Below are 114,136 nucleotides of genomic sequence, written 5' to 3' on the forward strand. Positions count from 1 at the left end.
CGCGGCGGGACTCCACTGGTACGAGGTGTCGAACTGGGCCACCGAGCCCAAGGCGTGGTGCCGCCACAACCTGGGCTACTGGCACGGCGCCGACTGGTGGGGCGCGGGCCCCGGCGCCCACAGCCACGTCGGCGGCGTCCGCTGGTGGAACGTCAAACACCCGGCCCGCTACGCGGCCGAACTGGCGAAGGGCAACTCGCCTGCGGCAGCACGCGAAACCCTCACCCGGGAGGACCGCCACCTGGAACGGGTGATGCTGGAACTCCGCCTGGTGGACGGCCTCCCCATCGACGCGCTGTCCGAGGAGGCCCAGAAAGAAGCCCGGCTGGCAGCGGAGGAAGGCCTGCTGGACAAGGCCGCCATGGCGGGCGTGAACGGCCGCTTCGGCCGCTGCGTGCTCACCTTCACCGGCCGCCTGCTCGCGGACGCGGTGGTCCGCCGCCTGACCTGACCCCCGCCCATCTCGCCGTTCCGGGCGAACGACCGCCCGTCGCGCCCGGCACTTGTCCACAGCCCGCCGCCCGACCCCCTCTTTCCGTCGGTGCCCTGCCGTAGCGTTGGACCCGGGGGCCGGAGGCCACCCCTCCTACCGTGTCAACCCAGCCGGTTCGCGCGTTCCCGCAGGTAGCGCTGCTCCGGCACGCTGGTCGTCAACCGCGCGGCCGCGTCGAACTCCCGTCCGCGCCGCCGCCTTCTCACCGGCCATCTCGAGCAGGTGCGCCCGCACGGCGCGCAGCCGGTGATGCCCGGCCATCCGCTCGTCCCCGTCCAACTCCCGCAACACCGCCAACCCGGCCTCGCCCCCTCCGCCATCCCGACCGCCACCGCCTCGTTCAGCGTCACCACCGGGTTCGGGGCCAGCCGCGAGAGCACCTGGTACAGCGCCACCACCTGCGCCCAGTCCGTCTCCGCAGCGGTCGCGGCCTCGGCGTGCACCGCCGCGATCGCCGCCTCCACCTGGTAGGGCCCGACCCGCGCGTGCGTCAGCGTGTGCCGCACCACCCCGAGACCCTCGTCGATCAGCCCGCGGTCCCACCGCGTCCGGTCCTGTTCCGCGAGCGGCACCAGGCCGCCGTCGGCACGAGTCCGCGCCGCTCGCCGCGCGTCGGTGAGCAGCATCAACGCCAGCAGACCGGCCACCTCGCCGTCCTCGGGCAACAGCCGTCGCAGCAGCCGTGTCAGCCGGATCGCCGCGCGCACCAGCTCCGCCCGTTGCAGCGACGGCCCCGACGACGCCGTGTACCCCTCGTTGAAGATCAGGTACAGCACGGCCCGCAGGTCCGGCGGGGGCGTGAACCGCGCCTCACTCGCCCTGATCTTCTGCTTGGCGCGTGCGATCCGCTGCGCCATCGTCGCCTCCGGCACGAGGAACGCCCGCGCGATCTCCGCCGTCGTCAGCCCGCCGACCGCACGCAGCGTCAACGCGGTCTGAGACGCGGGTGTCAGGCTCGGGTGACAACACAACGCGAGCAGCGTCAGCGTGTCGTCACCCGGCACGGGCACGTCCGCGCCCGGCGCGGGCGGCTCGCCCGGCACCGCTTCCTCACGTCGCCTGCGGGCCTGGTCGCTGCGCAGCTGATCGGTCAGCTTCCGCGACGCGACCGTGATCAGCCACGCGTCCGGTCGTGTGGGCACGCCGTCGGCGGGCCAGTGCGTCGCCGCCGCGAGCAGTGCCTCCTGCACCGCGTCCTCGGCCGCCGCGAAGTCCTGGTGGCGCCGCGTGAGCGCGGCGAGGACCCGCGGCGCGAGGTCGCGCAGCAGGTCCTCGAACTCGTTCACATCTCCTCACCCGAGAACTCCATGACCGGCCGCACCTCGACGCCCGCGAACCGCGCGTCGGGAATCCGGGCCGCGATCTCCGCCGCGCGCTCCCGGCTCTCGCAGTCGAGCACGAAGTACCCCGCGAGCTGCTCCTTCGCCTCGAGGTACGGACCGTCGGTGGCCACCGGCTTCCCGTTGACGCCACGCAGGTTCCTGGTGAGGCCCGGATCCGGGAGCGCCACCCCCTCGACGAACTCGCCGGACGCGCGGGGTGAACCCCGCTCCGCCGCAGACCCCGCCGTTGATCCCGTCGCCGCCCGCGACGAACCCGTACTCGCCCGGCCGCGACACCTCGTCCGTGCTCGCGTCACCGACGTCGTACGGAGCCGGCGGCTCACCCTCGACACGTCATTTCCGCACGGTCAGCCCAGCCAGCATCCGCCCGATCACGAGGCGGTACTCGTCCTTGACCCGCGCCTTGTCCGCCTCCGCCGCCCGCGACAGCGCCTGACCCGCCGCGCCGAGCATGGAGAACGCCAGTCGCGACATCGTCTCCACCGGCAGCCGTTCGACGAGCCCGCTCTCGACCAGCGCCCGCACGTGTTCCTCGATCACGCCGAACGCGAACTTGTTCTCGAGCTCCTCCCACCGCACCCACCCCATCGCGATGGGCGCCTCCTGCCACACGACCCGGCCGTACACGGGGTCCGCGCACGTCGTCAGGAACGCGTCGAGTGCGAACAGCGCTCGCTGCCACGGGTCCTCACCGCGGTCCCCAGCCTCGGCCGACTGCCGCACCGCTTCGGTCTCCAGCTCCTCGAAGACCGCCTCGAACAAGGCCTTCTTGCTGGGGAAGTGGTGGTAGACGGCACCGCGCGTGGCCTGGATGTCGGCCGCGACGTCCTCCAGCGACGTGCCGCCGAACCCCAGCGTCGCGAAGCGGCGCGTGGCCGCTTCCAGCAGTGCGGCCCGCGTCGCTTCCGAGAACTGGTCGCGCCTGCTCTTGCCCGTTGACATGCGCGGAGTATAAGACATACGCTGCGTATGTTACCGACGCTGAGTAGGTGAAACGCCATGTCGATGGCCTGGGAGAGGACCCGACGGCGGTACGAACTGACACACGCGGTGCTCGCGGAAGTGACGCGCACCGGACGGCCGGACATCCCGGCCGGTCTGCTGGGGGAGATCGACACGCTGTACGGCGACCTGGACACGTTCCTGTCCGACCTGCGTCGCCGCTGGTACCTGATGTTCGACGCGCGGCTCGACGCGCTGCTGGAGCACTCGCCACCGGACATGGCGCGCGCCGTCGCAGGCCTGCGTCGCGACCTCGACCGCGAGCAACCCGCGTTCCGCCTCCTGTTCGATGCGCACCCGGCCCGCACCGCCGTCGACGACCACCACCGCACGACGCTGCGCGCCGCGACCGGCGTGGACCAGCCCGTCGCCCACGCTCGGACGAGGAGGGTGTCGTGACCGACACCGAGTTGCTGTTCAACCCGTTCCTGCCCGATTTCGACGCCGACCCGTACCCGCACTACCAGCGGATGCGCGACCAGGACCCCGTGCACGAGCACCCGCTCGGCTTCTGGCTCGTCACCCGCTACGACGACGTGACGGCGCTGCTGCGCGCGAAGCTCTCGGTCGAGAGCGGCAACCTCGCGGGCGGACCGATCGCCGACCAGTTCCAGCAGCTCGAGGACAGCACGCGGGCACTGTCCATGCTGGACCGCGACCCGCCCGACCACACCCGGCTGCGCGCGCTCGTCACGAAGGTGTTCACCGTCAAGGCGATCGCGGCGCTGGAGCCGATGGTGACCGACCTCGTCGACCGGTCACTCGACCGCGTCGCCGACGGCGGCCGGGTCGACCTGATCGACGAACTGGCGTTCCCGCTGCCGTTCGCGGTGATCTCGGAGATGCTCGGCACCCCGCCCGCCGACCACGAGCGGCTCCGCGAGCTGTCCGGCACGCTCGTGCGCTCGCTCGAGGTGCAGACCGATCCCGCCGTCATCCAGGCGATCAACGACGCCGAGTTCGAGTTGACCGAGATGATGCGCGACATCATCGAGTGGAAGCGCGCCAACCCGGCCGACGACCTGCTGACCGCGCTGATCGCGGCCGAACACGACGGCGACCGGCTCACCGAGGACGAACTGGTGGCGCAGGTGCTGCTCCTGTACGTCGCCGGCCACGAGACTACGGTCAACCTGATCGGCAACGGCGCCATCGCGCTCCTGCGCAACCCGGACCAGCTCGCGCTGCTGCGTGCCACCCCGGGCCTCGCGGCGAACGCGGTGGAGGAGCTGCTGCGCTACGACAGCCCGGTGCAGCAGTCCCGCCGCATCACCGTCGCCCCGCACACGATCGGTGGCCGCGAGATCCCCGCGGGCGCGTTCGTGATCGCGGGCCTGGCCTCCGCCAACCGCGACGACCGCCACTTCGGCCCGGACGCGAACGACCTGCGCATCGACCGCGCGGACGCGAGGACCCACGTGTCCTTCGGCGCGGGCCCGCACCACTGCCTCGGCGCGGCGCTGGCCCGGCTCGAAGGCAGGCTGGCACTCGGCAAGCTGGTCACCCGCTTCCCGAACCTGTCCCTCGACGGCGACGTGGCGTGGAACGGCAGGCTGAACCTGCGCGGTGCCGCGAAGCTCCCGGTCACGGTCTGACCCGCTTCACAGCGGCAGCGGCTGCCGTTGGTCACATGCTGTTCCTCCGTGGCTGGAAGGCGCCGACGAGGCCCGCGAGGAACACGTCCAGCCCGAACTCGAACCGCTCCTCCGGCGTCGCCTCCGACAGGATGTGCCCGAGGCCGAGCATGTTGGGGAACTGGGTGGGACGCGCCGCCATGTACGCGCCGATCTCCTTGCCACGCGCGGCGATCTCGTCGGGACCGGTCTCCCCGGTCTTCGCCGCGCCGAGCTCGAACGCGAACGCCGCGCACCACAGCGACAGCGTGTCGAACGCGAGCACGGCGACCCGGTCGGGGAGCCCGCCGGCCCGCAGCACGGCGAGAACCGCCTCACCGTAGGCGAGGGCGTTCGGTCCGGCCGGCACGATCGTCTCCAGCCCCACCCGGGCGATACCGGGGTAGGACGTCAGCATCTTCAGCTGCGCCCTCGCCATCTCGACGATCTGCTCGGTCCAGCTGCCCGGGTCCGGCTCCGGCCGGGGAAGCCTGCCGAGGAGCCGGTCGAGCATCAGCTCGTGCAGCTCCTCCTTGTTGCTCACGTGCGCGTACAGCGACGCGGGTCCGGTGCCGAGCTCGTGGGCCACCCGCCGCATGCTCACGGTGTCCAGGCTGCCCTTGCCGAGCAGTTCGAGCGCCGTGTCGACGATCAGGTCCTGGCTCAGCACCCTGCGCTGAGCGACCGGTCGCGACCTGGGCCATCCGGCCTCCACACCCACCACCTCCATACTCGCGCAGCCTACTTGACACGAACACCGTTCGCGCGTAGAACGGTGTTCGGCATAACGAACACCGTTCGCGAAGGAGAGAATGATGACGGACGAGCGACACCCGGTACTGGTCGTCGGCGCGGGTCTGGCCGGCCTGTCGGCGGCGATGTTCCTCGCACTGCACGGAGTGCGGGCACTGGTCGTCGAACGCCACTCGACGACGTCCATCTATCCGAAGGCACGAGGTCAGTTCCCGCACACGATGGAGGCGCTCGCCGTCGCCGGGGTGGCGGAACGGATATCGGAGGCGAGTCCACCGGATCCCGGCTTTCACATCGTGGTGGCGGAGAGCGTGACAGGTCGCGTCCACAACGACGTGCTGATCGACCGGAACCCGGACTTCGGTGCGCTGAGCCCGGCGGGGTGGGCCAACACGAGCCAGGAGCGTGCCGAGCCGGTTCTGCTTGCCCGCGCGCGAGAACTGGGCGCGGACGTCCGCTTCGCGACCGAGCTGGTGTCGTTCACGCAGGACGAAGCCGGTGTGCGCGCGGTGATCCGGGACGACGAGGGTGAACGCACGGTGCTGGCCGACTACCTGGTCGCGGCGGACGGTCACCGCAGCCCGATCCGCGAGGCGCTGGGTATCGGCACCCACGGCCGCGGCGACCTGAGCCGGTCGATCGGCATCGTCTTCGAAGCCGACCTCGGCAGGCAGGGTTTCGGGCTGTACTACCTGCAGAACCCGGAGCTGCCGGGAGGTGGCGGCGTGGTGGTGGGCACGGACGAACCGAACCGCTACGCACTGGCGGTGGGCCATCGCGAGCACGTCCTGGAAGCGGAATGGCTCGAACTGATCCGCATCGCCACCGGAGTCCCGGACCTGAACTCGACACTGATCACGAACGGTGTGACCAACGGCCACACCGCGGTGCGCGTGGCCGACACCTTCTCGGCAGGCCGGGTCCACCTGATCGGCGACGCGGTCCGCGTCATGCCCCCGACGGGCGGTTTCGGTGGCAACACGGCGATCCTGGACGGCTACTACCTGGCGTGGAAGCTGGCCATGGTGGTGAAAGGCGAGGCGGGCCAGGCGCTGCTGGACAGTCATGACGCGGAACGCCGCCCGTACGCGGACATCCTGGTCGAACAGCAGTACGCGGCCTTCGCGCAACGCATGCGCCCGGACCTGGCGGACGACACCGTGGCGACACCGGTCGACCCGGTCTCGACCCTGTTCTTCGGCTACCGCCACCTGTCGAACGCCGTGGCCGCGGAGTCCGAGGACGACGGCGCCCCACTGGAGAACCCGGAGCAGCCGACGGCGAGGCCAGGTTCCCGAGCGCCGCACGTCCCGCTGCGCAGGAACGGCGCTGACCTGTCCACAAGGGACCTCTTCGGTCGCACCTTCGTCCTGCTGGCAACCCCGGCAGCGGAGAAGTGGCTGATGGAAGCCGCCAGGCTGAACCTGAGCCTGACCGTGTACCGAATCGGCACGGACGTGGAAGACCCGGAAGGCCGCTTCACCAAGACCTACGGCATCACGGAACGAGGCGCGACCCTGATCCGCCCGGACGGCTTCGTGGCCTGGCGAGCCGAAGCAGACGAAGGCGACCTGGCAGCGGCGGTGGACAAAATCCTGGCCCGCGTATGACAGCCCGTCGTCCAACCCAAAGCTGGACCGCCACCGGCGTGATCGAAGCTCCACCGGACCGCGTGCGCGACGTGTTCCTCGTCGTGCGGCCCGGCCCTGTCGGCAACGGCAACGCTTCGTTGCTGCGGGTGCTCCCGGGCGCGGGCCGGTTCATGGGCGCGGCGAACCTGCACGGCGGTCCGCACGAGTTCACCGTCCACTACGGAACCCACCCCGGCGGCACGGTCGAGGTGGACCCGGACGACGGCCGGTTCGCCTTCCAGGGCGGGTACAAGTTCCGCGCCGAGTACCACTTCACCCCGCACCCGAAAGGAACGCTTCTGACCTACACGGCAATCAACGTGGCCCCACCCGAACACCAGAACCGCACGACCGTACGACTCCAGTTCCGACTCGGCGCCGCACTGAAAGCCGGCTTACGGGGCAGCCTGAAGCGCATCGGCAGGGAACTCGGCTGCCGGTCCTACCCGAGCACCTGACCGAAGGAAGCCGTCCGCCACCTCGCCCGCGACAGGCGGACACGCCACACGGCGCCGACCTAGCTCTAACTGACTGAGGTTGTTGACAGGCTTGTCTTGGGCTCCTGATCTAGGGAGGCCTGTGGCTGAGCATGTGGAGTGAGAAGGACCTGGTCAGGCGTACGCGCTCGATCGGGTGATGCCGTGGGCGGTGAAACCAGTCCGCCGCGCGGTGCCGGGCCGCAGTGCAGCCGCTCACGCGCGACCACGACCCCGCTGCTCGACCTCCGCCTCGGGCAGACCGGTCGTGAATCGATACAGTTCGTGGCTGGAGTGGTCCGGACTCCGGGCGGCTGAGTCCATCTGGCTCAACCTCCGGCAGTGATTTGGTACCGGTTCGACCAGTACTCGCTCGCACCTCCGTAAACTCGTGGTGAAGACGGGAGGTGACCTCATGGCGAGCACGGATGAACGGCGGTTCGCGGTACTGCGCGCGATCGTGGCGGACTACGTCTCCAGTCAGGAGCCGGTCGCCTCCAAGGCGATCGTCGAGCGGCACAACCTGGGGGTGTCGAGCGCCACAGTGCGCAACGACATGGCGTCCCTCGAGGAGGACGGGTACATCGCGCAGCCGCACACCAGTGCGGGCCGCATCCCGACCGACAAGGGGTACCGGCTGTTCGTCGACCGGCTCACCGACGTCAAGCCGCTGTCGGCGGCCGAGCGGCGGGCCATTCACCTGTTCCTGGAAGGGGCGATCGACCTCGACGACGTGATGCGGCGCAGCGTGCGGCTCCTTGCGCAGCTGACGCGGCAGGTCGCCGTGATCCAGTACCCGACGCTGTCGCACTCGACGGTCCGGCACATCGAGCTCGTCCAGCTGACGCCTGCCCGGGTGATGCTCGTCCTGATCACCGACAACGGGCGGGTGGAGCAGCGGACCGTCGACCTCGGGGACGTGATCACCGAGGACACGGTCTCGCGGCTGCGGAACATGTTGAACACCACACTCGTTGACCATCCGTTGACCGAGGCCGCGGCCAAGGTCAGTGAGCTGCTCGAGGACGCGCCATCCGACCTGCGGGACGCGATGACGCGACTGGCGACGGTGCTGGTCGAATCGCTGGTGGAGCACCCCGAGGAACGTCTGGTCCTGGGTGGCACCGCCAACCTGACCCGCAACGCTGCCGACTTCCCCGGGTCGCTGCGCCAGGTCCTCGAAGCCCTCGAGGAGCAGGTGGTGGTGCTGAAGCTGTTCGCCGCCGCCAGCACACCTGGCACCATTACGGTGCGGATCGGGGAGGAGAACGAGGCGGCCGAGATGCGCAGCACCTCGGTGGTCTCCATCGGCTACGGCGCGCACCACACGCTCCTCGGCGGCATGGGCGTGGTCGGGCCGACGCGGATGGACTACCCGGGCACCATCGCGGCCGTGCGAGCGGTCGCCAACTACGTGGGAGACATCCTGTCCGGACGATGACGCCCGCGACAGGACCGAACAGGGAGTGAGACCCCGGAGCGCCCCTCCGGGGCAGGAGGACGGGAACACGGTGGCGAGGGACTACTACGGCACTCTCGGGGTGCGCCAGGACGCGACGTCCGAGGAGATCAAGCGTGCCTACCGCAAGCTCGCGCGCGAGCTCCACCCGGACGTCAACCCCGACGATTCGGCCCAGGAGCGGTTCCGCGAGGTCACGGCGGCCTACGAGGTCCTCTCCGACCCGCAGAAGCGCAAGATCGTCGACATGGGCGGCGACCCGCTCGGCAACGGCGGCGGGGGCGGTGCGCGTGACCCGTTCGCAGGGTTCGGCCTCGGCGACATCATGGACGCCTTCTTCGGGGGCGGCGCCGGCGGCGGCCGGGGGCCGCGCAGCCGCGTGCAGCCCGGCTCCGACGCGCTCATCCGCATCGAGCTGACCCTCGAGGAGTGCAACACCGGGGTCACCCGCGAGCTGACCGTCGACACCGCCGTCCTGTGCGACCTGTGCCGTGGGTCCGGCACCACGGAAGGCTCGTCGGTCCAGGTCTGTGACACCTGCGCCGGGCGCGGTGAGATCCAGTCCGTCCAGCGCTCCTTCCTCGGGCAGGTCGTCACGGCCCGCCCGTGCCCGGTCTGCCGCGGCGTCGGCGAGGTCATCCCCGACCCGTGCCGCCAGTGCGGTGGCGACGGCCGCGTCCGCGCCCGCCGCACCATCACCGCCAAGGTCCCGCCGGGCGTCGCCGACGGCATGCGGGTCCGGCTGTCCGGCCAGGGCGAGGTCGGCCCCGGCGGTGGTCCCGCGGGCGACCTGTACGTCGAGGTCGTCGAGCAGCCGCACCCCACCTTCGAACGCAACGGTGCCGACCTGCACTGCACCGTGCGCATCCCCATGACCACGGCCGCACTCGGCGCCGTCCTTCCGCTCGAGACCCTCGACGACACCGTTGAGCTCGAACTCGACCCCGGTACCCAGCCCGGCACCGAACTGCTCCTCACCGGGCACGGCCTGCCGCGGCTGCGTTCCTCCGGTCGCGTCGACGGTCGCGGCGACCTGCACGTGCACGTCGAGGTCGAGATCCCGAACAAGCTCGACGCCCGCCAGACCGAGCTGCTCCGCGAACTCGCCAGCATCCGCGGTGAAGAGGAGCAGATCGTCGCCGCCACCAACGGCCGTGCCGGTGGGCTGTTCTCCCGGCTCCGCGCACGACACCGCTGAGCGAAGCTTGCGGAGCGAACCATGTGTCTGAGTGAAGCTTGCGGAGCGAACCATGTGTCTGAGTGAAGCTTGCGGAGCGAACCATGTGTCTGAGCGAAGCTTGCGGAGCGAACCAAGTGTCTGAGCGAAGCTTGCGGAGCGAACCAACGTCGTGAGCGACACCGCACCCGTCTTCCTGGTCGACGCGGTCCCGTCGGGCACCACCGCGGTGCTCGACGGACCGGAAGGCCGGCACGCCGCGGCCGTCCGCAGGCTGCGGCCCGGTGAAGAGCTCGTCATCGCCGACGGCAGGGGAGAAGCGGCCGCCTGCGTTGTTGAAACGGTTCAAGGTAAAGAAAGTCTGGCTCTTCGCCTAGTGCGGCGCTGGACGGAACCTCAACCGCAGCCGCGCATCGTGCTCGCACAGGCGCTCATCAAAGGCGACCGGGGCGAACTCGCGGTGGAACTGGCCACCGAGACCGGCGTGGACGTGATCGTGCCGTGGCGGGCCAGTCGCAGCATCGTCAAGTGGGAGGACGGGCCCCGCGGCGACAAGGCTCTCGCCCGCTGGCGCGGCACGGCACGTGAAGCAGCCAAGCAGTCCCGCCGCACCTGGATCCCCGAGGTAACGGAACCCGCCACTACTCGGCAACTCGCCGAACTGGCAAGGAAAAGCGCGGCAACAGTGGTCCTGGACGCCGCCGCCGAGGCAGGCATAGGTGATCTTGACCTGCCCGCTGACGGCGACCTCGTGCTGGTCGTGGGGCCCGAGGGAGGTATTTCCGAAAGTGAGTCCGAGACCCTGCGTGCCGCAGGTGCGCAGGTAGCGAGGCTCGGGCCCACCGTTCTGCGGGCCTCGACGGCCGCTGCCGCCGCTATAGCAACGCTTGGAGTCCTCACGCCACGCTGGCGCTGAGAGTGCACAACGGTCTACTCTTTGCACAGCACCACACCTGAAAACTACGTGGAGCGCAAGAGCTACCGCCGGACACCTCCCCCCTCGGTCCGGCGGCGTCGCGTCGCGGTGGAGCGACCCCCAGGCTTCACCGCGACGCGACATCCCCTTCCTTGTTCGGCGGTTTCCGCCTTCTCCTCCTCCTTGTGTCTGCCGGGGGCCGAGCCCCCGAACCCCCACGGTGCGGTTGGTTCCGGCTCAGCTCTGTCGTCTTTCATTGCCTGGTGCCGTGCTTTGCTTGGGCGCCTTCCCTCTTGGGTGGCTCCTTGCTTGAACGCCCTCCCACATGAGGTGGTTCTTGCTCGGTTCTTTGGTCGTGCTCTTGTGATCCTGCGTGGTGCATGTCGCTCGCGGCGCTTTGTTTGGCTTGCTGTGGCGGTTTCCGGGGGCTCTTGTCGTGTGGTGCGTGGTGTCTCTTGTTGTGCTGTTTGCTGGGCGGCTTTCCGGGTTCGGGTGCCGCGGTGCTCTTTCTTCCGTTTCGCAGTACGTTGCCGTTGTGGCTGGTTCTGGTGCTCCTGCCGTGGAGCTTGAGGTCGGCGATCGGGTCGTGCGGGTCAGCAACCCGCAGCGGGTCTACTTCTCCGCTCGTGGGGAGACCAAGCTGGACCTCGCTCGGTACTACCTCGCCGTGGGGGACGGGATCGTCAACGCCCTTCGCGAGCGGCCCTGCATGATGCACCGGTTCCCGGACGGCGTGGACGGGGAGAAAGTCCACCAGAAGCGGCTGCCCCGTGGGGCGCCGCCCTGGGTGGAGACCGTGCGGGTGCACTTCCCCCGTTACGGGCGGCACGCTGACGAGCTGTGCGTCACCGAGGTGGCCAGCGTGATCTGGGCCGTGCAGATGTCCTGCGTCGAGTTCCACCCCTGGAACTCCCGGCGCGCCGACACCGAGAAACCTGACGAATGGCGGATCGACCTCGACCCCATGCCGGGGGCCACCTTCGAGTCCGTGCGCGAGGTCGCGTTCGTCGTTCAGGAGGTTCTCGACGAGCTTGGCGCCGTCGGCTATCCCAAGACCTCCGGAGGCAAGGGACTGCACATCTACGTGCGGATCGCGCCGAGGTGGGGGTTCCAGGACGTGCGGCGGGCCGCGCACGCGTTCGCCAGGGAGGTGGAGCGGCGGGCCGATGGACTGGTCGACCTGAGCTGGTGGCGGAAGGAGCGGGATCCCGCTTCCGTGTTCGTCGACTACAACCAGAACGCGCGGGATCACACGATCCGGTCGGCTTACTCCGTGATCGGGGTACCTGAGGGGCGGGTGTCCACCCCGATCAGGTGGGACGAGTTACCGGATGTGGACCCCGGTGAGTTCACCATCGCCACCGTTCCCGCTCGGTTCGCGAAGCTCGGGGATCTGCACGCGGACATCGACTCGCACGTGTTCGACCTCACCGCGCTGCTGGAGTGGGCGGACCGGGACGGGCAGGAGATCCCCGACCTCGACGAGACCGACTAACCTCAGCGCATGCCAGAAAGCGACTGCCTGTTCTGCAAGATCATCGCTGGGGAGATCCCGTCGACCACGGTGCTCGAGACTGATACCACCTACGCCTTCCGGGACATCAACCCCCAGGCAGACGTGCATGTGCTGGTGGTGCCACGTACGCATTACGAGGACGCGGAAGCACTCGCCGAGGCACCCCGGGAACTGGCGGACGTGATCAGGGCGGGCGCGGCGGTCGCCAAGCAGGAGGGCATCGACGAGTCCGGCTACCGCCTGGTGCTGAACACCGGTGAGCACGCCGGACGGACCGTCTTCCACGCGCACCTCCACGTCCTCGGCGGCGAACAGCTGGGCATGTTCGGGCGGCCCGGCCACTGAGCACGACTAACGTCGATGCGAACTGTCGGTGTGGGCGACTAACATCGAACCCGACAGGCAGACCAAGTTGGCGCAACCAGGCGCAGAAGGCAGGACCGAAAGCACGTGACCGGTACCGCACGGGGCAACGCGAGCCCCTCTTCTGCGCCCACTCCAGCCGACCCGGCCCAGTCCCGGTTCAACGTCCCCGACCAGGCGGTACTCGCCCTGCTCGGCTCCCGTGACGAGAACCTGAAGGTCGCCGAGGAAGTCCTCGCCGCGGACATCCACGTCCGCGGCAACGAGGTCACCCTCTCCGGGGCACCCAGCGACGTCGCGTTCGCCGAGCGGGTGTTCGCCGAGCTGGTCACCCTCGCGAGCCGAGGGCAGCAGCTCGGACCCGACGCGGTGCGCCGCACGGTGGCGATGCTCTCCGCCGGTGCGACCGAGTCGCCCGCGGAGGTGCTGAGCCTCGACATCATCTCGCGGCGCGGGCGCACGATCCGGCCCAAGACGCTGAACCAGAAGCGCTACGTCGACGCCATCGACCAGCACACGGTCGTGTTCTGCATCGGCCCAGCTGGCACGGGCAAGACCTACCTGGCGATGGCGAAGGCCGTGCAGGCGCTGCAGGCCAAGCAGGTCAACCGCATCATCCTCACCCGGCCCGCGGTCGAGGCCGGGGAGCGGCTCGGCTTCCTGCCCGGCACCCTGTACGAGAAGATCGACCCGTACCTGCGGCCGCTGTACGACGCGCTGCACGACATGGTCGACCCCGACTCGATCCCGCGCCTCATGCAGGCGGGCACGATCGAGGTCGCGCCACTGGCCTACATGCGCGGCCGCACACTGAACGACGCGTTCATCATCCTCGACGAGGCGCAGAACACCTCGCCGGAGCAGATGAAGATGTTCCTGACCCGCCTCGGGTTCGGCTCGAAGATCGTCGTCACCGGCGACGTCACCCAGGTCGACCTGCCGGGCGGCACGCAGAGCGGTCTGCGCGTGGTCCAGAACATCCTCGGCGACGTCGACGACGTGCACTTCTCGACGTTGTCCACCTCGGACGTGGTGCGGCACAAGCTGGTCGGCGACATCGTGGACGCCTACGACCGCTGGTCGGCCGTCCAGGACAACGACCAGGACGCGCGCCGCTCCGGCCCGCGCGGACAGGCGCGGCGAGGCCGGTAGACGTGAGTATCGAAATCGCCAACGAGTCGGGCGTGGCGGTTGACGAACCGTCCATTGTGGCCGCCGCGCGGTTCGCGCTCGACCGCATGAAGGTCAGCCGTCTCGCCGAGCTGTCGGTGCTGCTCGTCGGCCTCGACGAGATGGCCGACCTGCACGAGCGCTACATGGACCTGCCTGGCCCGACGGACGTCATGGCGTTCCCGATGGACGAGCTCGAGTCCGCACGCAGGCCCGACGCGCCAGACCCAGGGCCGACGCTGCTGGGTGACCTCGTGCTGTGCCCGCGGTTCGCACGCGACCAGGCCCGCAAGGCAGGTCACTCGCTGATGGACGAGCTGCACCTGCTGACCGTCCACGGTGTACTCCACCTGCTCGGCTACGACCACGCCGAGCCCGCGGAGGAACGCGAGATGTTCACGCTGCAGAAGCGGCTCCTCGGCGACTTCAGGAGCGAGCGGGCCGTTGCGCAGCGTCGTGCCGCGCAACGCCGCGAGGACGACAAACTGCTGGGCGCCGCCGGTTTCGTCGAGACCGAACGCAAACCAGACACCGACGACGCGGCGGAATAACCCTCGGGGGTCGAACACAAGTGGGCAGCTCCGCGGGACTACTGGTTATCGCGGTACTCCTCGTCGTCGCGGCCGGGTTCTTCGCCTGCGCCGACGCCGCCATCTCGGCGGTGTCCCGCGCGCGGGTCGACGGCCTGGTCCGTGCGGGACGCACCGGCGCGCGACAACTGGACGCCGTCGTCGCGGAGCGGCCACGGCACATCAACCTGCTGCTCCTGCTGCGGCTGGGCTGCGAGCTGGCCGCGACCGTGCTGGTCACCGTCGCGTTCATGCGGATCATCGACTCGAACTGGATCGCCGGGCTCGTCGCGGCGCTGTCCATGATCGTCGTGTCGTACGTGCTGGTCGGCGTCGGCCCGCGCACGCTGGGCAGGCAGCACCCCTACTCGGTCGGTCTCATCGCCGCCGGACCGGTGCGCGCACTGGGCACGGTGCTCGGCCCGCTGTCGCGGTTGCTGATCGTCGTCGGTAACGCCATCACCCCGGGCCGCGGTTTCCGCGAGGGCCCGTTCTCCTCCGAGGTCGAGCTGCGCGAGCTGGTCGACATGGCGCAGGAGAGCGGCGTCGTCGACGCCGGTGAGCGCGAGATGATCCACTCGGTGTTCGAGCTGCGCGGCACGATCGCGCGCGAGGTCATGGTGCCGCGCACCGAGATGGTGTGGATCGAGCAGACCAAGACCGTGCGGCAGGCGCTCGCGTTGTCGCTGCGCACCGGCTACACGCGACTCCCGGTGATCGGTGAGAGCGTCGACGAGGTCGTTGGCGTGGTGAACCTGAAGGACCTCGTCAAGGCCACAGTGGACCCGCGGCGGAACGGCCGGGGTGAGAGCCGGGTGGTCAGCGAGCTGATGGGCGAGGCCACGTTCGTGCCCGACTCCAAACGTCTCGACGACCTGCTGCGCGAGATGCAGTTGTCCCGCAACCACCTGGCGATCGCCGTCGACGAGTACGGCGGCACCGCGGGCCTGCTGACCATCGAGGACATCCTGGAGGAGATCGTCGGCGAGATCACCGACGAGTCCGACACCGACGACCGCCCGCCGGTCGAGCACCTCGACGACGGCGCCGTGCGGGTCAGCTCCCGGCTGCCGGTCGAGGACCTCGGCGAGCTGTTCGGCATCGAGCTGGACGACACCGACGTCGAGACCGTCGGCGGCCTCCTCGCGCAACAGCTGGGTCGCGTGCCGCTGCCCGGCACGGAGGCCGAGATCGAGGGCATGAGCATGGTCGCCGAGGGCGGCAAGGACGGCCGGGGCCGGATGCGGATCACCTCCGTCGTCGTGCGGAGTGTTCCGGTGGCGGAGAAGGAAGGAAGCGACAATGGCTGACCTCGACCCGGAGGACGCGAAGCTGATCACCCTGGCGAGGTCGGCACGCGCCCGCAGCGGTGCGCAGGAAGGCGCGGCGGTCCGCGACGACACGGGCCGCACCTACGTCGCCACCACCGTCGACCTGCCGTCGTTGCAGCTCACGGCGCTGCAGAGCGCGGTGGCGGCCGCGGTGTCCAGCGGGGTGGCCACCCTGGAGGCGGCCGCCGTGGTCACCGACCTGCTCGACGTCGACCGCGCGGTGGTCGACGACCTCACGCCGTCCGCGCCGGTGCTGGTCGCGGACCCGAAGGGCGAGCTGCGCTGACCCCGGACGACAATGGCTGAATGACCGCACCGCACCGCTCCGGCTTCGCCTGCTTCGTCGGCAGGCCCAACACGGGCAAGTCGACGCTGACGAACGCGCTGGTCGGCAGCAAGGTGGCCATCACCTCCAGCAAGCCGCAGACCACCCGCCACGCGATCCGCGGCATCGTCCAGCGGCCCGACGCGCAGCTGATCATCGTCGACACCCCCGGCCTGCACCGCCCGCGCACACTGCTGGGGCAGCGGCTCAACGACGTCGTGCGCGCCACCTGGTCCGAAGTGGACGTGGTCGGGTTCTGCGTGCCGGCCAACGAGAAGATCGGTCCCGGCGACCGGTTCATCGCGGCCGAGCTGGCGAAGCTGTCCCGGCACACACCGATCGTCGGCGTCGTCACGAAAACCGACGCGGCGACGAAGAACCAGATCGCCGACCAGCTGGTGGCGCTGCAGGAGGTCATGTCGTTCACGGACCTCATCCCGGTGTCCGCTGTGGACGGCTTCCAGGTGGAGCAGCTGTCCGACGTGCTGGTGTCGCGGCTGCCGGAGGGCCCGCGGCTGTACCCGGACGGCGAGCTGACCGACGAGCCGGAGGCCACGCTGATCGCGGAGCTGGTGCGCGAGGCGGCGCTCGAAGGGGTCCGGGACGAGCTGCCGCACTCGATCGCGGTGACCGTCGAGGAGATCACCGAGCGCGAGGACCGCGACGACATGCTCGACATCTGGGCGAACCTGTACGTCGAGCGCGACAGCCAGAAGGGCATCGTGCTGGGGCACAAGGGAGAACGCCTCAAGTCCGTCGGCGCGACCGCCCGCCGCCAGATCGAGGCGCTGCTGGGCAGCAAGGTCTACCTGCACCTGCACGTGAAGGTCGCCAAGGACTGGCAGCGCGACCCGAAACAGTTGCGCCGACTGGGGTTCTAGTGCTGTGTCCCAGACCGACCCTTGCCGAAGAACTCCGGCGAGGACCAACACCCCACCAAGACCAACCCAACCCGGCCAACGAACCTGGACACTAGCGATCAGGACACCCTGATCAGCACCGTAGTGCCGTTGTTGCGGAGGATGTCCACGTTCGTCCCGCTCGCCGTGCCGATCGTGCCGGTACCGCCCACCGACGCCACCGTGCCGGACGGCAGGACGAACGTCGCGCCCTCCGGGCTGACGCTCGCCACCGTCAACTGCTCGCCCCTGATGGTGAGCACGTCACCGGACTTGACGTCGACCTCGCACGTGCCGTCCGTGCACGCCTGGAGGTTCGTGCCGTCGGCGGCCACCTCCGGCACCGGGACGGTCGTGGTCGTCGTGGTGGTGGTCGTGCTGGTTGTGGTGGCGGTCGTGCTGGTCGGTTCCGGTTCTGGTGCCGCCGCCCGGTCGACACCACAACCCGCGGTGGTGGCGGCGAGCAGGACGGCGAGGAGGGCAGCGGCGGTCGTGAGCAGGCGCATGGCCGAACTGTGGCAGCGATGGCGCGGGACGGGTCCCGAGTGGCACGAAAATGTCGGTGCCCGCGGGTAAGCTCACGAACCGTGAGCCTCTACCGCGACACCGGGGTGGTCCTCCGGGTGCAGAAGCTCGGTGAGGCCGACCGGATCATCACGTTCGTCACGCAGCGCCACGGCAAGGTGCGTGCCGTCGCCAAGGGGGTGCGGCGCACGACCTCCCGGCTGGGCGCGCGGGTCGAGCCGTTCGCGCACGTCGACGTGCAGTTCTACACCGGGCGCACGCTCGACGTGATCACGCAGGTGCAGACCATCGACGCGTTCGGCGCCGGCATCGTGACCGACTACCAGCGCTACACCGCGGCGTGCGCGGTGCTCGAGACCGCCGACCGGATGTCCGCCGAAGAGGGGGAGCCGGTCCTGCGGCTCTACCTGCTGGTCGCCGGCGCCCTTCGCGCTCTCGCGGACGGTGAACGTGATCCCTCGCTCGTGCTCGACGCGTTCCTCATCCGGGCGATGGGGTTCGCCGGGTGGGCACCCGCGGTCAACGAGTGCGCCCGCTGCAACGAACCGGGCCCGCACCGCAGCTTCTCCGTGCAGGCCGGCGGTTCCGTGTGCCCGCGCTGCCGCCCGCCCGGTTCCGCCGCACCCGCGCCGGAGACGCTCGACCTGATGAACGCGCTGCAGCTCGGCCGGTGGGACGTGGCGGAAGGCTCGACGAACAACGCCCGCCGCGAGGGCTCCGGGCTGATCGCCGCGCTGCTCCAGTGGCACCTCGAACGGCAGCTCCGTTCCCTGCCACTGGTGGAGCGCAAGAGCGTTCCAACGACTCATAGCTCGGCCAGTAGCGATGTTCGCTCCGCAAGCTCCGAAGGCTCCGCCAGTAGTGATGTTCGCTCCGCAAGCTCCGCTCAGTAGTGTCGGCCCATGCTCCGTCGCCGTACCCGACCACAACCTCCCGAGCCGCACCCGTCCGGTGCGAAGCCGCCCGCGATCCCGGCCCAGTTCGTGCCCCAGCACGTCGCCATCGTGATGGACGGCAACGGGCGCTGGGCCAACCAGCGCGGGCTCACCCGCATCGAGGGGCACAAACGCGGCGAGGCACAGGTCGTCGAGGTCGCCAAGGGCTGCATCGAGATGGGCGTCAAGTGGCTGTCCCTCTACGCGTTCTCCACCGAGAACTGGCGCCGCAGCCCCGAGGAGGTCCGCTTCCTGATGGGCTTCTCCCGCGACGTCATCCGCAACCGCACCGACGAGCTGGACGCCATGGGCGTGCGCGTGCGGTGGGCGGGACGGCGGCCGAAGCTGTGGCGGTCGGTCATCACCGAGCTGGAGACCGCCGCCGAGCGGACCAGGCACAACGACGTGCTCAACCTGGCCATGTGCATCAACTACGGTGGCCGCGCGGAGATCGGTGACGCGGTCCGCGAGATCGCGCGCCTGGCCGCCGATGGCAGGATCAACCCGGAGAAGGTCACCGAGCGGACCATCGCGAAGTACCTGTACCAACCGGACATGCCGGACGTGGACCTGTTCATCCGCCCGTCCGGTGAACAACGGACCTCGAACTTCATGCTGTGGCAGTCCGCATACGCTGAGCTGGTGTTCCAGGACATCCTGTGGCCCGACTTCGACCGGCGTGACCTCTGGCGTGCGGTCGAGCAGTACGCGCGACGGGACCGCCGTTTCGGCGGCGCCAAGGACAGCGACGACGTCGCCGCCGCACTCAAGGGAGAGGCATGACTGAACAGGAAGCATTGAGCACGGCGGACCTGCTCACCAAGGCCCGCACGGCGCTCGAGGCCTTCCACGACGTGCACGTCGACGACGACGGCGCGCTCACCTTCCGCCACGTGGACGTCCCGTGCGCGGTCCAGGCCATGCAGCTCGCCGACGGGCTCACGGTCCTCAGCCTCACCTGCGTCGTCGCGTGGGACCTGCCCGATGATCCCAACCTCGCCCGGTCGGCTGCCGAACGCGCTGGTGAGGGGTTGTTCGGCACGCTCGGCGTCGTCCACACCGAACGCGGCATGGACGTCACGCTGCGGTACGCGTTCCCCGCCGACGGCATCAGCGCGACCGCCCTCGGCACGCTGCTGATGCTGGTCGTGTCCACCGCGTCGCAGCTGCGGACCGAGCTGATAGGCGAGGCCAAGGGCACGTGACCGAGACCGTCGAGGAAGCCGTCGAGGAGAAACCGCGGCGGCGCAGGATCACCTCGCTCGAGATCCTGTGCGTGGTGCTGGTGCTCGCGATCGTCGGACAGGGCTGGCTCGCGGACCTCCTCGACGTCAAGGCGGGCGAGGACGGCGCCGACGTCGTCAAGGCCATCCAGACCGGCGCCACCATCTTCGTCGCCGTGTGCGTGCAGGCGTTGCCGTTCCTCGTGGTCGGGGTGCTGATCAGTGGCGCGATCGCCGCGTTCGTGTCCGCCGACCGGCTCCGGAAGCTGTTGCCGAAGCGGGCCGCCCTGGCGGTGCCGGTCGCTGGCGTGGCCGGGATCGCGCTGCCGAACTGCGAGTGCGCGGCCGTGCCGGTCGCGCGTCGGCTGATCCAGCAGGAAGTGCCGCCGGCGGTCGCCGTCACGTTCCTGCTCGCGGCGCCCGCGGTGAACCCGATCGTGCTCGTCGCCACCGCGGTCGCGTTCCCCGGCGAGCCGAGGATGGTCCTGGCGCGGTTCCTCGGCTCCCTCGCCACCGCACTCGTCATGGGCTGGATCTGGGCGCGGTTCGGGCGGATGGAGTGGTTCGCCGACCGGGCGCTGCGGCGGCTGCCCGAGCACCACGACGGTCGCAGCCGGTGGGGCGTGTTCTTCGAGACCGCGCGACAGGACCTGGTCGACGCGGGCGGGTTCCTCGTGATCGGTGGGCTGACCGCGGCGGTGCTGAACGTGATCGTGCCGCGGTCGTGGACGGACGCGCTCGGCGAGCAGGTGCTGCTCGGCGTGTTCGTGATGGCGGTGCTCGCGGTCGTGCTGGCGCTGTGCAGCGAGGCGGACGCGTTCGTGGTGGCGTCGCTGTCGACCATGCCGTTGCTGCCGAAGCTGGTGTTCCTGGTCGTGGGGCCCGCCATCGACATCAAGCTGTTCGCGTTGCAGGTAGGCACGCTCGGCCGCCGGTTCGCGGTGCGGTTCGCGCCGATGACGTTCGCGGTCGCGACGTTGTGCGCGGTCGTCGTGGGGATAGTGGTGTTGCCGTTGTGAGCGGAGCGAACGAACGACAGCGTGGCCGCTCGGAGCCTGCGAGGAGCGGCCAGTGAGGCGGGAAACGCAGAACATCCTGCTGGTGTTGCTCGGCGGCGCCCTGCTGAAGATCTCGTTCAGTGGCACCTACCTGCGGTACGTGAAGCCGAGCCACCAGTGGCTGCTGATCACCGGCGGCGTGATCATGATCCTGCTCGCGGCGGTGTCGATCGTGCGCGAGCTGCGCGGCAACCGCGACCTCGACAGTGACCACGGACCCGACGACGACCACGGCCACTCCCACTCGGCCCGCAGCGCCTGGCTGCTGGTGCTGCCGGTGCTCGCGGTGTTCCTGATCGGACCGCCGCCGCTCGGGTCGGACTCGGTGGAACGCGCGGCGGGCAACCGGCCCGAGGTCCCGTCGACGGAGGGGGAGGGCTCCACGGTGTTCCCCGCGCTGCCGGCGGGGGACCCGGTCGCGGTGACGCTCAGCGAGTTCTCGTCGCGGGCGGCGTGGGACCGGGGGCACTCGCTGGACGACCGCACGGCCCGGCTCATGGGGTTCGTCGTGCAGGAAGGCGACGACACGTACGTGGCGCGGCTCGCGATAGGCTGTTGCGCGGCGGATGCCTTCCCGGTCAAGGTGAAACTGCTCGGGCGGGAGCTGTCACACCTGGCGGACGACAGCTGGATCGAGGTCGACGCCACGCTGCGTCCCGGGTCGGCGACCCGCGACAACTCCTACGTCCCTTCCGTCACCGTCCACACGGTGCGCGGCATCCCGGAGCCCGAGGACCCCTATGAGCACTAGGCGGGAGCGCAGGCTCGTCGACCGGTTCGAGCACGCGCGTTCGCTGCACGAGGCGGGACGGCTGCGGGAGGCCGAAGCCGAGTACCGGGCCGTGTTGTCGGCCCGCGTGAAGCGCGACGAGCCGTCCCACCCCGAGACCCTCGCCGCCTGGCAGCAGCTGGCGTTGCTGATCTCGGTGGACGGCCGGGCCGACGAGGCGGCGGACATCGCCGCGCGGACCACCGAGGCGTACGCCCGCGAGTACGGGCTCAACCACCCGGAGACGTTGCAGAGCCGGGTGAGCCTCGCGCTGGTGCGGTTCGTGCAGGGCCGGTTCGCGGACGCCGCCGTGCTGCACACGTCGGTGCTGCTGGAACGGGAACGGTCGCTGGGCAAGGAAGCACAGGCCACGGTCGACAGCCGCCGCTACCTGGCCGGCACGCTCGCACGCATGGGCCGCGCCGAGGAGGCGGAGGACCTGCTGCGGATCAACATCACGCTCGCGCAGGACACGCACCGGCAGCTCGAGGCCCGTACCGTGCTCGCCGACCTGCTGTTCCAGTTGGACCGGCTGCCGGAGGCACTGACCGAGTTCACCGCGGTGGCGGACGCCGCACAGCACGGCCCGATCGCGTTGGTGGCACGACAGGGGCGGGCCGGTGTGCTGTTCGCGCAGGGCGGGTTCACCGAGGCGCTGACCGCGTACCGGTCGCTGGAGTTCGCGTCCGGCGACCAGAACAACGACCTCGTGCGTGCCTCGATCGAGCACCTGCGCGCCGCCATGGGCGACGCGGACGGCGCCGTGGTCGAGCTGCGGCACCTGCTGGCGAACGCGCGGGAGAAGTGGGGCCCGCAATCCCCGCTCGCGCACGCCATGCTGCTGGTGATGGGCGACGTGCTGCTGATGGCCGACCAGCCCGCGGCGGCGGTGGAGATCTTCGACGACGCGATCGACGCGCTGCGCCGCACGTGCGGCCCGCAGGACTCGATGACGTTGTGCGCCAGGCACATGGTCGGTGTCGCGCTGATCCGGGTGGGCCAGCTGGACGAGGCGGAACAGGAGTTCCTGGCCGCCGCCGACCGCGACGACCGCCCGCCGTCACACAGCTGCGCACTGGCCGTGCGGCAGGGTCTGGCCCGCATAGCGGCGGCCCGCGGCGAGTTCGCGGCCGCCGCCACCGCGCAGGCGGAGGTGGTGGCGGGCCTGACCGCGCTGTACGGCTCCGACCACCCGAACACCCTCGAGGCCCGCTTCGACGCGGCGAACCTGCTGCGCCACCGCGCCTATCCGGCCGAGGCGGCGGCACAACACCGCGAGATCCTGGCCGCACGCACCCGCGTGCTGGGCGAGGACCACCCGGACACCCGCAAGAGCCGAGCGGCCCTGCGATGACGACCATCGACAAGGTCGCGTGGCTCCGGCTGGAGGGCGGCAGGATCCTCAGCACGCGGTCGCGCGGCAAGGACGTCTGGTACCTACCGGGCGGCAAACGTGAGCCGGGTGAGACGGACGTCCAGACGCTGGTGCGCGAGATCGCGGAGGAACTCGCGGTCGCGGTCGCGCCCGAGAGCGCCGTGCACGTGGGGACTTTCGAGGCGCAGGCGCATGGTCACGCGGCAGGCGTACTGGTGCGGATGACGTGTTACGCCGCTGAGTACGAGGGCACGCTGACGCCGAGCAACGAGGTGGAAGAACTGGCGTGGCTCACCTACGCCGACCGGGACCGCGTGTCGCCGGTGGACCAGCTGATCTTCGACCACCTGCGGACATCGGGCGAACTGGCGAACTGAGGGACCCAGGGCCGCGGTGCCGACCGGGAGAGCGACAAACCCCACCCGACGGCAAAACCCTGTGCACAGCGAAACCGGCCGGAACGCAACCCCCACCCTGTCCCGGGGGCGTCCCGCCTTGCCAGTCTACCAGTCGGGGTGGGTGAAAGCGAGCGCGTCAGCCGAACTGTGGACAACTCAGTCGGTTGTGGACAACTACGCCGAATCGCGGACCGCCAGTTTGACAGGCAGCACGGTCGTCTCCGGGCGGATGTTCTCGCCGGTCAGCAACGACAGCAGCTTCTTCACCATCTCGCGGATCTGCTGGCGCGGGTCCTGGTGAATGGACGTCAGCGGCGGTTCCATCGCCGGCGCGAGGGTCGGGTGATCGTCGAATCCGATGACCGCCACGTCCTTCGGCACGATCCTGCCCGCCGCGCGCAGCGCCTTCATCGCGCCCGCGGCCATCAGGTCGCTCGCCGCGAAGACGGCGTCCAGGTCCGGGCAGCGGGCGAGCAGTTTCGCGGTCGCCACCTCGCCGCTCGCCATCGTGAAGTCGCCTTGTTCCGACAGGTCCGTCGGGTCCAGGCCCGCTGCCTCCAGCGCCTTCTGCCAGCCGGCCAGGCGGTCGGCCGCCGCTGGGTGGTCCAGCATGCCGGTCACCGTGCCGATGCGGCGCCTGCCGGAGTCGTGCAGGTGTTCCACGGCCAGGCGGGCGCCGCCCTCGTTGTCGAAGTCGACCGCGTGTGCGCCTCGGCGGCCGGTGCCGGGACGGCCGCCGTAGACCACCGGGATGCGCGCCAGGCGCAGTGCGGTCGGGAGCGGGTCGCCCTTGTGCGGCGCGAACACCAGGGCGCCGTCCGCGTGGCCGCCCTCGAGGAACTTGATCGTCCTCGGCACGTCGTCGCGGGTGTCGACGAACATCAGCAGCATCTGCACGCCCGCGTCCGACAGTTCCCGGAACGCCCCGTGCATCACCGACGCGAAGTACGGGTCGTCCAGGACGTTCGCTTCTGGCTCGGACAGGACCACGGCCACCGCGCCGGTCCTCCTGGTCACGAGCGATCTCGCCGCCTGGTTGGGGGAGTAGCCGAGTTCGCGTGCCGCACCCAGTACTTTCTCCTTCGCGCGGGTGCTCACATACTCGTCGTCGTTCAGGGCGCGTGACGCGGTCGAACGGGAGACGCCCGCGTACGCGGCAACGTCCTCCAGCGTCGGGCGCTCGTCCATCGGCATGACGGAAGTGTAACGGATTCTGGGAGCGCTCCCGGAAGGTCCTTGACACTTCGCCGTAACCAGGACCACACTCGGTACTCCCCAACTGGGAGCGCTCCCAGAATTCTGGACGCAAAGGGACAACAGACGTGCGAAGCAACCAACGACGGGTGTTCGCCGGCGCGATCGCCCTTGCCGCAGCGGTGGGCCTGACCGCGTGTGGCGACTCCGGCGCCGACTCCGGATCTGGTTCGGGGCAGATCGAGCTGAGTATCGGCACCTTCACCGAGTTCGGGTACGAGGACCTCCTCAAGGAGTACGAGGACCTCCACCCGAACATCAAGATCGTCCACCACAAGACGGGCCAGGGCGGTCCGTACCACCAGCAACTGCTGACGAAGCTCGCCGCGAACTCCGGCCTGGAGGACGTGGTCGCGATCGAGGAGGGCCACCTCCCCGACGTGCTCGACAAGCCACACCTGTTCAACAACCTGGCCGAGATCGGCCCGAAGGACGTGAAACCGGAACGCTGGCTCGACTGGAAGTACCAGGCGGGCACCGCCAAGGACGGCACCTGGGTCGGTTACGGCACCGACATCGGCCCGCTCGCCATGTGTTACCGCAAGGACCTCCTCGACGCGGCGAAGATGCCGTCGGACGAGGCGTCGGTGAAGGCCATGTTCGAGTCGTGGGACTCGTACTTCGCCGCGGGTGACCAGTACGCCAAGGCCACCGGCAAGGCGTGGTTCGACTCCGCGTCGCAGATCTTCAACGCGATGCAGAACCAGCTCGACGAGGGTTACGTCACCAAGGACAACAAGCTGGCCATCGAGTCCAACCAGGACATCAAGGACAACTGGGACCAGGTGACCGCGGCCGCGAAGGGCGGGCAGACCGCCAAGCTCGTCGCGTTCAGCCCGGAATGGAACGCGGGCTTCAAGCAGGGCGCCTTCGCCACGAAGACCTGCCCGTCGTGGATGCTCGGCGTGGTCAAGGAGCAGGCGGGCCCGGAGAACGCAGGCAAGTGGGCGGTCACCGATGCCTTCCCCAACGGCGGCGGCAACTGGGGCGGCTCGTTCCTCGCGGTGCCCAAGCAGTCGCAGCACCCGAAGGAGGCCGCTGAGCTCGCCGCGTGGCTGACCGCACCGGAGCAGCAGGTCAAGGCGTTCGAGAAGACCGGCAACTTCCCCAGCCAGGTCGAGGCGCTGGACTCGCCGGAGCTGCTCGGCAGCACCAACGACTACTTCGGTGACGTCAAGGTCGGTCAGCTGTTCGCCACCATGGCGAAGAAGGTCGGCAAGGCCCAGTACAAGGGTCCCGGTGACGGCAAGATCCAGGAGAACGCCACGAGCCCCGCGCTGCAGGCGGTCGAAGCTGGCAAGTCGCCGGAGGAGGGCTGGCAGCAGGCGGTCGATGCCGCCAAGAAGATCGTCAAGTGATGACCACGGTAACAAGGCGGGCGCCACACCAGGGGGTGGCGCCCGCCCCACCGCGGCCACCGAAACTCACGTGGCGGCAGCGACTGTCCAACATGGACGTCAAGTGGTCGCCCTACGTCTACATCGCGCCGTTCTTCGTGGTCTTCGGCGTGGTGGGGCTGTTCCCGCTGCTGTACACGTCCTACCTGTCGCTGTTCGACCGCGACCTGCTCGACCTCGACGGCACGTACATCGGCCTCGGCAACTACACGGAACTGTTGCGGGACAGCCAGTTCTGGAACGCGCTGGTCAACACACTCAGCATCTTCGTGCTCTCCACCGGGCCGCAGATCGTGGTCGCGGTCGGGCTCGCGGCGCTGCTGAACACGCGGCTCCGCGCACCGACGGGCTGGCGGGTCGGCGTCCTGCTGCCGTACGTGGTGAGCCTCGTCGCCGTCGGGATCATCTTCGCGAACCTGTTCGGGCCCAACTACGGCCTGGTCAACGGCATCCTGGAGCTCCTCGGTTTCGACCGGGTCGACTGGCAGAGCAACCGGTTCTTCTCCCACCTCGCCATCGCCACGATGGTGAACTGGCGCTGGACCGGCTACAACGCGCTCATCGTGCTGGCCGCGATGAAGGCGATCCCGAAGGAGATCCACGAGGCGGCGCTGATCGACGGCGCGTCGGCGGTGCGGCGCTTCTTCAGCGTCACGCTGCCGTTGCTGCGGCCAACACTGATCTTCGTGGTGATCACGTCGACCATCGGCGGGCTGCAGATCTTCACCGAGCCCAAGCTGTTCGACGCGATGCCGGGCTCCAACAACGGTGGCTCGTCCAACCAGTTCCAGACGATCACCTTGTACATGTACCAAACCGGCTTCGAGACGCAACGGCTCGGTTACGCGTCGGCGGTCGCCTGGGTGCTGTTCCTCCTGATCATCGTCATCGCCGTCATCAACTTCCTGCTGACGCGGCGGCTGGCCTCGACCGGAGTGGAGGACGACCGATGACCGCGATCTCCATGCGCACGATCCGTCGCAGGGCCACCGGCGACAAACGGGCGTCGTTCTGGGTGTACGGGCTGCTGATCGCGTTCCTGATCGGTTCCGTGTTCCCGTTCTTCTGGTCGTTCCTGGTGGCGTCGCGGGACAGCTCGATGCTGACCGAGCGGGTGCCGCCACTGCTGCCCGGCGGCAACTTCCTCTCGAACGCGGTGCGCGTGTTCGACTCGGTGCCGTTCTGGCGGGCGCTGGGCAACAGCATCGTCGTGTCGGGCGCGGTCACGTTGACCACGGTGCTGTTCTCGACGCTGGCCGGGTTCGCGTTCGCCAAACTGCGGTTCCGCGGCCGCAACGGGTTGTTCCTCTTCGTGGTCGCCACGCTGGCGGTGCCGACACAGCTCGGCATCATCCCGCTGTACATGGCGATGGCGGAGTTCGGCTGGGCCGGCGAGCTGCAGGCCGTGATCGTGCCCAACCTGGTGACCGCGATCGGCGTGTTCTGGATGCGGCAGTACACCGCGCAGGTGGTGCCGTACGAGCTCATCGAGGCCGCGCGCGTCGACGGCTGCTCGATGATCCGCGTGTACTGGCACGTGGTGCTTCCCGCGGTGCGACCCGCCGCGGCGTTCCTCGGCATGTTCACGTTCATGACGTCGTGGAACGACTTCCTCTGGCCGCTGGTGGTGCTCAACGCCGAGAACCCCACCGTGCAGATCGCCCTGGAGCGGCTGCAGAGCGGTTACTACATCGACTACTCACTGGTGCTGGCCGGCACGACGCTGGCCACCATTCCGATCTTGATCGTGTTCGTCGTGCTCGGCCGCCAGATCGTGGCCGGGATCATGCAGGGCGCTGTGAAGGGGTGACCATGTCAGTTCTGCCGGAACAGTCGGAGTCCGTCGCACTCCGCTTCCCGACGGGTTTCGTGTGGGGTGCGGCCACCGCGTCGTTCCAGGTCGAGGGATCGACCACGGCGGACGGTCGCGTGGAGTCCATCTGGGACGAGTTCTGCCGCCGTCCCGGTGCGGTCCACAACGGTGACACGGGCGAGCCGGCCGCCGACCACTACCGCCGCTACGTCGACGACGTCGCGCTGATGAGGTCACTCGGCCTCGGCGCGTACCGGTTCTCGGTGGCGTGGCCCAGGATGGCCGACCTCGGTTTCTACGACCGGCTCGTCGACGAGTTGCTGGAGAACGGGATCGCCCCGTGGGCGACGCTCTACCACTGGGACCTGCCCCAGTCGCTGGAGGAGAAGGGCGGGTGGGCCAACCGCGACACGGCGTACCGGTTCGCGGAGTACGCGTCCACAGTGGTCAGCAGGCTCGGTGACCGCGTCGCCGGGTGGCTGACGCTGAACGAGCCGTGGTGCTCGGCGTTCGCGGGATACGCGAGCGGCAGGCACGCGCCGGGTGTCCAGTCGGGCAGCGCGGCGATCGCGGCGGTGCACCACCTGCTGCTCGGCCACGGCCTGGCGATGCAGGAGATCCGGGCCCACGCGCCGAACACCCCGGCCGGTATCACGCTGAACCTGTTCCCGGTCCACCCCGCGACCGGCAAGCCGGCGGACCTCGACGCGGCCCGCCGCATCGACGGGCTGCAGAACAGGATCTTCACCGCTCCCGTGCTGCAGGGTGAGTATCCGGCGGACCTGCTGGCCGACCTGGCCCCGTACGGCCTGCCGGAGCTGATCCACGACGGTGACCTGGAGACGATCAGCGCCCCGATCGACCTGCTCGGCGTCAACTACTACCGGGCGTACCTGGTCGAGGCCGGTGGTGAGCCGGAGAGCCGGTCGGAGTGGGTGGGCGCCGAGGACGTGCGGTTCCTGACGTCCGGCCACCCCAGGACGGAGATGGACTGGGAGGTCCAGCCGGAGGGCCTGACCGAGCTGCTGGTGTCACTGAACGAGCAGAGCCCTGGCTTGCCGATGTACATCACGGAAAACGGCGCGGCGTACCCGGACACCCTGACGGATGACGGCCAGATCCGCGACACGGACCGGATCACGTTCCTCGACGGTCACCTCCGCGCCTCCCACGCGGCGATCGAGCAGGGCGTCGACCTGCGGGGTTACTTCTGCTGGACGCTGATGGACAACCTCGAATGGGCGGCGGGCTACGCGAAGCGGTTCGGCCTGGTGCACATCGACTTCGCGACCCAGCAGCGCACGCTGAAGGAGAGCGCCCGCTGGTACGCGGCGGTGATCGAGCGGAACGGCCTGCCAGCGGACGGCTGAGCCGTCGCGGGGGCGTGGCCTCCGGCCCCCGGTAGCCAGCCTCCCACGAACCACCGACAGCGAGGGCCCACGGAGCGGCGGTTGTACACAGGCCAACCGCCGCTCCGTCGTTTGTCCACAGGCCGGGCCGGACGCACCGGTTTCTGTCGGTGGATGGTCGTAGGCTGGAAAACGGGGGCCGGAGGCCAAGCCTGGTCCCAAGCGGCGTTCGGGGCGCGGTTCGACGGCCCGCCCGGACGTCGTGTCGTTCTGATGTTCGCGGGCAACCGCTCATCGTCGGCCGGTTGGTGGGCCGAGGTTGTCCACAGGGGCTTCCGCGCCGCGCGATTTTGTCGGTGGTCGGCTCTACGCTGGAAAACGGGGGCCGGAGGCCGGCCTCAGGTCGTGCAGGCCGCGCACGTGCCGAAGACCTCCACGGTGTGGCTGATCTCCGAGAAACCGTTCTCCGCCGCCACCTTTTCCGCCCACTTCTCCACTGCCGGGCCCTCCACCTCGACCGTTCGGCCGCAGGCTCGGCAGACCAGGTGGTGATGGTGGTGGCGGGAGCAGCGCCGGTACACGGCCTCGCCGCTGTCTATGCGTAGTACGTCGATCTCGCCGGCGTCCGCCAGGGACTGCAGGGTTCGGTAGACCGTGGTCAGGCCGATTCCCTCGCCTCTGGTGCGGAGTTCCTCGTGCAGGTCCTGGGCGGAGCGGAACTCGTCGAGCTGTTCGAGCAGGCTGGCCACCGCCGCGCGCTGCTTCGTCGAGCGCCTTCCCGGGACTGTGGGGGTGTGGCTCTCGCCGTTCGTCACTTGCCGGCCCCTTCCTCGACGTGTGCCACCGCGTCCACGACGATGTGTGACAGGTGTTCGTCGACCAGACGGTAGACCACTTCGCGGCCGTGGCGTTCACCGTTCACGACGCCGGCCGACTTCAGTACGCGCAGGTGCTGGCTGATCAGCGGTTGCGCCACGCCGAGGGTCTCCACCAGCTCGTGGACGCAGCGGTCGTGCACACGCAGCTCCAGGACGATGGCGATCCGGACCGGCGCCGCCAGCGCGCGGAGAAGATCACCGGCGGCCGACAGCGTGTGCACCGGGCGGTGCTCGGCGCGGGTGGCCGCGGGGCGGTCCGACGAGTGCGGGACGGCGATCTCCGGGGACGAGGTGGCGTCCGAAGTCACGGGACATCGTCCTCTCGGTCGGGTGCTGAAACGGATAGTGGTTACCGTGTTCAACATCCTAGGCGGCCGAGCTATTTCGTCAGCAGCACCGACACAGCGACAGCAGCCAGTACGACCAGGATGAACACGCGGCCGGCCCGCTCGCTCGGTGACAGCACCCGCCACGTCACGGCGAGCAACACCGCGATGCCCGCCGCCAGCGCGCCCAGCAGCAGCGCGCCGACCGCGCCGCCGATCAGGATGCCGACCACGAAGACCGCGGCGACCAGCAGGAACACCGCTACCGGAGGAACCCGGGAGAGGGGGCCTTCGCCGTCGACCAGCTTCGCCTTCATCGAGCGCCTCGCGGGCACGCTGTCCTCCTTCTGGCGGTATCCGGCTACGGCCGGCAACCGTGGCACCGGGGGGTTCGGCGAGTGGAAATCACTCGTTCGTGGCGGTCCTCCGCCGAGTAGTCTTTATCGGCCGCGCCCCGTCAACCGCCCATTGAACGCCATGGCCGCGAGCGCGCGACAGTTGGAGTGCCCATGCCCGCAGATCGCATCGACACCGTCGTGAGCCTGTGCAAGCGCAGAGGCTTCGTCTACCCGTGCGGGGAGATCTACGGCGGTACCCGCTCCGCGTGGGACTACGGGCCGCTCGGTGTCGAGCTCAAGGACAACATCAAGCGCGAGTGGTGGCGCACGATGGTGCAGCGGCGCGAGGACGTCGTCGGCATCGACTCGTCCGTGATCGTGCCCAGGCAGGTGTGGGAGGCGTCCGGGCACGTCTCCGCGTTCCACGACCCGCTGGTCGAGTGCACCGAGTGCCACAAGCGGTTCCGCGCCGACCAGCTCGCCGAGGACTACTCGGCACGCAGCGGCACGCACACCACCGAGGCGGACCTGTCCGAGGTGCCGTGCCCGTACTGCGGGGTCCGCGGTGCGTACACCGCGCCGCGCGAGTTCAACATGATGCTGAAGACCCACCTCGGGCCGGTCGAGACCGACGAAGGGCTGCACTACCTGCGGCCGGAGACCGCGCAGGGCATCTTCGTGAACTTCCTGAACGTGCTCACCACCTCGCGGCGCAGGCCGCCGTTCGGCATCGGGCAGATCGGCAAGTCGTTCCGCAACGAGATCACGCCGGGCAACTTCATCTTCCGGACCCGCGAGTTCGAGCAGATGGAGATGGAGTTCTTCGTCGAACCGGGCAGCGACGAGGAATGGCACCAGTACTGGATCGACGAGCGCCTGCGCTGGTACACCGACCTCGGCATCAAGCCCGACAACCTGCGGCTCTACGAACACCCGGCCGAAAAGCTGTCGCACTACTCCAAGCGCACCGTCGACATCGAGTACCGCTTCCAGTTCGGCGGCCAGGAGTGGGGCGAGCTGGAGGGCATCGCCAACCGCACCGACTTCGACCTCAACACCCACAGCAACCACTCGGGCGTGGACCTGTCGTACTTCGACCAGGCCACGAACTCGCGCTACCGCCCGTTCGTCATCGAGCCCGCGGCCGGTGTCGGCCGCCCGATGATGGCGTTCCTGCTCGACGCGTACCGCGAGGACGAGGCACCCAACGCCAAGGGCGGCGTCGACAAGCGGTCCGTGCTCAGCCTCGACCGCAGGCTCGCGCCGGTGAAGGTCGCGGTGCTGCCGCTGTCGCGCAACCCCGACCTCACCCCGAAGGCCCACGACCTGGCCGCGTCCCTGCGCCAGTACTGGAACGTCGACTTCGACGACGCGGGCGCGATCGGGCGCCGGTACCGCCGCCAGGACGAGATCGGCACCCCGTTCTGCGTGACCGTCGACTTCGACTCGCTGCAGGACCAGGCCGTGACCGTCCGGGAGCGCGACTCGATGGCCCAGGAGCGGGTGTCGCTCGACAAGCTCCAGGGCTACCTCGGGAGCCAGCTGCTCGGCTGCTGACCTCCGGCCGGGTTCACGCACTGGCCTTCTCGGCAGAGTCGCGCATCCGTGCTGTCGAGGACAGCATCCATGGTGCGCCCACATGCTGTCCCCGATCCGCGAGGCTGGTCCGCTGGCAGGTGTGTGCTTCCCCTGACGTTTGTCACGGTGAGGTGGTGACGCTCGGCCTGCGTGTCCGGGGGTTTCGCGCAGCATCGTGGTCATCGTGAACACGACACACACTTCCCAGGGCGGTAGCAGGACCTCGGCGGGGGCCGCGGTCCTGCTGGCCGGTCTGCGCAAGACCTATGGGGACGTCCGCGCGGTCGACGGGGTCGACCTGGTGATCGCGCCGGGTGAGGTGGTCGCGTTGCTCGGGCCGAACGGTGCGGGCAAGTCGACCACCGTCGACATGATGCTCGGTCTGACCCGGCCCGACTCGGGCAGCGTCACGATCTTCGGGTCGGGGCCTGCCGACGCCGTTGCCACCGGTGCGATCGGTGCGATGCTGCAGGGCGGTGCTCTGTCGACGACGCCACTGTCGGTGAGACCGTCGGCATGGTCGCTTCGCTGCACCGCAAGCCGATGCCGGTCGCCGAGGCGTTGCGTCGCAGCGGCGTCGAGGAACTCGCCGGCCGTCGCTGCGACAAGCTCTCCGGTGGACAGAAGCAGCGTGTGCGGTTCGCCGTCGCTCTCGTCGGCGATCCGGACCTGCTCGTGCTCGACGAGCCGACCGCGGCCATGGACGTCCAGAGCCGCCGTGCCTTCTGGAAGTCCATGCACGGCTTCACCGGCACCGGCCGCACGGTCCTGTTCGCCACCCACTACCTGGAGGAAGCGGAGAACTACGCCGACCGCGTGGTGCTCATGCGCGCCGGGCGGATCGTAGCCGACGGCTCGGTCGCCGAGGTGACCTCGCTCGTGTCCGGTCGCGTCATTCGCGCCGCCGTGCCGGGCGCCGCCGAGGCGGCCCTCGCCGCGCTGCCCTCGGTGACCGAGGTGGAGGTCCGCGCCGCGAACGTGGCCATCTCCTCCAGCGACTCCGACAGCACGCTGCGCGCCCTGCTCGCGACCTACCCGCAGGCACGCGACATCGAGGTGACCGCGATGGGCCTCGAAGGCGCCTTCCTTTCCCTCACCGGCAACGAGAACGCCACCGTCCGGAATGGAGCTGACCCGTCATGAGCTTCGGCTACCTCGTCGTCGAGGTGCGGCGCGTGCTGCGGAGCACCCGGTTCCTGATCTTCTCCATGGCCTTCCCAGTCCTGTTGTTCCTCCTCTACGTCGGCATCTTCGCGAACGGCGACCGTGCGGTCATCGGTGTCCTGATGGTCAACATGACCGCGTTCGGCGCCCTGTCCGCCACGTTGTTCGCCGGTGGCCGCCTCCCACTCGACCGTGAAACCGAGGTGGTCCCGGTGACCGAGCTGGTGGGTGACGATCTCCAGGGCTTGGCTGTGGTCTGAGGTCGGGGCACCCCGCGTTGCCGTCGGTGGCACCGCGTGTCGCCGCTGACCACATCGAACCCGGTGGGGGGACGTACCACAGCGAAGCGGTGTGGTGGTCGAGGTCATCGCTTCTCCTCTGGGGGTGCGTCCGACAGGAGGCGTTGTTCCTCCGGTGTCGGCATCAGGGTGTGGACCAGGAGTGGGCCCAGCGGTGGTTCGTCCTCGACGAGTTGGTGCAGGAGTTCGCGCAGGCGGGTGGCCGCCGCGTTGTTCGTCAGGACGGGGATCTCGTCAGGCATGGGCGGTCACGTCCGGGCGGGGGCGGGTGGCGGCCTGTTCGTGCGCACTGCGCAGCAGCTCGGCGACCACGGTGGGTTCGTCGCGTAGTCGGGTCGGTGGGGTGTGGACCACGAGCACGCCGCACGCGGTCAGGCGGGCGGCGCGCCGCAGCGTTGCCTTGGCATCCGCGGGGGTCAGGTCGAACGCGTACGAGTCGACCTCCCACGCCAGCCCGACCTCGTCCCACCACGCGTCCGCGGTCGCCACGTGGGAGCCGTTCGCCGACGTGATCGGGACGCGCCAGGCGGGCAGGGGCAGACCCGCGTGCTGGACCAGCCGTTTCGCCCAGCCCTGGGCCACCGAGCGGACCTTGTCGTCGATCTCGGCCAGCATGCGACGGGGGAGCGCGGTGCCCCGGGTGCCGGCCCGGCTCAGCTCGTCGCGCAGCGTCGCCGGGGTGACCCCGCCCCGGTAGATCGACTCGCCCAGCAGCGCGCGGACGTGTTCGGCGGCCTTCGCGCGGCGGCACGTGTCGATCGTGGCTCTCGGCAGCGGGGCCACCGGGAAGCCGCCCAGGTGCAGTGGATCCGGAAGCTGGTGGGTGCGTTCGAAGAAGACGCCGTCCACCAGCCTGGGTTGTCGGCGTGGCGGCACGAGCAGGTGGACCGGCCCGTCGAGCCGGGCGGCCGTCATGCCGTGCAGTGCCAGCGCGTCCACCCCGGTCAGCACGGCCTCCGGGCCCGCGACCGTGAGCGCCGCCTGGATGCGCTGCGTTCTGCTCGGTGGCTCGTTCGTGAGCAGCACCAGACCCGATTCCAGCCGTTGCCACGGCCCGCCGTCCCGGCACCGTTCGTGGATCGCGCGGCCGGTGAGGCCGAGCGCGATCAGCTCGGTGGCCGGTGCCACGAGGTGGTCGAAGACGCGGGGAATGGCGTCCAGGTCGAGGAGTGCGCGGTTCTCGTTCACGTCGGCAAGCAAACCCGACCCCGGCCGCCTCCGCCGCTGGTCAAGATCATCATGTGGACAACCGCACCGGCTGTGGACAACTCGGCTCCGAGCAACCTCGATGACCCGGTTCGCGTCAGGGTTCGCGAGTAGCATCCGACGTTTTACGTGCCGTGTCTGGAAGGATGGCCGGAGTGACCCAAGACGAGCCGAGACCCGTGCGCCGGTCCCTGCGGCGCTTCGTTCTCGGCGTGTTCCTGGTCGGGCTGCTGGTCGTCGGCGGCACCAGTTTCCGGGTCTGGCAGGTCGCCCGCGGCGACGACCGGACACCGGCGGACGTGGTGCTCGTCCTCGGCGCGGCCCAGTACGCGGGCACCCCGTCGAAGGTCCTCGAGGCCCGGTTGCGCCACGCCAAGGAGCTCTACGACGAGGGCGTCGCGCCCTACATCGTCACCACCGGCGGCAACCAGCCCGGCGACACGTACACGGAGGCCACCGCGGGCGTCCGGTGGCTCACCGGGCAGGGCGTGCCGGAGGACCACGTCATCGCGGTCGGCGAGGGCAACGACACCCTGGGCAGCATCGAGGCCGCGGCCGAGAAGATCCACGAACACGGCTGGAAGAGCGTGGTGATCGTCAGCGACCCGTGGCACTCGCTGCGAGCCAGGACCATGGCCTCCGACGCCGGGCTCGACGCGTGGACCTCGCCGACGCACAGCGGCCCCATCGTCCAGACCAGGGAAACCCAGATCCGCTACATCCTGTACGAGACGGCGGCGCTGCTGTACTACCGCGCGACCAACGCGCCCGCCGAGAACTTCGGCGTGCCGGGAAATGTCGGAGCCGACAAGTAACCTCCCCGCATGACCACGGGGTACGGCGAGCACGACGTCGCGCGGCAGTACGCGGAACAGGAGAAAGCCACGCTGCTGCCGGGCTCGCTGCCGTCGCTGCGCAGCCCCTTCTCCCGGGACCGCGCCCGCGTGCTCCACTCGGCCGCGCTGCGGCGGCTGGCAGGCAAGACACAGGTCGTGGGCCCTGGTGAGGGGTCCGAGGTGAGCGGTGTGCCGCGCACCCGGCTCACCCACTCGCTCGAGGTCGCGCAGATCGGCCGCGGCATCGCGGAGGACCTCGGCTGCGACGCGGACATCGTCGAGATGGCCGGCCTCGCGCACGACATCGGCCACCCGCCGTTCGGGCACAACGGGGAACGCGCGCTCGACGGCGTGGCCCAGGCGTGCGGCGGGTTCGAGGGCAACGCGCAGACGCTGCGGATCCTGACCCGCCTCGAACCCAAGATCGCGGGCCACGGCCTCAACCTGACCCGCGCGTCCCTCGACGCCGCCACGAAGTACCCGTGGCCGCGCATCGCGGGCACCGGCAAGTTCGGCGTCTACGAGGACGACCTGCCGGTGTTCGAGTGGCTGCGCCTCGGCGCGCCCGCCGACCGGTGCTGCATCGAGGCGCAGGTCATGGACTGGGCGGACGACGTCGCCTACTCGGTGCACGACGTCGAGGACGGTGTCCGTTCCGGCCGCATCTCCATCCCCGGGCTCGGCGACCGCGCCGAACGGGCGGCCGTGGCGGAGCTCGCCGCGAAGTACTTCAGCAAGGAACCGGTGTCGGCCCTCGAGGACGCGGCGCGCGACCTGCTCCGGCTGCCGGTGGTGGCGGCGCTGAGCGACACGGAGTACGACGGTTCGCTCACCTCGCAGGTCGCGTTGAAACAGCTCACCAGCGAACTGGTCGGCCGGTTCGTGTCCGCCGCCGTCACGGCGACCAGGGCCGAGCACGGTGACGGCGTGCTGACCAGGTACGCCGCCGATCTCGTCGTCCCGCCGAGGGTGGCGGCGGAAGTGGCGCTGCTGAAGGCGGTCGCGCTGCGGTACGTGATGAGCGACGTGCAGCGGCTCGCGCTGCAGGCACGTCAGCGGGAGTGGCTGGCCGAGCTGGTGGCGGTACTGACCGACCGGGGGCCGGATGCGCTGGAGCCCGCGTTCGTGCCCGACTGGCACGACGCGGCGGGCGACGCGGAGCGACTGCGGGTGGTGATCGACCAGGTGGCGTCGCTGACCGACGCGCAGGCGGTCAGCTGGCACCGCGCTCTCGTCGGGAAGCGGACAGTGTCGGAGTGACGTGGCACACTCGACGACATGGCTGATTCGAAGCGCCCCAAGGGCGGCCAGGTGGATCGCCGCCTCGTGTACCGGAGCCCGCGGCGCGAGGTGGTGCCTGCGCAGGGCACGGGGGACTTCGATCCGTGGTTCGGTGACGACGGCTGGGACGACGGCTGGGACGACGGCGGGGACGCGGGCTCGGCCGGTGTGCGCGAGCCGAGGCACCCGATCCCACCGGGTCCGCTCGCGGACGCCGGTGAGTTACCGGTGCCGGAGCCGCCCTGCATGGTCGCCCTGCCCGACCCACGCCGCTAAGGGGAACCGGTGACGCATCTCGCGTTCACACTCACACTGCACCGGGCCACCGCGCCCAAGCTCGACGCCAACGCGTGCTGGTCGCCGTTCTCGGTGGCGAGCGCGCTCGGGCTGGTCGCACAGGGCGCCCGCGGGATGACCCGTGACGAGCTGGCGGTCCTGCTGGTCGGGGAGAAGTCCGGCGACCTCGCCGCGCTGGGGGCGCTGCTGACCCGCGCCGGTGTGCTGGAACAGCACCGGGACAACGAGGACGAGCCGGTCATCGCCGTCGCCAACACGTTGTGGGCGGACGAGTCGATCGACGTGCACGCCTCCTACGTGGACGAGCTGGGCCGCTGGTCCAGCGGCATGGTCCGGGAGGCGCCGTTCCGGGAGAACCCGCTCGGTGCCCGCGACATGATCAACGTGGACGTCGCGAAGACGACCCGGGAGCTCATCCCGGAGCTGCTGCCGCCGGACGCCATCCGTGAGGACACGGTGTCGGCGCTGGTCAACGCCTTGTACCTGAAGTGCGCCTGGAAGCACCGGTTCGCGGAGGGCTCGACGACGCCGCGGCCGTTCCACACGCCGGGCGGCACCAAGGACGTGCCGACGATGGAGCTGTCGGAGCGGATCGGCTACGCCGCCACGGACGGGTGGCAGGTCGTCAGCCTGGCCGCCGTGGGCGGGGTCGAGGCCGTGGTGCTGCTGCCGGACACCGACCTCGCGACCGCGGAACCCGAGCTGGACGCGGACCGGCTGGCCCGGTTGCTGGACGCGCCGCGCCACCAGCAGGTCCAGCTGTGGCTGCCGAAGATCGACGTGAGCATGCAGGCCGAGCTGACGCCACCGCTGAACCAGGCCGGCGTGCGGACGGTCTTCAGCCGGGACGCGGACCTGTCCGGGATCACCGCGAGTGAGCTGGCCGTCCAGGCCGTGCTGCACGAGGCGGTGCTGAAGCTCGACGAACAGGGCCTCGAGGGCGCGGCCGCCACGGCGGTGATGATGCGGCTCATGTCGCTGCCGACCGGGCCGCCGGTCGAGGTGCGCGTGGACCGGCCGTTCCTGCTGGTCGTCCGGCACAAGGAGACCGGCGTCGTGTACTTCCTCGCGCGGGTGGTCGACCCCGGCGAATGATCACGTTCGCGGTGGCGCTGCACGGCGCCCTCGGCCTGGGCGGGAACGTGTGCTGGTCGCCGTTCGCGGTGGCGCGGGCGCTGCACCGCCTCGCCGCCGACGCACGCGGGCTGACCCGCGACGAGCTGGTCACGGCCCTGCTCGGCGACAAGGCCGCGGACCTCGCCGAACTGGGCGCCGTGCTGACCCGCGCCGCGGAGCTGCCGGATCTGGCCGTGTCGGACACGTTGTGGGCCGACCCCAGCGTGAGTACCAGGGCCCGGCCCGCGCCGTTCCTGACAGCGCCCGGCACAGCACGCGACCTGATCAACGCCGAAGTCGCGGCCACCACGCGAGGGCTCGTGCCGGAGCTGATCGACGTGCTCCCGGCCGACGCCGTCTCGGCGCTCGTCGTCGCCATCTACCTGCGGTGCGGCTGGGTCGAGGAGTTCGACCCGGCGGAGACCCGGCCGCGGCGGTTCCGGACCCCCGACGGAAAGAAACAGGTGCCGACCATGCGCCTGGTATCCGCCGAGCTGGGATACGCGGCGACCGAGGCGTGGCAGGTCGTCGCGCTGCCCGCGCACGGTGGCGTGCGGGCGGTGGTCCTGCTGCCCTACGGCGACCTCGCCCGGTTCGAACCGGAGCTGACCGCGGGCACCCTGGCCGACCTGCTCGCCGCGCCTCGCCTACGGCACGTGGACCTGCGGCTGCCCTCATTCGCCGTGCGGACGAGGACTGAGCTGACCGGTGCGCTGGAGCGGCTCGGTGTGCGGACCGCGTTCACCACCGACGCCGAACTGGGTGCGGGGCTCGCACTCGACACGGTGCCGCACGAGTCGGTGCTGACCGTCGACGAGCGCGGCATCGAGGGCGCCGCCGCGGTCGCCGCCATCGCCTGGATGTCCGGCACCGCCGAACCGCCGGTCGAGGTGGCGGTGGACCGGCCGTTCCTCTTCGCCGTCGTGCACGAAGGGACCGGCGTGCCGTACTTCCTCGCGCGGATCACCGACCCTGTCACGTCCTGAGGCTCCTCCTCGTCCACACCGTGAACGAGGAGGAGACAAATGCCCAGAATCCCAGGGGTGGCAACGAAGGACGCGGGGCTCGTGATCCGCATCGGCTACTGGTTCGCCAAGCGGCGGTTCAAGGTCGTGCCGGAGCCGTTCTCGGTGCTGGCCCGGCACCCGAAGTTGTTCATGACCGCCGCGCGGCACGAGATGGCCGCCGAGAAGGCCAGCCGGAAGCTGCCCGCCAACGTGCGGGAGCTGGCCGTGTACCGGGTCGCTCAGCAGCTCGGCTGCTCGTGGTGCGTGGACTTCGGCACCATGCTGCAAAAGCACGAGGGCCTCGACATCGAACGGCTCAAGCACATCGACGACTACCGGACCTCGGACACCTACTCGCGGCAGGAACGCCTGGCCGTCGCCTACGCCGACGCGATGACGACCACGCCGGTCAGCGTCACCGACGAGCAGGTCGAACAGCTGCGGGCGGAGTTCGGGGACGAGGCCGTGGTCGAGCTGACCTACCAGATCGGCCTGGAGAACCAGCGGGCGCGGATGTACAGCTCGCTCGACGTCCGGGACCAGGGCTTCAGCTCCGGCGACGCGTGCCGTCTCCCGACGGCCGACCTCAAAGCGCCAGGTGCGTGAGCTTGTCCGGGTTCACCACGTCGTAGATCCGGGTCACCTGCCCGTCGCGGATGTCGATGGTCATGACCCTGCGGGCGAGTTCCCGCAGACCGTCCTCGGCGGGCTGGGCCGGGGTCACCAGGCCGATGTTGCCGTTGACCAGCACCAGCTCGCCGCGGGCGAGGCGGTGCACGCCGTACGCCTCGACGAGGCCCGCCAGGAACCGGGTGATCTTGTCCGCGCCGACCATGCGACGGCGGGACGTGCGGGCCTTGCCGTTGCTGTCGCCGATGAGCACGGCGTCCGGGTGCAGCAGGCCGACGACACTGTCGAGGTCGCCCGACAGGATCGCGCTCAGCAGCTTCTCGAGGAGCTCGCGTTGCGCGCCCAGTTCGGTGGGGTCGGGCCGGTCCGCTTCCGCCGCCGCGCGCCTGCCGCGGGACGCGTGCTGGCGGGCGGTCGCCTCGGTGACGCCGAGCATCTCCGCGATCTCCGCGAACGGCACGGAGAACGCGTCGTGCAGCACGAACGCGACCCGCTGCTCCGGGGTGAGGTTGTCCAGCACGACGAGTGCCGCCATCCGCACTTCTTCGTCGCGCACGACCGTCTCGAGTGGATCGTTGCCCGGCTGCGCGCCGTACGGGGTGACGATCGGTTCCGGCAGCCACGGGCCGACGTACCTCTCGCGTTGCGTGGCGGCCGACCGCAGCCGGTCGAGGCAGATGCGGCCGACGACGGTCGTGAGCCAGCCGCGGAGGTCCCGGATCTCGGCGCGGCGCCGGGCGTCGAGCCCGGACAGCCGCAGCCACGCCTCCTGGACGGCGTCCTCGGCGTCCGAGATCGTGCTGGTCAACCGGTAGGCGACCCCGATCAGGTGCGTGCGGTGTGCCGAGAACTCCTTGGCGAGGACATCATCGCTGACCGTCACACCCGCCATCCTAGTTACCGCGAGGACGCCTAGACTCGGACAACGTGGCAGGACGGATCCGGGAAAGCGACATCGCCGCGGTCCGCGACCGCAATCGGATCGACGACATCGTCGGTGAGTACGTGTCGCTGCGCCGTGCCGGTGGTGGCGCGCTGAAGGGCCTATGCCCGTTCCACGACGAGAAGACACCGTCGTTCAACGTGCGGTCCACCCACGGCACCTTCCACTGCTTCGGCTGTGGCGAGGGCGGCGACGTGATCGCCTTCCTCATGAAGATCGACCACCTGAGCTTCGTCGAGGCGGTCGAGCGGCTCGCCGAGCGCAGTGGCATACAGCTGACTTACGAAGGCGGCGCGCCGACCCGTCAGCGCGACAAGGGCACCCGGACCAGGCTGGTCGACGCGCACCGCGCGGCCGCCGAGTTCTACGCCGAGCAGCTGGCGACGCCCGACGCGGTCAAGGCGCGGGAGTTCCTCGCCGAGCGCGGGTTCGACCAGGCGGCGGCGGTGCAGTTCGGCTGCGGGTACGCACCGGCGGGCTGGGACAAGCTCACCAAGCACCTCCTCGGCCGCGGTTTCGACATGCAGGAGCTGATCAAGGGCGGCTTGTCCCGCGAGGGCAGGCAGGGCCCGATCGACCGGTTCCACCGCCGCCTGCTGTGGCCGATCAAGGACCTCGGCGGCGACGTCGTGGGCTTCGGCGCGCGGCGGCTGTACGACGACGACCAGATCCAGGCCAAGTACCTGAACACCAGCGAGAGCCCGATCTACAAGAAGTCGCAGGTGTTGTTCGGGCTGGACCTCGCCAAGCGGGAGATCGCGCGGCGCCACCAGGTCGTGGTGGTCGAGGGCTACACCGACGTGATGGCCATGCACCTCGCGGGCGTGCTGACCTCGGTCGCGTCCTGTGGCACCGCGTTCGGCTCCGAGCACATCACGGTGCTGCGCAGGCTGCTGATGGACGACGACGCGTTCCGCGGCGAGGTGATCTACACCTTCGACGGTGACGAGGCGGGGCAGAAGGCCGCGCTCAAGGCGTTCGACGAGGACCAGAAGTTCGCCGCGCAGACGTTCATCGCGATCGCGCCCGACGGGCAGGACCCGTGCGAGCTGCGGCAGACCAAGGGTGACGTGGCCGTGCGCGACCTGGTCGCCCGGCGCCGCCCGCTGTTCGAGTTCGCCATCAAGTCGGAACTGGCCTCGCACAACCTCGACAACGCGGAGGGCCGCGTCGAGGCGTTGCGGCGCACCGTGCCGATGGTGTCGCGGATCAAGGAGATGGCGCTGCGGGACGAGTACGCGCGCCAGCTCGCAGGCTGGGTCGGGTGGGAGGACACCGCGACCGTCGTGCGGCGGGTGCGGGAGACCTCCGGCGGCGCGCAGGCACCCGCGCGCCGGGCCGCCAGGCCGGTCGACCCGGGGCAGGGCGCGCTGGCGGTCGACGTCGACGGCCCGCCGCGGCCGAACCCGAGGGACCCGCAGCTGCACGTCCAGCGCGAGGTGATCAAGCTCGCGCTGCAGGAGCCCGCGTTCGCCGGTCCCATGTACGACCAGCTGCCGCAGGAGGTGTTCACGCACCCCGCGTACGCCGAGCTGCACCGCGCGGTGCTGGGTGCGGGTGGCACGGCGAGCGGGCTCGGGGGTGCGGACCTGATCGACGCGGTGGTGAAGTGCTGCGAGTCGGGTGTGGGCCGCGCGCTGGTCACCGAGCTGGCTGTGGAAGCCATCCCCACCAGGCAGAACATGATCGAGCGGTATGCCGCGGGCATGCTCGCGGCGCTGCAGCGGCAGCTGCTGGCCGGTCAGATCGCCGACATCAAGTCGCGGCTGCAGCGCCTGTCACCGATCGAGGAACCGGACGAGGCCAGGGCGTTGTGGGGGGACCTCGTGGCGTTGGAGCAGTACTACAAGGCGCTGGGGGAGCAGGCCGCCGGAGGCATGGGGTGAGTGTGTTCCGCAAGCTTCTCGACAAGGTGGTCGGCGACGGTACGCCGCCCGGTTTCACCGGCACGCTCGACAAGGAGGAGAGCGTCGTAGTCGCGGCCGAGGTCAAGGGCGGCGGGCACCTCGTGGTCACGTCGCTGGGCCTGTGGGTGCCCGCCGAGGACGGGTACCGCCGCATCGGGTGGCACCTGCTCAGCAAGGTGACCTGGGCCGACGGCGTGCTGGTCGTCATCGAGGCCGACGAGTCGGGGGAGGCGGGCGACGCGGTCCTGTTGACCGACAAGGCGCCACGCCGGTACCCGCTGGCCGCCCCCGGCAAGCTGCCGCAGGCCGTGCACCGCCGGGTGACCGGGTCGATCCGGTCCCGCCACCACCGGGAGCTGCCGGGCGGGGGAGCGTGGTTCGTGCAGCGCAAGGTGCCCGGTCGAGACGGCATCGTGCTGCAGGTCAGGGCCGATCCGGGCACGGATCCGGACGCCGTGCGGACGGTCGCCGCGGAGGTGGCCATCAAGATCCGGGAAGCGCTACAGTAAGCAGTACGTACGTACGGTTTTGCTTGGGAGGCGCTGTGTGGGATCCCTCGAAATACCTGACGTTCGCCGACCACCGCTCGCGCCCGTTCTTCGACCTCGTCGGCCGGATCACCGCGGACAGCCCTCGACGGGTCGTCGACCTCGGCTGCGGGCCGGGCAACCTGACCGCGGCGCTCGCGCAGCGGTGGCCGTCGGCCCGGATCGAGGCGTCGGACTCGTCGCCGGAGATGGTGGCGGCCGCGCGGGAACGGGGGATCGACGCTTCCGTGCTCGACGTACGGGACTGGCAGCCCGCGCCGGACACGGACGTGGTGGTCTCGAACGCGGTGCTGCAGTGGGTGCCCGGCCACGAGGAACTGCCGGCTCGCTGGGCGAAGCAGCTGCCGCACGGGGCGTGGCTCGCGTTCCAGGTGCCGGGCAACTTCGGTGCGCCGTCCCACGTTCGCGTGCGTGAGCTGGCCGCGTCGCCGCGGTGGCGGGACCGTCTCGAGTCACTCGTACTGCGTGAGGACGACGCGGTGCTCGACCCCGGCGGGTACGCCGGTCCGCTGTCGGACGCCGGGTGCGCGGTCGACGCCTGGGAGACCACCTACCTGCAGCGGCTGACCGGCGACGACCCCGTGCTGGAGTGGGTCACGGGCACGGCGCTGCGGCCGATCCGGACCGCCCTGTCCGATGTGGACTGGGCGGAGTTCCGCGCCGAGCTGGCGCCCCTGCTGCGGGCGGACTACCCGCAACGGGAGGACGGCACGACATGGTTCCCGTTCCGGCGCGTCTTCGTGGTGGCCCAGACGCCGTGAAAGGCGCGTTCAGGAGCGAACGCGCCTTTCACGGGTGGTGCCGCTAGCCGACCGTGACGGGGTCGCGTTCCCCGGCGGGCGGCGGGGGCGGGGTCGTGGCCCGGTCGCCGTGACCGGGCCACCACGCCGCATGGCCCAGTAACGCGGTGAGGCTCGGCACCAGGAACATCGACATCACGAACGCCGCGATCAGGATGCCGACCGACACCGCGAAACCCATCTCCATCAGGAACGAGACGCCGGCCAGCAGCATCGACGCGAACGTGCCCGCGAGGATCACGCCTGCCGCTCCGACCGACGGACCGCCGTGCTCCACCGCGAGGTCCGCGGCCGTGCGCGGGTCGTGGCCGAGCTTCGCCTCCTCGCGTAGTCGCGCGATCATCAGGATGTTGTAGTCCGTGCCGATCGCCACCACGAAGAGGTAGACGAGCATCGGCAGCATGAACGACACCCCCGGCCGGTCACCGATGCCCTGGAACACCAGCACGGTCGCGCCCATGGTCGAGAAGAACCCGATGACCACCGCCAGCATCAGGTAGATCGGCGCCACGAGGCTGCGCAGCATCAGGCCGAGCACGAGCGCGATCAGCACACCCGCGACCGGGAAGATGACCCACAGGTCCCGGGTGTTGGCGTCCCGGATGTCGGCGAACGCCGAGGTCAGGCCGCCGACCTTGGCGGTCGACCCCTCCGGTGCCTCCGCGTGCGCCACGTCCCGCAGCGGCCCGTCCACCAGGTCGAGCGACTCGTTCGCGTACGGGCTCGAGTCCAGCAGCAGGTCGATCTTGGCGATGGTGCCCTCTTCGTTGAGCGTCGCCGGCTGACCGGTCGGGCTCGGCATCACACCGCCGATGCCGGGTACGTCCTGCAGTTTCCGCGCGTAGGTCGCGAGTGCCTGCTCGTCGAGCGAGCCGCTGTCGGCCTTCACGTACACCGACGTCGGGTTCAGCGCACCGGACGGGAAACCGGCCGCCATGTACTCCAGCCCGCGGGCCGACTCCGTGTCGCTCGGCAGCTGGCCGGTCTGGTCGTAGTCGGTGTTGAACCCGAGCATGCCCAGCGCCAGCGCCACCATCACACCGCCGGACGCGATCGCCACGACTCCGGGACGGCGGCCGGTGAACTTGCCGAGCCGCTGGAACACGGTGCCCTTCGGCGTGCGCTGCCAGGACTTCGACGGCCAGAACACCTTGGTGCCCAACAGGGACACGACGGCCGGGATCAGCGTGACCGACGCGATCGCCATCAGTACGACCGCGATCGACAGACCCGGCCCGAAGCTCGTGAACGCACCGAACACCGCGAGCAGCAACGCCATGAACGCGATCACGATGGCCGCCGCGGCCGACGCGATGACCTCGCCGACCCGCGCGACCGCCGCCACGAGCGCGGTCTTCGGGTCGTCGCCCGCACGCAGTCGTTCGCGGTACCGGAACAGCAGGAACACGATGTAGTCCGTGCCGACGCCGTACAACACGATCGTCATCACGATCTGCACCGACTGGTCGACCTGGAAGCCGAAGGCCTGCGCGAGCCACGCGACCAGGCCAGGGGCGATGGCGCTGACCACGCCGACCGTGACGATCGGCAGCAGTGCCGCGACCGGGCTGCGGTAGATCACCAGCAGCAGACCGATGATCAGCACGATCGTGGCCGCGCCGACGATCACCAGCGCGCTGTCGAACGCGTCCGCGTTGTCGGCGAACATCGCGACGTCACCGGTGACCGCGTACTCCAGGTCGGTGCCCGCCAGCCCGTCGGTGGCCCGTTCGCGGATCTCCTTGACCGCGTCGACGAGCTTCGGATCGTCCCCCATGCCCTCGAGGCCGACCGTGACCAGTTGGACCTTCTGGTTCGGCGACAGGAACTGATCGCCCGTCAGCACCGCTGTGACCCGCTCGATCCCCGCCCCGTCGAGGTCCGTGCCGAGGTCACCGATCGCTTTCTTGTCCTCGCCAGTGAGCTCCTGGCTGTCCTGCCGCTTGACCACGATCGTCGCGCTGGCCTGGTCCGCCCGCCCGAAGGACTGCTCGGCCAGTTCGCCCGCCTGCACCGACTCGTAGTCGGCGGGCAGGAAGTTGGCCTGGTCGCGGGTGGTGACATCGGCGAGCGTGGGCGCGAACGCCACGATCCCGACCGTGATGAGCAACCACCCCGCGATCACCTTCCACGGGTTGTGCACGACCAGGCGCCCCAGTCGTTCGAACATCTTGCCTCCCCTGTGAGATGCCGCCCTCTCAACAAGTGATGAGTCTACCTGCCGCCCGGTAGGTAAGATCGTGTGAGGGGCCGAGCCGGGCGAACGCTAACGTGTGTGGGCTGAGAAACTGCTGAGGAGGAGCGCGGATGGACGGGGACACCCGCGACACGATTCGTGCGGTTGCCCTGGAGTTGTTCTCGAACAAGGGATTCGAGCAAACGAGTCTGCGGGAGATCGCCGAGCGCGTCGGGCTGACGAAGGCGTCGCTGTACTACCACTACTCGTCGAAACAGGCGTTGTTGCTGGCGGTCGTCGAGCCGGTGATCACCGGCTGGCGGACGATCGTCGACGACACCGCCACGCTCGAACAGAATCCCGAGACCGTGCGGCAGGTCGTGGGCCGGTGCCTCGAGGTGTTCCTCCGCAACCGGTCGGTGGCCGGCATCTTCCAGCGCGACGCGGCCGGTGTTGCGGTCGTGCTCGGCACGTTGTGGGACGACATGATCGACCTCGGGAAGCGGCTCGTCGCGTGGCTCGCGGGCCCGTCGCCGACCGCGGAGAGCCGGCTGCGCGCGATCGCCGCCATGGAGGTGCTCGGCGCGGTCCTGACCTCCGCGACCTACCAGGACGACGGCGAGTTCACCGAGGACGAGCTGCGCACGGTGCTGTCACAGGCAGCGCTGGATGTCCTCCGGTTGGCGGCTGAACCCGCCGAGCCCGGTATGCGTAGGTTGGGTTGACCCTGTCTCCCACGCATAGGACGTTTCGATGTTTCGACGCGTTGGTGTTGTACTGGCTGCCCTGCTCGTGATCACGCCCGCGGTGGCGGCCGCGTCCCCGGCGTTCCCCACGACCATCGACCTGCCGAACGGTTTCCAGCCGGAAGGGATCGCGATCGGACCCGGTCCGGTGGCGTACTTCGGTTCGCTCGCCGACGGCCGGATCTACCGCGCCGACCTGCGGACGGGCCGCGGTCGCGTCATCAGCGAAGGCCCCGGCACCCCCTCGGTAGGCCTCAAGACCGACCAGAAGGGACGCCTGTACGTCGCGGGTGGCGCCGCCGGGAACGCGCGGGTGATCGACACGCGCACCGGCGAGGTGCTGGCGTCGTACCAGCTCACCACGGCCGCCGCGTTCGTCAACGACGTGGCGCTGGCCGGCGGGTCGGCCTGGTTCACGGACTCGGTGAACCAGCAGCTGTACCGGCTCACGGGCGGGACGGCCACGACCGTCCCGATCACCGGTGACCTCGTGTACGGCGAGGGCTTCAACGCCAACGGCATCGCGCCGACGCCGGACGGCAAGGCCCTGCTGGTGGTGCAGTCGAACACCGGCAAGCTGTTCCGGGTCGGGTTCGACGGCCGGTCGACGCTGGTGGCGCTGGACTACCCGCTCACGAACGGCGACGGCCTGCTGCTGTCCGGCCGCACCCTGTACGTCGTGCAGAACCGGCTCAACACGGTGGCGGTGCTGCACCTGGACCGCCACGCGACCCGCGCGGTGCTGAAGAAGACGCTGACGGACGAGCGGTTCGACGTCCCGACCACGGTGGCCGCGTTCGGGAACCGGCTGTACCTGCCGAACGCGCGGTTCGGCACCACGCCCGGCCCGGACGTGGAGTACCAGGTGATCGCTATTCGCCGTTGAGGTGCTGAAGGATCTTCTCGACGATCCGGTCGGCCTGCTCGTCAGGCATGACATCGCGCACGGCCGCCTCGATGAGGTCCCGCTGAGCGGCGACGACCTCATCGGGTGCGGGCGCGTGCGCGGCGACCGCGTCGTCGATCATGGTGTTGAGCGCCTCGGGGGCGATGCCCTTCTCCGCGGCGATCGCCGCGAGGATCGCCTGGTCCCTCGCGTTCTGCATCTCCCAGGCGCGGTCGATGTTGGCGACCACGGCGCCGAGGGTGGTCTCGCCGCCGAGCGCGGAGCCCTGCCGCTTGATCCGGTAGTTGAACACGTCGCTGGCGGCCACGTCGTCCTCCGTGTGCTGGCCCCAGTCCGGCTGGAGCACGTCGTTGATGTCGCAGCCGATCCCGCCGACCACGACGGTGCCGACCCGCTGGTACAGGTGCCTTCCGGGGAACAGCTTCACCGGGGTGCCGGACCACGCGCGGCATTGCCAGAACCAGCGCGCGACCCCCGCCTGCTGCGCGCGGACGCAGACGTCGTACTCGCCGTACACGCCGGTCAGCCCCACACCGCCGACCGTCTGCGACGCGCCACGCAGGTACTCCACCATGGTGCCGAACTCACCACTCGTGACCACGTCCCGGTCGACGGCCATGTAGATCGGCCGGTCGGCGGGGAAGCCGATCTGGTTCGCGTGGTTACGAGCGCGGGACCCGGCCACCCGGCCCTGCCCGAACCCGCCGAGCCAGTCCTCGGTGTGGTCCTCGTACACCAGCGCCATGCCGATGCCGTGTCTTGTGAAGTCCGCCAGCTCACCCGCGTTGGTGCACTTCGTGCGCGATGGGAAGCCGATGTACCGCACGGCTCCGCCGTAGCCGGCCCGTCTGATCGCCGCCGCGCCGGGTTTGCCCGCCGAGTAGTCGAGTACGAGCATGCTCCGCCCTCCTCGGTCGCTCACTCCGGATAACGGGTCGTGCGCGCAGAGGGTTCGACAGATCGGGGCAAATCCCCCAGGTGGACCAACGGCCAGGGCATGAAAACGCCCCAGGCACATGGCCTGGGGCGGAAAGCTCCTCCAGCTGGACTCGAACCAGCAACCCTTCGATTAACAGTCGAATGCTCTGCCAATTGAGCTATGGAGGATCGCCCGCCGGACCCCGTCCGGCGAGAGCTAACTCTAGCGCATGCCCGGAACCGGATTGCCCGCCACCCGGCGTTCGGGGCGCGGGTAGGGGAAGATGGAGGTGAAACAGCAGGTCGAGCCATGGGAGGCGAGGACACATGAAGGCGTTCATCCTGGGCGCCGCGGTCGGGTACGTGCTGGGCGCGAAGGCGGGCCGTAGCCGATACGACCAGATCATGCGGACCTATCGCAAGATCGCCGACCACCCGGCCGTGCAGGGCGCGGCCGGCATCGCGCGAGCGAAGGTCGGTGAGAAGACCGGCCTCGGGAACCGGCACAAGACGACTGCCCAGCAGACCAACGGCCGTCGTGAGCCTGCCTACACACAGTCGTGACCTGAAGGAGCTGCCGAAAGCGCAGCTCCACCTGCACCTGACGGGCGCGATGCGGCCGGCCACGCTCCTCGAGCTGGCCGGCCGCCACGGCATCGAGGTACCTCCACCGCTCGCGTCCGGCGCCGGCACGTGGGCGGCGTTCCAGGACCGCTACGACGCGTCCCGGGCCACCCTCCGTACTCCCGCTGACATCGCGCGGGTGATCGCCGAGGCCGCGGCCGATGACGCGGCTGACGGTTGCCGGTGGCTGGAGATCCAGGTCGATCCCACGTCGTACGCGCCGGTCTTCGGCGGGCTCGAGGCCGTGCTGGAGGCGGTGCTCGCGGGCGCCGCGGCCGCGCCCATCCCGGTGGGGGTGCTGGTGGCGTCGAGCTGGCAGCGGGCTCCGTCGCACGCGGTGACGCTGGCTCGGCTCGCCGCTCGGTACGCGGCCTTCGGTGTGGTCGGGTTCGGACTGTCGAACGACGAACGCGGTGTGTGGGTGGGTGACTTCTCGCGTGCCTTCCAGGTGGCCGCGGACGCCGGGTTGCCGGGGGCACCGCATTCGGGGTTCTACACACCCGCTTCGCACGTGCGGTCCTGTGTGGAGTTGCTGGGCGCCTCGCGGATCGGGCACGGGACGTCGGCCGCCGACTCTCCGCCGGTACTCGAGTTGCTGGCGGAACGGCAGGTGACGGTCGAGATCTGCCCGACGTCGTACCCGCCGTTCGGCGTGCACTCGCTGTCGGCCGTCCCGGTGCGGACGTTCCTGTCGGCCGGGGTGCCGGTGGCACTGTCGACCGACGACCCCCTGCTGTTCGGGGTCGGGCTGGCGGGTCAGTACGCGATCTGCCGGTCTGAACTGGGGCTGACGGACACCGAACTGGCCACGCTCGCCGCCGACGGGATTCGCGCTTCCTCGGCGCCCGAGACGTTGAAGAAGACGCTGCTGGCAGAGGTCGACGAGTGGCTGACTTGCGACAACAAGTAACCTTGCCGCACACCGTGCACTGGGGGCGGTAGCTCAGTCGGTTAGAGCAGGGGACTCATAATCCCTTGGCCGTGGGTTCGAGCCCCACCCGCCCCACGTTTGGCATGTTCGGCGCTGGCGCGCCTTCCCCGTGCCCTTGTTTGTTGTGGGGGCGACCCCCCACACCCCCACGGTGCGGTTGGTTCCTGACCCAGCCTGGTTCCGTTGGGCCCGGCCTTGGCCGACGGTGGTTCGCCGACTCGGTTCGTATTGTGGTGCATGTGACCCACACCTCCGGCTGACCCTGCTCAGTTGCCGCGCAACTTCGCCGGGTCGGTCGTCATGTTGCGGGGCGACCCCCGCGGGCCCTGCGGTGCGGTCGGTTCCTGACCCGGCGTGGTCGCGTTGATGATGTCGCGTCGATGATCGATCGGCATTCGTTGTCGGTCTAGTTGGTGATCGTGCGGCCACCCGTGACGCGCAGCAGGTCGAGTTTTCCCGCGTCGTCGCTGCCGGCCGGGGCTGTGTAGGTGACTATGCGGAGGTCGGCGCCCGGGGCGATGAGGACGTCACAGTCGAGCAGGACGTCGCCGATTTCCGGATGCCGGATCGTCTTTCGCTCGGTCACGTGCTGGGACGCGGTCGCCGTGGTCCAGAAGTGGGCGAAGGCGTCGGATGTCGCGCGCAGCTCGCGCACCAGGTTGTCGAGGCGGGCGTCCGCCGGATAGCGGGACACGGCGTCCTTGAGGTCGGCGACGATCGACGCGGCCAAGGCGTCCTCGCCGCGTTCGGACCGGATGGGACGCATCGCGGCCCGGGCTGTGCCGTCGCCGAACAGGGCGCGGGCGAGGTTGCGTTCGGTGGCCGGGAGCGTCGCGGCGTCGCCGTGCAGGGCGGTCCACATGTCGTTCCACCACACGAGAGTCCAGTCGGCGGCGAACACTCCGATGGGTACGTCGCCGAGGCGCGCGGCGAGCCGCTGGATGCTCGCGGGCACGTGGGTGTTGACCGTCCCGTCCCTGGGCGGCAGGAGCCCGGCGCTTCGGAAGAGCTGGTCGCGGTCGGCGCGGGTGAGCTGAAGTGCGCGGGCGAGGGCGCCGACGACCTGGGCCGACGGGTTCGTCGCGCGTCCCTGCTCCAGGCGTAGGACGTAGTCGACGGAGAGCCCGGCCAGCTGCGCGAGTTCCTCGCGGCGCAGGCCAGGGGCACGGCGGCCGGGCACCGTGGTGAAACCTGCGTCGGCCGGGGCGAGGCGGTCGCGCCAGAAGCGCATGAGCGCACCGAAGCCGTCGTGGGAGGCAGCCATGGCCTCATTGTCACCTCGCGGCGCCGGGCGAGCCTGGGTACTGCCAGTCCTAGCGACGAGCGGGGCACTGGCCGGTCGTGGCCGCGAGCCGCCACCGTGACGGTTGCGTCAACCGATCGGTGGAGAGTGAAGGGGTCTGTCATGAGGTCGACAATCGTGATGACCGGTGCGAGCCGCGGGATCGGCCGCGTCGCCGCAGCGCGCATCGTGGGCGAGTCGCCGGACACGCACCTTCTCCTCGTCGCCCGAGGGGACACCGGCGCACGGCTGTCCGCGGAGCTCGGGGTGGACGGGAGCGCGGTCTCGCACGTCTCCGCGGACCTCGGTTCGCTGGAGAGCGTGCGGTTGGCGGCCGCGGAGATCCGGGACCGGCTGGAGCGCGGCGACCTGCCGCCGCTGCGGGGTTTTGTGGGCAACGCGGGCGTGCAGTACACGAACGCGCTCACCGTGGGGCCCGACGGGTTCGAGTCGACGTTCGTCGTCAACGTGCTCGCCAACCACCTGTTCGTTCGCCTGCTCCAGGACTGCTTCGTCGCGCCCTCCCGGATCGTGATCACCAGCAGCGACACCCATGTCGGCGACTTCAGGCACAACCTGGGCATGGTGCCCGGCCCGGTCTGGCGCTACCCGGAGGTCCTCGCCCGCTCCGGCGCATTCTCCAGGCCGGCGACCGCCGCCGCCGGCCGCACCGCGTACTCGACGAGCAAGCTGGCCGTCATCTACCTCGTGCACGAGTACGTGCGCCGCCTCCCGGCCGGGATCGACGTCGTCGCCTACAACCCGGGCTTCGTTCCCGGCACCGGCTTGGCGCGCAACGCGGGCGTCGTCGCCCGGTTCGCGATGCGCCGCATCCTGCCGACACTGGTCCGCACGCCGTTCGCGACCAGCATCGGGGCCGCCGGGCGCAGCCTCGCGGAGGTCGTCGTGGGCACGAGGAAGGCGCCGAGCGGGTCCTACGTGGACCGCGACCGCGTGGCCCGCTCGTCGGAAGAGTCGTACGACCCGCAGCGCGAGAGCGAGCTGTGGGAGGTCGTCGAACGGCTCACCGCCCCGTACGCGAGGTGACCGGCTTGATCCGGACTTCCAGACCCTCGACGAGGATCAGAGAGTCCGGGTCGTGCCCCGTCATGCCCACGGTACGGCTTGTAGCTGACTCCAGCGTGGTCGGTTCGTGGTGGTCCGGTTGGTGTTCCGGGCCCTGTCGTCCGCATTATTGTTCGGCTTCCAGGCCGGGAATGATGGGGAAGTACTGGTCTGGAGGCAGGCAGTACGGCTGAGGTGGGCCAAGTGGCTTCGCTAACATGTTGATCTGTTGGCTGCTGATAATGGCGCCGTCGACCTGGGCGTATGACATATCGGCTTGCTCGGTCAGAGATTCCGTGAGGTCGACGGCTATCATGTCGGCCCCCAGCAATTTCGCGCCGAGGAGCATCGAGTTCCTGATCTTCGCGGTTGTGAGGATGGAGCAGGTCAGGTCGCTCTTCATCATCATCGCGCCGCTGAAGTCCGCGCCGAAGGCATAGACACCGGCCAAGGTCGAACCGTTCAGAAGTGCATGACTCAGATTCGCTTGGTGGAGGTTCGCGCGTTCGAAGTTCATCTGAGCCATGTTCGCGCCGCGCAAGCACGTGCGGCTCAGGTCTGACGAAAACCGCATCGAAGACTTTGCCGGTGGCCGGTTGTTGTTGCCTATGACCGAAAGGGCTCCTTGGACGTCGTTGGGAACTTCCCAGTTCGCATCGCCGCATTTCAGCAGTGGCGCGTGGTTGCGAACCAAGGATGCCAGTTGTTTCAACGCCGGCGCGTGGTACCTCGGAACATCGTGTATCAGACTGGCGAGTTGATACACCCCTCCCAGGCGCACTTCCACGCTGTCCGGGTTGCCCAGGTTCTGGACGGCATTGTTGAACCGGTCCTCATGAAGGCCGCTTTCCGCGATGTCGGAGCCGCGCTGGGCGGCCTGGTTCGAGAAGTGGCTGACGGCCACGGCGACCATCGCTGTCAGCAGTGACAGCATGCTGAACGTGAGGTGCCAACGTCCGTTGTGCCGAACTCTCGAAACAGCAGTTCTGGCCTTGCGTCGGTTTCTCTTCCTGCGTGACATGAAGGAGCATGATGCAGGACGCGTCGACGGGCCTGTCAGCCGGATGTGGACTGTGGGACCGTGATGGTCAAACACGTGATCCGGTTCGTGGCGTCGAGCTGGAAGTGGTGTTCCAGGGTTATCGGGCTGCCCGGGAAGGTGCCCTCAACGCGGCACGTCACCGTTGTTTCGCCGTCCTTGGCGTGTGCGGTCAGTGGGGTTGACGTGTAGGTGAACGCGCTTGCCGTTCTGGCCAGCCATTTCCTGATTTCCGTTGTGCCTCGGTAGGTGTGGCCGTCGTCGGTGACCTCCGCGGTTTCCGCGAAGGTCACCAGTGCGGATTCGTGGTCGTCGCCGCTGGCCAGGGTCAGGTAGGCGCGCACTGCCTCTGGGCAGTCGGTCAGGTTCATGGTTCTCCTCACGTTGTCGGGACCGTGCCGCCGTCTACCGCGTAGTCCGCGCCTGTTACCGCGGCCGCCGCGTCCGAGACCAGGAACGCCACCACCTCCGCCACCTCTTCCGGAGTCGCGAAACGGCCGAGTGGGACGCCGCCCAGTGCGTTCATCAGGGAATCGCGGGCTGATTTCTCGTCGCCGTCGAATTCTGTCGCCAGGCGGGTTACCAGCGCGTCCGCCGCCGGGGTTTGTATGCCGCCCGGCGATACCGTGTTCACACGGATTCCTTGTGGAGCCAGCTGGTTCGCCAAGCCGCGGCTGTACGTGCGTAGCGCCGCCTTCGCCGCCGCGTACGCCAGGGTGCCGTTCCACAGCGGCATGCGGGCCTGGATGGACGTCACGTGCACGATCGCGCCCCTCGTCATCCGGGGCACCAGTGCTCGGTCCAGCCGTACCGCTGCGAGCAGGTTCAGGTCCAGCTCCCGCTGCCACGTTGCGTCGTCCAGGGCCTCGTAGCCGCCGCTCGGCGCGCTTGAGCCGCCTGCCACGTGTACCAGGATGTCCAGCTGGCCCACTTGTTCCGCTACCGCCTCCGCCGTGGCCGGGTCGGTCAGGTCCGCGGTGATGTCCGCCTCGCCGCGGGCGATGGCGGTCACTTTCGCGCCTGCCGCTCGCAGGCGCTCCGCCACCGCCGCGCCCGTGCCCTTCGAGCCGCCCGTCACCACCGCGTGGCGGCCTTCCAGTGAGTCCATCGGTTCGTCCCTTCTATTACAGCAGTCACTTGCTGCTAACATAGCAGTAACTTGAAGGGGTGTGCACATGACCAGCAAGATCCGGCTGGAAGACCGGGAGTGTCCGTTGTCCACGACGCTCGGCATCGTGGGGGAGTGGTGGACGGTGCTGATCCTCCACGACTGCTTCGACGGCTACCGTCGGTTCGACGAGTTCCAGGCCAACATCGGTCTCTCGTCGAGCATGCTGACAAGCCGGCTGAAGAGCCTTGTCGAACGGGGGATCCTCGAGCGCAGGCCCTACCAGGAACGGCCGGTTCGGTACGAGTACGTCCTCACCGAGCTAGGCCGGTCGCTGCGCCCCGTGCTCGTCGCGCTCGCGGCTTGGCGCAATGCGCAGCTGGCGCCGGACGAGCGGGCCATGGTCCTCGTCGACACGCGGACCGGGCGGGAAGCCGAGCCCGTGGTGGTCGACTCCGTCAGTGGGGAGCCTGTGGACGGTCCGCACTTCGCGTTCGCCGCGGGGCCCGCGGCCGGGTCGGTCATGCGGGAGCGGTACGCGGGCGTTCGCTGAAGTTGCTCCGGGCTGGGTAGTGACTTGACCTTTCTCAGTGCGTATAACTTGTTCTAATTCCCTGCGCATGTGAGGAACCTCACGTCATGAAGACATCGGTGTCTGACAACGGCTCCAGCCGCTTCTCGCGGCGGCTGTTCATCGCTGGAACTGGTTCTACTATCGCGGCCGTGGCGTTGGCCGGGAGGGCCACCGCGGCCATCGGGGACGGGGCGCATGTGCCGGTCCTCGTGATCGGCACCGGCTATGGCGGGTCGGTCACCGCCCTGCGGCTCGCCCAGGCCGGTGTGGACGTCCACATGCTCGAGATGGGGCAGGCCTGGGAAACGCCGGGCAGCGACGGCAAGATCTTCCCCAACACCAGGACCCCCGACTACCGGTCCTACTGGCTGCGCACGAGAACCAAGCAGCCGCTGAGCAACTTCCTCGGGTTCCCGCTGGACAAGGACGTGCCGCGGCACGCGGGCATCCTGGACGCCGAGGAGTTCGCGGGCATCACCGTCTACCAGGGACGCGGTATCGGCGGTGGTTCGCTCGTCAACGGTGGCATGGCGGTGACGCCAAGGCGGGAGCACTTCGGCTCGGTGCTGCCGTCGGTCAACCCGGCCGAGATGTACGACGTGTACTACCCGAGGGCCAACGCGGAACTGGGCGTGAACCACGTGGATCCGGCCTGGTGGGAGACGGTCGACTGCTACCAGTACGCGCGCGTCGGCCGCAAGCACGCGCAACGGTCGAACTTCGCGTTCACGCTCGTGCCCAACGTCTACGACATGAACTACATGAAGCAGGAGGCCGCCGGGACCGCGACGAAGTCAGCGGTGGACGGGGAGATCCTGTACGGCAACAACCACGGCAAGAAGTCGCTGCCCAAGACCTACCTCGCGCGTGCCCGTGCGACCGGGCGGGTGCGGATCACGCCGTTGCACCGGGTCACGTCCGTCACGCGTGCGGGCACCCGGTACGCCATCGTGGTCGAGCAGCTCGACACGAGCGGCAACGTCACGGCCACCAAGACCGTCACCGCCGACCGCGTGTTCTTCGCGGCGGGCAGCGTCGGCACCAGCAAGCTGCTCACCAAGCTGAAGGCCACCGGCGCGCTCCCGAACCTGAACGGCGAGATCGGCAAGGGCTGGGGTGACAACGGCAACGTCATGTGCGGCCGCGCCAACCACCTCTGGGACCCGACCGGCACCGTGCAGACGTCCATCCCGACCGCGGGCATCGACAACTGGGCCGCGGGCGGTGCGTTCGCGGAGGTGGCGCCGCTGCCGACCGGGATCGAGACGTGGGCGTCGTTCTACCTGTCCATCACGAAGAACCCGAACCGCGCGCAGTTCACGTGGAACGCCGCCGCGAACCGGGTGGACCTGAGCTGGCAGACGGCGTGGAAGCAGCCGTCGATCACCATGGCGAAGACCATCTTCGACAAGATCAACTCGAAGGAGGGGACGATCTACCGCACCGACCTGTTCGGCGCGTACAAGATCTGGGGCGACCACCTCACGTACCACCCGCTGGGCGGCGCGGTGCTGAACAAGGCGACCGACAACCACGGCCGCCTGCACGGTTACCCCGGCCTGTACGTGGTGGACGGTGCGCTGATCCCCGGCAACACCACGGTGAACCCGTTCGTCACGATCACCGCGCTGGCGGAACGGAACATCGAGCGGATCATCGCGGAGGACCTGTGACGGGCAGGACGCACTGGGTGTCGAGGCCGAGCACGCGGTTGAGCCGTCCGAACGCGAGCCACGAGCCGATGCTCATGGACAGCTCCACGATCTCGCGCTGGCTGTAGTGCGCGGTCATGCGTGCCCAGAACTCGTCGTCGATGTTGTGGTGGTCGGTGGCGTACCGCTCGGCGTACTCGGCGGCCAGCCTCGTGCGGTCGTCGAAGGCGTCGGTGGTGCGCCACTGCTCCACCGCGTCGGCGAACTCGGGTTCGACCTTCCTGCCGTCCCGTTCGGTTCGCCAGTCCTGGCAGAACAGGCAGCCGTTGATCTGCGCGACCCGCAGGCGCGCGGCCTCGAACTCGCGCAGGCCCAGTGTGCTGTCGGAGTAGACGGCGAGGGAGAACTTCGCGGCCGCCGTGCCGATGCCGGGGACCATCTCGCCCCAGACGTAACCGATCGGGTCCTTCCCGTCGGGGATGTCGACGTGCATGGGCTACTTCCTCTCCAGGCGGCCAGGGCGGAGTGGGACGTCGAGTGCGTCGTACAGGCCGGGTTCGGCGTCGACGAGCCAGTCGATCGCGTTGACCAGGCGGCCGACGGCGGTCGCGTTGCCGCCCGCGGACCGGTTCTCGCCCTCGTCGGTGGCCTCGACGGTGACCTCGATGCGCGGCCTGCCCTCGATGACGACGCGGTGCGCGCCCGCCCCGCTCGGTGGTTGCGGCCAGTCGGGTGCGCAGGAGGGGTGGATGCGGGTGACGTGCTCGATGACGATGCGGGGTTCGCCGTCGACGATGCCCTGCACCTCGAAGCGGACCGCGCCCTGGGTGCCCTGGGCGAACTCGCCCATGGTCCGGGTCGTGACGGTCTCCTCGAGCCGGCGGCGGTCCATGGTCTCGCGGAGCTCGTCGAGCTCGACGCCGAGTGCGCGGGCCATGAGGCGGATCTGCCCGCCCCACACCATGGTGGGGACCATGGGCAGCAGCATCGGGGGCTCGTAGTCCATGGGCTGGCCCATGCCGACGAGGTAGCGGACCGAGTCCGGTTGTTCGTAGGTGGAGTAGTCGAAGATCTCCTGGCAGCGGATGACGTCGACGCGGGTGCCGAGCCCGGAGATCAGCAGCGGCAGCACGTCGTTGCCCCAGCCGGGGTCGACACCGGAGACGAACAGCGACCCGCCACCATCCGCGATGGCGGCTAGAACGGGTTCTCGTAACTCGGCGGGTGCGTTGCGCTGGTCGTAGAGCGGGTACAGCGACGGGGTGACGACCACGGCACCGGCGCGGACCGCGCGGACGATGTCCGCGAGCGCGTCGTCGAAGCGGACCTCGCCGGACGCCGCGTAGACGACAGCGCCGGGACTTGCGCCGAGGACGGCGTCGATGTCCGTGGTGGCAGGGACTCCGAGTTCGTGACCGAGGCCGGCGAGGAGGCCGGCGTCGCGACCGTCCTTGGCGTCGTCGTGCACGATGACGGAGGTCAGTGTCAACGCCGGATGGGCGTCGACCGCACGAATCGCGGCACGGCCGACGTTGCCGGTACCCCACACCACCGTGGCAATCATGGTTCGAGGCTAGCTGAAACGTGTTTCAGTTCAAAGCGGCAGATAGCTCACAGCCGCGCCTCCTGCCGCGAACGCGATGTTGTCGGTGCCGCCTGCTTACATGTTCCCGTGGATCTGCTTCGACATCTCCGCTTCTTCGTGGCCGTCGCCGAGGAGGGGCACTTCGGGCATGCCGCCGACCGGCTCGGCATGACGCAACCGCCGCTGTCCCAAGGGATCCGGCGCCTGGAGGACCGGCTCGGCGTCCCCCTGCTCACCCGCACCGCGCGCGGCGTGGGCCTGACGCCTGCCGGAGCGGAGCTGTTACCCCGCGCCACCGCGTTGCTCGCCGACGCGGCGCGGTTCACCGAGGACGCGCAGCGGCACCGCGACGCCCACGCCGAGCTGCGGATCGGCGTGGTGCCGCAGTTGTCCGCGTGGCACGTCGCCGCTGTGGTCGACGGCGTGCGCCGGGCCGGGGCGCGGGCGACCACCACCGTCGCGTCCACTGTGGAACTCGTCGCCGCCGTCGTGGCCGGGCAGCTGGACTGTGCGGTCGTGCACCACCCCGCGCTCGTGCATCCGCTGGAGTGCGGTGGTGTCGCGAAGCTGCCCGCCGAGTTCCTGGTGCCTGCCGGGCGAACCGTCCAGCGGTTCGCGCACCTGCGGGATCTCGCACTCGCCGCCGCGCCGCGCAGCCACAACACCGCCGCGTGTGACCTGCTCGTGGATTCGTTGCGTGCCAAGGGGATCGATCCCGTGCTGCTGGCCGCGCCGACCGACCGGGACGTCGTCGCCGCCGTCGCCTCGGGTGCGGCGTTCGGGATCACCGCCGACCCGGGCCTGCGTGCGCCCGGGGTCGAGCGGGTGGCGCTCGGCGGGGACGAGTTCTTCCTGCGGGTGCGGCTGGTGTGGCGCACCGAGCCCGGGTTGCGTGCCGCCATCGAGGACGCGCTCGCGGGGGACCGCCATGCCATCGGTTGAACAGCGCATCCGCGACACGTTGCGGTACGCGGGCGCCACCGGGTGGGTGCACGCCGTGCCGATCACCGGCGCGGGGGGCCGGGAGGTCCGGGAGGTGGCTGTCGGTGCGAACGACCTCGTGGTCATGGCGTCGGTGTACAAGCTGCCGCTGCTCGTCGCGTTGTGCGGGCGGTTCGCGGACGGGACGCTCGACCCGGCCGCGCCGGTCCGGGTGCACCCGGGCTCCGGCTCGCCGGGACCCACCGGGATCGCCGCGTTCCTCGACCCGGTCACCCTGTCGTGGCGGGACCTCGCCGCGTCGATGATCGCCGTGTCGGACAACGTGGCCGCGGACATGATCCTCGGCGAGGTCGGGCTCGACGCGGTGCGGTCGGTGCTCGCCGAGTGCGGGCTGTCGAGGACGAAGGTCGTCGGCGGGCCGGCCGACGTCGAGGCGGCACTCGTGCGCGACACCGGTGCGGCGTCGGCGGCCGAGGCGTTCGCGCTGCTCGGGGACAACGACGCGGCGCTCACCGTCAGCGCGTACGACCCGGCGTTCGCGAGCGCCACGACCGCGCGGGAGATGACGCGGCTGCTCGCGCACATCTGGTCGGACACCGTCGTGGACGCGAAGTGGTGCGCGTTCATGCGGCGGCTGCTCGGGCTGCAGGTGTGGCCGCACCGGGTGCGGGCCGGGTTCCCGTACGCGGGGGTCGAAGTGGCGGGCAAGACCGGCACGATCGGTGCGATCCGCAACGAGGTCGCGGTCGTCACGTTCCCGGGGGAGACGCCGATCGCGGTCGCGGTGTTCACGTTCGCGGCGCGGGCGGACGCGTTCCTGCCCGCGGCCGACGCGGCGATCGGGGAGTGCGCGCGGCTCGCCGTGACCGAGTTGCGGTCGGGGAGGTGGTGACTTCTCGGGGCTCTGACCTGCGGTGATTCCAAAAGAATATCGGCTGTCGGCGGGTGGTCTATTGGCGTGCGCCGGGTGGGCTGTGCTTCCTTCGTCGTGATCCACACAGGGAGGAACACACATGGGGAGCACACGGAAAGCCGTGTTTGCGGCTCTGCTCGGCGTGGCACTGGCGGCGGGCTGCTCAGCGGCGCCCGCGGGCACGGCGCCACCGTCGCAGACCACCACGTCGGTCGACCTGGTCGCCGACCCGGCGCCGCTGCGCGACGTGGAGGAGCGGTACGACATCCGGCTCGGCGTGTACGCCGTGAACGTCCACACGGGACAGACGTTGGCGTACCGGGAGGACGAGCCGTTCCCGATCATGTCGACGTTCAAGACGTACGCGGCGGCCGCGCTGCTGCGCCAGCACCCGCTCGAGCAGGACTTCTTCGGCACGGTGGTCACCTACACCGAGGACGACCTGGTGGCGAACTCGCCGGTGACGAGCACCCGGGTCGCGACCGGGATGACCGTCGCGGAGTTGTGCGAGGCGGCGATCACGCGGTCGGACAACACGGCGGCGAACCTGCTGCTGCGCCTGCTCGGCGGTCCGGAGGCGATCACGGCGTTCGCGCGGGACATCAAGGACACGCGGACGCGGCTTGACCGCTGGGAGACCGACCTGAACACGGCCATCCCGGGCGACGACCGCGACACGACGACCCCGGCGGCGATCGGGGAGGGCTACCGGTCGCTGGTGCTGGGTGACGTGCTGGGCGAGCCGGAGCGGGAGCAGCTGACGGACTGGCTGCTCGCGAACACCACCGGCGGTGAACGCATCCGCGCAGGCCTGCCGAAGGACTGGAAGACGGCCGACAAGACCGGCAGCGGCGACTACGGCTCGGCCAACGACGTCGCGATCACCTGGACCCCGGACGGCACCCCGATCGTCATCGCGGTGCTGACCACCAGGGAGGTGGCAGGCGCGGAGTACGAGAGCGCGGCACTGGCCGACGCCGCGAAGGTGGCAGCGGAAGCGCTGGCATGAGTGCCGGGACGGACGTACCGGCACTTCGGTGCGGTGAGGGCGGCGGCCGGAGACCGGCCTTGTGGGTGCCGGGCGGGGCACCGGCCGGCCGCTCGACACCTCGGGTGGGTCAGGCCGTCATGAACTGGCAGCCGCTCACCTCGAGGTACTCGCCCGCCACCGCTGTCACGCGGGTCGGGCCCTCGGTGAGGTTGTTCGCGATGATGTCCGAGCCCGCGCTGTCGCGGAGCCGTGCCCAGTAGCAGTGTCCGCCCGCACCCGGGCCGTCCGACTTGTACTCACCCGGAGTGATGTCGGTGCCGACCAGGTACAGGCCGTCCGCGAACTGGGCGGCCGGGGGCGGCGGGCCCTGCGTGATGGTCACGGGGGCCGGTGCGGGGGCGGTGCTCGTGTAGGTCTTCTCGACGGTTTCCGTGATGGTGTGCAATGGAGCGGCCACCGGCTTGCCAGGCTCGCTCGACTTGGCATAAAGCGTGGTCACCGCCCCGATCACGAGGCCGATCAGCAGCAGGCCCGCGGGCACGCCGAAACGCAGGATGGCTTTCCGGTCCATGGGAGTCCAGGCTTTCTCGTGAATGTCGACGACGCTGTCGTTGCCCGAAACCCGCGGTTGTTTCGGTCGTCAGCTCTCGCATCGTCGTGACGTCACGCTCCGTTACCGTGGCCGTCGAGTTGCCGGGTGGTGGTGTCGGGCGGTACGACGGGGGAGCACACGGATCGGTCGGGGGCGGGCCGGCCGGCTCGCCCCCGGTGGCCGGTCGGTCCGGCGACGTCACCCCGGGAAACGCGACCTACCATGAACCGGTAGCGGCCGTGTCTCGGAGGTTCAATGGCGATCAGTGTGTTCGACCTGTTCTCGATCGGGATCGGGCCGTCCAGTTCGCACACGGTCGGGCCGATGCGGGCCGCCCGCACGTTCGTCGCCGGGCTGGCCGATGACGGGGTCCTGACCTCGGTGAACTCCGTCAAGGCCGAGTTGTTCGGGTCGCTCGGCGCCACCGGGCACGGGCACGGCAGCGGGCCGGCTGTCCTGCTCGGGCTCGAGGGTGAACAACCCGAGACCGTCGACACCGACACCGTGTTCGACCGGGTCGAGCGGATCCGGGTCGCCAAGAAGCTCCAGCTCCTCGGGCGGCACGAGATCGCGTTCGACGACGACTCGCTCGTGTTGCACCGGCGGCGGAGTCTGCCGTTCCACCCCAACGGCATGACCTTCGAGGCCTTCGACAGGTCCGGGGAGTCGGTGCGGGTCCGCACCTACTACTCGGTCGGGGGTGGGTTCGTCGTCGACGAGGCCGCTCAGGGGGCCGATCGCATCAAGGTCGACGACACCGACGTCGCCTACCCGTTCCGCACCGGCGCCGAGCTGCTCGCCCATTGCCGTCGCACCGGACTGCCCGTGAGTGAGATCATGCTCGCCAACGAGACCTCGTGGCGGTCCGTCGCCGAGGTGCACGCAGGGCTCACGCACATCTGGGACGTCATGCAGGAGTGCGTCCGCCGAGGGCACACCCAGGACGGCATCCTGCCCGGCGGTCTCAAGGTCCGCCGCCGGGCCCGTGAGATGTACGAGCACCTCTCGTCCGACCCCTTCTCCACCGACCCGCTGCGGGTCATGGACTGGGTGAACCTGTTCGCGCTCGCCGTCAACGAGGAGAACGCGTCCGGTGGGCGGGTCGTCACCGCGCCGACCAACGGTGCGGCGGGCATCATCCCGTCCGTCCTGCACTACTACGCGCGGTTCGTGCCGGGCGCGACGCCGGAGGGCGTCGTCCGGTTCCTGCTCACCGCCGGTGCGATCGGGGTGATCTACAAGGAGACCGCGTCGATCTCGGGGGCCGAGGTCGGCTGCCAGGGCGAGGTGGGGTCCGCCTGCTCGATGGCCGCTGGCGCGCTGTGCGAGGTGCTCGGCGGCACCCCGGAACAGGTCGAGAACGCCGCCGAGATCGGCATGGAGCACAACCTCGGCCTCACCTGCGACCCGGTCGGCGGGCTGGTGCAGATCCCGTGCATCGAGCGCAACGCGATGGCGTCGGTCAAGGCCATCAACGCCGCCCGCATGGCGCTGCGGGGCGACGGCACCCACGTCGTCACGCTCGACAAGGTCATCAAGACCATGCGGGAGACCGGCGCCGACATGAAGGTCAAGTACAAGGAGACGGCCCGCGGCGGGCTCGCCGTCAACGTCATCGAGTGCTGAGGTCGATCCGGGCGCTGCCCGTCCGTCGGTCTGGCGACAGACCACCGACGGAGGGAACTGCTCGTGACAGACATCCGGGACACCATCGCCGCCGAACGCGGTGAGCTGGCCGAGGTCCTGGCCGGGTTGTCCGAGGACCAGTGGGACGCGCCGAGCCTGTGCGCGGGCTGGCGGGTGCGTGAGGTCGTGGCGCACATGACCGCGCCATACCGGCACCCCGAGGCCCGGTTCCTGCTGGCCGAGGACGCCGACGAGATCAACCGCGCGGCCGACGAGCTGGCCAGGGCCGACGCCGCGCGGCTGACCAGCGCGGAACTCGCCGCCGCGGTGCGGGACAACGTCCGCCACCCGTGGCAGCCGGACGGCTACGTGGGCGCGTTGTGCCACGACGTCATCCACGGCCTCGACATCACCGTCGCACTCGGACTCGGCAGGCGGGTGCCGCCGGACCGCGTGCGGCTCGTGCTCGACACGGTCGTCCCGGAGCGGGTCGGGTTCTTCGGTGTCGACCTCACCGGGAGGCGCCTGGTGGCGTCCGATCTCGACTGGAGCCACGGCGACGGCGAGGAGGTGATCCGCCCCGCACAGGAACTGCTGCTCCACGTCTGTGGTCGGATGTAGACCGACGAGGGGCGGAGGGACCGGTGACACAACCCTGGGACGGGCTCGCGCCGGCGTTCGAGTGGCGGAAGTCGCAGCGGCACCTGCTGGGGTTGTGCGGGCACGTCACCGACCGGCGCTGGCACGTGTGCGCGCCGCCGGGGGCGGGCAAGACGCTCGTCGGGCTGGAGCTGGCCAGGTGGCACGGCACCCGCACGCTCGTCCTGTCGCCGACGACGGCCATCCGCGACCAGTGGCGTGGCGCGGTCGCGTCGTTCGGGGCGCCGCCCAGGTTCGCGACCACCGACCTCGACCGGTCCGCCCAGCTGTACTCGATCACCTACCAGCTCCTCGGCAACCCCGGCGCCGCGGCCGACGACCTGCACGCCGCCGCGCGGCGGCTGTGGCTCGCCGAGGTCACCGACAAGGTGGGGGAGGACGCGGCGCGGGACCGGATCGACGCCGTCGAGCGGCGGGACCCGGCGCAGGCCCGCAAGGAGCTCGGCAGGCACGTCCGGGTCCTGCGCCGGTCACTCGCCACCGGTGAGGACGTCGGCGTGCCGGCCGAGCGGCTGCTCGGGGCGCGGGCGTCGGCGGTCGTCGAGCGGATCGCCGGGCTCGGCGTCGGCTGTGTCGTCCTCGACGAGTGCCACCACCTGCTCGACTGGTGGGCGCTGGTGGTCAACGCGCTCGTGACGCGGCTCGCGGCGGACCGGGACGTCGCGGTCATCGGCCTCACCGCCACGCTGCCCGAGCCCGGGTCCGTCCAGGAAGGACTGAACTACACCGGTCTGCTCGGCGAGGTCGACGCGGAGCTGCACCTCGCGGCGATGGTCGCGGAGGGCGGCGTCGCGCCGTGGCGGGACGGGGTGCGCGTCGCCGAGCTGGCACCGGAGGAGACGACGTTCCTCGACACGTGGGCGTCCTCGTTCGCAGGCCGGCTCGACGACCACCTCGTCGGTGAGCCGTTCATCGAGTGGGCGGTCGCCCGGGTGGAGTCCGAAGAGGACGGCTGGGAGCGGCTGGCGGACGCCGACCCGCTCGTCGCCGAGGCGCTGGCCCGCTGGTTCGTCGCGCGCGGCATGGACGCGGAGGCGACCGGGGAGCTGACCCTCGACGACCGGATCCTGCTGCTCGACGCGTGGCTGCACGACCCGCTCGACGAGACGCCGAAAGACGTGCGGGACGAGGTGAAGCAGGTGCTGCGCCGCCACGGCGTCGCGCTGTCCGCGTCCGGGGTGCGGTGGACGCGGTCCGTCGCCGACATCGTGTGCTCCCGGTCCACCGCGAAAGGCAGCGCGGCAGGCGAGATCCTGCGGCACGAGGAGGCGCAGCGCGGCGACGACCTGTGCGCGCTGGTGGTCGTGGAACGGGACCGCGCCACGAGTCCGCCCGCCGCCGCGCGGGCCGCGCTCGGCGGCGACGCGGGCACGGACGCGGGGACGGCGGCACGGGTGCTCGCCGCGGTGTGCGCGGAGGGTGCGGTGGCCGCGCGGGGCGTGCTGTGCGTGACGGGCAGCGGCGCGTGGTGCGATGCGCTCACCGCCGACCGGGTGGCGCACGCGGTCAACGTGGCGGCGACCGACGGGCGCTGGATCTCCACGCGGGGCAGCGACATCCCGTCCGTGGTGGAACTGGTGGGGCACGGGCCGTCGTGGGGCACGGCGCGGTGGCTGAGCGCGGCGGCCGCCGCGCTCACCGACGGCGCCGCGCACACGCTTGTCGCCACGCGGGGACTGGTGGGCGAGGGCTGGAACTTCCCTCGGCTCAACGTGCTGGTGGACCTGAGCGAGGTCGCGAGCACGACGGCGATGACGCAGCTGCGCGGGCGGGCGCTGCGGATCGACCCGGAGCGGCCGGACAAGGTCGCGTCGCTGTGGGACGTCGTGATCGCGCACCCGACCGCGCATGGCGACTGGCGCCGGTTCCGCAGGCGGCACGCGCGGTGGTGGGGCCCGGCCCGCGACGGGACGCTGGTGACCGGCGCGGCCAAGGTGCACCCGAGGGCGGGCGATCCGGCGCCGCCCGCACCCGGCGAGCACGCGGCGCTGAACGCGGAGAGCGCCGGGCTGATGGCCGACCGGGCCGCGACCCGGCGCATGTGGGCGGGTGTGGACGCGGCCGGGGTGGCGACGAGTGTCGTGCACGTGGCTGGCCGGCGGGTGCGCAGGCAGGTGCGGACGCGGGGCCGCCGGTGGCGCACGGTCGGCGCGACGACGGGTGCGGTGGCCGGTGCCGTGGCGGGCGCGGGTGCCGTGGCGGCCGGGTGGCCGGTGGTGGCGGTGCTCGCGGTGGTGTGCGGGGCCGGGGTGCTGCCGCCGGTTCTGCTGGCACGAGGCCGGATGCGGTCCAGGGAGGGGTTCCTGCGGTTGCTGGGCGAGGCGGTCGCGGCCGGTCTCGCGGCGGCGGGCCACCCGGAGCTGACGGCCGCGCGCGTCACGACGCACGCGACCGCGGACGGCACGTCCACGACGATCGACGGCGTTGACGACGACGCGGCGACCCTGTGGGCGGACGCGTTCGAGGAGGTCATGGGCCCACTGGGCACACCGCGCTGGCTACTGGTGAACGGCGAGCACACGTGGCGGGTGCCGCGTGTGCTCGGCGCGACCCGCGACCGGGTGGCACCGTTCGCGGCGGCGGTCGCGAACGTGCTGCCGGGGACGGCGTTGCTGCACGCCGGTTCGCCCGAGGCGGCCGAACGCACGGTTGCTGCGGCCCGCACCCGCCCGGACGACACGCACCGCACCCTGCGCTGGACCTAGCGGCCCCCTGCGCGGAGATCAGGGTGGTGCTCGTCGATCCCGGCAGTGCGGCCGTCGCGCCGGTCGCCGATCGGTACTACTACGCGGAGCGCACTGCCGAGGGTGTGCGCAGGCGCATCGAGTCCTGTTGACCGAGATGAAAGCGGCCACCGGCGGCCGTCTGTCGGCGCGGCTCACGTCGCACCCGATGCCGGTCGGGGCGGTCGACACCGGGTCGGTGTTGTTCGCCGAGTACTACACCTACCAGACGCCGGGTGCTTCGAAGTTCGTGTTGTCGAAGGGGAGTGCCGCGTACCAGGTGTTCCACGACGAGGCGGAGACGTTGTGGCGGGACGCGAAGCAGTACGAACTCTGACTCACGCGATCGTGCCCGTGTGGCCCAGCCAGCGTTCTCGCCAGGCCAGGCGCAGGCGGATGGCGCCGAGGGCCACGTCGTCGGCCATCAGGTGGGCCACTGCTTCCCGTTGGGCCCACGGGCACAGTTCGCTCAGCAGTTCCGGGATGTTCTCCGGGTCCACGTCGTCCACCAGCGACACCGCGATCTTGGCCCGGCCCGTGACGTTGCCGTTCGGGAGGACTCGGGCCCGGTAGTAGTCGAGGCGGGCCGTCGACACGCGGTCGGTGGCCGTGCGCAGCAGGGTCGCGACCAGTTCGGCCACGTCCGGTAGCTTCCTGCCGCCCAGCGGGAGGCCCCACGAGAGCCACAGCGGATGGTCCACAGTCGACACCCACTCCTTGATGGGTGGGCGCATCGGGCCGGTCCTGAGCACGCGGTAGTCGGTGGCGGCCGAGTCGGTGACGCGGCTCTTGGCGCGTACGGCCTGCCGCCTCGTCAGGCCGCATTCGCTGGCCGTCTGGCCGAGGCCGTCCGCGATCGTCAGGGTGGTGCTCGACAGGCGTGCTCGGCCGATGCGGGCCGGGGCCAGGGGCACCACCATGTTGATGAACGCGATCTCCTGCATGGACGACTCGGACACCGCGAGCATGCCGACGTTGCGGGACAACAGGTCCGACGCGATCGCGGCCGACGAACCGAGCCGCGCGGGGCCCACGAACGTGAGCAGCTGCACGGCCGAGGGCACGGCGTCGGGTGCCCACCCGAACAGGTCCACCTTCCTTGCCAGGTAACGCTTCCCGTCCGGCGGCAGCACCGACCACCACTCGCCGCGGACGCGGCCGAACCGGCGGTCCGCCACCTGCAGGCCGAAACCGTTCTCCCTGGCCAGCTCGGCGAGTGCGCACATGAGTGCGATCCGCTTGCCGTGGTTGTCCTGCTCCAGCCCGACGATCATCCGCAGCGCCATGCCGTTCGCGTGTCGCGGCGCCTCGCCGGAACCGTCGACGCGGAACTGCCTGCCCGGGTCGCGGAACGGGGCCACCGGCGACTGCAGGAACAACACGGGCGCGCCGCCGGCGCCGCCGGCCGCGGCCGCGGCCGTCAGGCCCTGGTACGCCAGCGTGATCATCAGCGAGTCCGTGTACGTCGGTCGCCACGGGTCGTGGTCCAGCGTCAGGAGGACCTCGACGCTGTGGTCGGTGTCGTACAGGAAGTCCGGGTTGATCACGACGCTGCCCGCGAACACCCCGCGTGCCGGGCCGTGCCCGTTCGTCTCGTGTCTGCGCACCGCGATGCGGCTGGTCGTCACCCCGTCCTGCTGTTTGCTCGGCGTGACCGGGGTCCACGTGTGCACCTGGAACCCCACGCCTGCCACGTGGAACGCGAGGGTCTCCGTCGCGGTCTGGTCGCGGGCGGTCGGCGGCACGAGGTCCGCGGGCGGCAACCCCGTCTCCGGGCCGTCGTGCGTGATGTCGAACAGGACCGACGGGCTGCCGGAGCTCGCGACCCGCGCCGCGACCGACGCGAGCGCGGGGTGGCGCAGACCGGGGCTAGGCATGGTCGCCCTCTGAGTCGTTCTCCGTGCCGATGGTGGTGAACTCGGCGCGGCACCGTTTCCAGCGCCGCACCCGGCGGCCGCGGATCTCGTCCACCAGCCACGTCGGGCTCACCTTGTTGACCGGCACCCGCCTGCGGCGCTTGACCGCCTTGCCCAGCCCGTCCAGCCCCACGAACAGGAACAGCACCAGCAGCGCGAGCATCCCCAACAGGAACGGCACCCGCAGCGAACCGGACCGGCCGGACGCGACCAGCAGCGCGAGCGCGCCCGCGATGATCACCGACGAGTACGCGACGTAGCGCGGGAACAGGCGCAGCTGGCCGAGCACGGTCTTGTTCGACGGGATCTCCAGGCGGGACAGGAGAAGGCCGGGCACGAGCAGCAGCATCGTCACGATCGCGTCCGCCGACGAGATCGGCCCGCCGTCGTCGACCACCGGGTGGAACGACTCGCCTGCCGAACCGAGCACCGGCACCCCGGCGAAGTAGGCGGGTTCCAGCACCACGCCGAAGCTGACGACGAGCACCAGCACCGCCAGCAGCAGCTTGGCCACGTTCGACGCGAGCGACGGCGGGTCGTCCACGAGTGCCATGTAGACGGTCGAGGTGACCGGCTCGACCGGCCGCGGGTCGGCGCCGAACGGCCGCCGCTGCCACTGCGCGTGGCCCGCGTTCTCCCGGGGGTCGTTGTCGGTGTGGACGTCCTGGTCGACCTGCGTCTCCTCCAGCTCGTCGGCGAGCCGCAGCAGGGTGTCCCTGGTCATCGGCCCGTCGGCGAGCTTGCGGAACCAGTCGGCCTCGTACAGGTTCGCGAACCGCTCCAGCTTCGCGATGATCGGCTGTTCGAGCCCGAGCCCGGTGTCCTCGGCCGGGGTCGTCGTGTCGGGGCGCGGCGGGAAACGCGGTGGCCTGCTGGAGAACGTCGCGTACCGCTCCTCGATGTAGGCGCGGAACTCCGCGAGGTCGCGTTCGCGGCGCCTGCCGAACTCGGCGAGCCTGCTCGCGATCCCCTGCAGCTCCAGCTCGAGGAGTTTCGGCGCGACCGCGCGGAGGTTGTCGTAGCTGTCGGCCACCGCGCGCATGTCGGCGACGAGCGAGCGCAGCGCGGGGGAGTCCACGTCGGTGGTGAGGAAGAACCGCCGGACCTGGATCTCCTGTGGCACCTCTGCCGTGACGTGGTAGGAGTTCACGGCTCGCGGGATGAGCGTCGTGTACCGCACGGTGAACTCGTGGCGCACACCCACCCAGCGCGCGAACGTGTTGCGGGGCCGCAGGTGCTTGGACAGCGCGGGGATCACCGGCGCGTCGTAGCGGATGAACGTCTGCGCGCGTTGCGCGGGCATCGCCACCACGAGCAGGTACTCCGACGACGCGATGTCCAGCAGCCGCAGGAACGGGCTGTCCGGCTCGAACAGCTGCGTGACGGCGGTCGCGGCCTTCTCGCGGATGATGTCGGAGTCGGTGGGGCGGACGTTGTCGGGCGGGGACGGTGGCAGCGCGCCGAGCCGTGGCCGCCCACCGGTCACCATGGCGGCGATCGTCGCCTCGATGAGCCAGCGGGACCGGTTGAGGGTGTGCTTGATGCCGTGGAGCAGTTCCTCCCGGTCCTCGGTGCGCGGGTCGGAGGTGAGGAACATGCGGAAGGCGCGGCACAGTCCGTGGATCAGCGCCCGCGCCGTCTCCACCTGCGTGGTGCGCGGCACGACGTTGCCCGCCGAGTCCCGCACCACGAACGACGCCTGCGCGGTGCGGGAGTGCCGGGCCACCGGCAGCCACACGGAGTCCGGCGAGTCGGCGCCCGGATCGGTCCGCAGCGCCCACTTCTGGTCCGCGGTCAGCACGTTCATGTTGATGTCGATGCTGACTGTGCGGGCCATGTGCGTGGAGTCTGCGAGCGTCAGCGTCTCGCTCATCCGGTCCACGTGTTCCAGCCGCAGCCCGAGCGCGAGGAGGTTCAGCCCGAGCGCTTCCTGGTAGCTGTCGTGCGGGGAGGGTGCGCTGGGGATGGGGGTGCGGCGCAGCGCGTGGAGGAACCGTGCGAGCAGGCCGGGATCGACCGGCTCCCGACGAGGTCTGGCCACCACGATCTCCCTACACCCAGGGAGACATCGACATTACCGACTGTGGCGGCACGGCGCACCGCTGTTCGGGTGGCATCGCCTTTCGGGGTGCACGTCGGCCGTGCGCCGGTTCCCGCGAGGGCGGGAACCGGCGCACGAAAGGGCTATTCCTCGCCGCCGCCCATGTCGTCGCCGCCGTCGAACAGCTCACCGTCCATCATGTCGCCGATGATCATGCCGCCGACGAGACCCGCCGCGGCACCACCGACCACCGCGCCCATGCCGGGACCACGCCGTCCGTGGTGCCCGTGGTGGCCGCCGCCGAAGGCCGGGTTCCCCCGAGGTGCGCGGCCCGCGGCGTCGGTGAGCCAGCCGCCGATGATGCCGGTCCAGTCGGCCTGCTCGGCCTCCTCGTGCGTCATGCGGAACCGGCCGAACGTGTCACCGCCAGGGCGCAGGAGCCCGCCGCGCTTGTCGGCCTCCAGCACGACCCACAGCTCGTCGGGGTTCGTGACGAAGGTCAGCTCGACCTGGTTGAGCCTGCCCGCGAACTGCGACGGCGGGAAGAACTCGATCTCCTGGTAGAAGCCCAGCTCCTGCGGCACCGCGACGATCCGGCCCATCTCGACGTCGGCGGAGCGGAACGTGGCGCCCAGCTCGCCGAACGCCTCCAGCACCGCGTCCTGCGACGGCAGCGGCCGCACCATCACCGGGTCGAGGTCGCCCTTGTCCGGCGCGCCCTTGATCACCAGCTCGGTGCGCACCCCGACGACCATGCCCGGCAGGGCGACCTCGCCGACCGCGGTCACCGGGGTCTCCCACGGCAGCGCGAGCTGGAACGGGATGTCCAGCCGCTCGTTGGCGGGCACCCGGACGTCGCGCTGCACGACGAGCCGGAAGAACTCCCCGGTGCCGCGCGACTCGTCGCCGCCGTGCTCGACCTCTACCCGGGTGACGAGCGAGAGCACCACCTGGTCGATGACGGCCTCGTTCGAACCGCCCTGGATCCGGACCTGCCCCTTGAGCACCTCCCCAGCACGGGCGATCGACGAGTCGAGGACGGTATCGACCGAGGGCCCGCCGACCCCGAAAGCGGAGAGCATTCGCTTGAACACAAAGATCCCTTCCGTATCACGAAGCGCGAGAACTCGCGTACGGAAATGGTGTCACGGAAGAGGAAGACCGGACAATACGGGCGTCAGGTGTCACCTTTTCGTGAGCAGCGACGCCAGTTGATGATCAGCTGCAGCACGGCCGGGTCGATCCGGTCGTCCCGTTCACCCGCCTCCTGGCGGGCGCCGATCTGCTCCACCTCGTGCCGCAGGCGCGCGTCACGCTCCTCCCGGCTCGGGGTCCTCGTCGTCCGGGTCGCGCCGTGGTCCGCTCCGGGTCGCGCTGCCGCTCGTTGGACGCGGGAGGGGTGGCTCGCCGACCACGTCGGTCCGAACGGGACGGTCGTGGCCGTCGGCCTGCGACGGGCCACCTCGACAGCGGCCCGGGGAACGAGGCGACGCAGAGCGCCTTCACAGGCCTAGACTTCGGGTCATGACGGACGAGGAGCTCGTGGTCGAGTTCGCTCTCGCGCGTATCGACCATCCCGGTCTCGACCTGGGTGAGGTCGCGGCGCTCGTCGTCCAGCGCCTCGGTACCGACCGGATGCTGGAGTTCGCCTCCCGCAACCTCGAGACCCGAGGTGAGCTGCGCGGTGCGGCGTTCCCGTGCGCGGTGGAACACGTGCTGCGGGTGATGCTCCTCATGCGCGGCCCGGCCGACTGACCGCCGGCGGGCGCGCGCACCGTGCCGAACGTCAGCGGTCGGCCAGCCGCAGCGGTGCGCCGACGGCGTGGAGGTGCCGCAGCACGTACCCGTAGGTCTGGAGCCACCCGCACTGCGAGTACTCGATGTCCTTCCGTGCGCAGAACGCGCGCACGATCGGTTGAGCACGACGGAGGTTCGGTCGCGGCATGCTGGGGAACAGGTGGTGTTCGACCTGGTAGTTCAGCGCACCGAGGGTGAAGTCGACCCACCTGCCACCTCGGACGTTGCGGGACGTCAGCACCTGCTTGCGCAGGAAGTCCAGCTTCTGCCCGGGCTTGACCGTCGGCATGCCCTTGTGCCCCGGGGCGAAGGAACATCCCATGTAGACACCCCACAGGCACTGGTGCACGAGGATGAAGGCCACCGCGATCAGCGGTGAGAGCACCAGGAAGACCACCGTCAGGTAGGCGGCGAAGTGGAGCGTCAGCAGCGCGAGCTCCAGCGCACGCGAGCGATGGTCCCTGTGCAACAAGGCTTTCACGCTGGAGACGTGCAGGCTGAAACCTTCGAGCAACAGGAGCGGGAAGAAGAGGTAGGCCTGGCGCTTGGCCATCCACCGGAACAGACCGCGCCGCTGCGCGGCCTGTTCCGTCGTGAACGCGATCGCCGGGATGTGGATGTCGGGATCGTCGTCCTCGTGGTTCGGGTTGGCGTGGTGGCGCGTGTGCTGGCCCATCCACGACGAGTAGCTGAGGCCGACCATCCCACCGTGCCAGAAGCCGATGATGTCGTTCGCCCTGCCGGTGCGGAAGATCTGCTTGTGCCCGGCGTCGTGCCCGATGAAGGACAGCTGGCCGAACATCACGGCGAAGAACACCGCGAGGAACAGTTGCCACCAGGAGTCGCCGAGGTGGATGAAGAACGCCCAGCCCGCCGCGAACGCCACGACGTTGAGGGTGATCTTGACGGCGTAGTACCCGTACCGGCGGCGCAGCAACCCGGCCTGCCGGACCAGATGGGCCAGCTCGCCGTAGTCGTGGCCGCCTGTTCGGACCGTGGGGGTGTTCCGGATCGATGTCATGGTCGCCACCGCTTCCTGGGTGTCGCACCGGGGGACAAGGACCTGGAGTCCGGCGCCACGAGGTCGCCGGGGAACTGACACCGCGACACGGGCGCCTGTGGTCCGGATGTGTTGATCATATGCCGACGCGGACCGCTCGGTCTGTTGTGCTGCGGTTATCCGGCCGCGCGGCGAGTGGCCGGAGCAGGACGCGCCGGGGCTTGCGCGGGTTCGCGGAACAGGTTCTCGTGCGACATCGGGCGGACCGGAGCCGAGGGCTGCTCGTCGTGGTGGGGGTGGCTGAAACGTACGCCTACCGGAAGTACAGGGATGATGAAGTCCTTTCAAGAAAGTGGGGCCGTGAGCAAACCGGTGATATCGGTCGACGGCCGAAGGGTGCGTGTGGCAACCGCGGAAAAGGTGCGGGACACGCTCTCCAGCACCCACGGTACACGGTGCTGGTGAAACCGGCTGTTTCCAGGGTCGGTGCTGTACTGTCGGGAGTAGTCGATGGCACTTCGCATGCTGGCAGCAGAGTCGGCCTCGTCCTCGGCTTCTCCCCGTTGTGCGGCCCCGCACGACCGAGGGACTTCTCAGATCGGGCAAGGGCTGGAACCGCAGGTGTTCCGCCTGCGGCAGGCGGAACCGCACCGGAGCGCACCCACCGCCCAGCGGCCAGCCACCCGTGATCGACAGGCAGGAGCACGATGACAGCCACCCCGCGGTCCCAGTTCGTCGAAGCCCGCACCCGTGCGGAGCAGGAGCGGACTCAGCAGCAGCGCATGGCGGTGCACACCGTCGCCTCCAACGCGCGCGACCGCACCGACTTCGCCGCCCTGCTGGCGATGCTCGGGCTGGAGGACCCCGCAGGCGTGCCGGTGCCGCTCAGCAGCCGCCTGGCTGTCTACGTAGACCAGGTCGCGTCCGCCGTCGGGGTGTCCGCGTCCGCCACCGGCCACGAGGTGACCGACACGGCCACCGCCTACCTCGCCCTCGACCTGCGTTCCGCCGCCCGGCCCGGCCACGACCTGATGCTGGTGTGGGACGAGCACCTCGGCTGGTACATCGCCGTGGAGACGAACCCCACCGAAACCCCTGCCGTCGTGGCGTACCTCGACGGCGACGTGGTCCCGTCGCCCGCCGCGGTCGCGCGGTTCGTCACCGACACCGCCGAAGGCCACCACATCAGCCGGTTCCGGCCGGTACTGCCACCGATCGAGCGCACGGTGCTGGCCGACAAGATGGCCGCACTCTGCTGAGGTCAGTGCCTTTGGGCGGGCGTTGGCGGGGCGGGGCGTGGCCGGCGGCGGCTGTGCTGTTCACCCGATCCGTTCCGCCAGCTCGATGATGATCCCCTCGGGGCCGCGGACGTAGCAGAGCCGGTAGCTGTTCTCGTACCGGACCAGCTCGCCGACGAGTTCACCGCCGCGGGACCGCAGGCGGTCGAGGACGTCCTCGATGCCCTCCACCGCGAACACGATGTGCCGGATGCCCGGCGTGTTCGGCGGAGCCGCGGGGTTGCCGCCCCGCCCCGGCGGCGTCTGGTACTTGATCAGCTCGAGCCGTCCGTGGCTGTCCGGGGTCCGCATCATCGCGATGTCCGAGCGGACCCCGTCGAGCCCGCTGAGCCGGTCCACCGTGTCGCTCTCGAGCGTTGCCTCGCCCTCCAGGTCGAGCCCGAGTTCGGCGAAGAACGCCACGGCGGCGGCGAGGTCGTCGACGACGATGGCGACGTGCTCCAGCTTGACCGCCACGCGTCCGGCGGCGCGGTCCCGCTGTCCGGTCTCCTCCATGAGGCTCCTTCCGGGTCGGCCGCCCGGGTGGGCGGCGCGTGTTCGGGTGTCAGGCACGCTGGCGTTCGTCCCGTCGCCGTACGAGCTCCTCGATGGCGGTGGGCAGGGTTGTCTCGAAGTCGATCAGCTTGGCCCAGGTCGGCGTCACCACGATCCGGACCATGCCGTCGTAGAGCGACCGCACCTCGACCTCCCACTCGGCCCGTTGCTCGGGCGTCATCTGGTAGGCGCCGTTCCACTGCAGGTACTCGTCGGGGATGCCGTCGACCTCGTCCAGCTCGGCCTGGCCGCGGAGGAGCAGGACCTTCGGCGGGTGGGACTCGGTGTCGATCGTCAGCGCGACCGCGGGGTTGCGCCGCAGCGCGGGCAGCTTCCGCGCGTTCGTCGAGGTGCACATGACGATCTCCGCGCCGTTCCAGTGGAACCCGATCGGGATCGACCTCGGGGTGCCGTCCATCGCGACGAAGGCCAGCCGGGTCAGGTCGCGGGCCAGGAGTTCCTGGCTGAGCGGCTGGTTGAGGACCTCGTCGACTGCGCTCTTGTTCATGATCGGTCTCCTCCTCGGGTGGCCGGTGTGGTCGGCGGTGGACACCCCGGGGACGGAGTCGTGCGCGGCGCTTCGACACGGCTGACTGTGACGTACGACACATGCAGTGCTCAGGCGCGACCAGCACTCGGAGGGGGCTTCGCTGAAAACAGGGGACGGGTCTTCCGGCGGCAGGATGGATGTGCGACCACATCCGCCGACCGGTGTGGTTGTTCATGTCGGTCGCGGCGAACTTGTGGTTGGCGACCGCTCCTGGAGTGGCGACGTTGAACTTGATCCCGGGGAGCGCCTGGGCATGTCGGACCGTGAGCATGTTCAGCGGCCGCTTTCGACGAGCTGTAGGCCAGCTCGTGCATTCTCGAGACGGGCTGCTCCGGGTCGGTCACCACGGCGAAGGAACCGCCGCCGCTGGACACCATCACCGCCCGGGGGTGGTCCGCCGCCTGGAGCAGGGGAAGGAAGGCGTGCGTGACCCTGATCGGCCCGTACGCGTTGGTGTCGTAGACGGAATGGATCTCGTCGGCCGTCGCGTCCGCGGGCGGCACGACCTTTCCTGGCGCGCCGGCGTTGTTGATCAGCACATCCAACCGCGTTCCCCGAGCCGCCGTGCCGCCTCGAAACCAAGTCCCTTGTTGCCCCCGGGATCAAGACCGAGGTCTGTGCTGAGTTCGTCATGCCCACCGGACCCCTCCCCGCACTGTTGTCACCGTGTGCGAGCGACCTCACGACAGGACTCGCTCTGCCGGAGCGCTCACGTGCCGGGACGGTGTTCTGCTCCTCTGGAGCACGTAGTAGAGCCCGCCCGCGACCAGTGAGCCGGACAGCCACGAGAAGTCCGTGTTGTTCATCGCGATCGCCAGCGGACCCTGCATCACCGGCGTGAGCCCGTACTGCCACGTCCACGCGGCGACCACGCCCATCCCGAGGCTCAGCAGCCCGCGCCAGTTCACCGAGGCGGGACCGGCATAGAGCGTCGACACGTCCAGCCTGCCGCGGCGCAGCACGAAGTAGTCGATCAGCACGATGGCCGCCCACGGGCTGATCCAGATCAGGATCGAGGTCATCCAGTTGTCGAAGGCGTGCGCGAAGCTGTCCGCGCCCATCAACATGAGCAGCACCGCCGAGGCGATCACGCCCGCGAAGAGGGTGAGCTTCCAGCGCGCGACCCTCACCCCGATGGACAGCGCGGCCAGCGACGACGAGTAGAGGTTGAGGATGTTCGTCGCGAGGGGCCCATGCATGATCAACAGGAGTACCGGCAGCGCCATCGTGCCGAACGCGCTCACCACGATGGCGGACGGATCGCTGCTGGCACCCGCGCTGGCCAGGCAGGCACCGAGGGCCGCGAGCCACACCGTCGGCAGGTACATGCCCAGCGCCGAGGCCCAGAACACGGAACGGGTGGAGGCCCCGCGACGGACGAACCGGCTGTAGTCCGCCGAGTAGGGCACCCACGTGATGCCCCAGCCCACCCCGATCGCCGTGAGCAGCTGGGTCACCGCGGTGAACTTGTCCGGAGTGGTGGTCGCGGTCGACGAGGTCCAGTCCAGGTTCGCCTGGCTGAGTGCGAGCACCGTCATCACGACCATCACCAGAACGGTGGCGGGCACCGTGTACTTCTCGAACGTCCGGATGGCGTAGAAGCCGTACAGCGCCAGCCACAGCTGCGCCACCATGATCACGCCGGCGACGAGGTACCGCAGCCAGGGACCGCCTTCGACGCCGAGCTGCCGCAGCACCGCCAGCATCAGGTCCAGGACCACCCAGGTGTTCACCCCGACCCAGGCCATCGCCAGCAACCCCTGGACGACACCCGGCACCTTGGCGCCCCGGCGGCCGAAGGGCGCACGGCCCAGCACCATCTGGTTCACCCCGGTGCGGTGGCCCATCACGTTGCACAAGCCGAAGACCGCGCAGCCGACCAGGTTGCCCAGGGCGACCACCACCAGCGTCTCCACCAGGCTCAGCCCGAGGGTGATACCGAGCGCGCCGAGCACCCAGTTGATCGGTGCGATGTTGGCGCCGGACCAGATCCAGAACTGCTCCCACGGTGTGGAGTCCCGTCCGTGGTCCGGGATCGGCTCGATCCCGTGTGCGTCGAAGCGCACGCTCTCCGACGGTTCGTCCGCCATGGCGACCTCCAAGGGTGCTGAGTGATCTGCCATACAGAAACACCCCGATCAATCCCTGACCAGTGGAGGAAGCTCTAGCTCCCCGCCGGTTCGCTGTACTAAGTTCACAGCGTGTTCACGATCCGCTCGTTGCTCGACAACCCCGATCTTGGGCTACGTCTGCTCGTGGAGGGCCGGGCGGGAGCGCTGGACGAGCGCGTGGTGTGGGTGCACAACACCGAGCTGACCGATCCCTCGTCGTACCTTGGCGAGCGGGAACTCGTGCTCACCAACGGGATGTGGCTGGCACAAGCCGGGGCGGAGGAGTTCGTCGGCAACGTGGTCGGTGCGGGCGCCGCCGGGATCGTGTTCGGGCTGCGCGAGCAGCTGCCACGGACACCGCGGGCGGTGATCGACGCGTGTGCCACGGCGCAGCTGCCCCTGGTGGAGATCGCTGTCGGCGTGCCGTTCACGGCGGTCACGCGGGCGGCGGCCGGCCACTACGCCGCGATGCGCCAGTCCGGCCTGCTCGGCATGGTGCGGCGAGGGGACGCGCTGGCGACGGCGCTGTCGCACGGTGCGGGCGCCTCCGGGGTGCTGGAGGTGCTGCGCCGCGACTACGACGTGCCGCTGGTGGTGGTCGACCGGGCCGGGCGGCTGCTGGCCGCGGCAGGAGCGGACACGACGGTGGAGCAGCGGCGCGCGGTGGCCGAACGCCTCGGCGACCACCCGCCGCCGTTGGAGATCGACTTCGGCGACGGGCGTGTGGCGAGCGTGTTCCTCGTCGGCGCGATCGGCGACCTCGACGCGGCGCTGCTGTGCCTGCGCCCGCTGCGCGAGCTCGGCGACGGTGAACGCGCCGCACTGGAACAGGCAGCCCGTTTCCTCAGCCTGGAGGTGGCCAAGCAGCAGGCGGTGCACGCGATCGAGCTGCGCTTCGCCAGTGAGCTGCTGGACATGATCCTCTCGGGTCCGCAGCGCAGCGGCGAGGTGCCGGGCAGGCTGCGGGCGTTCGGTGTGGACCCCGGCGGCTCGCTCGCGGTGGTGGCGCTGGCCTTCATGGGTGCCGGGGCGCCGACCCTGCCCGGACTGGCGGAGGCGGTCATGGAGTTCTTCCTCGCCGAGAACTCCCCGGCCGCCGTGGCCGGTGGTACCGGGGACGTCGTCGCGGTGGTGCCGTGGCGGCGACCCGACTCCGACCTCCGTGATCTCGCCGCTCGCCTGGCACACGCCGTCGACGGACAGTTCCCCGGTCACCGGACGGTGGTCGGGATCGGCGGGAGCGTGGAGAACTCCGCCGGGCTCAAGCAGCCGCTCGTGCGCTCCCGGGACGCCTGCCAGGTCCTCCGGCGCCGCGGTGGCACGCCGGTCGCGACCTTCGCCGAGCTCGGCACCCACCGCCTGCTGCTCGGCCTGCAGGACGCCGACACGTTGCGGGACTTCGCCGACGTGGTGCTGGGGCCACTGCGCGAGCACGACGCCCAGCGCGGCAGCGAGCTGGTCCGTACCGTCCAGGCGTTCCTCGAGCACGGCGGGCAGTGGGCGGCGACGGCGGAGGCGTTGTTCGTCCACGTCAACACGCTGCGCAACCGGCTCGCCAAGGTCACCGAGCTGACCGGGCGCGACGTGGCTCGCACCGAGGACCGGGTGGACCTCTACCTCGCGCTCGAGGCGGCCGAGTTCTACGGGTAGCTGGGCGGCTCCGGCAGCGGCCGGGCGGTGAGCGCCGGGTCGGCGAGCACGGCGGCCGCGAGGTCGCGGCAGCGCATGAACGTGACGTCGCCGCACTCCAGGGCGTACTCCACCAGCCGCCGCAGCGCCATGATCCGCCCGGGCCGTCCGGAGAGGAACGGATGGCAACAGAGGTTGAACAGACAGCCGTAGTGCCGCATCCCGTCCAGCTCGGCGCGCCACAGCTCCAGTGCCTTCACCGGCGACTCGATGACCGAGCCGATGTGCGGCTCGGGCAGGAAGGCGTACTGCTCCCAGTCGTCCAGTGACCAGTGCACGGGCAGTTCGGCGAGCTCGCCCCGTGCGGTGCCGATCCGGTAGGGGCGGTCGTCGGCCATCAGCGAGGAGTCGTAGCGCAGGCCGTGCTCGGCGACCAGTTCCGGGGTCTGCCACCGCGAGCCCCACAGCGCCGCGCGGTGGCCCTGGATCTCGATGCCCTGCCGGGCGAAGACGGCCATCGCCCTGGCGAAGTCCTCGCGTTCCTCCTGCTCGCTCATCGAGGTCGGGGCGCGGTGGGCGTAGGAGTGGTGGGCGACCTCGTGCCCACGCTCCACAACGGACGCCGCGAGGCCGGGGCGGGCCTGCGCGACCCACCCCGGGATGAAGAACGTCGCGGGCACTCCGAGTTCGTCGAGCATGTCCAGCACGCGCGGCACCCCGACGTCGGGCCCGTAGGACTGGTGCGTCATCGTCATCAGGTGCTCGGCGTAGTGCGCGCCCGCCGCCAGCACGGGGCTCTCCGCGTCCACGTCGAACGTGAGCGTCGCGATGGCGGCCGCCCCGCCCAGCCACGAGTCCGTCGTCATACCTGGTTGTCCTCCCGCCACCGGCGCACGTTGTCCAGGGTGACCGCCGGGTCAAGCATGCCGTGGTCGAACCGGTCCAGCTCGACGTCCTTGGCCACCCGGCGCGGCAGGTCCGGGTTCACCAGGGCGGCCCTGGCGACGGACAGCAGATCCGCGTGCCCACCGTCGAGCACCCGCTCGGCGAGCACCGCGTCGTGCATGCCGCCGTTGGCGATCACCGGCAGGCCGGTGACCTCGCGGGCGACGCTGGTGATCGTGCGCCCACCGGCCAGCCGCGCGGTGTCGAGCCAGTTGCGGCCCTCGCTGGCGATGTGCAGGTAGTCCGCCCCTGCCGCGGCCAGTGCCGCGTACACGGTCTCGGCGTCGCGTTCCCCGTCCGGCCAGCGGTAGGTGAAGTCGTTGACCTTGGTCTGCGACAGCCGGACCCCGACCACGAACTCCGGCGGCACCGCTGCCTTGATCGCGCGCGTGACGTCGGCGGTCAACCGGACCCGGTTGGCCATCGGCCCGCCGTAGGAGTCGGTGCGCAGGTTGGTGTAGTCGGTGATGAACTGGTCCAGCAGGTAGCCGTTGGCCGCGTGGACCTCGACGCCGTCGAAGCCCGCGGCGACCGCGTTGCCCGCCGCGACGACGAAGCCCGCCACGACGTCGTCGATGTCCTGCGCCGACATCTCCCTTGGCGCAGGCCAGGGACCGCTGCCGCCGTACTCGGGCATCATCTCGCCCAGCGGCCGGACCGAGGACGGACCGATCCGCTCGGCCGTGTACCGGTTGCCCTGCGACAGCGCGCCGGCGTGCATGAGCTGGGCGACCAACACCCCGCCCGCACCGCGTACGGCGCCGGTGACCGCACGCCAGCCTTCGACGTGTGCCTCGGTGACCAGGCCGGGCTGGTTGAGGTAGCCCTGGCTGTGCGCGTTGTCGGGGTAGATGCCCTCGGTGATCACCAAGGGGAAGCCGCCGTCGGCGAACTCGGCGTAGTAGCGGGCCATGTCCTGCGTCGGGACGCCCTCCGGCGTGGCCGACACGCGCGTCATCGGTGCGACGGCGTAACGCGAGGACAGCTCGTGCCCGCCGAGGCGGACCGGGGTGAGAGCGGGATGGGACGTGGTCATCGGGATACCTCTCGTGGTGTCGTGCGGGGAAGAAGGAACCGCTCCAGTCCGGCCGCCGTCGCCAGGAGGGTGTCGTCACGACCGGACGTCGCCGACAGCAGCACGTTGCCCATGGCCACTCCCGGCATGTCCAGGTGGCTGGTGAGCATCGTGCTGCGCAACACTTTCCGGTTCATGACTTCGGCGGAATCCACGTCCGCGACCGAGGCCACGGTGGGGGCGGGAACGCGGACGGTCGGGAAGACGACCACCGACTCGTCCACTTCGGATTCGAGGCGGCGGGTCAACGCGGGAAGTGCCGCGCGGACGACCTCGTGCGCCGGGTTGTGGCGGGTGAGCCGACGCGCCACCAGTGGATCGATCTCCGTGGAGCCACGCAGGTGCCCGAAGGCGCGGTAGGCGTCGGCCAGGGTGAGCGATCCGTGTTCGTCGATCAGGTGCTGCATGTCCTCCAGAGCGCGGATTCGCCTCCGCAGCACCGGAAACCCAGCCCGCACCAGGGCGTTCACCGCCGCGTCGAACGCCTCGGTGACCTGCGGTGCGCAGTCCTCGACCAGCTCCCCTTCGGGGATCACGATCGTGGTCGCGGGCCGGCCCGGCTGTGCGGCGGCGAGCGTCGCGTCGACCGCCCTGACCAGGTCGAGGGACTTCGCGAGCACTCCGACGCTGTCGAGCTGGGGGGACAACGGGACCATCCCACCGCGGTCGTAGCGCCGGACGCTCGGGCGGTAGCCGACGATCCCGCAGAAGGCGGCCGGGACCCGGATCGACCCGGAGGTGTCGGAGCCCATCCCGACCGCCGCGATCCCCGCCGCCACGGCCACCGATGATCCGGAGGAGGAGCCGCCGGGAACGCGGTCGGGCGCCACCGGGTTGACGGGGTTGCCGAAGTGCGGGTTGAGGCCGAGGCCCGTGAAGGCGAACTCGCTGAGGTTGGTCTTGCCCAGGCACACCGCGCCTGCCGACGCGAGCGTGGCGACCGCGCTGGCGTCGGACGAGGCGACCGGCGCCGCGCGGCGCGTCAGCGAACCGTTGGTGGTGACGGTGCCCTCGACGTCGAAGTTGTCCTTCCACACCACGGGAACACCGTCGAGCGGACCGATCGCGGCGCCTGCGCGGCGGCGGGCGGCGCTCGCACTGGCCTCCCGCCGCGCGCGCTCCGGCAGGACGGTGATGAAGGTGCCGCGCATGTCGTCCGCGCCGGCCCGGCTCAGCGCCTCGTCGGGCGTCACCCTTGGACCTCGATGGCCATGGGGCCGGTGCCGTGACCGTTGATGCCGACGAGATCCTGTGGGCACGCCGACACGACCACCACGCAGTCCAGTTCCGCACGGAAGGTCACGGTGGCCCCCGGAGCGGCAGGCGAGGACTGCCACACCAGCTCCCCGGAGGCGTTCACGGTGACGTCCATGAACACGTTCACCGGTTGTGGCACCGTCGCGATCTCGATGCCCAGTCCGCGCAGGGCGGTCTCCAGGTTCTCCGCGCAGGAGGCGTGCGGGCCCGGGTGGCCCAGTTGCTGGTAGCGCGCGGGATCGCAGGCGGGGATCAGCATGTCGTGGCGGCTCGGCGAGGTGTCACCCACCAGGGTCAGGATCGGTCGCCTGCGGGTGGTGACGAACTGCTCGCCCACGTGCGGGAACAGGCGGTTGACGTGTCCTCGGGTGTGGGCGGCGCTCAGGTGTTCTGTGGTGTCGGCGGAGACGACGGCGAAGAGGTCGCCCACCTGCGCCCCCTCCGGCGAACTCACCCGCACCAGGTTCCCGGCGCCGACCTGTACGGCTCTGCCCTGCCTGGCGGGCACGTCCACCCGCGTGATCGACGAGGTCGACTTCATACCGCTACTTCAGCATCGCGGCCGATGTGGCGGCCATGGAGATTCGACCAGTGATCATGGCTGAGGTTGGATGATCCTCCGGATGGTGGCGTTTCGGGTGCGCGAGGTTCTTGTCAGGAGAGGCCAGCTCGGGTTGGTGTGGGGTTGACGTTTTCGTGGTTCGTCGGCTTGGTGGTGATCGGGGGGCTCGGTGGCTTCTCGTCGCGGTTCGCTGTGCGGAGGCGTCGGCCGGTCAGTGTCCAGCACACTCCCCACAGCAGGAAGAAGGGCGACCACAGCATCAGGTCCCACCGTGCCAGGGTGTGTGCGATTCCCGGTGGCAGTGGGCGGGCTCCGGTCAGCACCAAGATGTCGCCGACGAAACCGAAGCCGACCGCGCCCAGTGCTCGAGCGATCATGAGGATGCCCAGCGTCCAGGTCAGCGCGCCCAGCAGTCTGCGCGGGACGACGGTGTCCCTCGGCCGCACCGCCGTCAGAGCGACCAGAACGCCCACTGCCGCCAACCCGGCCAGTATCCAGTGGCTGGCAACGAAAAACGGGTCCCGGGCGAGCAGTCGGTCGCGCAGCGCCGGGGGTAGTGGATCCTTGTCGGCCAGGGCGTTCGCGCCCAGTGCTTGTGCGAGTTTCATGCTGCCGTAGGCCGCGGCACAGGCGGCCGCGCCGTACGCGCCGGCTCGCGTCAGGTCAGTGTGCTTCACGGCGGTCTCGCAGCCAGTAGGAGCGCACCGTTTCCACGACCAGTGTGAGCATCACCAGGCCGAGCACGCCGTGGTACCAGCGCCAGCCGACGCCGACGCCGACGAACCCGTCGATGATCATGACCCCGGCGCCGTAGCCGATGGTCACCAGCACCCCGGCCAGTACGAGCAGCATGAGCCTTCTCGGGATCCGGCGGCCGAAGGGCGCGACGGTGAGCAGGACGAGGCACGCACCCACCACACCGGAGGCAGCCGCGAACCACTGTGCCGGGGCGGGTTCGAGGAAGTAGCCCGCGGTCTCGGCCGCCGTGACGGGGGGACCGCCAGGGAAGCCGAGTCGTCCCTGTATGGCGAACGCGGCCTTGCCCGCGGCATAACCGAGGAACAGGACGGCCAGCGCGGCAGCGGGCCACCGCCGTGGCCGGGCGAACCGGCGCATCGACACGCCATCCGGTTCTGCGGAAAATGTCACAGTCACAGCCTGGACGGTAGAGACCGCGCGCTGGGGGGCGTTCCCCAACGAGAGGGAAGTGCGTCACCCATGAGAGGGATTCGGACCGTACCGACAGGACGGTGCCAGCCCGCTCAGCAGGGCACGCACGGGGTCGCCGAGTGCGGCGTCTCACCAGGACACGTGGGCTGCCGCTGGTCGTGTTCGATCCGTTGGAGGATGTCGCCGACCTGCAGCGCCCGGGCCTCCACCAGTCGCTGGTGGCCTTGCCGGGCGAGGGTGATGGCGTGCTGTGTGGTGCTTTCGGCCTGGTCCAGATCGCCGAGGTCCACCTGGCAGTGGGCCAGGGTGGTGGTGGCCTGGGCCTCCAGGACACGCATGCCGGATTTCCGGATCTTCGCCAGGGCCTGCTCGGCGTAGGTCCGGCCGATGTGGGGTTCGCCGCGGCCGCGGTGCGCCTCGGCCAAGCCGATCAGGATCGAGGTCTCGCCGTAGCCGAAGCCGATGCGGCGGGCCAGTTCGAGGGCCGTGACGTAGTCGATGACGGCACCGTCGTTGTCGCCGCGGCGCTGGCGGACCGTGGCGACCAGCTCCAGGCCGCTGGCTTCGTTGCGGCGGTTGCCCAGTTGCACGCTCTTGGTGATCGCGTCGTGTGCCAGGGCAGCGGCTTCGTCGTACCTGCCCGCGTCGCAGTAGGTCTCCGCCAGGCACACCAGGGCCACGACCTCGCTGTGCCGGTGCCCGAGGTCGATGCACAGCGCCAGGCTCTCGCGGTGGTACTCGGCCGCGCGGGTCAGGTCGCCCAGCGTCCACGAACACAGGCCGAGCCCGTTGAGGGCGCGTGCCTGGGTGTACCGGTTCCCCATGCGGCGACTGAGCGCGTGTGCCAGCTGGTGCCAGGTGAACGCTTCGACGGCGTCACCGAACGACAGGTGCGCGGCGCCGACGTAGTTGAGTGCCAGCGCCTCCGCGTCGAGGTTGCCGGACTGGCGGCTCAGCGCCAGCGCCTGCTCGTGGTAGCGCATCGCGGGGCCCGGCAACCCGAGTTGGGAGTACACGCGGCCGAGGTTGTGCAGGCAGTCCGTCTCGGCGTGCACGTCACCGGAGCGCCGCGTGACCTCGAGTGCCATCGTGTGCTGGTCGATGGCGGCCTGGTAGTCGCCGAGGTTGTAGTGGATCAGGCCCCGGAGGTCCAACATGGACGCTTCGGCTAGGTGGTCGCCGGACCTCCGCGCCGCCTCCTGCGCGGCCGCGCAGATCGCCAGCCCGTCGCCGGCGTGGCCCCGCGCCTGGAGGTAGCCGCGCAACGCGTCCGTGAGCTGCCACGCGTACGTGTGGTACTCAGCCACCTCGGCCGCGCGTTTCACGGCTGCCACCAGGTTGTAGTTCTCGGTGTCCAGCCACCGCAACGCGGCGGTTTCGGTGTCCAGGGGCGAGGTTGCGGGCAGGTCCGCGGCCGGCAGGGGTTCGAGTCTTCGAGTTCCCGGGTACAGCAGGCCGACGGCCCGATCCGCTGTCTCCAGGTAGTACGAGAGCAGGCCGGTGCCCGCGGTGTGACGCGTGGCCGGGCTGTCCTCCTCGTGGGCCCGGCCCGCGGCGAACTCCCGGATCAGGTCGTGGAACTGGTACCGGTTCCCCCGCTGGACCAACAGGTTCGCCGCGACCAGCGTGTCGAGCAGCCTGCGCGCCCGTGCCGGCGGGACACCGCCGGCGGCGGCGACCGCGTGCACGGTGAAATCCAGGCCCGGTGCCGCGCCGAGCAACCGGAACATCCGCCGCGTCCCAGCGTCGAGTGCCCGGTACGACAAGTCGAACGTCGCGCGGACCGCGACGTCCGGGTCGCCCTCGATGGCGAGTTCCGCCATCCGGTCGCCCTCGCGCAGCGCCGTCACGTAGTCGCTCACGGCCGGGTACTGGCCGCTCACCAGGTTCGCCGCCGCGATCCGCAGTGCGAGTGGCAGATATCCGCACAGCTGGGCCAGTTCGGCGATGGAGTCCGGTTCGATGTCGGTGTCGAGCAGTTCACACAGCAGGTCGTGCGCCTCGCGCGCGCCGAGCACGTCCAGTCGCACGATGGTGGCGTCGTTGACGACCGCGAGCCCACGCAGATCGTTGCGGCTGGTCACGATGACGGCACAGCCAGGCGCCGACGGCAGCAGCGGCCTGCACTGCTCGGCGCTCGCCGCGTTGTCGAGCACCACGAGCATCTTCCGGTTCGCCAGCAGGGAACGGTACATCGCGACCTGCTCGTCCACGGTCACCGGAACCAGCGTGCTGGGCGTGCCAAGCACCCGCAGGCACTGCGTGAGCGCCTGCTCCACCCGCATCGGTGACCCGGTGTCGTGGCCCCGCAGGTCGAGGAACAGCTGACCGTCCGGGAACCGCTCGGCGACCCGGTGTGCCCACCGGACCGCGAGCGAGGTCTTCCCGAACCCGGCGGGGCCGACGACGGCCGACAGCCTGGCCCGCGATCTGTCTGCCACCACCGTGTCCAGCAGGTCCAGCTCGTCACCCCGGCCGACCAGGTGAGCCACGTCCGGCGGCAGCATGCGGGGCCGGACCAGGACCTGCCGCGGGTCGAGAGCGGAGTCGGCGGTGAGGATCCGCTGGTGCAGCCGCCGGGTCTCGCTGCCGGGTTCGATGCCCAGCTGGTCGACGAACGACTGGCGCATCCGTTGGTAGGCGTCCAGCGCCTCGTTCTGCCTGCCGGACCGGTACAACGCCAGCATCAACAGGCGCCAGATGCGCTCCCGGAACGGGTGTTGTGCGACGAGCGCGCGCAGCTCCGCCGCCGCCTCGGCGTGCTGGCCCAGCTCCAGTCGCGCCTCGACGCGGTCCTCCAGCGCGCGTGTCCGAGCGTCGTCGAGGCGCTCGGCTTCGCGCTGCAGCGCGTCCACGAGCGGCAGCCCGTCCAGGACCGTGCCACGCCACAACGCCAGCGCCGAGGTCAGCCGCTCGACGGCACCAGCGTGATCGCCCGCCTCGAGCAGCTGCGAGCCCGCGGTGGCCAGCTCGGTGAACGATGTCGCGTCCAGCTCTCCTTCGGCTACTCGCAGTACGTAGCCGCCGTGCTGAGTCTCCAGGCGCTCCTTGCCGACGAGCTGGCGTAGCCCCGCGATGTAGGACTGCAGGTTCGCGCTGGCCGACACGGGTTGCCTGCCGTCCCACAGCGCGTCCAGCAGGAAGCTGGTGCGCACCACCGTGTTCGCGTGGAACAAGAGCAACGCCAGCAGGAGGCGCTGCTTGCGCCGGTTGGGGAGCGCTTCCCCGTCGCCAACCTCGAGCGGGCCCAGCACCCGATACCGCATGCGACACCCCTTGCGCCAGGAAGCGGCACCCGGCCGGATCGGGGCTGTCCGGGTTGTCCGCTTCGCAGGATTGTGTGGAGGTTTGTGTAGGTCCCCCGGTTTAGATAACCACGTTGTGGAACGTTCGTGGAGGGGTGGGCGAGTGCGGCGGACAGTCGTGTGCGCTGTGTTGACGGCGATGTTCATGCAGGGCCTGTCAGCGGGAGCGCCGAAACCTCCCGTCGCCGGGGACGCCGTCCCGGCGACGGCGACGGCCGTGTCCGCACCGGAGGCGATCGCCAGGGCGACGGGGCGGCGGACCGAGGTGATGGCCGAACGAAGCGAGTCGAGGCAGGTGTTCGCCAACCCCGACGGCACGTACACCCTGGAACAGGCCCTTGAGCCGGTCCGGGTGCGCCGGGGTTCGGGCTGGGTCGACGTCGACAAGACGGTCCAGAAGCGGCCGGACGGCTCGGTCGGGCCCAAGGCGACCGTCACGCCGGTGACGTTCTCGCGCGGCGGGGACGAGCCGCTGGTCGAGTTCGGCGCGGGCGAGGACCGGCTGGTGCTGCGCTGGCCCGCGCCGTTGCCGGAGCCGGAACTGGACGGCTCGACCGCCACCTATGCCGACGTCCTGCCCGACGTCGACCTCGAGATGGAAGCTCTCACGCAGGGGTTCGGGTACGCGCTGGTGGTGCGGACACCGCAGGCGGCGGCAAGCCCGGCGCTGGCCGAGGTGGACTTCCTCGTCGATCGCGCCGGTCTCGGGGTGCGGCGCGGCGACAAGGGTGGTCTGGCCGCGGTCGCCCGTGACGGCGGCGAGGTCTTCCGCGCGCCGAACGTGTCCGTGTGGGACACCACCGAGGGCGGGGACGCGGGCAGCCATCGCGGCCTGGCGGAGGTGGTGCTCTCGGACGGCCGGATCACGGTCCGGCCCGACCGCGCGGTGCTGACCGACACCGAGGCCGAGTTCCCCATCCAGATCGCCGCCCAGTGGGCGCAACTCGGCCAGTTCGGCTGGACCTCGGTCTACGAGCAGTTCCCGGACCAGACCTACTGGAACGGCGCCAACATGGGTGACGACAAGCGGGCGCGCGTCGGGTACTCCAACCACGAGCCGCAGACCGTCACGGTCCGGTCGTTCTTCCACTTCGACCTGCGCGGCCTGCGGGACAAGCACGTGCTGGCCGCCGAGCTCAACCTGCTCGGCGGGTACTCCGCCGCGTGTGGCAACAGCTCGTTCTGGCTGGGACACGCCGGCCCGGTCGACGGCAACACCACCTGGCGCAACCAGCCTGGCGTCGGCAAGGTCCAGCACAAGCACGAGTCCGGTTTCAGCTGGGGCGGCTGCAGTCCCCGGTGGGTCGGCTGGGACGTCACCGACGAGGTGTCCTACTCCAACGCACGCACCGACTCGGTGACGTTCCGGCTGTCCGGGGAGGAGGGCAACCCCAACGCGTGGCGCAAGTTCGACACCACCTCCTACGGGCAGCACCCCAAGCTGCTCGTGAACTACAACCGGTATCCGTGGACGCCGGTCAACCTGACCGCGGCACCCAAGCCGGGGTGTGGCGCCGCGCCACCGAACGAGCCGTTCGTCACCACCAACACGCCCGTGCTGAAGGCGGACGCCGCGGACCCCGACGGTGACCGGCTGACCGCCGTGTTCCGGATCTACCGGCACGGCACGGCCGAGTACCGCGACCTCCACGTCGGCCAGCACGAGTCGGGCTCCCAGTTCCAGGTGGCCGTGCCCGGCGACATGTTCAAGACCGGGGAGACGCTCGGCTGGTACGCCGCGACCTACGACGGGTACGGGGCCTGGTCGGGGTGGGCAGGCCCGTGCTTCATCAGCGTCGACACCCTCCCGCCGGACCGGAAACCGTCGGTGACGTCGACCGACTACCCGGAGGGGACGTCGGCGGGCGCCCCGGGGAAGTCCGGGCGGTTCACCTTCGGCGCCGCCGGTCTGCCGGACGCGGCCGGGTTCCAGTACCGCGTGGGCGGCCAGGGCTGGCGGACCGTCGCCGCGGTCGGCGGCTCGGCCACTGTGGACATCACGCCGGTGACCGCGGACGGCACCCGGCTGGACGTGGCCATTGTGGACAAGGCGGGCAACGTCGGCCTCGACGACGAGCTCGACCCGGCGGCGAGCAACGTCCGCAAGTACGAGATCAGGGTGAACCCGCCGACCCTGCCCACCGGGCACTGGCGGCTGGACGGCTACCACACGGCCACCGACGTGCCTGACGTGACGGGCAAGCACCCCGGCTCCTTCGCCCCCGGCGCCGCGCAGTGGGCCTTCGGGCGTTCGGCCGAAGCGTTGTCGTTCACCGGGAACCTGGGTTCGGAGGTGTCCACCCGCAACGGCCCGGCCGTCGACGCGACGAGGAGTTTCACCGTCAGCGCCTGGGTCAAGCTGCGCGGCGACCCCGGTGACCAGTGGAAGACCGCGGTGAGCCAGGACGGCGAACGCGTCAGCCGCTTCGCCCTGCAGTACGCGGGGGGAGGGATCCGCAAGTGGGCGTTCTCCATGATGACCGAGGACTCCGACACACCGCAGATCCAGCAGGCCGTGCCCACCGATGCCAGGTTCGCGCCCCGGGTGGGCGTGTGGACCCACCTGACGGGTGTCTACAACTCGACCTACGGAACGCTCCAGCTCTACGTCGACGGTGAGCTGGCCGGGACCGGTCAGCACACGGGCAGGTGGACGAGCAGGCCCGAGCGCGGCCTGCAGATCGGCCGCGGCAAGTGGGCGGGAAACCTCGGCGACAACTGGCCGGGCGAGCTCGACGACGTCAAGGTGTTCGACCGGGCCCTGCCGGACATCAGGTTGAACCCCGGGGCCGCCTCGGAGATCGACGAACTGGCCGGCCGGCCCGCCGACGAGGTCGCCACGTGGAACTTCGACGAGGGCGCAGGCGCGGTCACCACCGACTTCTCCGGTACCCAGACGGCGGCCACGCTGGTCGGCGCCGGGTGGGCGCAGGGCAAGGCGGGCAAGGGGCTGCGGATCGGCAGCGCGGGCGGGCGCATGACCACGTCCGGCCCGCTGGTCCGGACCGTCGACAGCTACACCGTGTCGGCGTGGGTGAAACTCGACACCGCCCCCACCACGCAGCAGACCGTCCTCAGCCAGGAAAGCGCGGCCAACAGCGGCTTCACGCTGTTGGCCACCCACACGGGCAAGTGGGCCTTCACCATGCGGTTCACCGATCAGACCGCGGCGCCGAACCAGTACGCGGTCGTCAGCACGGAGCCGGTCCGGCCGGAATGGACGCACGTCACGGGTGTCTACGACGCCACCAACACCGAGATCAGGATCTACGTCAACGGCGTGCAGAGCGGCGGGACCGTGAACGCGCCCGCGGTACCACTGGACGCGACCGGGCCGTTCCACGTCGGCGGTCAGAAGATCGACGGGGCTTGGCGAGGCGCGTTCGTCGGCACTGTCGACGAGGTGCGGGCCTACAACGGGGTGCGGACCCCCGGCGAGATCCTCGAGGAGGCCGCGAACCCGGTGCCAAGCCGGGTGCGGGGCAACGCGCACACCAGGTACGTGTCCCCCAGGGACCAGTTCGCGTTCACCGGTCCCGCACCCGCGGGCTTCCACAAGGCCGGTGACCTCGGGTACTACGCGCCGCCCGGCACGCCCGGCACCCACATGCTGTACAGCTGCCGCACCGGCAACGACGGCTTCACCTCGCCCGACCCGGGCTGTGAAGGTGCCCGGCTGGTCAGTCCGCTGGGGCTGGTCCACGACTCCGCCGGGGACGGCCGGTTGACGTTGTACGGGTGCCGGATGGGCGAGCGCGACTTCGACTCCCTGTCGAGCACCTGCGAGGGCCAGCAGGTGCACCGGGTCCTCGGCTACACGTTGCCGTACGTGACCCTGGGGCGTTACCAGCCGGTCGACGGGGCGGCCGACCTTCGCAGCGACACCGGGTCCACCTCACTCCGCTACCGGTTCGAGCGCGACGTGATCGCGTTGCACACAGGGGGCCTGCCCGGCCAGGTCCTGCTGTACCTGTGCCAGGACGGCGCCGACACGTTCACGCTCACCGACGCGACGTGCGGCGGGAAGCAGGTGGTGAAGGCGCTCGGCTCACTGTGGACAGAGCAGCCGCTCGACCCCGGTGCCGTGCGGCTCTACTCCTGCGTCCGCTTAACCCCGGCCGCGGACAGGTTCGAGTCGACCGACCGGTTCTGCGAAGGCCAGGACATCGTCGGCCCCCTGGGGTACGGCATCGCCCCGGCGCGCGTGTCGAAGTAGCCATCGAGAAACCAGAGGAAGAGCACTGATGCGCAGGTTCTCGCTGTTGTTTCTCGCTGCGCTGGTGGCGGTGCTGTTGCCGCGGGTCCTGTGTGGCTCGCCGCCACAGGCGCGCAGGAGGCGAACTTCGGACTCGCCGGGAACGAGTTCGACCAGCGGGACTGGCGCAAGTTCGACACCAGCCGCAGCTGAACGTCCACTACGAGTAGGGAATCGCATGAGACCGAGTGCAACTGTCCGGCTCGGCCTGGTGGCCGCGCTGGGTGCGTCACTGGTGGCCATCCTGCCGGTGACAGCGGTGGCGGAGGAACGGCCGGCCGGTGACCCGGCGCCGTTGAGCCGCGCCGAGAAGGTGCCGGGGAAGAACGCGGCCGCCAAGCCGGTGCCGAGCGACCCGGTGTGGGAGAAGCGGCTGAAGGGCACGCCGGACACGGTCTGGCCGACGCCCGCAGCCGTGGACGTGCCGCTGACGACGGCCAGGACCCGAGCGGTGCGGGCCAAGGGGCTGCCCGTCCGGTTCCGGACCCCCGCCGCGGGTGCGGACGGGCCCGCGCCGTCGCAGGTGTCGGTCGAGCTGCTCGACCGTGCGCGCGCCACGAGGGCAGGCGTGAACGGCGAACTGCTGACACTTCGCCGATCCGACGGTGGGAAGAAGCCCGGTCCCGTCGACGTCGAGCTGGACTACTCGGGCTTCCGCGACGCGTTCGGCGGGGACTGGGCCGCGCGGTTGCGCATCGTGTCGTTGCCGGCATGCGCGACGACGACACCGGACAAGGCCGAGTGCCGCAAGCAGACGCCGCTGCGCACGCACAACTCCCTGTCGTCCGGGACCGCGTCGGCCAGGGTGGTGACCGCGGACCAGACGTCCGTCTACGCCCTCACCGCCGCCGCGGACGGCCCGACCGGCGACTACGAGGCCAGCCCGCTGTCGCCGTCGGCGACCTGGCAGACGGCACTGCAGAGCGGCAGTTTCTCGGCGACGCAGGAGTTCTCCGTACCGGACGTGCCTGGCGGGCTGAAGCCGCAGGTGGCGTTGTCGTACTCGTCCGGCGGCGTCGACGGCAGGACGGTCGCCACCAACAACCAGCCGTCGTGGGCAGGCGAAGGCTGGAACCTGTGGTCGGGGTACGTCTCCTGGTCGCACGGCGGGTGCGTCGACCAGGGCGTGCCCAACTCCGGCGACCTGTGCTGGGGTGGTGACCAGGCGTCCATCGTGTTCAACGGCAAGGCGACCGCGCTGGTGTACGACGCGAACCGCAAGGTCTGGCGGCTCAAGGACGACGACGGGTCCAGAGTGGACCTCATGACCGGCGCGAGCAACGGCGATCGCGACGGCAACTTCTGGCGGGTCACCACGACGGACGGCACCCAGTACTTCTTCGGCCGCCAGGCGGACGCGCAGTCGACCTGGACCGTGCCGGTGTTCGGCAACAACGACAACGAGCCGTGCAAGGCCGCGACGTTCGCCACCTCGTGGTGCCAGCAGGCGTGGCGGTGGAACCTCGACTACGTGGTCGATCGCGCAGGCAACACCATGAAGTACTTCTACACCAAGGAGAACAACTTCTACGGCATCAACCTGGCGGCCGGCCGTGCCGAGTACACCCGAGGCGGTGTGCTCGACCGGATCGAGTACGGCGCGAAGGAAGGGCAGAGCCCCGTCGCCCAGGTCACCTTCGACACCGCACCACGGTGCCGGGAAGGCGCGGACTGCGCCAAGCACGAGAGCTTCCCCGACGTGCCGTTCGACCGCGAGTGCACCACCGCGACCTGCCCGGAGAAGTTCTCGCCGACGTTCTGGACGACCAAGCGGCTGGCCAAGGTGAGCACGTTCCTGGCAGGCACGCTGCTCGACTCGTGGACGCTGCAACACGGCTTCCCGGTCAACGGTGACGGCACCGCGGCGGGACTGTGGCTCCAGCAGGTGACGCACACCGGGCACCGCGGCGGCACTCCGCGCAGCGACCCGCCGACCAAGTACTTCGGCACGCCGGAGCCCAACCGCGTCAACACCGCGGAAGACGGCCTGCCGCCCATGCTCAAGCACCGGATCCACACCATCTACAACGAGTCCGGCGGCAAGACCGAGGTGAACTGGGCGGCCCACGACTGCGCGGCGGGCGCGACGCCGGCTCCGGCGGACAACACCAAGCGGTGTTTCCCGGTCCGGTGGGCGCCGCCGGGTGCGGCCGCGGTCGACGACTGGTTCCGCAAGTACGTGGTGGCCGAGGTGGTGACGGACGACCGCGTCGGTGGCAGCCTGCCGGGCAAGACCTCCTACGAGTACGTCGGCGGCGGCGCGTGGCACTACGACGACAACCCGCTGGTCAAGGAGGAGTACCGCACGTGGTCGCAGTGGCGTGGGTATGCGCACGTGAAGGTGCGCACCGGCAACACCGCGAGCGAGCCGGATGTCCGGCAGACCGAGCGGGTGTCGACGTTCTTCCGCGGCATGCACGGTGACCGTGCGTCCAGGTCCGGCGGCGTGAAGACCCCGAAGATCAAGGACTCGACCGGGACCGAACGGGACGACCTCGACGGGTTGCAGGGCTTCGTGCTGGAGGAGCGCACGCACGACGGCGTGGACGGCGCCGAGGTGTCCGGCACGATCACCCTGCCGAGCAGGCAGGAGACCGCGGCGCAGGGCAGCAGCCGGGCGTACGTGGTGCGACCGGGAACGACGCTGGGGCGTACGGCGGTCACGGGCGGGTCGCCGCGCACCACCGAGGTCGTGCACACCTATGACACCCACGGGATCCTCACGAAGACCGACGATCGCGGCGACACGGCCACGACCGAGGACGACCAGTGCACGACCACGACCTACGCACGCAACCCGGACGCCTGGATCCTGACCCTGCCGAGCCGGACGCACACGGTCGGCGTGGCGTGCGACGGCACGGCGGTGTTCCCGCGTGACTCGATCTCGGACCTCCGCTACCACTACGACGGCGGTGCACACGGCCAGGCGCCGACAGCCGGGTACGTCACCAGACAGGAACGCGTCCGGGACTACGTCGAGGGTGAGCCCGAGTACCTGGTCGTCGCCGAGACCACGTACGACACCTACGGGCGGCCGCTGACCGAGTCCGACGCGTTGAAGCGCACGACGACCACCGGCTACGAACCGGCGACCGGTCTGCCGAAGACGATGACGGTCGCCAACCCGAAGCAGCACAAGGTGGTCACCTCCTACGACGCGGCCGGGCAGGTCGAGTCCACGGTGGACGCCAACGACAAGAAGACGGAGTTCGGCCACGACGCACTCGGCAGGTTGACCGCGGTGTGGCGGCCGGGCCGGGTCAAGGGCGCCGACAGCCCGCACGTCCGGTACGACTACCGCGTCCGCAACGACGGCACCAGCTGGGTCGCCACCGAACGGCTCGCGGCGAACCAGAACACGCTGACCAGCTACACCATCTACGACGGGTTCATGCGGGAACGGCAGACGCAGGCACACGCGTGGGTCGAGGCAGGCACTCCGCCGGGGCGGGTGGTCACCGACAAGATCTACGACTCGCGCGGCCTGGTCGTCAAGGAGAACAACCGGTACTGGGGCGACGGCGCGGCAGCGGGTGACCTGTACACCCACACCTCGGGCGACGCGATCGTCCCGTCGCAGACGAGGCTGACCTACGACGGCGCCGCCAGGGAGGTCAAGGCGGAGCTGTACACGGGGAACCAGCCCGCGTCCGAGACCTGGTTCACCACCACCGAGTACCGCGGCGACATGACGGTCGTGACGCCACCGAAGGGCGGCACCAAGACGGCGACACTCGTCGACGCGCGGGGACGGCAGACCGAGGTACGGCAGATCGGTGGCACGAACGTCACCACGACCAGGTACAGCTACACCAAGGCCGGGCAGCTGGCCGCGGTCACCGACACCGTGGGCAACCAGTGGGTCTACGACCACGACGTGCTCGGCAGGGCGACCAGGCGCAGCGACCCCGACACGGGCGCCGTCACGCTGACCTACGACGAAGCTGGCCAGCTCGAGAGCCGGGACGACGCACGGCAGGGCAAGGTGATCACGTACGACTACGACGAGCTCGGCCGCAACACCGCGACCTGGGACGGCACGACCCAGCTGACCGCGACGACCTACGACCGCCCCGGCGCGCTCGGCCAGGTCGCGTCCAGCACGCGGTTCTCCGGCGGGGTGGCCTACTCCTCGGAGGTCCTCGCCTACGACGACGGCTACCGGCCGACGGAGGAGGTGGTGACGGTGCCTGCCGCCGAGACCGGACTGGCGGGCGAGTACCGCACCACCGCCGAGTACAACCCGGACGGCAGCCTCAAGCGACTGGGCGCACCGCGCCTCAGCACCGAGGTGCCCGGTGAGGAGCTCAGCTACGGCTACGACACCTTCGGCCTGCTGAGCACGGTCACCGGCACCGACACCTACGTCGGCTACACCCGCTACACCGAGTTCGGCGAGCCGGAGATGATCCGGCGCGGCAAGGTGGGCCTGGAGACGTGGACCCGGTGGGACTACGGCCCGGCGACGCGCCGGGTCTCGCAGATCGCCGTGGACCGGCGCAACGCCACCGGCTTCGCGTCGGACCTGCGCTACGGCTACGACGAGGCCGGCAACATCACCAAGCAGACCACCCACATCGCCGGGCAGACCTTCGACGCGCAGTGCTACGGGTACGACCACCTCCGCCGGATGACCGAGTCGTGGTCGACCGCGTCGGACTGCGCGGCCGGGGTAGGCAAGAACGTGGGCGGTCCCGCGCCCTACTGGACGTCCTACGGCTACGACGAGATCGGCAACCGGCAGACCGAGACCGAGCACGGCCTGAACGGTGTCACGGACACCGTTAGCATCTCGGCCTACCCGGCCGCGAAGCAGCCCCGGCCGCACGCGCCGACCTCGATCACCACGAAGGGGCCGCAAGGCACCAGGACAGCCACCTTCTCCTACACCGAGACGGGCACGGCCAGGACGCGCCCTGGACCGTCCGGTGTGGAGCAGACGCTGGACTGGGACGCCGAGGACCGGCTGGTGTCCACGTCGGCAGGCACCGGCTACGTGTACAACCTCGACGGCAGCCGTCTGGTCAGCAGGGACGACAAGGGCAAGACGCTCTACCTGCCCACCGGGGAGGTCCGCTGGGACAAGGCGACGGGCAAGGTCACCGGCACCCGGTACTACCAGCACAACAGCGAGACCGTCGGCGTGAAGTCGGCCGCGGGGTTGAACTGGCTGTCGCACGACCTCAACGGAACGGACGTCATCGCGGTCAAGTCGGACCTGACCAAGGTGACCACCCGGCGGCTCGACCCGTTCGGTGAGGTGCGCGGCACGGCCGCGGCGTGGCCGTCCACCCGGGGGTTCGTCGGTGGTGCCACCGAGCAGGCCACCGGCCTGACGTCGTTGGGCGTGCGGGCGTACGACCCGGCGGGCGGGAAGTTCGTCGCGGTGGATCCGCTGCTCGACCCCACGGATCCGGACCACCTCAACGGCTACAGCTACGCCAAGAACAGCCCGGTGACACTGACCGACCCGGACGGACGCTTCCCGCGTACCGGCAACAGCCCCGACGGCGAGTGCGACCGCGGCTGCGCGCACAAGCCGGGTCAGGGACCGGCCAGCACGTTCAACGGCGCGCTGCCGTTGTTCTACCAGAAGCCGCCGGACCCCTGGAACCCGCCGAAGCCGGTCATCAAGACGTTGCCGGGGCCGTCGAAGAGCGGGAAGCCGGGGTTCCCCGCCAGCTGCACGTTCGACAAGTGCCGCGCCCTGCAGCCGTGGCAGGTGCCGCCGACGGAGTGCAAGGACCAAGGCCGGCTGGGCGGCGACCTCAAGTGCATCGACGCGCTGACCCAGCAGCAGAAGGACAAGAGCGCCTACGAGGAGGAGCAGCGGCAGAAGAACAAGCCGAAGGTCAACCCCATGACCCTCAGCGTCTGCGTCGCCGCGTGGGCGCAGATGGGCGGCATGGCCGGTGGTGACGTGTGCCTCACCTTCGACAGCCACGGCGTCGGTGTGTCGGCCGCGGGCAAAGTCGGTGCCGGTCCGGCCGTGGGAGCCGGTCTCGACCTCGGGATCAAGTTCTCCGAGGGCACGATCGAGGACGTGCCGGGGCCTGGCACCTGGGGCGGCGTCCCGGTCGGCCTGGTCGGCGTCGAAGGCGGGCAGAGCGACGGCGGGCAGCGCACCGTGGGCATCTCGGCCGGTCCCCAGCTCGGCATCGGTGGGCCGAGCTTCGGCCGCGAGTACGTCGCGGGCACCCGCCTGATCGGCGATGACCCCTCGAAGAAGAGGTGAGCCGGCCGCGGGAACGGCCCTTCCCCGCCGGGGGACAGGGCCGTTCCCGCGACTGTCGCGGCCGCGCACGGTGCGGAACCGGGTACTTGACGAATACCGAACGAGGCGGCGGGCGGATTTCGCGGCGCTGGGCAGGTTTGCCGGTCCACCGACATCTCGTGACCGCTGTTACCGGGTCGGCTCGGCGTCGCAGGTGAGGTCGTGTGCCGGGCGTTCGCCGGTGGTCAGGAACGTCGTCACCGAGTTGTTCGCGCACGTGTTGGTGCCGAACGGGTAGACGCCGTGTCCGCCCTGGTCGGCCACCACCATCCTGGCCCGGTCGCCGAAGGCCTGCCGCAGCTTCTTCGCGCCTGCCAGCGGGGTGCCCGGGTCGCGTTCGTTCTGCACGATGAGCACGTTCGACGGGCCCTGGTCGCCGATGTGCACCGGGGGCTCGGGCCGTTCCCGCGGCCAGAACGCGCACGGGTTGACGCTGGCTGTCGAGCCGCCCAGCTTCGGGTACCGGACCCGGTCGATCGCGGCGCTCAGCTGGTACTGCCAAACCTCTCCCGGCCAGCGCGAGTCACCGCACACCACCGCGAAGCGCGCGGCCATGAGGTTCTGCATGTCCGCGGGGAACGGGAGGAGCGGCGGCTTCTGATTCGCCTTCAGCGCCTGCCAGGACTTGGCGATCAGGGGCAGCGTCGCGTCGGCGTAGGAGTACTCGAACGTGAGGCCGCGGAACGCCGTGCCGTCGATGCCGTGGACCGGGGCCGTGTCCAACCGTTCCGCGAGTTCGAAGAACGTGGCGGTCACCTGTGCCGGAGTGGTGCCCAGGCCGTACTCGGGGTGCGCGGCCACGTATGCCGCGATGTCCGGGAAGCGGTCCTCCAGGCCGCGCGCGAACAACCGCATGGCGGTGAAGTCGTAGCCACCGGGGCCCAGGTTGCTGTCGAGCACGAACCGGTCGCTGTGTCCGGGGAACATCGTCGTGTACACCGCACCGAGGTAGGTGCCGTAGGAGTGACCGAGGTAGGAGATCCTCTGCTCGCCCAGTGCCGCCCGGAGCCGGTCCATGTCGCGTGCGGTGTTCGCGGTGGTGGTGTGCGGCAGCATCGACGCCGTCGGCGCGTCGGCGCACCGCTGCGCGATGTCCCGCGCCCGCGGTGCCTCCTTCGCCACGTCGGCCGCGTTGTGCGTGTACGGCGGGAAGTTGCCGCGCGCCACCTGCTCCTGGGTGAGCTCGCACGTCAGCGGTGCGCTGCGGGCGACGCCGCGTGGGTCGAAGCCGATCAGGTCGTAGGAGTCCAGCACCTCCCGCGGCAGGCCCGACGCGGCGAGCACCGCCGGGTAGTCGAGACCAGCGCCGCCGGGGCCGCCCGGGTTCGTCAGCAGCACGCCGCGGCGCTTCTCCGGGTTCTTGCCGGCCAGCCGGGAGATCGCGATCTCGATCCGCCGGCCGCCGGGGTCGCGGTAGTCCAGCGGGACCTCGAGGGTCGAGCACTCGAGGCCGGGGGCGGTGACCCCCTCGGGGCACGGTCCCCACCGCACGCTCGCCGGCGTCGCCGCCGACACTCCCGGGAGCACCACCGCCGCCACGGCGGTGGCGACGAGGGCGGTGGACAGGGTCTTGCGCATGGGGGAGTCCTCCTGGTGCACATCGGTTTCAGGCCGGGCGGGAGAGGAGCGGTCGCCCGCGACGTCCCGAGTCTGTCCAATCGGCACCGCCGGCACATCGGCCTCGCGGTGCGGCGCGTCTTCGACCTGGGTCGAGGTGCGGGTGCGACCCAGGTCGGAGGCGCTGCACCGGTCACCCGGCTTCGCGATAATGGCCAGGTGGACTCGGACGTCGCGCCGCCGCTCGGGGGGTGGCAGCAGGCATGGCGGTTGGCCGCGGCCGCGGCCCTGGGCGTTGCTTTCTGGCTCTCCCTGGCGATCGCGCTGCCGCCGGGATGCGCGGCCGACACGTGTTCCTGGTTCGTCACCGGGGATCCGCTGGTGGCGCTCGGCTGTCTGGCGGTGCTGCCGTGGCGGCGGCGGTTCCCGCTCCCCGTCGTCACGGCGGTCGTGGTCGCCTCGGCCGCCTCGACACTGGCCGGGGGTGCCGCGCTCCTGGCGCTGTGCTCGATCTCCACCCGCCGCCGTCCGGTGGAGATCGGGATCGTCGTGGCGGCTCACGTGGCCGTGTCACAGGTCAGCGCCGTGTTCTACCCGCTGGCGTCGCTGCCCGGCTGGACGTGGTCGCAACTCGTCGTCTCGGTGCTCAGCGCGGGCACCGCGGTGGCCGTGGGCGTGGCCGTCGGCGCACGGCGTGTGGAGGTGCGGTCCCTCAGGGAGCGGGCGGAGAGTGCGGAACGGGAACAGGCCGCACGAGCGGCGCAGGCGCGGGCCCTTGAGCGCAACCGGATCGCCCGCGAGATGCACGACGTGCTCGCGCACCGGATCTCGCTGGTCGCCATGCAGGCCGGCGTGCTGGACCACCGCGACGACCTCACGGCCGAGGAGAACCGGGTCCTGACGCGCGGCATCCTCGACGGCTCGCGCCAAGCCCTGGAAGAGCTGCGCGACGTCCTCGGCGTGCTCCGGGCCGACCAGTTCACCCCATCGGATCCCTCCCTGGACGGAATCCCCGGCCTGGTGGCCGACGCCCGCACGGCCGGACTGGACGTGACGCTCACCAACACCGTGACGGGCGCGGTGTCCGACGGCCTCGGGCGCACCTGCTACCGGGTAGTCCAAGAAGGACTCACCAACGCCGCGAAACACGCACCCGGCGCACAGGTGCGGGTCGTCCTCGACGGCGCGGCAGGCGACCACCTCCGCGTCAGCGTCCGCAACTCCCCGGCGACCGCGGCGACCCACCGGGTACCGACGTCGGGGTTCGGGTTGCCCGGTCTCGCCGAGCGGGTCACCCTCGCGGGCGGCGAGCTCGCCCACCACCCGACGGCCGACAACGGCTATGTCCTGACCGCACGACTGCCCTGGCCCAGCCACGACCACGACCACGAAATGAGTGCCTGAGTGGACAGCGAGCGCAGGCCGGTGCGGGTCCTCATCGTCGACGACGACCAGCTGGTGCGGATGGCGCTGCGACTCGTCGTCGGAGGCGAACCGGACCTGACCGTCGTCGCGGAGGCGGCCGACGGGAACGCCGCGATCACCGCGGTGGACCAGCAACGACCGGACGTCGTGTTGATGGACGTGCGAATGCCCGGCCGGGACGGCCTCAGCGCCACCCGGGAGATCCTCACCCGGCCGTCGCCGCCGCGGGTGCTCATGCTGACCACGTTCGACTCCGACGACCTGGTGCTCGGCGCACTGCACGCCGGCGCACTCGGGTTCGTCCTCAAGGACACCCCACCCGCGCGGATCGCCGACGCCGTGCGAACCGTCGCGGCCGGGAACCCCGTGCTGTCCCCGACGGCCACCGCACGGGTGATCGCCGCGGCGACCGGACCACACTCCGCCGAGGCCCGCCGCTCCACCCGCGAAGCCGCACGGCGCCGACTGTCCACACTGACCGAACGCGAACTCCACACCGCCCGCGGCATCGCCGACGGCCTGGGCAACGCGGAGATCGCCGAGCGGCTGCACATCAGCATCGCGACCGTGAAGGCCCACACTGGCAACCTGTTCACCAAGCTGGCGCTCGAGAACCGGGTGCAGATCGCGCTACTGATCCGTGACGCGGAGGAATGACACCCCCGGATCCGCGACTGGGTCTGCGGTCGTTCATCCGGCCGACGTCGTCGCCAACCCGCAGGTCGTCGGGGACGCCGGAGGAGCCCACGGTGAGCAGATGGTGCCGCCTGCGGCCGTCTCGGTCACCGAGAACCTCCCAAACCAGCCGACGGGATGCCCTCGAATCCGACGACATCAGCCAACGACTCCTACGCTGCCGGTTCTGAGGGAATCGACCGCGTAGAGGTGCAAGCCAAAGCGGAACAACGCGTTCACGAAACATAAATCGATACGGCCACACTCGCGGCCGTGGTCGAAATGAAACATCAACCAGCAAGTTGGACCTTCATGCGGCTTCACTTCCGAGCCCGGCATGCCACGCAAACGAACCAGGCCGTTTCCCGAAGGAAACGGCCTGGTCAGTCACTGTAGCCCCGACGGGATTTGAACCCGCGCTACCGCCTTGAGAGGGCGGCGTCCTAGGCCGCTAGACGACGGGGCCCTGGAACCAGAGAGAACTCTATCAGAAGCGATTTTGTTCTCTCTGCTGGGGTACCAGGACTCGAACCTAGACTAACTGAACCAGAATCAGTCGTGCTGCCAATTACACCATACCCCAACGCTACTGACCGTCAGCGACCTCGCGGTCGCTCGACCAGCACCGGAGAAGATGTTAGACCACGCCCTCCCGGCACCGGAAATCGGCCCCGGTTGTCGCGGTCACGTCGGGGGTGCGGTACTCGCTGACCAGCAGTTCCGGCAGGTCAGCAAGGCTCTCGATGGTCTGGATGCCCGGTTCGGTCGCGTCGTGGTCGTGTGACGACCGCGAGAGCCACACGCCGTGGAGGCCGGCGTCCCGTGCGCCCATGGCGTCGGTGTCGATGAGGTCGCCGACGTGGACCGTCTCGGACGGACGGACGCCCATGCGCGCGCACGCGGTGTGGAAGATCACTGGATCGGGTTTCGCCGCGCCCAGTTCGCCCGCGATGACCAGGGTGTCGAAGAAGCGGGCGATGCCGAGGTCGGCGAGTTTGGCGCGCTGGTGGTTGCCAGAGGCGTTGGTCACGGCGGCGAGCTTGAAGCCGGCGGCGCGCAGCCAGTCGAGGCACGGGATCGCGTCGGAGAACAGCTGCCACGTGGTGCACAGCTGCGTACGGCGCCGTTCCTCGAGGGTCGCGACGAGGTCGTCGTCGAGCAGCGCGCCGAGATCGGCGAAGAACGCCTTCGTGCGCGCCTTGTGCATGGCGTCGTAGGACAGTTCGCCTGCGACGACCCTGGCGACGTGCTCGTCGGTCGTGCGCTGCCAGCACGGCCACATGTCGTCGCGGCCGATGAGGTCGAAGAGGGCGCGCCGGGCGGACGACGTGAAGTCGACCAGCGTGTCGTCGATGTCTAAACACACTGCCTGGATTCTCGGCGGCTCGTGCTCGGCCGCCAGTCCGGTCGCGTTGCGGTCGGAGGCAGCAGGAAACGGCACGAGCCCAAAGGTCATCAGCAGAGATTAGGCCGCCCGGGGCACCCTTCGATTCGGCTATAGAGGTGATTGTGTGGAATCTGACTCGATTAAGTCAGCGGTCTCCGAGTGAGAGGCGATTAGGATCTATCGCTCCTCATCGGCGTGGCGTTACGGATGTGTCAGGAACGTGCCGCACGCAACCTCGAGAGTGACCGTTCCCGGCCGAGCAGTTCGAGCGACTCGTACAGCGGCGGGGACACCGTCCGACCGGTCGCCGCGACCCGCACGGGTGCGAACGCCTTGCGTGGTTTGAGACCGAGCCCGTCGATCAGCGCGGCCTTCAGCGTCTCCTCGATCGCCGCCGTCGTCCACTCCGCGACGCCCTCGAGCGCGCCGATGCTCGCGTCGAGAACGGGTGCCGCGTCGGGGCCGAGCGCCTTCGCGGCCGCGTCCGGTTCCGGCGCGAAGTCCGCTTCGGTGATGAAAAGGAACCGCACCATCGTGGCCACTTCGGACAGTACGGTGACGCGTTCCTGGACGAGCGGGGAAATGGCGCGGAGCGTGTCGAGGTCGGCGTCCGACGGGTTCTCGGGAAGGAGCCCCTCGGTCACGAGGTGGGGAATGACGCGCTCGACGAAAACCTCGGGGGCGAGCTTGCGGATGTGCTCGCCGTTGATCGCCTCCGCCTTCTTCACGTCGAACCGGGCGGCGTTCGCGTTGACCTTCGAGATGTCGAACGCGGCGATCATCTCGTCCATCGTGAAGATGTCGCGGTCCTCGGCGATCGACCAGCCGAGCAGCGCGAGGTAGTTCAGCATGCCCTCGGGCACGAAACCGCGGTCGCGGTAGTTGAAGAGGTTCGACTGCGGGTCGCGCTTCGACAGCTTCTTGTTGCCCTCGCCGCGCACCAGCGGCAGGTGCCCGAACTCCGGCGTGAACGTGGTGACGCCGATCCGCCGCAGCGCCTCGTACAGCGCGATCTGCCGCGGGGTCGACGGCAGCAGGTCCTCGCCGCGCAGCACGTGGGTGATGCGCATGAGCGCGTCGTCGACCGGGTTGGTGAGCGTGTACAGCGGGGCCCCGTTGGCGCGCACCAGGACCGGGTCGGGCACGCTGCCGACCTTGAACACGATCTCGCCGCGCACCAGGTCGGTGAAGGACAGGTCGTGGTCGGGCATGCGCAGGCGCAGCACGGGTTCGCGGCCGTCCGCGCGGAACGTGGCCTTCTGCTCGTCGGTCAGCTCGCGGTCGGCGTTGTCGTAGCCGAGCTTCGGGTCCTGGCCCGCGGCCTTGCGCCGGGCCTCCACCTCTTCGTTGGAGGAGAAGGACTCGTACAGCTCACCGGCCTCGAAGAGCCTGCGCGCGATGTCGGCGTAGATCTCGCCGCGCTCGCTCTGGCGGTACGGCCCGTCGGGGCCGCCGACCTCGGGACCCTCGTCCCAGTCGATGTTCAGCCACCGCAACCCGTCGAGCAGCGCGCGGTAGCTCTCCTCGCTGTCGCGCGACGCGTCGGTGTCCTCGATGCGGAACACGAGCTTGCCGCCGTGGTGGCGGGCGAAGGCCCAGTTGAACAGAACGGTGCGGATCAGGCCAACGTGCGGCGTGCCCGTCGGCGACGGGCAGAAGCGGGCGCGGACCTCAGCGTTTGCAGTAGTCATGGCCCGATCAGCGTATCCGCCTTGACGTCGTGTTCCGGCAGGTGCATCCTGAAGTTATTCAACAGGAGATGAATTGATTTGGAGGGGTCATGACGAACGTGGAGAGGACCACGTGTCTGGTCGCAGGCGGCGGCCCGGCCGGGATGGTGCTGGGGCTTCTGCTCGCCCGCGCGGGTGTCGCGGTGACAGTGCTGGAGAAGCACGCCGACTTCCTGCGCGACTTCCGGGGCGACACCGTGCACCCGACGACCCTCGACCTGCTCGACGAGCTGGGCCTGGGGGACGAGTTCGCGAAGCTGCCGCAGAGCAGGCTGGAACGGGCGCAGCTGCCGACGCGGCAGGGGATGGTGCCGTTCGGCGACTTCACGCAGCTGCCCGGCAAGCACAACTACGTCGCGATGGTGCCGCAGTGGGACCTGCTGGACCTGTTGGCGGACGCGGCGAAACAGGAGCCGTCGTTCACGCTCCGCATGGAGACCGAGGCGGTCGGCGTCATCTGGGACCACGGACGGGTGGCGGGCGTCGAGTACCGCACGACGGCCGGTGCGACCGGACAGATCCTCGCGGACCTCACGATCGCCGCCGACGGCAGGCACTCCGCGCTGCGCGCCGCGGCGGGCATGAAGGTGCGGGACTACCCGACACCGATGGACGTCTGGTGGTTCCGCCTGCCCCGTCGCACCGGGGACCCGGCAGGCGCGGTCGGCGTGATGAGCCAGGCCCGCGCGGTGATCATGCTGGACCGCGACGACTACTGGCAGACCGCGGTCCTGATCCGCAAGGGCTCGGACGCGGCGCAGCGGAAGGAGCCGGTGTCGTCGATGGTCGCCGGCATCGCGGAGGTGGTGCCGTGGCTGACCGACCGGGTGGACACGGTGTCCTCGTGGGACGACGTGAAGCTGCTGGACGTGCGCGTCGACCGCCTGAGCCGCTGGTACACCGATGGCCTGCTGTGCATCGGTGACGCGGCCCACGCCATGTCACCCGTCGGTGGCGTCGGCATCAACCTGGCAGTACAGGACGCGGTCGCGGCGGCCACGCTGCTGGCGGCACCCCTCGTCAACGGCACGGTCTCGACCCGCGACCTCGCGAAGGTGCAGCGGCGCAGGCTGCTGCCGACGGTCATCACGCAGGGGGTGCAACGGTTCCTGCACGCCCGCGTGCTCAAGCCCGCCCTGGCGGGAAAGGTCGAGATCGCGCGGGCGGCGAAACTGCCGGTGCCGGTGCGGATGATGACCAGGTTCCCGAAGCTGCGCCGCATACCCGCGTACGTCGTCGGCCGCGGCTTCCGCCCGGAGCACGCACCGCCCTTCGCGCGCAGGTAGTCGTCCACGGGCCCACGTCGCTGACCAGCACAGGGGTTTCCGGCGGCAGGTCACCGCCCGCCGCGGCGGGGTCCGCGCCGTCGGCGGGGACGGGGGCCGGGAACTCCTTGCCGCTCGGCGGCTTGGCGAAGAAGGGCCAGCGGACCGCCTGGTACGCCCGAGCTTCGTGTGATGGATGGTGCGGCTGGTGCGTTCCCTCGGCAGGAACGACAGCCACCGGTGGTGCCGGCAGGCGAGCCGGTCCGCGAAGCCCGGGCCACCGTAGTAATGCGGACGCGCGTCCTCGGACGCGTCGCCCACCCGCAGGCGGCGGCGCGCCGCCGCTGCCACCAGCCAGGACGCCTCGCCCAGCGCGGCGGACGCGATCACCAGCACGCCGAGTGGCCGGCCGGTCGCCGACCGTCCACTGGGGATGATCACTGTGGACGATCTAGAGCCGGGTCTGGAGCGCGTCCGCCGCCGCGAGGAGGTCCGCCGCCCAGCGTGCGCCGGGACGCCTGCCCATGCGGTCGATCGGCCCGGACACCGACACCGCCGCCACGACCTGGCCCGCCGCGTCGCGCACGGGGGCGGACACGCTTGCCACGCCCGGTTCCCGCTCCGCCACGCTCTGCGCCCAGCCGCGGCGGCGCACCTCCAGCAGTGCGCGCTCGCCGAAGACCGCGTCGGCCAGCAGGGCGCGCTGGGTGGTCGGGTCCGTCCACGCCGCAAGGACCTTCGCGCCGGAACCGGCGGTCATCGGGAGCCTCGCGCCCACGGGAACGGTGTCGCGCAGGCCACTCGGCGGCTCGGCCGTCGAGATGCAGATCCGGTGCACACCGTCGCGGCGGTACAGCTGCACGCTCTCGCCCGTGCGGTCGCGCAACCGGGGCAGGACGCTGCTCGCCGCGTCCAGCAACGGGTCCACCGCGCCGCCTGCCAGTTCGGCCAGTGCGGCGCCCGGTCGCCACCGTCCGTCGCTTCCCCTGCGCAGCAAGCGATGCACCTCGAGCCCCACTGCGAGCCGGTGCGCGGTCGCACGGGGGAGTCCCGTCCGCGTGCAGAGTTCGGCCAGGCCACAAGGCTCTTTGGCGACCGCCTGCAGGACCGCCATTGCCTTGTCCAGTACACCGATGCCGCTATGCTGTCCCACGTCTCGATATTAAGTTCCCGCTATATGGGATGTCCAGTGTTTCAGATCGTGGAACCGAACTTCTGAAGTCGATGGGTGAGAAGGCATGGGAAAGACGCTTGCCGAGAAGGTATGGGATCAACACGTGGTCCGGCGGGGAACCGGCGCGGAGCCGGACCTGCTGTACATCGACCTCCACCTCATCCATGAGGTGACGAGCCCGCAGGCGTTCGACGGCCTGCGACTGTCCGGTCGTGGCGTGCGCAGGCCCGATCTCACCATCGCCACGGAGGACCACAACGTCCCGACGATCGACATCGAGCTGCCGATCGCGGACCCGGTGTCCCGCACGCAGGTCGACACGCTCCGCAAGAACTGCGCGGAGTTCGGTGTCCGGCTGCACCCGATGGGTGACGCGGAGCAGGGCATCGTGCACGTCGTCGGCCCGCAGCTGGGCCTGACCCAGCCGGGCACGACGGTGGTGTGCGGTGACAGTCACACCTCGACGCACGGCGCGTTCGGCGCGCTGGCGTTCGGTATCGGCACGTCGGAGGTCGAGCACGTGCTCGCCACCCAGACGCTGCCGTTGCGGCCCTTCAAGACGATGGCGATCACTGTGGACGGGGAGCTGCCCCCCGGCGTCACGGCGAAGGACGTCATCCTCGCGGTCATCGCGAGGATCGGCACCGGCGGCGGACAGGGCTACGTGCTCGAGTACCGCGGCGCGGCGATCGAGAAGCTGTCGATGGAAGCGCGGATGACCGTCTGCAACATGTCCATCGAGGCGGGCGCCCGCGCCGGGATGATCGCACCGGACGAGACCACGTTCGCCTACCTGAAGGGCCGTCCGCACGCCCCGAGGGGGGAACAGTGGGACGCCGCGGTGGCGGCCTGGCGCGCGCTGCGCACCGACGACGACGCCACGTTCGACGCCGAGGTGCACATCGACGCGAGCGCGCTGACCCCGTACGTGACATGGGGCACCAACCCGGGGCAGGGGCTGCCGTTGTCGGCGCGGGTGCCCGACCCGGAGGCGATCGGGGACGAGCACGAGCGGGCCGCCGCCGAGAAGGCGCTCTCGTACATGGACCTGACGCCGGGCACGCCGCTGCGCGACATCCACGTCGACACCGTCTTCCTCGGCTCGTGCACCAACGGCCGGATCGAGGACCTGCGCGCCGCCGCGGACGTGTTGCGGGGCCGCAAGGTCGCCGACGGGGTGCGGATGCTCGTGGTGCCGGGGTCGATGCGGGTGCGCGCGGCCGCCGAGTCCGAGGGCCTGCACCAGGTCTTCCTCGACGCGGGCGCCGAGTGGCGGCAGGCCGGTTGCTCCATGTGCCTCGGCATGAACCCGGACCAGCTCAAGCCCGGTGAGCGGAGCGCGTCCACATCGAACCGCAACTTCGAGGGACGGCAGGGCAAGGGCGGCCGGACCCACCTGGTGTCGCCGCTCGTGGCCGCCGCGACCGCGGTCCGCGGCACCCTCTCCGCACCGGAAGACCTGCCCGCGGAGTCGAGCACCGATACCGGCGACCAGGCCTGAAAGGGGCAAACGACGATGGAAGCCTTCACCACACACACCGGCGTCGGGGTGCCGCTGCGGCGGTCCAACGTGGACACCGACCAGATCATCCCGGCCGTGTACCTCAAGCGGGTGAGCCGGACGGGATTCGAGGACGGACTGTTCTCAGCCTGGCGCCAGGACGACCAGTTCGTGCTCAACCAGGAACCCTTCCGTGCGGGCAGCGTCCTGGTGGCGGGGCCGGACTTCGGCACCGGGTCCTCCCGGGAGCACGCCGTCTGGGCCTTGTCCGACTACGGGTTCCGGGTGGTCATCTCCTCCCGGTTCGCCGACATCTTCCGGGGCAACGCGGGCAAGCAGGGACTGGTCGCGGCCCAGTGCGAGCAGGCGGATGTGGAGCTCCTGTGGAAGCTCCTGGAGAACGAACCGGGCACCGAGGTGACCGTCGACCTCCGGGACAAGACGGTGCGCGCCAAGGACTTCACGGCGCCGTTCCAGGTCGACGACTACACCCGCTGGCGCCTGCTGGAAGGGCTCGACGACATTGCTCTCACGCTGCGGCACGAGGACGAGATCGGGTCTTTTGAGGCCTCAAGGGAACCGTGGAAGCCGACTACTACTACACTCTCCTCCTGAGGCCATCGAATAGGCAGCCACGCAACAAAATCCGACACCCCGGAAGGGGAAATTGGGCGAGTCGCGTGGAAAAAGTGCCGAGTTAGGCATACGGTGGCCAGAAGTCGGCCGGATTGGCCGAGAACGCAAGTGTGGTCATACGGAGGACTGAAGGGTGAACAAGGCCCAACTCATCGAGGCGCTCTCGGACCGCCTCGGCGACAAGAAGGCCGCAGGCGCTGCGGTCGATGGTCTCGTCGATGTGATCGTTCGCACGGTCAACAAGGGCGAGAAGGTGAACATCACCGGCTTCGGCGTGTTCGAGAAGCGTGCGCGCGCCGCTCGTACCGCGCGCAACCCGCGCACGGGCGAGACGGTGAAGGTCAAGAAGACCAACGTGCCTGCATTCCGTGCCGGCACGACCTTCAAGGACGTGGTGAGCGGCGCGAAGAAGCTGCCGAAGGTGGCTGCTCCGCGCAAGACCGCGACGGCGTCGACCGCGCGTAGCACGGCCGCTTCCACGCGGACCGCCGCTGCTCGCCCGACGTCCCGTGCGGCCGCTACCACCACGCGCAGCACGCGGACCACCGCCGCGAAGCCGGCCACGACCCGCGCAGCCGCCGCGAAGACGGCAGCGAAGGCCCCGGCGAAGACGACGACGAGGGCGGCGGCCGCCAAGACGACCGCGAAGGCCACCACCGCCAAGAAGGCCACCCCGGCCAAGGCGACGGCTGCCAAGCGGACCACGGCTGCCAAGGCGACCCCGGCGAAGGCGACTGCCGCGAAGAAGACCACGGCCGCCAAGCGGACCACCGCCGCGAAGAAGAAGTAACAACAGAGCACCAAGCCGAAGGCCGCCGCCCAGGGTATGGGCGGCGGCCTTCGGCTTTGCTGGGACGCCTGGGACACACAGGACCCGGCCATCGGCCCGCAGCGGCCACGTCAGGCGCGGAGAAGGCCCTTCACAGTGCCGAGTCCCGCGTGCGGGCAGGAGGCTCGCGCTCGAACCGGCTGTTTCGTCCGGAATCCGGGCCGGCCCGCGGCGTCCCGGGCCTCGTGAGCTTGAGGTTCGGGGCGGGCGGGGTTCCGGGCTGGAACACTCGAGTTGGTTGTTCCATGCGGGTCCTGGCGCACGCGGATCTCGGACTGGAACACATCGGGCCGGTTGTTTCACGCCGGTTCCCGGCCCACGGGAACGCGACTCGCGCGAGCTCAGCGGCCGCGGAACGCGTCAAGGCCCGTTTCGGAACCCGCCCGAAAGGGCGGTCCAGGGGTCGGCGAAAGGGCTACTCGCGGGCCGGGAATGGGGGACTCGCGCGGGTTTTGGGAGTGGCTACATCGGACAGGTGTGCGAAATCGTTGGGGCTCGGTGAATCATTACGGCACCCGGATGTAGTCCGCCGCCACGAGGTGGGTGCCGGCGAAGAACAGGGCCCACACGCTGCCCTTCTTGCTTTCCACGCGCCGCGGCAGGGACACCGGTGAATCGGCTGCCACACGCGTCACCAGGTCCGGGATGACCCCGCCCTGGCTGCACACCACGGAAACCCCGCCCCCCGCGGCGATCTCCGCCAGGCGGCGGGTGGCGGCGTCCGCCATGCCCTCGTACTTCCGCTCCGCCAGCAGTTCCTCTTCCACCACCGGTACACCGATGTCGTCAGCCACTGGCCGGACCGTCTCCACGCACCGCACCAACGGAGCCGAGTACACCCGTTCCGCGCCGTACACGGCCGCCAGCTCACGGACCGGCGGCACCTGCTTCTCCCCGTTGCGGGACAGCGGACGCAGCTCGTCAGCGTCCTCCCACTGCGCCCGGCTGCCCGCCTTCGCGTGCCGCACCAGCAGCACCGTCGTCAGGTCCGCTGGGAGTGCGGAGAACGCCGCCAGCACCGGGAGGTCGCGGTCGTGCGACAGCCGGGCCACCGCGTCCGGCACCGGCATCCACCGCAGGTCAGCCACTTCCTCCGACGGGACGAACTCCCCGTCGAGGTACCGGGCGGCGAAGTAGTCCACCACCTTGTGGTCCGCGCCGAGGAGGTACCCGGTGCGGCCGAGGAACCGGCCCAGCGCCACCCGCGCACCGGTCTCCTCCCGCACCTCCCGGTGCGCCGCGACCCGCGCGGACTCGTCCGCTTCCAGCTTTCCCTTGGGCAGCGTCCAGTCGCCGTACCGCTCCCGGTACACCAGCGCCACCTCGACGACCCCGTCCCGCAGGCGCCACACGACGCCGCCTGCCGCGGCGATCTCCCCTGCCATGCGGCTAGCCGAGGGCGCGGTGCTGGGCGAGCATCTGTGCCTGGTGGTCTCTCACCGACGACCCCTCCGCGGGTGACGCGGTCCAGTCGCCGTTCTGTTCCAGCACCCAGCAGCGGGTCGCCGGGTCCAGCGCGGACTCGAACATGCTGTCCAGCTGCGCGGTCAGCTTCGGGTCGGTGATCCGCACCTGCACCTCGACGCGCCGGTCCAGGTTGCGGTGCATCATGTCCGCGCTGCCGAGCCAGTGCTCGTTCGAGCCGACGAAGTGGAAGACCCTGGAGTGCTCGAGGAACCGCCCCAGGATCGAGCGCACCCGGATGTTGTCCGACAGCCCCTCGATGCCCGGCTTGAGCGCACAGATGCCCCGCACGACGATGTCGACCGGCACCCCGGTCTGCGACGCCCGGTACAGCGCGTCGATGACCTGCTCGTCCACCAGGCTGTTGATTTTCATGCGGATCCCGGCCGGGCGGCCCGCCCGCAGGTGCTCGGTCTCCCGCTCGATCTGCTCCACGATGCCGCGCCGAATCCCGTACGGCGCCACCAACAGCGAGCGGTACTCGTCCTGCCGCGCGTACCCGGTCAGCACGTTGAACAGGTCGGTGAGGTCCGCGCCGATCGACGGTTCGGCCGTCAGCAGGCCCACGTCCTCGTACAGGCGCGCGGTCTTCGGGTTGTAGTTGCCGGTGCCGATGTGGCAGTAGCGCCGGATGACCGACCCCTCCTGCCGCACCACGAGCGCGGTCTTGCAGTGGGTCTTGAGCCCCACCATGCCGTAGACGACGTGCACGCCCGCCTTCTCCAGCTGCCGCGCCCACTTGATGTTCGCCTGCTCGTCGAACCGCGCCTTGATCTCCACCAGCGCCACGACCTGCTTGCCTGCCTCGGCCGCGTCGATCAGCGCCTCGACGATGGGGGAGTCACCGGAAGTCCGGTACAGCGTCTGTTTGATCGCGAGCACGCGCGGGTCCGCGGCGGCCTGCTCGATGAACCGCTGCACGCTCGTGGAGAACGAGTCGTACGGGTGGTGCACCAGCACGTCGCCCTCGCGCAGGGTCGCGAACACGCTCTTGGGCGTCTCCCGCTCACCGAACGCGGGGTGCGTCGCGGGCACGAACGGCGGGTCCTTGAGGTCCGTCCGGTCGACACCGTGGAGCTGCCACAGGCAGGAGAGGTCCAGCAGTCCCGGCACGACGACCACGTCGTGCGGGTCCACGTCCAGCTCCCGCAGCAACAGTTCCATCATGTGCTCGCTCATGTCGTCGGCGACCTCGAGCCGCACCGGCGGACCGAACCGGCGCTGCGCCAGCTCACGTTCGAGTGCCTTCAACAGGTCCTCGTCCTGGTCCTCCTCGACCTCGAGGTCGGCGTTGCGGGTGACCCGGAACGCGTGCACCTCGGTGACCTGCATGCCGGCGAAGAGGTTGTCGAGGTGCGCCGCGATCAGCGTCTCCAGGGGGAGGAACAGCGCGCTGCGGTCCTCCCGCTTCTGCGAGATGGGGATGAGCCG

The 114,136-nt window shown here is 70.2% G+C and carries 104 protein-coding genes, 4 tRNA genes and 3 pseudogenes (2 of these 111 running past the window's edge); 64 read left to right on the forward strand and 47 right to left on the reverse strand.

Annotated elements, in window-relative coordinates; all coding sequences use genetic code 11:
• On the forward strand, window positions 1-451 hold the end of the coding sequence (hemW, locus tag FHR82_RS21680; RefSeq protein ID WP_184812275.1) for a radical SAM family heme chaperone HemW. The gene continues 782 nt to the left of window position 1, outside the view; the window shows 451 of its 1,233 coding nt (coding positions 783-1,233); its start codon lies off the left edge, out of view; the stop codon is at window positions 449-451.
• A gap of 143 nt (window positions 452-594) precedes the next feature.
• On the opposite strand, the pseudogene FHR82_RS21685 reads toward hemW, so the two are convergent.
• From FHR82_RS21685 to FHR82_RS21695, 3 genes and pseudogenes are all read right to left on the reverse strand, one after another.
• Window positions 595-1,779: pseudogene (locus FHR82_RS21685) on the reverse strand (RNA polymerase sigma factor).
• Entirely contained in the window at window positions 1,776-2,003 is a 228-nt protein-coding gene (locus FHR82_RS45250) for a YciI family protein (RefSeq protein ID WP_311771203.1), read from the reverse strand. Before FHR82_RS45250 ends, FHR82_RS21685 begins: the two are co-directional and overlap by 4 nt.
• A gap of 166 nt (window positions 2,004-2,169) precedes the next feature.
• Entirely contained in the window at window positions 2,170-2,778 is a 609-nt protein-coding gene (locus tag FHR82_RS21695) for a TetR/AcrR family transcriptional regulator (protein WP_184812276.1), read from the reverse strand.
• Window positions 2,779-2,835: 57 nt separating this feature from the next.
• On the opposite strand from FHR82_RS21695, the gene FHR82_RS21700 reads away from it, so the two are divergent.
• Together FHR82_RS21700 and FHR82_RS21705 are read left to right on the forward strand one after the other, a co-directional pair.
• Complete coding sequence (locus tag FHR82_RS21700; RefSeq protein ID WP_184812277.1) at window positions 2,836-3,237, forward strand: hypothetical protein; 402 nt, start codon at window positions 2,836-2,838, stop codon at window positions 3,235-3,237.
• Window positions 3,234-4,433, forward strand: a complete 1,200-nt coding sequence (locus FHR82_RS21705) for a cytochrome P450 (RefSeq protein ID WP_311771204.1) — start codon at window positions 3,234-3,236, stop codon at window positions 4,431-4,433. The genes FHR82_RS21700 and FHR82_RS21705 overlap by 4 nt, the downstream gene beginning before the upstream one ends.
• A 31-nt stretch (window positions 4,434-4,464) precedes the next feature.
• Here the strand turns inward: FHR82_RS21705 and FHR82_RS21710 are convergent, their stop codons facing one another.
• Window positions 4,465-5,181, reverse strand: a complete 717-nt coding sequence (locus tag FHR82_RS21710; protein ID WP_184812278.1) for a TetR/AcrR family transcriptional regulator — start codon at window positions 5,179-5,181, stop codon at window positions 4,465-4,467.
• Between the two features lie 85 nt (window positions 5,182-5,266).
• Between FHR82_RS21710 and FHR82_RS21715 the strand changes: the two genes are divergently transcribed.
• From FHR82_RS21715 to era, 12 genes are all read left to right on the forward strand, one after another.
• Complete coding sequence (locus tag FHR82_RS21715; protein WP_184812279.1) at window positions 5,267-6,814, forward strand: FAD-dependent monooxygenase; 1,548 nt, start codon at window positions 5,267-5,269, stop codon at window positions 6,812-6,814.
• A gap of 38 nt (window positions 6,815-6,852) precedes the next feature.
• Window positions 6,853-7,293, forward strand: a complete 441-nt coding sequence (locus FHR82_RS21720; protein WP_184812280.1) for a hypothetical protein — start codon at window positions 6,853-6,855, stop codon at window positions 7,291-7,293.
• A 433-nt stretch (window positions 7,294-7,726) separates the two neighbouring features.
• Entirely contained in the window at window positions 7,727-8,752 is a 1,026-nt protein-coding gene (gene hrcA / locus FHR82_RS21725; RefSeq protein WP_184812281.1) for a heat-inducible transcriptional repressor HrcA, read from the forward strand.
• A gap of 70 nt (window positions 8,753-8,822) precedes the next feature.
• Window positions 8,823-9,968, forward strand: a complete 1,146-nt coding sequence (dnaJ, locus tag FHR82_RS21730) for a molecular chaperone DnaJ (RefSeq protein ID WP_184812282.1) — start codon at window positions 8,823-8,825, stop codon at window positions 9,966-9,968.
• A 151-nt stretch (window positions 9,969-10,119) separates the two neighbouring features.
• The gene (locus tag FHR82_RS21735) at window positions 10,120-10,863 is read left to right on the forward strand and encodes a 16S rRNA (uracil(1498)-N(3))-methyltransferase (protein WP_184812283.1); all 744 of its coding nucleotides are present in this window, start codon (window positions 10,120-10,122) and stop codon (window positions 10,861-10,863) included.
• Between the two features lie 559 nt (window positions 10,864-11,422).
• The gene (locus FHR82_RS21740; protein ID WP_311771205.1) at window positions 11,423-12,358 is read left to right on the forward strand and encodes a DNA polymerase domain-containing protein; all 936 of its coding nucleotides are present in this window, start codon (window positions 11,423-11,425) and stop codon (window positions 12,356-12,358) included.
• Between the two features lie 9 nt (window positions 12,359-12,367).
• Window positions 12,368-12,724 carry a histidine triad nucleotide-binding protein gene (locus FHR82_RS21745; RefSeq protein WP_184812285.1) on the forward strand — a complete coding sequence of 119 codons (357 nt, stop codon included), beginning with the start codon at window positions 12,368-12,370 and terminating at the stop codon, window positions 12,722-12,724.
• A gap of 105 nt (window positions 12,725-12,829) precedes the next feature.
• Window positions 12,830-13,894 (forward strand): PhoH family protein, encoded by a 1,065-nt coding sequence (locus FHR82_RS21750; RefSeq protein ID WP_184812286.1) that lies wholly within the window; start codon window positions 12,830-12,832, stop codon window positions 13,892-13,894.
• A gap of 2 nt (window positions 13,895-13,896) precedes the next feature.
• Window positions 13,897-14,463 (forward strand): rRNA maturation RNase YbeY, encoded by a 567-nt coding sequence (ybeY, locus tag FHR82_RS21755; RefSeq protein ID WP_184812287.1) that lies wholly within the window; start codon window positions 13,897-13,899, stop codon window positions 14,461-14,463.
• A gap of 20 nt (window positions 14,464-14,483) precedes the next feature.
• On the forward strand, window positions 14,484-15,791 hold the full coding sequence (locus FHR82_RS21760; protein WP_184812288.1) for a hemolysin family protein: 1,308 nt from the start codon (window positions 14,484-14,486) through the stop codon (window positions 15,789-15,791).
• The gene (locus FHR82_RS21765; protein WP_184812289.1) at window positions 15,784-16,098 is read left to right on the forward strand and encodes a cytidine deaminase-like protein; all 315 of its coding nucleotides are present in this window, start codon (window positions 15,784-15,786) and stop codon (window positions 16,096-16,098) included. The genes FHR82_RS21760 and FHR82_RS21765 overlap by 8 nt, the downstream gene beginning before the upstream one ends.
• Before the next feature lie 20 nt (window positions 16,099-16,118).
• The gene (gene era, locus FHR82_RS21770; RefSeq protein ID WP_184812290.1) at window positions 16,119-17,018 is read left to right on the forward strand and encodes a GTPase Era; all 900 of its coding nucleotides are present in this window, start codon (window positions 16,119-16,121) and stop codon (window positions 17,016-17,018) included.
• 98 nt (window positions 17,019-17,116) lie between these two features.
• Here the strand turns inward: era and FHR82_RS21775 are convergent, their stop codons facing one another.
• Complete coding sequence (locus FHR82_RS21775) at window positions 17,117-17,542, reverse strand: hypothetical protein (RefSeq protein WP_184812291.1); 426 nt, start codon at window positions 17,540-17,542, stop codon at window positions 17,117-17,119.
• A gap of 81 nt (window positions 17,543-17,623) precedes the next feature.
• On the opposite strand from FHR82_RS21775, the gene recO reads away from it, so the two are divergent.
• Genes recO through FHR82_RS21810 form a run of 7 tightly spaced genes read left to right on the forward strand, consistent with a single transcriptional unit; the run spans window position 17,624 to window position 23,298 of the window.
• The gene (recO, locus tag FHR82_RS21780; RefSeq protein ID WP_184812292.1) at window positions 17,624-18,454 is read left to right on the forward strand and encodes a DNA repair protein RecO; all 831 of its coding nucleotides are present in this window, start codon (window positions 17,624-17,626) and stop codon (window positions 18,452-18,454) included.
• A gap of 9 nt (window positions 18,455-18,463) precedes the next feature.
• Window positions 18,464-19,279, forward strand: coding sequence for an isoprenyl transferase (locus FHR82_RS21785; protein ID WP_184812293.1), 816 nt, complete (start codon window positions 18,464-18,466; stop codon window positions 19,277-19,279).
• Entirely contained in the window at window positions 19,276-19,701 is a 426-nt protein-coding gene (locus tag FHR82_RS21790; RefSeq protein ID WP_184812294.1) for a YbjN domain-containing protein, read from the forward strand. Before FHR82_RS21785 ends, FHR82_RS21790 begins: the two co-directional genes overlap by 4 nt.
• Window positions 19,698-20,738, forward strand: a complete 1,041-nt coding sequence (locus FHR82_RS21795) for a permease (protein WP_184812295.1) — start codon at window positions 19,698-19,700, stop codon at window positions 20,736-20,738. Before FHR82_RS21790 ends, FHR82_RS21795 begins: the two co-directional genes overlap by 4 nt.
• A 52-nt stretch (window positions 20,739-20,790) precedes the next feature.
• Window positions 20,791-21,528, forward strand: coding sequence for a TIGR03943 family putative permease subunit (locus tag FHR82_RS21800; RefSeq protein ID WP_184812296.1), 738 nt, complete (start codon window positions 20,791-20,793; stop codon window positions 21,526-21,528).
• A complete protein-coding gene (locus FHR82_RS21805) occupies window positions 21,518-22,900 on the forward strand; it encodes a tetratricopeptide repeat protein (RefSeq protein ID WP_184812297.1) in 1,383 nt (460 codons plus the stop codon). Before FHR82_RS21800 ends, FHR82_RS21805 begins: the two co-directional genes overlap by 11 nt.
• The gene (locus FHR82_RS21810) at window positions 22,897-23,298 is read left to right on the forward strand and encodes an NUDIX hydrolase (protein WP_184812298.1); all 402 of its coding nucleotides are present in this window, start codon (window positions 22,897-22,899) and stop codon (window positions 23,296-23,298) included. The genes FHR82_RS21805 and FHR82_RS21810 overlap by 4 nt, the downstream gene beginning before the upstream one ends.
• A 195-nt stretch (window positions 23,299-23,493) precedes the next feature.
• Here FHR82_RS21810 and FHR82_RS21815 read toward each other — a convergent pair whose 3' ends face one another.
• Entirely contained in the window at window positions 23,494-24,513 is a 1,020-nt protein-coding gene (locus FHR82_RS21815; RefSeq protein WP_184812299.1) for a LacI family DNA-binding transcriptional regulator, read from the reverse strand.
• Window positions 24,514-24,641: 128 nt separating this feature from the next.
• Here FHR82_RS21815 and FHR82_RS21820 point away from each other — a divergent pair, with 128 nt between their 5' ends.
• Genes FHR82_RS21820 through FHR82_RS21835 form a run of 4 tightly spaced genes read left to right on the forward strand, consistent with a single transcriptional unit; the run spans window position 24,642 to window position 29,153 of the window.
• Window positions 24,642-25,931 (forward strand): ABC transporter substrate-binding protein, encoded by a 1,290-nt coding sequence (locus FHR82_RS21820; protein WP_311771206.1) that lies wholly within the window; start codon window positions 24,642-24,644, stop codon window positions 25,929-25,931.
• Window positions 25,931-26,923 carry a carbohydrate ABC transporter permease gene (locus FHR82_RS21825; RefSeq protein ID WP_184812300.1) on the forward strand — a complete coding sequence of 331 codons (993 nt, stop codon included), beginning with the start codon at window positions 25,931-25,933 and terminating at the stop codon, window positions 26,921-26,923. The genes FHR82_RS21820 and FHR82_RS21825 overlap by 1 nt, the downstream gene beginning before the upstream one ends.
• On the forward strand, window positions 26,920-27,780 hold the full coding sequence (locus tag FHR82_RS21830; RefSeq protein ID WP_225944100.1) for a carbohydrate ABC transporter permease: 861 nt from the start codon (window positions 26,920-26,922) through the stop codon (window positions 27,778-27,780). Before FHR82_RS21825 ends, FHR82_RS21830 begins: the two co-directional genes overlap by 4 nt.
• Window positions 27,781-27,782: 2 nt before the next feature.
• Window positions 27,783-29,153 carry a GH1 family beta-glucosidase gene (locus tag FHR82_RS21835; RefSeq protein ID WP_184812301.1) on the forward strand — a complete coding sequence of 457 codons (1,371 nt, stop codon included), beginning with the start codon at window positions 27,783-27,785 and terminating at the stop codon, window positions 29,151-29,153.
• A 377-nt stretch (window positions 29,154-29,530) separates the two neighbouring features.
• Here the strand turns inward: FHR82_RS21835 and FHR82_RS21840 are convergent, their stop codons facing one another.
• The 3 genes from FHR82_RS21840 to FHR82_RS21850 form a co-directional block, all read right to left on the reverse strand.
• Complete coding sequence (locus tag FHR82_RS21840) at window positions 29,531-29,947, reverse strand: Fur family transcriptional regulator (RefSeq protein ID WP_184812302.1); 417 nt, start codon at window positions 29,945-29,947, stop codon at window positions 29,531-29,533.
• Entirely contained in the window at window positions 29,944-30,318 is a 375-nt protein-coding gene (locus FHR82_RS46300) for an ArsR/SmtB family transcription factor (RefSeq protein ID WP_311771207.1), read from the reverse strand. Before FHR82_RS46300 ends, FHR82_RS21840 begins: the two co-directional genes overlap by 4 nt.
• Before the next feature lie 71 nt (window positions 30,319-30,389).
• The gene (locus FHR82_RS21850; RefSeq protein ID WP_311771208.1) at window positions 30,390-30,671 is read right to left on the reverse strand and encodes a DUF6703 family protein; all 282 of its coding nucleotides are present in this window, start codon (window positions 30,669-30,671) and stop codon (window positions 30,390-30,392) included.
• A 174-nt stretch (window positions 30,672-30,845) separates the two neighbouring features.
• Between FHR82_RS21850 and FHR82_RS21855 the strand changes: the two genes are divergently transcribed.
• The 3 genes and pseudogenes from FHR82_RS21855 to FHR82_RS21870 all read left to right on the forward strand — a co-directional run bounded on the left by FHR82_RS21855 (window position 30,846) and on the right by FHR82_RS21870 (window position 33,676).
• Entirely contained in the window at window positions 30,846-32,231 is a 1,386-nt protein-coding gene (locus FHR82_RS21855; RefSeq protein WP_184812304.1) for a glycine--tRNA ligase, read from the forward strand.
• A gap of 205 nt (window positions 32,232-32,436) precedes the next feature.
• Window positions 32,437-33,395, forward strand: a pseudogene (locus FHR82_RS46305) (ABC transporter ATP-binding protein).
• Window positions 33,392-33,676 (forward strand): hypothetical protein, encoded by a 285-nt coding sequence (locus FHR82_RS21870; protein ID WP_184812306.1) that lies wholly within the window; start codon window positions 33,392-33,394, stop codon window positions 33,674-33,676. Before FHR82_RS46305 ends, FHR82_RS21870 begins: the two are co-directional and overlap by 4 nt.
• Before the next feature lie 104 nt (window positions 33,677-33,780).
• Here the strand turns inward: FHR82_RS21870 and FHR82_RS21875 are convergent, their stop codons facing one another.
• Together FHR82_RS21875 and FHR82_RS21880 are read right to left on the reverse strand one after the other, a co-directional pair.
• A complete protein-coding gene (locus tag FHR82_RS21875; RefSeq protein WP_184812307.1) occupies window positions 33,781-33,957 on the reverse strand; it encodes a hypothetical protein in 177 nt (58 codons plus the stop codon).
• Window positions 33,950-34,903, reverse strand: a complete 954-nt coding sequence (locus FHR82_RS21880; protein WP_184812308.1) for a hypothetical protein — start codon at window positions 34,901-34,903, stop codon at window positions 33,950-33,952. The genes FHR82_RS21875 and FHR82_RS21880 overlap by 8 nt, the downstream gene beginning before the upstream one ends.
• 164 nt (window positions 34,904-35,067) lie before the next feature.
• Here FHR82_RS21880 and FHR82_RS21885 point away from each other — a divergent pair, with 164 nt between their 5' ends.
• Genes FHR82_RS21885 through FHR82_RS21910 form a run of 6 tightly spaced genes read left to right on the forward strand, consistent with a single transcriptional unit; the run spans window position 35,068 to window position 40,064 of the window.
• Complete coding sequence (locus FHR82_RS21885) at window positions 35,068-35,736, forward strand: YdcF family protein (protein WP_184812309.1); 669 nt, start codon at window positions 35,068-35,070, stop codon at window positions 35,734-35,736.
• A gap of 9 nt (window positions 35,737-35,745) precedes the next feature.
• Window positions 35,746-37,017, forward strand: a complete 1,272-nt coding sequence (locus FHR82_RS21890) for a deoxyguanosinetriphosphate triphosphohydrolase (RefSeq protein WP_184812310.1) — start codon at window positions 35,746-35,748, stop codon at window positions 37,015-37,017.
• 18 nt (window positions 37,018-37,035) lie between these two features.
• Window positions 37,036-37,314 (forward strand): hypothetical protein, encoded by a 279-nt coding sequence (locus tag FHR82_RS21895; RefSeq protein WP_184812311.1) that lies wholly within the window; start codon window positions 37,036-37,038, stop codon window positions 37,312-37,314.
• A gap of 9 nt (window positions 37,315-37,323) precedes the next feature.
• Complete coding sequence (locus FHR82_RS21900) at window positions 37,324-38,430, forward strand: serpin family protein (protein WP_184812312.1); 1,107 nt, start codon at window positions 37,324-37,326, stop codon at window positions 38,428-38,430.
• Window positions 38,427-39,437 (forward strand): serpin family protein, encoded by a 1,011-nt coding sequence (locus tag FHR82_RS21905; RefSeq protein ID WP_184812313.1) that lies wholly within the window; start codon window positions 38,427-38,429, stop codon window positions 39,435-39,437. The genes FHR82_RS21900 and FHR82_RS21905 overlap by 4 nt, the downstream gene beginning before the upstream one ends.
• A gap of 39 nt (window positions 39,438-39,476) precedes the next feature.
• Window positions 39,477-40,064, forward strand: coding sequence for a carboxymuconolactone decarboxylase family protein (locus FHR82_RS21910; protein WP_184812314.1), 588 nt, complete (start codon window positions 39,477-39,479; stop codon window positions 40,062-40,064).
• On the opposite strand, the gene FHR82_RS21915 is transcribed toward FHR82_RS21910, so the two are convergent.
• A complete protein-coding gene (locus FHR82_RS21915; RefSeq protein ID WP_184812315.1) occupies window positions 40,045-40,980 on the reverse strand; it encodes a sigma-70 family RNA polymerase sigma factor in 936 nt (311 codons plus the stop codon). The two genes, FHR82_RS21910 and FHR82_RS21915, sit on opposite strands and share 20 nt — an antisense overlap.
• Before the next feature lie 35 nt (window positions 40,981-41,015).
• On the opposite strand from FHR82_RS21915, the gene dnaG reads away from it, so the two are divergent.
• The 3 genes from dnaG to FHR82_RS21930 are packed head-to-tail and all read left to right on the forward strand — an operon-like array spanning window position 41,016 to window position 44,247.
• Window positions 41,016-42,917: a DNA primase gene (gene dnaG / locus FHR82_RS21920; protein WP_184812316.1), complete on the forward strand. Its 1,902-nt coding sequence runs from the start codon at window positions 41,016-41,018 to the stop codon at window positions 42,915-42,917.
• Between the two features lie 2 nt (window positions 42,918-42,919).
• Complete coding sequence (locus tag FHR82_RS21925) at window positions 42,920-43,447, forward strand: hypothetical protein (RefSeq protein WP_184812317.1); 528 nt, start codon at window positions 42,920-42,922, stop codon at window positions 43,445-43,447.
• 35 nt (window positions 43,448-43,482) lie between these two features.
• Complete coding sequence (locus FHR82_RS21930) at window positions 43,483-44,247, forward strand: trans-aconitate 2-methyltransferase (protein WP_184812318.1); 765 nt, start codon at window positions 43,483-43,485, stop codon at window positions 44,245-44,247.
• 43 nt (window positions 44,248-44,290) lie between these two features.
• Here FHR82_RS21930 and FHR82_RS21935 read toward each other — a convergent pair whose 3' ends face one another.
• Complete coding sequence (locus tag FHR82_RS21935; RefSeq protein WP_184812319.1) at window positions 44,291-46,456, reverse strand: MMPL family transporter; 2,166 nt, start codon at window positions 46,454-46,456, stop codon at window positions 44,291-44,293.
• A gap of 137 nt (window positions 46,457-46,593) precedes the next feature.
• On the opposite strand from FHR82_RS21935, the gene FHR82_RS21940 reads away from it, so the two are divergent.
• The gene (locus FHR82_RS21940) at window positions 46,594-47,187 is read left to right on the forward strand and encodes a TetR/AcrR family transcriptional regulator (RefSeq protein WP_184812320.1); all 594 of its coding nucleotides are present in this window, start codon (window positions 46,594-46,596) and stop codon (window positions 47,185-47,187) included.
• 28 nt (window positions 47,188-47,215) lie between these two features.
• The gene (locus FHR82_RS21945; protein WP_184812321.1) at window positions 47,216-48,094 is read left to right on the forward strand and encodes an SMP-30/gluconolactonase/LRE family protein; all 879 of its coding nucleotides are present in this window, start codon (window positions 47,216-47,218) and stop codon (window positions 48,092-48,094) included.
• Here the strand turns inward: FHR82_RS21945 and FHR82_RS21950 are convergent.
• Window positions 48,081-49,013: a DUF1906 domain-containing protein gene (locus FHR82_RS21950; RefSeq protein ID WP_184812322.1), complete on the reverse strand. Its 933-nt coding sequence runs from the start codon at window positions 49,011-49,013 to the stop codon at window positions 48,081-48,083. The two genes, FHR82_RS21945 and FHR82_RS21950, sit on opposite strands and share 14 nt — an antisense overlap.
• 136 nt (window positions 49,014-49,149) lie before the next feature.
• Window positions 49,150-49,222, reverse strand: a tRNA-Asn gene (locus FHR82_RS21955).
• Window positions 49,223-49,360: 138 nt separating this feature from the next.
• On the opposite strand from FHR82_RS21955, the gene FHR82_RS21960 reads away from it, so the two are divergent.
• From FHR82_RS21960 to FHR82_RS21970, 3 genes are all read left to right on the forward strand, one after another.
• Window positions 49,361-49,597: a hypothetical protein gene (locus tag FHR82_RS21960; protein WP_184812520.1), complete on the forward strand. Its 237-nt coding sequence runs from the start codon at window positions 49,361-49,363 to the stop codon at window positions 49,595-49,597.
• Complete coding sequence (gene add / locus FHR82_RS21965; RefSeq protein WP_221464028.1) at window positions 49,572-50,567, forward strand: adenosine deaminase; 996 nt, start codon at window positions 49,572-49,574, stop codon at window positions 50,565-50,567. The genes FHR82_RS21960 and add overlap by 26 nt, the downstream gene beginning before the upstream one ends.
• 22 nt (window positions 50,568-50,589) lie before the next feature.
• Window positions 50,590-50,663, forward strand: a tRNA-Ile gene (locus tag FHR82_RS21970).
• A 191-nt stretch (window positions 50,664-50,854) separates the two neighbouring features.
• Here the strand turns inward: FHR82_RS21970 and FHR82_RS46310 are convergent.
• Both FHR82_RS46310 and FHR82_RS21975 read right to left on the reverse strand, forming a co-directional pair.
• Complete coding sequence (locus tag FHR82_RS46310) at window positions 50,855-50,983, reverse strand: hypothetical protein (protein WP_260418068.1); 129 nt, start codon at window positions 50,981-50,983, stop codon at window positions 50,855-50,857.
• An 11-nt stretch (window positions 50,984-50,994) separates the two neighbouring features.
• The gene (locus FHR82_RS21975) at window positions 50,995-51,852 is read right to left on the reverse strand and encodes a helix-turn-helix transcriptional regulator (RefSeq protein ID WP_184812323.1); all 858 of its coding nucleotides are present in this window, start codon (window positions 51,850-51,852) and stop codon (window positions 50,995-50,997) included.
• Between the two features lie 141 nt (window positions 51,853-51,993).
• Here FHR82_RS21975 and FHR82_RS21980 point away from each other — a divergent pair, with 141 nt between their 5' ends.
• Complete coding sequence (locus tag FHR82_RS21980) at window positions 51,994-52,917, forward strand: SDR family NAD(P)-dependent oxidoreductase (RefSeq protein WP_184812324.1); 924 nt, start codon at window positions 51,994-51,996, stop codon at window positions 52,915-52,917.
• Window positions 52,918-53,062: 145 nt separating this feature from the next.
• On the opposite strand, the gene FHR82_RS21985 is transcribed toward FHR82_RS21980, so the two are convergent.
• From FHR82_RS21985 to FHR82_RS21995, 3 genes are all read right to left on the reverse strand, one after another.
• Window positions 53,063-53,869 carry a pentapeptide repeat-containing protein gene (locus tag FHR82_RS21985; RefSeq protein WP_184812325.1) on the reverse strand — a complete coding sequence of 269 codons (807 nt, stop codon included), beginning with the start codon at window positions 53,867-53,869 and terminating at the stop codon, window positions 53,063-53,065.
• Between the two features lie 122 nt (window positions 53,870-53,991).
• On the reverse strand, window positions 53,992-54,345 hold the full coding sequence (locus FHR82_RS21990) for a nuclear transport factor 2 family protein (RefSeq protein WP_184812326.1): 354 nt from the start codon (window positions 54,343-54,345) through the stop codon (window positions 53,992-53,994).
• A gap of 8 nt (window positions 54,346-54,353) precedes the next feature.
• On the reverse strand, window positions 54,354-55,082 hold the full coding sequence (locus tag FHR82_RS21995; RefSeq protein ID WP_184812327.1) for an SDR family oxidoreductase: 729 nt from the start codon (window positions 55,080-55,082) through the stop codon (window positions 54,354-54,356).
• 67 nt (window positions 55,083-55,149) lie between these two features.
• Between FHR82_RS21995 and FHR82_RS22000 the strand changes: the two genes are divergently transcribed.
• Both FHR82_RS22000 and FHR82_RS22005 read left to right on the forward strand, forming a co-directional pair.
• A complete protein-coding gene (locus FHR82_RS22000; protein WP_184812328.1) occupies window positions 55,150-55,635 on the forward strand; it encodes a winged helix-turn-helix transcriptional regulator in 486 nt (161 codons plus the stop codon).
• Window positions 55,636-55,805: 170 nt separating this feature from the next.
• On the forward strand, window positions 55,806-57,329 hold the full coding sequence (locus tag FHR82_RS22005) for a GMC oxidoreductase (RefSeq protein ID WP_446471793.1): 1,524 nt from the start codon (window positions 55,806-55,808) through the stop codon (window positions 57,327-57,329).
• Here the strand turns inward: FHR82_RS22005 and FHR82_RS22010 are convergent.
• Window positions 57,310-57,801, reverse strand: coding sequence for a carboxymuconolactone decarboxylase family protein (locus FHR82_RS22010; RefSeq protein WP_184812330.1), 492 nt, complete (start codon window positions 57,799-57,801; stop codon window positions 57,310-57,312). The two genes, FHR82_RS22005 and FHR82_RS22010, sit on opposite strands and share 20 nt — an antisense overlap.
• 3 nt (window positions 57,802-57,804) lie before the next feature.
• Window positions 57,805-58,872, reverse strand: coding sequence for an NAD(P)H-dependent amine dehydrogenase family protein (locus FHR82_RS22015; protein WP_184812331.1), 1,068 nt, complete (start codon window positions 58,870-58,872; stop codon window positions 57,805-57,807).
• A 108-nt stretch (window positions 58,873-58,980) separates the two neighbouring features.
• On the opposite strand from FHR82_RS22015, the gene FHR82_RS47540 reads away from it, so the two are divergent.
• From FHR82_RS47540 to bla, 3 genes are all read left to right on the forward strand, one after another.
• A complete protein-coding gene (locus tag FHR82_RS47540) occupies window positions 58,981-59,835 on the forward strand; it encodes a LysR family transcriptional regulator (RefSeq protein WP_311771210.1) in 855 nt (284 codons plus the stop codon).
• On the forward strand, window positions 59,822-60,727 hold the full coding sequence (locus tag FHR82_RS22025) for a serine hydrolase (protein WP_184812333.1): 906 nt from the start codon (window positions 59,822-59,824) through the stop codon (window positions 60,725-60,727). Before FHR82_RS47540 ends, FHR82_RS22025 begins: the two co-directional genes overlap by 14 nt.
• 121 nt (window positions 60,728-60,848) lie before the next feature.
• Complete coding sequence (gene bla / locus FHR82_RS22030) at window positions 60,849-61,757, forward strand: class A beta-lactamase (protein ID WP_184812334.1); 909 nt, start codon at window positions 60,849-60,851, stop codon at window positions 61,755-61,757.
• A 109-nt stretch (window positions 61,758-61,866) separates the two neighbouring features.
• On the opposite strand, the gene FHR82_RS22035 is transcribed toward bla, so the two are convergent.
• Window positions 61,867-62,310: an Rv1352/Rv1906c domain-containing protein gene (locus FHR82_RS22035; protein WP_184812335.1), complete on the reverse strand. Its 444-nt coding sequence runs from the start codon at window positions 62,308-62,310 to the stop codon at window positions 61,867-61,869.
• Window positions 62,311-62,586: 276 nt separating this feature from the next.
• Between FHR82_RS22035 and FHR82_RS22040 the strand changes: the two genes are divergently transcribed.
• The 4 genes from FHR82_RS22040 to FHR82_RS22055 all read left to right on the forward strand — a co-directional run bounded on the left by FHR82_RS22040 (window position 62,587) and on the right by FHR82_RS22055 (window position 67,677).
• Entirely contained in the window at window positions 62,587-63,957 is a 1,371-nt protein-coding gene (locus FHR82_RS22040) for an L-serine ammonia-lyase (protein WP_184812336.1), read from the forward strand.
• 63 nt (window positions 63,958-64,020) lie between these two features.
• A complete protein-coding gene (locus FHR82_RS22045; RefSeq protein WP_184812337.1) occupies window positions 64,021-64,578 on the forward strand; it encodes a maleylpyruvate isomerase family mycothiol-dependent enzyme in 558 nt (185 codons plus the stop codon).
• Window positions 64,579-64,601: 23 nt separating this feature from the next.
• Window positions 64,602-67,322, forward strand: coding sequence for a DEAD/DEAH box helicase family protein (locus tag FHR82_RS22050; protein WP_184812338.1), 2,721 nt, complete (start codon window positions 64,602-64,604; stop codon window positions 67,320-67,322).
• Between the two features lie 127 nt (window positions 67,323-67,449).
• Window positions 67,450-67,677 carry a hypothetical protein gene (locus FHR82_RS22055; protein WP_184812339.1) on the forward strand — a complete coding sequence of 76 codons (228 nt, stop codon included), beginning with the start codon at window positions 67,450-67,452 and terminating at the stop codon, window positions 67,675-67,677.
• Between the two features lies 1 nt (window position 67,678).
• On the opposite strand, the gene FHR82_RS22060 is transcribed toward FHR82_RS22055, so the two are convergent.
• From FHR82_RS22060 to FHR82_RS22075, 4 genes are all read right to left on the reverse strand, one after another.
• Window positions 67,679-69,217: a hypothetical protein gene (locus FHR82_RS22060; RefSeq protein WP_184812340.1), complete on the reverse strand. Its 1,539-nt coding sequence runs from the start codon at window positions 69,215-69,217 to the stop codon at window positions 67,679-67,681.
• On the reverse strand, window positions 69,210-71,297 hold the full coding sequence (locus FHR82_RS22065) for a hypothetical protein (RefSeq protein ID WP_184812341.1): 2,088 nt from the start codon (window positions 71,295-71,297) through the stop codon (window positions 69,210-69,212). The genes FHR82_RS22060 and FHR82_RS22065 overlap by 8 nt, the downstream gene beginning before the upstream one ends.
• A gap of 143 nt (window positions 71,298-71,440) precedes the next feature.
• Window positions 71,441-72,391, reverse strand: coding sequence for a sporulation protein (locus FHR82_RS22070; RefSeq protein WP_184812342.1), 951 nt, complete (start codon window positions 72,389-72,391; stop codon window positions 71,441-71,443).
• An 83-nt stretch (window positions 72,392-72,474) separates the two neighbouring features.
• Entirely contained in the window at window positions 72,475-72,759 is a 285-nt protein-coding gene (locus FHR82_RS22075; RefSeq protein ID WP_184812343.1) for a hypothetical protein, read from the reverse strand.
• Window positions 72,760-72,821: 62 nt separating this feature from the next.
• On the opposite strand from FHR82_RS22075, the gene FHR82_RS22080 reads away from it, so the two are divergent.
• Entirely contained in the window at window positions 72,822-73,052 is a 231-nt protein-coding gene (locus FHR82_RS22080; RefSeq protein WP_184812344.1) for a hypothetical protein, read from the forward strand.
• 31 nt (window positions 73,053-73,083) lie between these two features.
• Here the strand turns inward: FHR82_RS22080 and FHR82_RS22085 are convergent, their stop codons facing one another.
• Window positions 73,084-74,115 (reverse strand): fatty acid desaturase family protein, encoded by a 1,032-nt coding sequence (locus FHR82_RS22085; RefSeq protein WP_184812345.1) that lies wholly within the window; start codon window positions 74,113-74,115, stop codon window positions 73,084-73,086.
• 686 nt (window positions 74,116-74,801) lie between these two features.
• On the opposite strand from FHR82_RS22085, the gene FHR82_RS22090 reads away from it, so the two are divergent.
• Window positions 74,802-75,353, forward strand: coding sequence for a DUF6292 family protein (locus FHR82_RS22090; RefSeq protein ID WP_225944101.1), 552 nt, complete (start codon window positions 74,802-74,804; stop codon window positions 75,351-75,353).
• A 60-nt stretch (window positions 75,354-75,413) separates the two neighbouring features.
• Here FHR82_RS22090 and FHR82_RS22095 read toward each other — a convergent pair whose 3' ends face one another.
• The 4 genes and pseudogenes from FHR82_RS22095 to FHR82_RS22110 all read right to left on the reverse strand — a co-directional run bounded on the left by FHR82_RS22095 (window position 75,414) and on the right by FHR82_RS22110 (window position 78,566).
• Window positions 75,414-75,887, reverse strand: coding sequence for a VOC family protein (locus FHR82_RS22095; RefSeq protein ID WP_184812346.1), 474 nt, complete (start codon window positions 75,885-75,887; stop codon window positions 75,414-75,416).
• 49 nt (window positions 75,888-75,936) lie between these two features.
• Window positions 75,937-76,434 (reverse strand): pyridoxamine 5'-phosphate oxidase family protein, encoded by a 498-nt coding sequence (locus FHR82_RS22100; protein ID WP_184812347.1) that lies wholly within the window; start codon window positions 76,432-76,434, stop codon window positions 75,937-75,939.
• A 110-nt stretch (window positions 76,435-76,544) separates the two neighbouring features.
• Window positions 76,545-77,027 (reverse strand): annotated as a pseudogene (locus tag FHR82_RS48030) (SDR family NAD(P)-dependent oxidoreductase); the annotation flags it as partial.
• Between the two features lie 129 nt (window positions 77,028-77,156).
• On the reverse strand, window positions 77,157-78,566 hold the full coding sequence (locus FHR82_RS22110; protein ID WP_221464031.1) for a purine-cytosine permease family protein: 1,410 nt from the start codon (window positions 78,564-78,566) through the stop codon (window positions 77,157-77,159).
• A 111-nt stretch (window positions 78,567-78,677) separates the two neighbouring features.
• Here FHR82_RS22110 and FHR82_RS22115 point away from each other — a divergent pair, with 111 nt between their 5' ends.
• Window positions 78,678-80,237 carry a PucR family transcriptional regulator gene (locus tag FHR82_RS22115; protein WP_184812349.1) on the forward strand — a complete coding sequence of 520 codons (1,560 nt, stop codon included), beginning with the start codon at window positions 78,678-78,680 and terminating at the stop codon, window positions 80,235-80,237.
• Here FHR82_RS22115 and FHR82_RS22120 read toward each other — a convergent pair.
• From FHR82_RS22120 to FHR82_RS22150, 7 genes are all read right to left on the reverse strand, one after another.
• Window positions 80,228-81,082 carry a polysaccharide deacetylase family protein gene (locus FHR82_RS22120; protein ID WP_184812350.1) on the reverse strand — a complete coding sequence of 285 codons (855 nt, stop codon included), beginning with the start codon at window positions 81,080-81,082 and terminating at the stop codon, window positions 80,228-80,230. The genes FHR82_RS22115 and FHR82_RS22120 overlap by 10 nt on opposite strands.
• Window positions 81,079-82,197: an oxidoreductase gene (locus tag FHR82_RS22125; protein ID WP_184812351.1), complete on the reverse strand. Its 1,119-nt coding sequence runs from the start codon at window positions 82,195-82,197 to the stop codon at window positions 81,079-81,081. Before FHR82_RS22125 ends, FHR82_RS22120 begins: the two co-directional genes overlap by 4 nt.
• Window positions 82,194-83,429 carry an amidase family protein gene (locus FHR82_RS22130; protein ID WP_184812352.1) on the reverse strand — a complete coding sequence of 412 codons (1,236 nt, stop codon included), beginning with the start codon at window positions 83,427-83,429 and terminating at the stop codon, window positions 82,194-82,196. Before FHR82_RS22130 ends, FHR82_RS22125 begins: the two co-directional genes overlap by 4 nt.
• Complete coding sequence (locus tag FHR82_RS22135; RefSeq protein WP_184812353.1) at window positions 83,426-84,034, reverse strand: DUF1989 domain-containing protein; 609 nt, start codon at window positions 84,032-84,034, stop codon at window positions 83,426-83,428. The genes FHR82_RS22130 and FHR82_RS22135 overlap by 4 nt, the downstream gene beginning before the upstream one ends.
• Before the next feature lie 113 nt (window positions 84,035-84,147).
• Window positions 84,148-84,732 carry a DUF3995 domain-containing protein gene (locus FHR82_RS22140; protein ID WP_221464032.1) on the reverse strand — a complete coding sequence of 195 codons (585 nt, stop codon included), beginning with the start codon at window positions 84,730-84,732 and terminating at the stop codon, window positions 84,148-84,150.
• Window positions 84,719-85,210, reverse strand: a complete 492-nt coding sequence (locus FHR82_RS22145) for a hypothetical protein (RefSeq protein WP_221464191.1) — start codon at window positions 85,208-85,210, stop codon at window positions 84,719-84,721. The genes FHR82_RS22140 and FHR82_RS22145 overlap by 14 nt, the downstream gene beginning before the upstream one ends.
• A 107-nt stretch (window positions 85,211-85,317) precedes the next feature.
• Window positions 85,318-88,491 carry an AfsR/SARP family transcriptional regulator gene (locus FHR82_RS22150; protein WP_184812354.1) on the reverse strand — a complete coding sequence of 1,058 codons (3,174 nt, stop codon included), beginning with the start codon at window positions 88,489-88,491 and terminating at the stop codon, window positions 85,318-85,320.
• 142 nt (window positions 88,492-88,633) lie between these two features.
• On the opposite strand from FHR82_RS22150, the gene FHR82_RS47545 reads away from it, so the two are divergent.
• Together FHR82_RS47545 and FHR82_RS22160 are read left to right on the forward strand one after the other, a co-directional pair.
• Window positions 88,634-92,746, forward strand: a complete 4,113-nt coding sequence (locus FHR82_RS47545; RefSeq protein ID WP_184812355.1) for a LamG-like jellyroll fold domain-containing protein — start codon at window positions 88,634-88,636, stop codon at window positions 92,744-92,746.
• Between the two features lie 217 nt (window positions 92,747-92,963).
• Window positions 92,964-99,023 carry an RHS repeat domain-containing protein gene (locus FHR82_RS22160; protein ID WP_184812356.1) on the forward strand — a complete coding sequence of 2,020 codons (6,060 nt, stop codon included), beginning with the start codon at window positions 92,964-92,966 and terminating at the stop codon, window positions 99,021-99,023.
• A gap of 168 nt (window positions 99,024-99,191) precedes the next feature.
• Here FHR82_RS22160 and FHR82_RS22165 read toward each other — a convergent pair whose 3' ends face one another.
• Window positions 99,192-100,640: an alpha/beta hydrolase gene (locus FHR82_RS22165; protein WP_184812357.1), complete on the reverse strand. Its 1,449-nt coding sequence runs from the start codon at window positions 100,638-100,640 to the stop codon at window positions 99,192-99,194.
• Window positions 100,641-100,838: 198 nt separating this feature from the next.
• Between FHR82_RS22165 and FHR82_RS22170 the strand changes: the two genes are divergently transcribed.
• Window positions 100,839-102,023 carry a sensor histidine kinase gene (locus FHR82_RS22170; RefSeq protein WP_184812358.1) on the forward strand — a complete coding sequence of 395 codons (1,185 nt, stop codon included), beginning with the start codon at window positions 100,839-100,841 and terminating at the stop codon, window positions 102,021-102,023.
• The gene (locus FHR82_RS22175; RefSeq protein WP_184812359.1) at window positions 102,024-102,701 is read left to right on the forward strand and encodes a response regulator; all 678 of its coding nucleotides are present in this window, start codon (window positions 102,024-102,026) and stop codon (window positions 102,699-102,701) included.
• Between the two features lie 411 nt (window positions 102,702-103,112).
• Here FHR82_RS22175 and FHR82_RS22180 read toward each other — a convergent pair.
• From FHR82_RS22180 to gltX, 4 genes are all read right to left on the reverse strand, one after another.
• A tRNA-Glu gene (locus tag FHR82_RS22180) sits at window positions 103,113-103,185 on the reverse strand.
• A 45-nt stretch (window positions 103,186-103,230) separates the two neighbouring features.
• Window positions 103,231-103,302, reverse strand: a tRNA-Gln gene (locus FHR82_RS22185).
• A 54-nt stretch (window positions 103,303-103,356) separates the two neighbouring features.
• The gene (locus FHR82_RS22190) at window positions 103,357-104,085 is read right to left on the reverse strand and encodes an HAD family hydrolase (RefSeq protein ID WP_376706435.1); all 729 of its coding nucleotides are present in this window, start codon (window positions 104,083-104,085) and stop codon (window positions 103,357-103,359) included.
• Window positions 104,086-104,318: 233 nt separating this feature from the next.
• The gene (gltX, locus tag FHR82_RS22195; protein WP_184812361.1) at window positions 104,319-105,797 is read right to left on the reverse strand and encodes a glutamate--tRNA ligase; all 1,479 of its coding nucleotides are present in this window, start codon (window positions 105,795-105,797) and stop codon (window positions 104,319-104,321) included.
• Between the two features lie 89 nt (window positions 105,798-105,886).
• Here gltX and FHR82_RS22200 point away from each other — a divergent pair, with 89 nt between their 5' ends.
• The gene (locus tag FHR82_RS22200; protein WP_184812362.1) at window positions 105,887-107,122 is read left to right on the forward strand and encodes an FAD-dependent oxidoreductase; all 1,236 of its coding nucleotides are present in this window, start codon (window positions 105,887-105,889) and stop codon (window positions 107,120-107,122) included.
• 430 nt (window positions 107,123-107,552) lie between these two features.
• On the opposite strand, the gene FHR82_RS22205 is transcribed toward FHR82_RS22200, so the two are convergent.
• Window positions 107,553-108,254 carry an IclR family transcriptional regulator gene (locus FHR82_RS22205; protein WP_184812363.1) on the reverse strand — a complete coding sequence of 234 codons (702 nt, stop codon included), beginning with the start codon at window positions 108,252-108,254 and terminating at the stop codon, window positions 107,553-107,555.
• 85 nt (window positions 108,255-108,339) lie between these two features.
• Between FHR82_RS22205 and leuC the strand changes: the two genes are divergently transcribed.
• From leuC to FHR82_RS22220, 3 genes are all read left to right on the forward strand, one after another.
• Window positions 108,340-109,776, forward strand: a complete 1,437-nt coding sequence (gene leuC / locus FHR82_RS22210) for a 3-isopropylmalate dehydratase large subunit (RefSeq protein WP_184812364.1) — start codon at window positions 108,340-108,342, stop codon at window positions 109,774-109,776.
• A gap of 15 nt (window positions 109,777-109,791) precedes the next feature.
• Window positions 109,792-110,391, forward strand: a complete 600-nt coding sequence (leuD, locus tag FHR82_RS22215; RefSeq protein WP_184812365.1) for a 3-isopropylmalate dehydratase small subunit — start codon at window positions 109,792-109,794, stop codon at window positions 110,389-110,391.
• A 154-nt stretch (window positions 110,392-110,545) separates the two neighbouring features.
• The gene (locus FHR82_RS22220) at window positions 110,546-111,202 is read left to right on the forward strand and encodes an HU family DNA-binding protein (RefSeq protein WP_184812366.1); all 657 of its coding nucleotides are present in this window, start codon (window positions 110,546-110,548) and stop codon (window positions 111,200-111,202) included.
• Between the two features lie 545 nt (window positions 111,203-111,747).
• Here FHR82_RS22220 and FHR82_RS22225 read toward each other — a convergent pair.
• Window positions 111,748-112,626 carry an NUDIX hydrolase gene (locus FHR82_RS22225; protein ID WP_184812367.1) on the reverse strand — a complete coding sequence of 293 codons (879 nt, stop codon included), beginning with the start codon at window positions 112,624-112,626 and terminating at the stop codon, window positions 111,748-111,750.
• Between the two features lie 4 nt (window positions 112,627-112,630).
• On the reverse strand, window positions 112,631-114,136 hold the 3' portion of the coding sequence (locus FHR82_RS22230; RefSeq protein ID WP_184812368.1) for an RNA degradosome polyphosphate kinase. 684 nt of this gene lie beyond the right edge of the window; the window shows 1,506 of its 2,190 coding nt (coding positions 685-2,190); its start codon lies beyond the right edge, outside the window; it ends in the stop codon at window positions 112,631-112,633.

Source organism: Actinophytocola algeriensis (genome assembly GCF_014203735.1).
GTDB lineage: Bacteria > Actinomycetota > Actinomycetes > Mycobacteriales > Pseudonocardiaceae > Actinophytocola > Actinophytocola algeriensis.

Excerpts from the sequence above, each read along its gene's own strand:
- FHR82_RS21995 (WP_184812327.1), bottom strand. The coding sequence starts at position 55,082 with ATGGACTCACTGGAAGGCCGCCACGCGGTGGTGACGGGCGGCTCGAAG.
- FHR82_RS22100 (WP_184812347.1), bottom strand. The coding sequence starts at position 76,434 with ATGAACAAGAGCGCAGTCGACGAGGTCCTCAACCAGCCGCTCAGCCAG.
- FHR82_RS21765 (WP_184812289.1), top strand. The coding sequence starts at position 15,784 with ATGGCTGACCTCGACCCGGAGGACGCGAAGCTGATCACCCTGGCGAGG.
- FHR82_RS22000 (WP_184812328.1), top strand. The coding sequence starts at position 55,150 with ATGACCAGCAAGATCCGGCTGGAAGACCGGGAGTGTCCGTTGTCCACG.
- FHR82_RS22165 (WP_184812357.1), bottom strand. The coding sequence starts at position 100,640 with ATGCGCAAGACCCTGTCCACCGCCCTCGTCGCCACCGCCGTGGCGGCG.
- FHR82_RS21990 (WP_184812326.1), bottom strand. The coding sequence starts at position 54,345 with ATGAACCTGACCGACTGCCCAGAGGCAGTGCGCGCCTACCTGACCCTG.
- FHR82_RS22225 (WP_184812367.1), bottom strand. The coding sequence starts at position 112,626 with ATGGCAGGGGAGATCGCCGCGGCAGGCGGCGTCGTGTGGCGCCTGCGG.
- hrcA (WP_184812281.1), top strand. The coding sequence starts at position 7,727 with ATGGCGAGCACGGATGAACGGCGGTTCGCGGTACTGCGCGCGATCGTG.
- FHR82_RS21745 (WP_184812285.1), top strand. The coding sequence starts at position 12,368 with ATGCCAGAAAGCGACTGCCTGTTCTGCAAGATCATCGCTGGGGAGATC.
- FHR82_RS22060 (WP_184812340.1), bottom strand. The coding sequence starts at position 69,217 with ATGCCTAGCCCCGGTCTGCGCCACCCCGCGCTCGCGTCGGTCGCGGCG.
- FHR82_RS22120 (WP_184812350.1), bottom strand. The coding sequence starts at position 81,082 with ATGACGACGGACTCGTGGCTGGGCGGGGCGGCCGCCATCGCGACGCTC.
- FHR82_RS22110 (WP_221464031.1), bottom strand. The coding sequence starts at position 78,566 with ATGGCGGACGAACCGTCGGAGAGCGTGCGCTTCGACGCACACGGGATC.
- FHR82_RS21975 (WP_184812323.1), bottom strand. The coding sequence starts at position 51,852 with ATGGCTGCCTCCCACGACGGCTTCGGTGCGCTCATGCGCTTCTGGCGC.
- leuC (WP_184812364.1), top strand. The coding sequence starts at position 108,340 with ATGGGAAAGACGCTTGCCGAGAAGGTATGGGATCAACACGTGGTCCGG.
- FHR82_RS22080 (WP_184812344.1), top strand. The coding sequence starts at position 72,822 with ATGACGGACGAGGAGCTCGTGGTCGAGTTCGCTCTCGCGCGTATCGAC.
- FHR82_RS21960 (WP_184812520.1), top strand. The coding sequence starts at position 49,361 with ATGAAGGCGTTCATCCTGGGCGCCGCGGTCGGGTACGTGCTGGGCGCG.
- FHR82_RS22040 (WP_184812336.1), top strand. The coding sequence starts at position 62,587 with ATGGCGATCAGTGTGTTCGACCTGTTCTCGATCGGGATCGGGCCGTCC.
- FHR82_RS21700 (WP_184812277.1), top strand. The coding sequence starts at position 2,836 with ATGTCGATGGCCTGGGAGAGGACCCGACGGCGGTACGAACTGACACAC.
- FHR82_RS21805 (WP_184812297.1), top strand. The coding sequence starts at position 21,518 with ATGAGCACTAGGCGGGAGCGCAGGCTCGTCGACCGGTTCGAGCACGCG.
- FHR82_RS21775 (WP_184812291.1), bottom strand. The coding sequence starts at position 17,542 with ATGCGCCTGCTCACGACCGCCGCTGCCCTCCTCGCCGTCCTGCTCGCC.
- FHR82_RS21910 (WP_184812314.1), top strand. The coding sequence starts at position 39,477 with ATGCCCAGAATCCCAGGGGTGGCAACGAAGGACGCGGGGCTCGTGATC.
- FHR82_RS21855 (WP_184812304.1), top strand. The coding sequence starts at position 30,846 with ATGCCCGCAGATCGCATCGACACCGTCGTGAGCCTGTGCAAGCGCAGA.
- FHR82_RS21935 (WP_184812319.1), bottom strand. The coding sequence starts at position 46,456 with ATGTTCGAACGACTGGGGCGCCTGGTCGTGCACAACCCGTGGAAGGTG.
- FHR82_RS21785 (WP_184812293.1), top strand. The coding sequence starts at position 18,464 with ATGCTCCGTCGCCGTACCCGACCACAACCTCCCGAGCCGCACCCGTCC.
- FHR82_RS22095 (WP_184812346.1), bottom strand. The coding sequence starts at position 75,887 with ATGGAGGAGACCGGACAGCGGGACCGCGCCGCCGGACGCGTGGCGGTC.
- FHR82_RS21835 (WP_184812301.1), top strand. The coding sequence starts at position 27,783 with ATGTCAGTTCTGCCGGAACAGTCGGAGTCCGTCGCACTCCGCTTCCCG.
- FHR82_RS21870 (WP_184812306.1), top strand. The coding sequence starts at position 33,392 with ATGAGCTTCGGCTACCTCGTCGTCGAGGTGCGGCGCGTGCTGCGGAGC.
- FHR82_RS21875 (WP_184812307.1), bottom strand. The coding sequence starts at position 33,957 with ATGCCTGACGAGATCCCCGTCCTGACGAACAACGCGGCGGCCACCCGC.
- FHR82_RS21940 (WP_184812320.1), top strand. The coding sequence starts at position 46,594 with ATGGACGGGGACACCCGCGACACGATTCGTGCGGTTGCCCTGGAGTTG.
- FHR82_RS21950 (WP_184812322.1), bottom strand. The coding sequence starts at position 49,013 with ATGCTCGTACTCGACTACTCGGCGGGCAAACCCGGCGCGGCGGCGATC.
- FHR82_RS21830 (WP_225944100.1), top strand. The coding sequence starts at position 26,920 with ATGACCGCGATCTCCATGCGCACGATCCGTCGCAGGGCCACCGGCGAC.
- FHR82_RS21890 (WP_184812310.1), top strand. The coding sequence starts at position 35,746 with ATGACCACGGGGTACGGCGAGCACGACGTCGCGCGGCAGTACGCGGAA.
- leuD (WP_184812365.1), top strand. The coding sequence starts at position 109,792 with ATGGAAGCCTTCACCACACACACCGGCGTCGGGGTGCCGCTGCGGCGG.
- FHR82_RS21825 (WP_184812300.1), top strand. The coding sequence starts at position 25,931 with ATGACCACGGTAACAAGGCGGGCGCCACACCAGGGGGTGGCGCCCGCC.
- FHR82_RS21885 (WP_184812309.1), top strand. The coding sequence starts at position 35,068 with ATGGCCGGAGTGACCCAAGACGAGCCGAGACCCGTGCGCCGGTCCCTG.
- FHR82_RS21985 (WP_184812325.1), bottom strand. The coding sequence starts at position 53,869 with ATGCTGTCACTGCTGACAGCGATGGTCGCCGTGGCCGTCAGCCACTTC.
- era (WP_184812290.1), top strand. The coding sequence starts at position 16,119 with ATGACCGCACCGCACCGCTCCGGCTTCGCCTGCTTCGTCGGCAGGCCC.
- FHR82_RS21895 (WP_184812311.1), top strand. The coding sequence starts at position 37,036 with ATGGCTGATTCGAAGCGCCCCAAGGGCGGCCAGGTGGATCGCCGCCTC.
- FHR82_RS21790 (WP_184812294.1), top strand. The coding sequence starts at position 19,276 with ATGACTGAACAGGAAGCATTGAGCACGGCGGACCTGCTCACCAAGGCC.
- FHR82_RS21905 (WP_184812313.1), top strand. The coding sequence starts at position 38,427 with ATGATCACGTTCGCGGTGGCGCTGCACGGCGCCCTCGGCCTGGGCGGG.
- FHR82_RS21710 (WP_184812278.1), bottom strand. The coding sequence starts at position 5,181 with ATGGAGGTGGTGGGTGTGGAGGCCGGATGGCCCAGGTCGCGACCGGTC.
- FHR82_RS22025 (WP_184812333.1), top strand. The coding sequence starts at position 59,822 with ATGCCATCGGTTGAACAGCGCATCCGCGACACGTTGCGGTACGCGGGC.
- FHR82_RS22035 (WP_184812335.1), bottom strand. The coding sequence starts at position 62,310 with ATGGACCGGAAAGCCATCCTGCGTTTCGGCGTGCCCGCGGGCCTGCTG.
- FHR82_RS22015 (WP_184812331.1), bottom strand. The coding sequence starts at position 58,872 with ATGATTGCCACGGTGGTGTGGGGTACCGGCAACGTCGGCCGTGCCGCG.
- FHR82_RS22090 (WP_225944101.1), top strand. The coding sequence starts at position 74,802 with ATGACAGCCACCCCGCGGTCCCAGTTCGTCGAAGCCCGCACCCGTGCG.
- FHR82_RS22135 (WP_184812353.1), bottom strand. The coding sequence starts at position 84,034 with ATGAAGTCGACCTCGTCGATCACGCGGGTGGACGTGCCCGCCAGGCAG.
- FHR82_RS22125 (WP_184812351.1), bottom strand. The coding sequence starts at position 82,197 with ATGACCACGTCCCATCCCGCTCTCACCCCGGTCCGCCTCGGCGGGCAC.
- FHR82_RS21810 (WP_184812298.1), top strand. The coding sequence starts at position 22,897 with ATGACGACCATCGACAAGGTCGCGTGGCTCCGGCTGGAGGGCGGCAGG.
- FHR82_RS21945 (WP_184812321.1), top strand. The coding sequence starts at position 47,216 with ATGTTTCGACGCGTTGGTGTTGTACTGGCTGCCCTGCTCGTGATCACG.
- FHR82_RS21815 (WP_184812299.1), bottom strand. The coding sequence starts at position 24,513 with ATGCCGATGGACGAGCGCCCGACGCTGGAGGACGTTGCCGCGTACGCG.
- FHR82_RS22010 (WP_184812330.1), bottom strand. The coding sequence starts at position 57,801 with ATGCACGTCGACATCCCCGACGGGAAGGACCCGATCGGTTACGTCTGG.
- FHR82_RS21980 (WP_184812324.1), top strand. The coding sequence starts at position 51,994 with ATGAGGTCGACAATCGTGATGACCGGTGCGAGCCGCGGGATCGGCCGC.
- gltX (WP_184812361.1), bottom strand. The coding sequence starts at position 105,797 with ATGACTACTGCAAACGCTGAGGTCCGCGCCCGCTTCTGCCCGTCGCCG.
- FHR82_RS46310 (WP_260418068.1), bottom strand. The coding sequence starts at position 50,983 with ATGCCGATCGATCATCGACGCGACATCATCAACGCGACCACGCCGGGT.
- bla (WP_184812334.1), top strand. The coding sequence starts at position 60,849 with ATGGGGAGCACACGGAAAGCCGTGTTTGCGGCTCTGCTCGGCGTGGCA.
- FHR82_RS22150 (WP_184812354.1), bottom strand. The coding sequence starts at position 88,491 with ATGCGGTATCGGGTGCTGGGCCCGCTCGAGGTTGGCGACGGGGAAGCG.
- FHR82_RS22200 (WP_184812362.1), top strand. The coding sequence starts at position 105,887 with ATGACGAACGTGGAGAGGACCACGTGTCTGGTCGCAGGCGGCGGCCCG.
- FHR82_RS21915 (WP_184812315.1), bottom strand. The coding sequence starts at position 40,980 with ATGGCGGGTGTGACGGTCAGCGATGATGTCCTCGCCAAGGAGTTCTCG.
- FHR82_RS22160 (WP_184812356.1), top strand. The coding sequence starts at position 92,964 with ATGAGACCGAGTGCAACTGTCCGGCTCGGCCTGGTGGCCGCGCTGGGT.
- FHR82_RS22085 (WP_184812345.1), bottom strand. The coding sequence starts at position 74,115 with ATGACATCGATCCGGAACACCCCCACGGTCCGAACAGGCGGCCACGAC.
- FHR82_RS21715 (WP_184812279.1), top strand. The coding sequence starts at position 5,267 with ATGACGGACGAGCGACACCCGGTACTGGTCGTCGGCGCGGGTCTGGCC.
- FHR82_RS21695 (WP_184812276.1), bottom strand. The coding sequence starts at position 2,778 with ATGTCAACGGGCAAGAGCAGGCGCGACCAGTTCTCGGAAGCGACGCGG.